This is a genomic window from Candidatus Chryseopegocella kryptomonas (genome assembly GCF_001536065.1).
GTDB lineage: Bacteria > Bacteroidota > Ignavibacteria > Kryptoniales > Kryptoniaceae > Kryptonium > Kryptonium kryptomonas.
The window spans coordinates 1-102,670 of sequence record NZ_CZVW01000008.1; the positions used below are offsets into that span (position 1 = coordinate 1).

The following is a 102,670-nucleotide window of genomic DNA, read 5'->3' on the forward strand; positions in this document are numbered from 1 at the left end:
TTGTTTCCAATTGAGATTGAGAAGAGATTTCCTGATTTATGGGAAGGGAGCAACGATGACGAAAGAAGCAGAAACAAATACGAGAAAGATTTTCTTGAAGATTTATTGAAACGACACAAAGTTAAGTTAAAATCAAAATTGAGATATTTCAAAATTATTGATCCTGATTTTGGGGTTGGAGTTGAGCAAAATATAACTACATATGCACAGGGACAATTAACAGCGATAGTTGTTAATTTCGTAGATATGCTCGCTCATGGTAGAAGTGATTCAACGGTTATAAGAGAATTGTCTTTTGATGAATCTGCATATCGTGAGGTTACAAGGGCGTGGTTTGTTCATTCATCATTTTATAGGATGTTAAAAACTTTATCAAGAATGAAAAATGTTGTAGTTTTTATAACAACGGATCATGGAAGCATAAGAGCCTTGCGAGGGTCAAAGGTTCTTGCAGATAGAGAGGCTGCGACTAATTTAAGATACAAATATGGAAGAAATTTAAAATGTGATGAAAAAGAAGCGATATTTATTGAAAAGCCAGAAACATACAAGTTGCCCAAGCGTGGCGTTGCAATAAATTACATAATTGCAAAAGAAGATTATTATTTTGTTTATCCAACCGAATATCACCATTACTTAAACTTGTATAAAGATACCTTTCAGCACGGTGGTGTCTCACTTGAAGAGATGATAGTTCCATTGATAAAACTCACTCCAAAATTGTAATGCTTGGCAAGTTTATCTCAAACAGTGAAGATGAAACAATACAAATTGCGATTAAATTTTCGGAATTATTAAAACCTGGTGATGTCGTTGCTTTGTATGGCGAACTTGGTTCTGGGAAAACGAGATTCGTTCAAGGAGTGTGCAAAGGGCTTGGAGTAAGTGAAACAGTTAACAGTCCAACTTTCATCATTATGAACAAATATGAAGGACGATTAACGGTTTATCATTTTGATTTTTACAGGGTTAATAGCATTGATGAGATAATTGATCTTGGATTTAGGGAATTTGTTTATAATGATGCTGTGTCATTGATAGAGTGGGCTGAAGTGGCGTATGAAATTTTGCCAGAAAAAAGGTATGAAGTTTATTTGAGGTTTACAGATGAAGAAAACAAAAGAGAAATAGAGATAGTTAAGTTATGATACTTGCGTTGGATACAAGTACTGATTTATGTTCTGTAATCGTTATTGCAAATGAAAAAACAAAATCAAAAATAAAAACACACTCAAAACAAATACACGCAGAAAAAATTGTTTTTATGATTGAGCAAGTGCTGGGAAATATAAACAAACAAATATCCGATATTTCAAGTGTTGCAGTTTCAATAGGACCTGGTTCATTTACAGGATTAAGAATTGGTTTAAGTGTTGCAAAGGGATTATGCTACGCTATCAACAAACCTTTAATTACAGTACCAACGCTTGATGCGCTTGCTTTAAAAGCATTTGATATCTGCAAACTGCTTTCAAAATATGAGCGTCAAAATCTTTACATTTGCCCAATTTTAGATGCAAAGCAAAACGACTTTTATTACAGCATCTATAAATTTGAGAATGACAAAATTAACCGAATAACTGGATATCAGGTTGGTACAATAGACGAGATAAAAAACAAACTTGCAAATAAAACAATTTTGATCGGAGAACTTGTTGATAATTTGCTTGAAAATTTTTATAATCAGGATGATGTAATTCTGCTTGAAGGCGAAATTAATTATCCGGATGCTTACTATGTTGCAAAAATTGCTAAAGAAAAATATGCAAAGGGTGAATTTGCAGATTTAGATTCAACAGAACCTCTTTACATTAAGGAATTTGTAATAAAAACAAAATAGAGATGAAAAATGTCATGGTTTAAAAGATTAACACAGAATATATCGGGTGAGAAACGAGAACTTCCAGAAGGGCTCTGGACGAAGTGTGAAAATTGCGGAGAGATAATACATAAATCACAACTGGAGCTGAATCTGTGGACATGTCATAAATGCAATTATCATTTCAGGATAACAAGTTATGACTACATCAATATATTGATTGACAAGGGCACATTTAAGGAAATGGATAAAAAAATTCGTTCTGTTGATGTTTTAAATTTTGTTGATACAAAGCCTTACAAGGAGAGGTTGAAAGAGGCGATGAAAAAAACTGGGTTAAATGAGGCGATAGTTACTGGAACAGGGAAAATGAATGGTATTCCTGTGGTTATCGGAGCGATGGATTTTAGATTTATAGGTGGGAGTATGGGTTCTGTTGTTGGTGAAAAGGTTGCAAGAGCAATTGAGAAAGCATATAAAACGAAATATCCATTGATAATTGTTTCATCAAGCGGTGGGGCAAGAATGATGGAAAGCGCTCTTTCACTGATGCAAATGGCCAAGACATCTGCTATGTTGACCAAATTAGCAGACGCTGGGATACCTTACATTTCAATTTTAACTGATCCAACAACAGGTGGAGTAACAGCAAGTTACGCTATGCTTGGGGATATAAACATTGCCGAACCTGGGGCTTTGATAGGTTTCGCTGGACCAAGAGTGATAAAACAGCAACAGGCAAGGAATTACCAGAAGGATTTCAAAGGGCAGAATTTTTACTTGAACATGGATTTATAGATTTGATTGTTCATAGAAAAGAATTGAAAAACAAGGTTGTTCAAATTTTAAAGCTATTGCTTGATAAGTAATTTTTAGTGGAGGTGCCGGGAGTCGAACCCGGGTCCGGAAGCCAGACACTTAAAACATCTACACGCTTAGCCTACCTTTTTTAAATTCGCCTCGCTACTTGGGGGTAGGCGCCCTGTAGCGAAGCTATCTCAGGTTTATACCTTACGATGTCCCCTGAGAACAGACATCGTAAGAGCCTGTCTTGATCCACACCCTTTACAGCCCGGACAGGCACGAGCCGTAAAGGATGGGCTGCTTTTTTAATTAAGCAGCCAAAGCATAGTTGTAGTTGGCACTTATTTTTCCGCCGTTTTTTTACCCCGAACGGCGAAACGGGGACGTGCAGTTTTAAGTGCCCGTGGCTTCCGTCGAAACCACATCACCCCCAAATTTCAAAGAACTTTTCCGTTGTATTTTAACAGTAGAAACAAACTTTTAAGTTTCCAAAAAAATTTAATCAAAATTTCTCTAAAATTCAACAAAAAAGTTTAACCTAAAAATTAACAAGCTGGATGAAAAAGTTATGACTTGTTTAAAATTTAAATTTTTCTTATTTTTGGAGTGTCGTGAAAACAAAATATGGAGATGAGAAAACGAAGCTCATTCCAGTTCCGCAGGAAAAAGAATTTTTTACTTTATTTGAAAAACAAGCACAAAAGTTATTTGAAGTATCAAAAATACTTGATGAAATTTTAAACAACTTCTCCGACAGGCAAAAGATAGCTGATGAATTCTCAAATCTTGAGCATTCCGCGGACGAGATAACCCACAAACTTATTGAAAAGTTAAACAAAACATTTATCACCCCATTTGATAGGGAAGATATCCATTTTTTAGCGCATGAAATTGATGATATTATTGACTTAACAGAAGCAGCTGTAGGAAAAATGCTTCTCTACAAGATTGAAAGTTTAACGCCTGAGCTTAAAGAACAAATTCGCACGCTAAAAAACGCTATTATACTAATTAGTGAGCTGACTAAATCACTTAACAATCTAAATGAACTCCGAAAACAATCGTGGAAATTTGTTGAAGTTAATCATCTTGAAAATCAAGGTGATAAACTATTGCGTGAAGCGCTTAATAATTTAATTAACGGCTCAAGTTTAAATGCTGTTTTTGATCTTATCCGATGGAAAGAAGTTTACGAATCACTTGAAGAGGCAATTGATAAATGTGAAGATGTTGCCAATATAATTGAAAGTATTTTAATCAAAAACTCATAAAGCAATGGAGGTGAGCTTAACTTCTGTTATTTATCTTATTATAGTTCTTTTACTAGCATGGTTTTACGATTTTATAAATGGAATGAATGATTGCGCAAATTCAATAGCTACAACAGTTTCAACAAGAGCCTTAAAACCACACCAAGCAGTAATCCTTGCAGCTACACTTAACATAATTGGGGCATTTATAACAACTGAAGTTGCTAAAACAATTGGGAAAGGAATTGTAGAACCACAATTTGTATCTGGCTTGGTACTTGTCTGCGCTTTAATTGGGACAAACTTGTGGGCTTTTTCAGCTACGCACGCGGGGATACCGATAAGTATAACTCATTCTTTAGTTGGTGGGATAATTGGCTCGGCAGTTGCTGCAAAAGGTTTTAAGGTTATTAACTTCAGAAATATTACAAAAATTATCATAGCGATGGGAGTTTCACCTTTGCTGGGATTTTTAAGCGGGTTGATGTTAATGGTGTTAATTTCATGGCTTTTCCGCTCTTATGCACCAAATAAAATAAATAAACATTTCAAAAATCTTCAAATTTTGTCCGCCTCGTTCATGGCTTTATCACACGGGATGAATGATACTCAAAATGCCATGGGAATAATTACCGCCACACTTGTTTCGCTTGGTTTTATATCTGAATTTAAAGTCCCAACCTGGGTTATCCTTGGTTCTGCTTTATTTATGGGACTTGGCACATTGTTTGGCGGGTGGCGTGTTATCAAAACCATGGGAATGAAAATTGTCAAATTACATCCACCGCATGGATTCAGCGCCGAAACCTCAGCAGCATTGGTGATTATTATCGCATCATTGCTTGGAATACCAATAAGCACGACTCATGTAATTTCAACATCTATTATGGGAGTTGGCTCAATGCAGAAAATTTCAGCTGTTAAATGGGGCATAGTTTTTCACATTGTGTTAACCTGGATTTTTACCATACCCGGTGCTGCATTTCTTTCAGCGATTACATATAAAATTTTATCCTTGATTTTTCAGAGCATGTAATTTGGGACATTTACTTGGTTTAACAAGGTAGGAAATTAAATAAAAGGGAAGGAAAAAGGATTTGAAGTTTACATAAGAGTCATTAGAAAGGCAATTTTAAAGGCTGGGCTCTATTGAAACAACCGTAATTAATTGCTTGCTTTTATTGACGCTGTAAAAAACTAATAAATCATTGAGCAAAACATTGAAAACATCTGAATCAATTTGCTTTGATTCAACTGGAAACGGCTCGCTTTTCAATTTACAAACTTCACTTATAAACCAACCTAATTTCTCAAGATCACCCTTATAAAAATCAAGAATCCACTTCAAAACTTCTTCTTTAAATCTCAAATCATATTCCTCTTTTTTCTCCATCTGCTTGTTTAACTTTGAACTCAACCTATCAATGCTTTTTTTCAATTTTTGAAATTCAGCATATGGCATTATCGTTATATACTTGCTTTTTCCTTTCATCAAGTGAATAATCTTTTTTTCATCAAAATTTTTCAATTCAATCTATCCCAAGTTTTTGTTTAAAATATTCAAGTGTTTTTTTCAAGCCTTCTTTTCTGGAAACTTTCGGCTCCCATCCTAAAATCTCTCTGGCTTTTGTTATATCAGGTCTTCTAACCTTTGGATCATCAGGTGGAAGCGGTTTAAAGACAATTTTACTGTTACTTCCAGCAAGCTCTTTAATTTCCATAGCAAGTTCAAGTATTGTGACTTCATCTGGATTTCCAAGATTTATCGGATATACATAATCAGACATAAGGAGTTTGAAAATACCTTCAACGAGATCGTCAATGTAACAAATACTTCTCGTTTGACTTCCATCTCCAAAGACAGTTATATCTTCACCTTTTAAAGCTTGCGTCATAAATGCAGGAATTGCTCTCCCGTCGTCAATTCTCATTCTTGGACCGTATGTATTGAAAATTCTTGCGATCCTTGTATCAAGTCCGTGATATCTATGATAAGCCATTGTCATGGCTTCTGCAAACCTTTTTGCTTCATCATAAACTCCACGAATGCCAATTGGATTAACATTTCCCCAATATTCTTCACTTTGCGGATGAACAAGTGGATCACCGTATACCTCGCTGGTTGAAGCAAGCAAAAATCTTGCACCCTTTGCTTTCGCAAGTCCAAGCGCTTTATGCGTTCCAAGTGCGCCTACCTTCAAAGTTTGAATCGGATACTTTACATAGTCCATCGGGCTTGCTGGTGATGCAAAATGAAGAACGAAATCAACATCTCCCGGAACATAAAGAAATTCCGTAACATCATACTTTATGAACTTAAATTTTGGATGACCAAAAAGATGTGCGATGTTATCGGGTGTCCCAGTTATGAGATTATCAAGGCAGATTACTTCATCGCCTTCGGCAATGAACCTATCGCAAAGATGTGAGCCAATAAATCCTGCGCCACCTGTGATTACAACTTTTGCCAATTTTAGCACCTCTTTTTTATTTTTTCCAAATTTGCTAATTTATAGTTGACAAAATTGTTCTAAATTTGTCGGTTACTAACTTACAAAATTGGAAAATGGAGAAAATTTATCAAGAAAGTTAAGAAAAAAACTAATTGAAGAATTAAATTCCCGCAAAATTGTGCTTTTGACTGGAAGGTTATAATCGCAACTGATCTTTGAGAAATTCTGCAAGTGTAGGTAGTTTTGAATCTTTTTCAGAAAGAATTGGATTTTCAATTGGCCACTTTATCCCAATTTCAGGGTCATTCCAGATAATTCCACGATCATGCTCCCGTGAATAAAAATTATCAACTTTATATTCAACTTCTGCTATATCCGAAAGAACGACAAATCCGTGAGCGAATCCTTTTGGTATGTATAGCATCTTTTTATTTTCCTCAGAAAGAACGATCCCGTGCCACTTTTTAAATGTCTTTGAATCGGGTCTTATATCAACTGCAACATCAAATATCTCACCTCTAATGCATCTTACAAGCTTTGACTGTGCAAATGGTTCAATTTGAAAATGCAATCCTCTTAACACTCCCTTTTTTGATTTAGAATGATTGTCCTGAACAAATTTATCTGTTATCCCAGCTTTTTCAAAATCTTTGAAACTATATGTCTCCATAAAAAATCCCCTTTCATCTTCAAATACAACCGGCTCAATTATTATTAAATCAGGGATTTCTTCAATTTTCGTGAACTTAAATGGCAATCCAACAATTAGAAGTTTTGTTTTCAAAATAATTAACGACCGATGCCGTAATATGTAAAGCCAAGTTTTTTGAGCTTTTCAGGGTTGTAGATATTTCTCCCGTCAAAAATAACATGATTTCGCATCAAACTTTTCATATAATTAAAGTCCGGCTCTCTGAACTCCTGCCACTCTGTCACGAGAACGAGAGCATCAGCTCCCTTCAATGCTTCATATTGATCCTTTGCAAATTTAATTTGATTTCCGAATATCTTTTTTGCGTTTGCAATTGCAACAGGATCAAATGCGGTTATCTTAACACCAAGTTTTAAAAGTTCGTTTATAATCGTGATTGATGGTGCTTCTCGCATATCATCTGTTTTTGGTTTGAAAGAAAGTCCCCAAATTGCGATTTTTTTATCTTTCAAATCCTTTCCGAAATGTCTTTTCATCTTTTCAACTATTATTTTTCTCTGTCTTTCATTTACTTCATAAACTGATTTAACAATTCTCATCTCAATTCCATTTTCTTCTCCCATCTTGATAAGTGCTTTAACATCTTTTGGAAAGCAGCTTCCACCCCAACCAACACCCGGAAACAAAAACTTTGGTCCAATTCTCACATCATATCCAATTGCAATTCTAACTTTTTCAACATCTGCTCCAACTTTTTCACAAAGATTTGCAATTTCATTCATAAATGAAATTCTCATAGCAAGAAACGCATTCGCAGCATATTTAACCATTTCAGCACTTCTGGTATCCATAACGAGGATCGGAGCTCCCGTCCGAACAAATGGCTCATATAATTCACGCATCACAGTTTCACTATCGGAATTGTTAACACCGATCACAACTCTATCTGGGAACATAAAATCCTGAACAGCGTTCCCTTCTTTTAAAAATTCCGGATTTGATACAACATCAAACTTTAAATTTTCACAGTATTTCCCTATTTCTTTTGCAATTATTTCTTTTATCTTATCTGCTGTTCCAACTGGAACAGTTGATTTGCTGACTATAATTTTATTGACTACAGATTTTGATTCTCTTGCGATGTTTTTTAAAATCTTTGCCATATCTTTAACAACACTAAAAACTATCCCAAGATCAGCGTTTCCATCTTTTCCAGGTGGTGTTGGAAGACATAGGAAAATTATCTCTGAATTTTTAATTGCATATTCAAGATCAGTCGTAAATTTTAATCTTCCAGCATCAAGATTTTTCTTTACAAGTTCTTCAAGCCCTGGCTCGTAAATTGGAACGATGCCTTTTTGGAGTTTCTTTATTTTTGCAGTGTCAATGTCCATGCAAATTACATTATTTCCCGTTTCGGCAAAGCAAGCTCCTGTTACAAGCCCAACATAACCTGTGCCAATGATTGAGAGGTTCATTTTTCTTTAGTTTCTTTTTGTTATTAAAACGCTACTTGAAATTATATCTTTAAAATTATTGATTTCACTCAAATCTACAACGATAACATCAACTGCTATATCAACATTTTCCGAAAAAAAATAAAAATACTTTTTCAATCTTTCCACTGGATTTTTTTCATCCGAACTTGAAATTAAAATCAAAATGTCAATATCACTCAAACCTGTTTCCTCCCCTTTTGCAAACGAGCCAAAAACCCTTATTTCAAGTATTTCAGGGAAAATGTTAAGCGCCATTTCGGAAACATCTTTAAGTTTTTCCATAACCATCTCCCTATCAATCAAGAAACCTTTCACAGAACCTGATGATATAATCCGCCGCATTTAACGCTTCCTGTGCTTGTTTTTCTGTGAAGTAATCGGCTGGTTTCCCAGCAGTAAAACTATTCGGGTATCTGGGTGGAAAATCAAGTAATTTAGCATTTTCTTTAATGTTGTCCGGAATATCAATTTTTTCGGAAAGGATTTTTAACATTTCTGTGATTGAATGTCCCCAAAGATTCAATCCATATTTCAAGCCAAGTGCCTTTATAGCCTTTTCAGCTGATTGTTGAGAAGTGAAACACGCCCATTCAAAAAATTTAAGTTCAAAGTCAAGTTTAGCTCTTTCAAAATCTCGTTTCGCCTGCTCATACCAATCTTTCCATCTATTCACGAGTTAATAACAGAATTTATTTTTTACTCACTCAACTGTTACACTTTTTGCGAGATTTCTTGGCTGATCAACATCACATCCACGAAGAACTGCGATATGATAAGCGAGAAGTTGTAAAGGTATCACGGTTAAAATCGGCATCAAAAGGTCAAATGTTTGTGGAATCTGGATTATATGGTCTGAAAGCTTCTTAACTTTTTCGTCCACTTCTGTCACGACCGAGATTATCTTCCCTCGCCTTGCTTTCACTTCTTCCATATTGCTGAGAACTTTTTCATAAACATTATCTTTAACTGCGATGAAAACAACCGGCATATTTTCATCAATCAAAGCAATGGGACCGTGCTTCATTTCAGCAGCTGGATAACCCTCTGCGTGAATGTAGGATATTTCTTTCAATTTCAACGCACCCTCAAGCGCAACAGGATAGTTAAAGCCCCTTCCAAGATACAAAAAGTTTCTGTGGTCTTTGTATTTTTCTGCAATTGTTTTTATGAAATCGTTTAATTCAAGGATTTTCTTCACTTTTTCAGGCAAAGATTTAAGCTCTGTTGCGATCTCCTTTGAAATTTTTTCATCTAATACACCTTTCTCTCTTCCAAGTAGCAAAGTTATAAGAGATAAAACAACAAGTTGGCTTGTAAATGCTTTCGTTGAAGCAACCCCAATTTCAGGACCAGCGTGTATATAAACCCCGGCGTGGCTTTCTCTTGCTATCGTTGAACCAACGACATTGACAATTCCTAAAACTGTTGCACCTTTTTCTTTTGCAAGACGAAGTGCAGCAAGTGTATCCGCTGTTTCCCCGCTTTGACTTATAAGCCAAACGACATCGTCTTTAAATACGACTGGGTTTCTATATCTAAACTCAGAAGCATATTCAACTTCAACCGGAATCCCTGCATATTGCTCAATCATATATTTTCCAACAAGTCCAGCATGCCAACTTGTGCCACAGGCAGTGATTATAAATCTTCTTGCATTTAAAATCTTATCCATAACGGATGTTAATCCACCAAGTTTCACATTTCCATCTTCACTTATTCTTCCACGCATTGAGTTTTGTATACTCTCAGGCTGTTCAAAAATTTCTTTCAACATAAAATGTGGAAATCCACCCTTTTCAATTTCTTCTAAACTAAATGTCAATTCGTGAATCCTTTCCTCAATTACTTCATCTTTATATAAAAAGCCCGTATTTTCAGAAATTTTCTTTATTTTAACCCCATTTTTTGACAAAATTGCCATTTCTCCGTCTTCAAGATAAATCACATTTCTTGTTATCCCAACTATTGCCGAAGCATCTGATGCGACAACATATTCATTATCCCCAATTCCAATAATTATCGGGCTTCCTTTTCTTGCGGTAATTATTTTATCCGGTTCAATTGATGATATAATCGCAAGCCCATATGTTCCCTCAATATGTGAAAGTGCAAGTTGAACTGAAATCTCAAAATTTCCTGTATCATTATAAAATTCTTCAATTAAGTGAGCTATAACTTCGGTATCTGTTTGACTTTTAAATATGTGTCCTAACGATTCAAGTTTTTTCTTTATCGTTGCGTAATTTTCCACTATTCCATTGTGGACGACTGCGATTTTGCCACTGCAATCAGTGTGAGGGTGGGCATTGATGTCACTTGGTTCTCCGTGCGTTGCCCATCTTGTATGAGCAATGCCAATTTTTGAATTTAATTCAAAAGATGAAAAATTTTTTATTTCTTCTTCAAGCGTTGAAACTTTCCCCACTTTTTTATAAACATAAATTTTATCATCCGTAAATATCGCAATTCCCGCAGAATCATATCCACGGTATTCAAGTCGTTTTAACCCGTTTATAAGAACATCGCTTATATTTCTATGTCCGATATAACCAATTATCCCACACATCTTAAAACCCCATTTCTTTTATTGCTTTTTCAAGTGTTTCAGAAACAACATCAACAAATTTTTTCGCCTTCTCAAGCGAATCCTTTGCTTCTTCAAAAGTTATCTCAATAAAATCACCATAATCTGAATCAGTTCTTCTCGCTGATAAACTTCGGAATATCTCTGAAAATTCGGTTGGCAGAATACTTGTTTTTATATATTCCTTTGATAACATAGTTTTAACACCATATTTACAGCGGAATCATAAAGAGTTAAGTTCAAAATAGTTTTTGGGCATCGTCAAGAATTCTTTTCGCTTTTTCAATTCTGTATTTTGCAAGCTCAATTTTATCTTCAATCTTCAAAGTCATAATAAACTAATACCTTCATTTTCAATGCGTTCAAAAAATGGGCTTTTTAATTTTAAATTCGTCTCATATTCTTTCAATGTGTAAATAACTGGTGAAAGCACAATATCGTATTCAAGTTCTATTTCACTTACACATTTTATGACAGCGTCTTTGGAAGATAAATCTTCGATGATTATAAGGATATCAATATCTGATTCCCCACTTTTTATACTGCTTTTTCTTGGGAAATCCCCTCTTACTTTTGAGCCAAATAAAATTACCTTGACAACGCCATCAATTTTCAAAAGTTCATTTTTTAGTTTTTCAATTGCTAATTTTTCAATCGAATTTAAATACAATTCCCATTTCCATTTTCTTACCATTCAAAGCTTTGTATCACAAGGATTCCCTTTTCCTTTGCCATATTTAAAAATTCCTTATCAGCAAAATGCGTCACAAAAACTTTGATCACCTCACGCTCTCCATATTCCCTCAAGACGGATAAAACTTTAAGTTCAAGCTCATCAAACACATCCATTTCACCTCTTTCCTTCTTTAATCTTTCCAGCTTCCCTTCAAGTTTCATTTTTGCTTCACCAACGATGAGGACACTTCTGCCGTCAACCTCACCTTCCCCAAGTATATTTATCTCCCTACCGCCAACATCTGCTCTGATAAATCTTTCTTTGATTCGGATTCCATACTTTCTTTCAAGAACGCCTGGGAGCATTCTGAATGCTTCATTTTCAAAGGCGTAACTCAAAGTATTTGTAAAGCCACCAAATTCAACCCTTAAATTTTTCATTTGCAATGCCAGTTCCTCTATCGCCCTCCACACACGATTAAAGTTTTCTTCAGTTGTTCTCTTAAACATCTCAAGCGACTCAGCGAGTTGATCCACCCTTTGCGTAAGTTGGTTTAATCTTTCAGTAAGTTCATCAACTCTTTGCGTAAGTTGATTAAGCCGTTCCTCTGTCTTTCTCTGCGCTTCTGCAAGTTGACCTATTGCTTCCCAAACTTTATTAAAGTTTTCTTCGGTTCTTTTTTCAAATTCTTCAAGCCGTTGTTCCGTCCTCTTTTGTGCCTCCGCAAGTTCCTTTACAATCTCCTTCAACTCATTAAAATCCTGCCTTGTGACATAATGCAACCGAACTCGCTCATCAATTAGCTTTATTATCTCTTCCCTAACCTTATCCGTTAGCTTGAAACCATCTCCTGCCTTCGGCATAATCTGCTTCGTTTAGTTTATCTTGTTTAAATAAAATTAAAAAATTAATAAGTTAAATTCAAACTATTTGAAAAATCTATCAAAGTTAAAGAAAACCCACGCTTTAAATGTTAAAAAATCCCTCTTTGCACCGGGAATGTTTTTAAAATTCTTAACATTTGAATACGCTACATCAAGATTTAAGTTAAAATTTTTGCTCAAGAAGTAAAAAATACTAAACCCAATTTTATGGGTTCTTTCAACTACGCCGTAAGGAAATTTTTCTTTATATCCTGTCTCAACCGTTATCTCAGGAACCATCCACGGCTCATCAAACCGCTTTTCTATTGAACCCTCACCGTGCTCAATAAATTTGTAATTAACTGTAAATTGCAACTTATTTAAAAACCAGTGCGAAAGCCATAATTCAAAACTTTGGAAATCGTTCCCCAAAGGGTGTGCTATAGGTCGCTTAAAACGAATGTATTTTTGATAATCCTGCTTCGTGTTATATGTTCTATTTCTAACCTGTGTATATTCAATTTGAATTGAGCTCCCGGTGATAAAAAAATCTGCAAATTTAAATCCAATTATGAACCCATATTCGTTTGGTTCAAGGTCTCCCTTCGTTTGCCTGCTAACTTGCCAATCGTCAATCAAAAATTCACCGTAAAAATTTAAATTTTTGACAGGATAATAACTCAAATCAGCGTAAACCATTCCGTTCATTTCTTTACCCTCATTCGCTTGAAACTCATAATAAAATGCAAGCGGATTTGAAAGTGTGATATCAATCCCTCTATTCACTCCGCCGTATAAAATCGTTTGAGCAAAACCGATGTAAAGTTTATTTTGGAAATTTATCTCAAATCTACCGCCAGTTAAATATCTATTTGCATTTAAAATCGTCCTTCCACTGTCGGGCGAATAATTCATATTGTCAAGTTGCGAGAGCAAAAAACTATATTTAAAATTTTTTGAAAATAAATCAATCTGCAAAATATCATATGGAATTGCATAATCCGAGATCAAAAGATTCCCACCTCTTCCATATCCCCATTTCACATAATCACGACCAAATTTTATTGAAATTGGTTTTAAATCCAACTTCAAAAACGCTTGTTCAGTATATCCAGCGAAAAATCCACGAAATCTATTTCCTGTGTATGTCGTGTCGTCAAGAAGATTTTGATCCATAATTGAGTTATTATAAAGTGTAAATTTATCGCCATAATAAAAAGAAAACTTTGCCCTCCCCCTGAACCTTAAAACCCTGCGGGAATCTATCTCTTTAACTGCATATCCCGACATCATAACGCCAGATTTAAAAGAAAATTCATCTTCGCTTTGTTTTTTCTTTGATGTTAAGAAATTAATTTCATCTTTGAATTCATCTTCAAGCATCTTAAAAAGTGAAATTTCAAATTCGCTCTTTACACTTTCTTTTTCTTTAACTATTTGCTTTGTGACATCAATTCTTGAATAAGGTTTATATCCATTTGGCAATTCTCTAAAATAACCTCTGACTTTCAATTCTTCAATGATTTTATAAACCCAATAATCGGTTGGAATGGTTTCAGAAAATTGCGCAAGGGATATTTGAGAGATTAGGAGAATAAAAAGAATCTTTTTCATTTAGATATGGAATTATTTTTTGAATTACTCGCCCCCTAATCCCCTCTGGTCTATCAAGATGTGCTTTTTCATTTTAAACTCTATATTGAGTGGTGAGTTCACTTTACCCCCGCTTCTTTTACTGGCACTGAAAAATAATTTGAATAATCCACTATGCCATAACTGTAATAGTATTGATCAGATGGAGATACATCATTTCTATCAAAAATCAAATTTCGTATTTCTGCTTCGCTTTCCGTTCCCCAGTAGTTGAATTTAGCATCTGTTAATTTTGTACCGCTTCCAAGTGCAAGGAGAAATTTTTTCCCAGCGATGTTGTTGAAGTTAATTATGTTTATCGGGGTTCCGTATGCAGGTGATAAAACTATTCCTCCGTTACTTGACAGAATTTCGTTATATATTGTTTTTACAATTCCACCTTTATGAACTATATGATAACCTTTTGAACTACGGAATTCATTGTTTTTGATTAACAATGTATCTCTATTTATGTTTGACAAAATTTGAATTGAATACCTATTCCCACTAAAATAATTATTCTCAATCCTTGCGGATGATGTCGTCGCATATATACCAGATTCGTAATTTGAGACAAAAATTGAATTCTTTACATAAACCGTTGTATCTGTAAACTCAAGATTTAACCCGATGGGCTGACCTGTAAATATACATTTTTCAATTTTAATATTTTTAGCATTGCTAATTTGAACAGTGGAAACGCCATAGTTTTTGTTATCTATGAAAATTGAATTTGATACATTAGCATTTGAGGCGTCAATAAAAATACCAACGCTTGCAGATCTAAAAACTGAATACTTTAAATCTAACTGACCTTGTTCTGAGACATAAATCCCGCCCCATGTCTTTGTTGTGTCATCAGTTGTAAAAATAATCGGCATTTGTCCAGGTATATCTTCATTTTCAAGTCTACCATTGACTCTAATTTTAAAGTTCCCATTGAATCTAACTACGCAACCATTTTCAATGTATAATGAAGAACCATTAGGAATTTCAACATCACCTTCAATGATGTAATTTCTGTCTCTCGTCCACTTATTTTGACCTTGGATAATTCCTGAAATGTTAACTTCTTTATTAAGTTGAATTTGTATTTCTCCACCAGAAGTTGAAATTTTAAAATACCTCCATCCATATCCTTCTTTTTGAGCAAAGATTATATATTCTCCATCGGGTATATTTGAAAACGAAAAAATTCCCTCTTTATCTGTTAATGTTTGAGCAAATGGTTTTTGTTTCCTTTGGTCAAATAAATAAATGTTTAAATCAACCCCGGGCAAGAGCGAAGGATATTTGCTTAAAACATTTAAGATGGATGTGTCAATTTGAGGAAGGTTAAAAAGGGAGACCTTTACATTTGAAAAATCAGAGGTATTTTCAAGTATAACCTTACCAGAGATTGTTTTCCCAATGGGTTTTGTAGGAGAGCAAGATAGAAAAAGTAGTGTTTGCAGTAACAGCCCCAAATATAAATAGTGGAGTAAAAAAATTCCATTTAGTTTATTGTGTCTACCCAATGTTTCAGTAAGATGTTCGTTATCTACAAGTATGATATAAATTTAATTCATTTTATTTGAGATTTTAAACTTCTGATAACTTTAGCTGGAACACCTGCAACAATTGTAAATGGAGGTACATCTTTAGTTACAACTGCTCCTGCACCAACTATAGCATATTCGCCTATTGTTATTCCAGCCAGAATAGTTGCCGACGAACCAATAGAGGCACCACGCTTTACAATAGTTGGTATTACCTTCCAATCCTGCTCAGTTTGAAGTTCTCCTTTTTCATTGGTAGCTCTTGGATATAAATCGTTAATAAAAGTTACATTATGCCCAACAAAAACTTCATCTTCAATAGTTACACCTTCACATATAAAAGTATGCGATGAAATTTTACAACGACTACCTATTTTAACTCCTTTCTGAATTTCAACAAATGGACCAATTTTTGTGTAATCACCTATTTCACAACCATATAAATTTACAAATCCAAATATCTTGACATCCTTGCCAAGTTTAACATCTTGAGAAATCCTGATAAAATTTTCCTTTAAATAATCCTCGTCAAATTCAGTTTCTCCAAATTTAATCTTTTTGCTCATATTTTTATCAGTTTACCCTCATTTTTTATTGATTTTTCTGCTGCTTCAAGTATTCTTACAACCTCAAGCCCCGAAATCCCGTCGGTTATAGGTTTTGTACCGTTTTCAATACTTTCAACGAAATTTTTACAAACTAAGCTCAACGCCTCAGTATCATCAAGTTTTGGCGCATACATATCACCTGTTCTATAAGAAATAAGCACCCTATGAATACCTTCCTGAGTTGTAGCAATTACCCCTTTGTCATAAACCTTTACCTTCTCACTTGGTTCAGTGTCATCATATACAATCATTTTCTTTGTTCCACCTATCAAAATTCTCCTCACTTTAACTGGTGCCAACCAATTCACATGAAAATGTCCTATCGTTCCATTATCAAAATTAACAGTTATATAAGCAATATCTTCAATACCATTATAATGAGCAGCTCCAAACGCAGCAACTGAAATTGGTTTTGATGATATAACATAATTCATTATTGAAACATCATGCGTTGCAAGATCCCAGATGACATTCACATCATGTTGAAATAATCCCAAGTTAACTCTAACAGAATCAAAATAATAAATATCACCTATCTCATCAGCTTCTATTAATTCTTTTATCTTCCTTACAGCACCTGTAAATATAAAAGTATGATCAACCATCAAGACAAGATTTCTTTTTCCTGAAGTTTCAATAAGTTCTTCAGCTTCTCTGACTGAAGAGGTCATTGGTTTTTCAACAAGAACGTGCTTTCCATTTTCCAATGCTTTCTTCGCAAGCGGGTAATGGGTTGCAACAGGTGTAACAATTGCAACAGCATCAATTTCAGGTGATTTTAGAATAAATTCCGTATCAGTGGTTACTTCAACTGAAGGAAATCTTGATTTGGCAAATTTTAATCTCTTTTCATCAATATCACAGCAGTAGACCTTTTCAACTCCAGGTGTTGAAAGAAAGTTTCGTACAACATTGGGCCCCCAATATCCTAAACCAATTACCCCTACTTTCATATATCCCTCCAGTTTTTAATTTTTATCCCCCGCCTTTACCAAATAACATTACTGGAATTGTTTTTAAGATAATCTGTAAGTCAAGCCATGGTGACATATTTTGGATATAATAAATATCCATCAATACCATATCATCAAAATTTGTCTTTGCTCGCCCATACACTTGCCAAAACCCCGTGCATCCTGGCAGAACTTTGTTCCTTTCATAATACCAAGGTTTGAACATTTCATATTCATATGGTAATACAGGTCTAGGTCCAACTAAACTCATTTCACCTTTCAAAACATTTATCAATTGCGGAAGCTCATCTATACTAAATTTTCTTAGGATCCTTCCGATAGGTGTGATTTTCCTTTTATCCACAACCTTTTTACTGCTTGTTTCGCCATCCGGATGTTCACCATTTTCAATGAATTTCTTCATCCATTCAACTCTTGTTTTGTCCTTATCAGCATCTAGGTACATTGTTCTAAATTTATACATTTTAAATCTTTTTCCATCTTTCCCAACCCTTTCGTGGACATAGAATACAGGTCCTCTTGATGTCATCTTTATTAAAACTGCAATAAGTAAGAAAAATGGGCTTAAAAAAATTAACGCGATCAGCGAGATAGCAAAATCAACTATTCTTTTTTGAATAAGGTAAATTTCACTATATAATCCTCTGGTTAATGTAACAGTGGGAAAATCAATGTAATACTCGGTTGTTAATCTATTCGGTATGACTTTAAATATGGAAGATGTTAATCTGACTGTACATTTAGTCTTTTTTGCCTCCTCAATAATTTTAATTAATCTTTCATGAGTTATATTATCTATCCCAATTATAATTTCATCAACATTTTGCTCTTCACATATCTTTATTATATCACCAACATTTCCAAGTATCTTATAACCATTTAAAATACGAGCACCTGGTGTTATATTATCATCAACAATCCCAGCAATTTCCAACCCGAGTTCTGGTTTAGCTGTTATATCATTTAAAATTCTCTTACCAAGCTCTCCACCCCCAACGATGATGCATTTTCTCTTAAAGATTTTTAGATTCATAAAATGTTTCAAGAATTGTGGAAGTAAAATTACTCTATAAAGTGTAAACAAAGAAATAAGCAGCGTCGCAAAGGAAATAAAGACAAGGCGACTGTTATAGATAAGCGTAAATTTTGACAAAAAACCAACTATTACATATATAGCTAAACCAATTGAGATTGACTTTAATAAACGTATTAACTGTGGTACTCTTGTAGAAAATACATTTATTCTATATAATGCATTCCATTGAAAAATAAATGCAAGTAGGAGTGAAAAAATGAGCGAGAATATAAATTGCGAAGAGGCAGAGAAATCTTTTATGTTTGCTACTTCTTTAATTAAAACAGCTGAAATAAAAAAGGATAAATTAACGATAATTATGTCCAAGAAAAGCAAAAGATATTTGTATTTCGGAAATCTTAGCATTTTGTCTTAAAAAATTCCCTTATTTTTTCTGCAACATATTCAATTTGTTCATCTGTTAACTCTGGATATATTGGAAGTGAAAGCCCAGATTCAGAAAGCTGCTCAGCCACTGGAAAATCCCCCTTTCTGTACCCAAGTTCTTTAAAACATGGTTGTAAATGCAAGGGTATAGGATAATGTAAACCTGTTCCAATTCCATTTTTATTTAAAAATGCTTGCAATTTATCCCTTATTTCCTGCCGTTTATCAGCCCTAGAGTTAACCTGAATTACAAATAAATGATAAACATGTTTAGCATAAGGCATTTCCTGAGGCAATTTTATCGCTTCTAAATCTGAAAGCAACTCCTTATATTTGCTTGCAACTCTTCTTCTCTCTTGCGTCCATTTTTCTAAGTATTTTAACTTCACCATTAAAACTGCACCTTGTATTGCTTCCATTCTATAATTATGACCCAGCAAAACATGGGTATATTTTTTAACCGAACCATGATCCCTTATCATTCTGAACTTTTCAGCGAGTTCATCATCATTGGTTGTTACTGCACCTGCTTCCCCATAAGCCCCAAGATTTTTTCCCGGGTAAAAGCTAAATGATGCACACACACCTAATCCACCAACTTTTTGTCCTTTATATTCCGCAAGATGCGCTTGAGCTGCGTCTTCAACTAAATATAAACCATATTTATTTGCGATTTCTTTTAACATATCCATATCAGCTGGTTGTCCGTATAGATGAACAGCAACAATTGCTTTAGTTTTAGATGTGATTGCTTTTTCCACTTTTTCGGGATCAATGTTATAACTCTCGGGATGACAATCAACGAAAACAGGTTTTGCTCCGCAAAGCGTAGCACCCCACGCGGTTGCAATGAATGTATTTGCAGGAATTATAACCTCATCGCCAGGACCAATTCCAAGAGCCCAAAGAGCCATGTGATTACCATCTGTTCCAGAGCTTAAACCAACACAATGCTTAACATTATGTGCCTGTGCAAACCGCTCTTCAAACTCTTGAACATATTTACCCAGGATAAATGAAGTGCTTTCAAGAACATCATTAACGATGGTCTGAATTTCTGTTTTTATTTGACTATATTGAGCTTTAAGATCAAGAAATGGAACTTTCATCAGGAAAAAACCTTAATTTATTTTTTCTAAAATTATTTTAATAAACAAATCACGGACATTTGTATTTGGTATTACCAACTCTCGTGATCTCTTTTTTTGAATTTTAATTTTTGTTACATCAGCAAGAGTTCTGATAAATGTTAATTTGCCTTGCTTAACCAGTTCAATATCAATAGATGCGGGTTTACCAGTGAAAATACTATAAGCCGGGGTTCCCAATACAGCAGCTTCTCTAACCATGGTGCCACCACCAGAAATGACCAAATCGGAATAGAATACTAAGTTTGGACCATCTAATGGTTTACTCGGTATATAAATATTATCCGATAAATTTTGCACGGCAGATATATCTACATTGGTTCTTGGGACTAATACCACATTGCAGTTGTTTTGTAAGACATATTTAAGAACATAGTTATATATTATTTCACTTGATTTATTATGATAGTTGGCGTGCGAAGCGGGGGGGCGAATTGTTACAAGCGGTTTATCTGAATTGGTATCAAAAGGAAAATTTAATAAAAAACTATTGTCTGGCTTAAAATCACAAAGATATATCTCCTCTTTCAAGCCATTATAATAATAAAATTTAGAACCCGAAAACAATCCTCTTAAAACCGATGGTATTATAATCCGATCGCTGAATAACTTAATTAAAAGTAGCTCCGTATGCTCATAGTCAAAAGCAGAAATAATTGGAATGTCAAGCATCCTCGCTGCAATTATGCCAGCCCTTGCGCCGTGGTTAACCATTAAATCTATTTTATATGTCTTTAAAACCTTATATAATCCATATGCTCTTTTTATAGTTGTAAATACTTTTTTAATTTTATTTTTTCCTCCATGCCCGTCCACCCTAATGTATGGAATATTATACTTTTCAAGTAAAGGCAGTGTTTGAGCAAAATTTCGTGATGTTACAATAATATTATATCCTTCACTCTTTAATATCTCTATAATCGGTCTAAATAGTAAAACATGCGGTGAATTATCTATGTCAAACCAAATTGTTTTCATAAGTTATATCACCAATTTTGTATTGCTCTGACTATTATTTCAACTATTCTTTCACTTGCTTTCCCATCCCAAAGTTCTGGAATCTTACCTACTTTCGCATTCCCATTAATTATTTCCCAAATATATCCATATGCTGTGTTGATATCCTCACCAGCAAGATAATTAGTCCCGATTTCCACTGTTATAGGTCTTTCGGTTGAATTTCGGAGCGTGATACACGGTATCCCTAAGTATGTGGTTTCTTCTTGAATACCTCCACTATCCGTTAAAACAAACGAAGAATTTTTTACAAGAGCGATAAAATCTATATATCCCATTGGCTGAGTTAGAACTATATTGTGATTTAAAAGGGTCAACAAACCAAATTTCTCCAGATTGTTATATGTTCTTGGATGAACTGGGAAAACTAATCTTTTGAAAACTGAGATTTCTCTCAGAAAATCTACTATATTTGATAATTTATCTTTATAATCAACATTTGATGGTCTATGCAGTGTGACAACACCGTATTCAAAAGGTTTAAGATAAAAATTTTTAAGGACATTTGATTTATCAATTTTGGGTAAATAATATACAAGACTATCAATCATAACATTTCCAACAAAAAATATTCTCTCATCAGGTATCCCTTCCCTTTTCAAATTCGCAATACCACTCTTTTCGCTTACGAAAAGATAATCCGAGATCGCATCCGTTAAAATCCGATTTATTTCTTCGGGCATGCTTCTATCAAAACTTCTTAGTCCTGCCTCTACATGAGCAACCTTAATACCACATTTCACCGCGGTCAAACTACAAGCAATCGTTGAGTTAACATCTCCAACTACTATTACAAGATCTGGTTTCTCGTTTAATAGAACCTTTTCAAACTCAATCATAATTTTTGCCGTTTGAACAGCATGGCTTCCACTTCCTACGCCTAAATAAAAATCCGGTTTAGGCAACTCAAGCTCTTTTATAAAAATATCAGACATGTTATTATCATAATGTTGTCCAGTATGACAGATTTTATGAATAATTTCAGAATCAGGATGTTCTTCTCTAAATTTTTTAAAAGCTCTGTGTATAGGGGCGATTTTCATAAAATTGGGTCTTGCTCCGACCACAGAAATTATCTTCTTCATTCTATATCATTTATGTTTTTAAATAAGAAATAGGAAAATGCTAGTAGAAAATATGCATTGCTCCAACGCATGAAGGAAATTTTATGCGTAAAAAATCTTGTTTTTTGATAATAAAAATAACCATGTCCAGAATATAAATTCTTCAATGCAAAATTTAAAATAAACTTTGCTTTGTTAATAAAGCCAAATCGTGTAAGAGTAATCGCTGACTGTGCAACTTCCGTTGAATCAACAGGATAAAATTTTCCGGAATAATATTTAGGTTTTCCATTAGGTGTAAAAAGATTTTGAATATAATAATTCAAACCCCTCGTTAAATATACCTTATATTGAGCCATTCCAGAAAGATTAATAAAATCATCTAGTGCATCAAGGACATATGCTGTATGAAAATTATCAACCCACCTCCGAGCATCACCTTTAGAATAAAACCACGAGCCATCTTTATTTTGGTTATTTACTACAAATCTCACTGTTTTTTCAGCTTCATCAAGATAATATTTATTTTGCGTAATACTGTAAACTTGCGTAAGGAGACGCGCTCCCTTCATCGTTGCATTATAAACTTTTTGCCAGTCATTTGGTGAATAAGAAAAGCAAAAGGTATCACCTTCGTAAGAACGGTTTAAATCATTTAAAACAAAATTTGCTGAGCTTATCAAAATCTCTTTCACTTGCTGATTTTGAGTTAACCTATAATACTCAAATAATCCATTAGTTATTAATCCGGTTGCAACAACTGTAGGTGTATATGCAGGTATCTTAGCATATCTTGCCTCCCAATCAAAATTATAACCCCAACAGTATCCACTATAACCCTTTGAACTTAAATCTATAAGCTTATTTAACAAATCTTTAATTTCATTTTGGTAAAAATCTTTATTCACTTCGTCAAAAAACGAAAGATAAGTATAGGATTGAATACATAAGCCAAGCGTTACAGGATTTATTTCTTTTTTTATTCCCAAAATTGGACGCAAGTTTATTGGGACTCTTCTAAATAACTGCTGAGAGAAAAAACGAATAATTTTATTTGACCTTAGAATAGGCAATTTAAATATAGGGGAATTTAAAACATCATATGGATCATAACCTTTATAATTTTCCTCTCTGATATACTTAATCAAAGATAAAATCACTGACATGAACTTGTGAGATTCATTCATAAATATATTACCCTTTGGGACCTATAAGATTCTATAATTTTAAAAGTTATCAGTGTAGTTTTATATATGCTTTCAAAACTTAACTTTGGTTTTTCCTCACCCTTTAGAACTTTGATAAAATGTTCTATCTCTTCTCTATGTCCTTTTTCGCCACTAAATTTAAATTTCCTTTTTCTATTATCAAACAAAATAACTTTTTTAAAATCATCCATTATAGCGATCATCCCACCAGTAAATACTTCACAATACTCTTTTGCAAGAAGCTTATTTCCATTAGTTAAATACAATAAATTTGCAACCGAACCATTTGAGTAAGTTATTGTAACAACCACCGATTCATCTTGAGTACCAGTGGCTGAAGCGTAAACTGAGATAGGCTCGGATTCTATTAGAAAATTAAAAATATCTATAAAATGACAAGCTTCTCCAATTATTCTTCCACCTTGATCAGGGTCATTTAACCAAGAATCAGGTAAAATACTTCCTGCATTAACTCTATAATTGATTATCACTGGTTCCTTGCTTCGGGAGATGAATTCTTTAATTATAGAAAATTGTTTTGAAAATCTACGGTTAAAGCCGACTAGAAGATTAGCGTTGGTTTTTCCATATAGTTCCCTTATTTCATTTAGGTCATTTTCCGTTACTGCCAATGGCTTTTCAACAAAGACATTTTTACCACTTTGCAAAGCTTTTTTCACATAAATAGCGTGAGAGTTGTGATGTGTTACTATAAAAACTGTGTTAATTTCGTTATCATTAAAAATAATCTCTGGATCAGTTGAATACTCAATAAAGCCAAACTTCCGGGCAACTGCCATTGCATTTATAGGTTTTCTAGTTACAACATTTTTTCAATGTAACTTGATTCTTTTTTAGGTAAGGTAATAGATAAGATTGAGCGAAGTTACCAGCACCAATGAAACCGATAACAACTTCACCTACTGAAACACTTCTATCAACATTTCTTTTTACGCGAATAAATTCCTTTTTGGGCTCACTATTGTATTCAATCAAAATCCCAATATACGGCTCCTTTACTTTGCTTGTTATTAGATCATATGCTTTTAGACCATCCTCTATTGGGATCTTGTGGGTTATTAATTTTCTAAAATTGATTTTCCCTTCGGAGAGAAGGCGAATTATCGCTTCCATATTTCTTTTTTCAGTCCATCTCACATAACCAAATGGATAATCTATACCCTTTTGCTCGTATTCAGGATCATATCGCCCGGGTCCATATGAGCACGATATCGTTATCTCAAGTTCTTTTTCATAAAATCCAGCTCTTGGTATATTCATTCCAGTAACACCAACAATCACAATTCTACCTTTCTTTCTGGCAAACTTAATCGCTTTTTCCATTGGTTCATTGGAGTTGGTAGCTGTTGTAATTATAACCGCATCAGCTCCATAACCTTGTGTAAATACTTGAACCACTCTTTCAATATAATCATCAAACAAAGATACTTCATCACATCCAAACTCTTTGGCAAGATCAAAATTTCTTTCATTTATATCAGTTCCAATAACACGACATCCGTTTGCCTTTAACAATTGAACTGTGACAAGTCCAATTAGTCCAAGACCTATAACAACAACATTTTCGCCAAGTGATATTTTTGCTTGCCTAATACCTTGTAAAGCAATAGCTCCTATTGCTATAAAAGCTGCCTCATCAAGCGCAACATTCTCCGGAACTTTCACCGCAAGATTCTTTGGGACAAATATAAGTTCAGAATGATAAGCAAATCCTGCACAAGCAACTCTGTCCCCGGGTTTGAATTCATCAACATTTGACTCAAGTACAATTCCTGCTGAGCTATACCCTAATTCTTTATAATTATCAAGCCGATTCATAACTTTTTTATATGTAGCGATTAAACCTTCACGTTTTATATTTTCTAAAACTTGTTTAACAAGATCAGGTCTCATCTTCGCCTTTCCAATTAAAGATGCCTGAGCTGTCTTAACCGATGTTCGTTCAGTTCCTGCACTTATCAATGAATAATAATTTTGAACAATAATCCCACCGGGTAAAAGCTTGATATCAGGTAAATCTTCAATTGAAATCTTACCTGTTTTTTGATATTGAACAATTTGAAGCATTAGGTTACAAGTTTAATAAGTTTATTATTTCGTTACAAAGATAAGTAACCCATTTTATATCTTCAGATGGATAAATAGGTGCACCGCGGTTTGCATAATTTCTTTTTAAAATGCTATACATTCTATAATGTCCTTTATCGCGAAAAGTTGTTTTATAATAAATGTATTTATTTCCTCTTATTATTTCTAATTTTTTATAGTCATACAATCTAGCAGTTACATTCTCGAACCTAAGTTCACAGTACTCCTCTACCCCGAACATATCGTTACCTATATCTGTAATTATAAAATCACATACGCTTTTATCTTCTAATTCAATTGTTACAGTCATATTGCTTTCCCCCCCAATCACATTTAAAGATTTAACATCTTTACATGTTAAAAATCTTAACAAATCAATCCAGTGCGAAAGATTACCACAAATTCTAGTACCTTGATTTGGCCAAAAATACCAATGTGATTTTGGAAGTTTTAATTCTTTAATCAAAAAAGTAAGGTGAATACGTGAAGAGGGATTTTTATCTTTTAATAAATTAAATAAAATTTGTGAAAAGTAACTGTATCTTCTATTATACCCTATATCAATCCACATCCCTTTTTTTCTTAAGTTAAATAAACCTTCAGCCTCATCATTTGTGACACAAGCTGGTTTTTCTATAAAGACATAAGATGATGGGTTAAATTTTAAAATTGTATTCGCCATCCAAGCATGATCGGAATGGTAGGTAGCTATAATAACCAATGGATTTTTAAATATAGCAATCTTTTCTAATATATCTTCAAAGTCATTATAGATAGGAAAAGGAACATTATAAAACTTTTCTATAATTTTACTTTTATAATCTAAAGCAGCTATAACATTGTTTTTAAAAAAGGGTAGAACGTATTCCCTAATATAGCTCCCAAATCCTAATATAAAAACCCCACTGTTTCTCTCTTTGTTTTCAAAGCCGATAATTGTGTGGCTTGTATTCTTTTTCCCGATATTGTTATCACTTTGATATAATAAATGGTATAAATCGGAAGCTGATGTTAAAAACGGATTATCCCTAAGAATCAATTTAAATAACTTATTCTTTATTTCCTTTGGACAAGAAGGAACAGGAATATAAGATTCAAATACACTTAACAATTCGTCCGATAAATACAATGAATTAATTTCTACCTTCTTATTATTTAAATTTACTTTGAATATAAGCTCTTCTTCTATAATTAAATATCCTAAATTTCGTGTAAATGCAAAGACATAACCAGAATCCAATTTAAATTGAAGTATAACCAAATACATCTCCGATGATATTTTTCTGTCAATTAATTTACTTAACGATTTTCTAATAGTTAGTTTTATACCTTCATTTTTTAAGAAGATCAAAACCTTCTTTATATTTCTATAATTTCTAAGATGCTCAATAAGAATAAAATCTTTGGGACTGATAAACTTAACTGCAATTGGGATAACATTGAACTTAACAAATTTATCACCGTATATCAAAAACATTATTATTTTTCTAAATTGTTCAATGTGCTTTTCCGGGGTGTATAAATCATTAAACCTTCTTAGACTTTCTTTTCCCATCCTAACCCTTAAATCTTTATCCAGGACTAATTTTAAAATAGCATTCGCAAGCTGCTCCACATTTCTTTTCTCAACCAAAATCCCATTTGTCCCATCAATTACTGTTTCATCTATCACTCCGACATCCTTTGTTGAAATAATTGGTAGACCACAAGCCATTGCTTCTAAAATTACTAGAGGTTGCCCTTCATGCCAACTGGGGAACACAAATATATCGCTTTGCATTAAAAGATTATACTTTTCCCTTTCATTAGTAATCTGCCCCAAATAGTTAATCAAGCCATTAAGAGATTTAACATAATCATTAAATTTTTCTCTATGCTTCTCACCACTTAAACCAGTAAAGGGATCAGTTCGAAACAACCCAGCAATATTAACGATAAATTCAATGTTTATATGCCTATTCTTAATAATTTTAACAGCCTCTAAAAGATCAAATAAACCTTTTGATTCACTCAAATTTCCAAGATAGGTAATTCTTACAGTATTTTCCCTTTTGTTTATATCTAAATCCGAAGCATTTTCCAAATTACGAGGTGGCTCTACAAAATTTGGTAAAACAAAAACTTTTTCCTTAGGTAACCAGTGTTCAAAAATATATTTAAGTTTCTCACCCAGAACTATAGCCCCATCAACATTTTTCATTGTTAGATCAATAAATTTTTTATACAACTTATTGGACTTCTTGTAGAATTCTAAAAAATATGATCCATGAAGATGAATGAGAACTTTTGCTCCAAGTAAACTTGAAGCAAGTATAAATAACCCATCACGAAAATAAGCCCATTTATTTTGCGAAATTGGGATATAAACAATGTTTGGCTTTTTAAATAATAAATAATAGAGCAATTGAAACAAAGACCTCAATCCTGCAATTACATTGTGCAAATCAAATTTACCTAATTTAGTTAAATCGTTTCTTTTATCTGAAGTATCAATTGAGAAAATTTTTAAATCTTTTTCATTGGCAAGAAGATCTCTCAATTTTTTTAGATAGATAGATGTTCCATGGTATGGCGGGGGAAGAGAACCAATTATTAATATTTTTAACATAAATTTAATTTTTTATTTTTTGAGATAAAATCAAGCTAATCCCTAACCATATCCAGAAAAACACGCCGTGATAAGGCCCCTCAAGGGTGACATTGAAAAAAGCAAATACAAAAACCGCTACAAAGTTAGAAAACAAAGCAACTAATAAATAATTTTTATTTTTGATGATTTTTAAATTTTTTAAAATAATAGCAAATGAAGTCAATAAAAAAATTAAGAAAAAAGTAAATCCCAACACCCCAGTTCTGGCTAATATTGCAATATATGAGTTATGTGGGTCCAATCTTAACGAACTACGATAAATTAATTCCCTAGGGTTTTCGTACCAGACTTCCCAAGGGGCCAAGTTAGTTAGCGAATAAGCGAAACCAAGACCAATCGGATTCTCAGTTATAGCCTTTATAGTATTTGACCAATATAAATACCGCCAATGTGCGTTTGGATCAGTAGTTCTATAGTAGTAAAAGGAAATAAAATTAGTGTATATTCTTTCAAGAGATAAATATAATAAAGGTGAAAAATAAACAACTGAAAAAACAAACAATAAAGAAATTAAAAGAGTCAATCCAACTCTTAAAACAGAAAATTTCTTATTAATGAAAAAGAAAATAAATAAACTAACAACTAAAGAGAGCATAGCACTTCTATGCCCTGATAAAATAACGAAGAAAATAGACAGACCCGATAAAATAAAATAACTAAAACTCTTATATTTAAACCAAAAATATATTGAAATTATTGATGAGAAAACCGAAATTAATGACGGAGGGCCACCTATTATTCCACCATCCTCTGGGATATAATTCTCTAATCCCATCAAATATAAGAAAAGCACCACTATATTCCTAAGTAAACTAAAGAACAAAATTGTCTTAAAAACCCACTCAACTTTTTTCTCAATTTCATCATAAAAAAGATAAGCACTAAGATAAATTAAAATTGAATAATACACCAAGCTAAAATTACGCAAAACAGATAAAATATCATTTTCAGATGTTACAGAAGGTCTAAAAAAAAGTAAATCATAAATTAATCTTAGTACACCCCAAGTCTGATATCCTAATAAAAAGATTAATGCTACCGTAATTTGAGAATTAAAACGATATAATAATTTATTTCTTATCAAACTTATCAAAACTTTAACGAGCAAAATAATTAAAATAAATTCGGTTATATAAATATGCCAAATTCTAATATAGGTAAAATCTCTTACCATAAAGGAAATTCCAGCAATTAAAAAAAAACAAAAATATTACTCCTTTTTCTTTCCTAAATATCTGAGAGGAAATGATTAAATAGGGTAATATTGCCAACGAAAAAATTAAAACCATGAAATCTTCATCTTTACTTTTTTAATAACTTACCGCTCTATAAGGCATAAAGGTAGAGGTAACCATAGATGTAAATTAGTAATATACAGATGTTTTTTCTGTAGCATTTAGTAAGGGATTAATTTTTTGAAGAAAAAAGCATAGAATATTCCCCTGATGACTTTTAAAAGAAAAGAAAATTTTTTAGAGGGAGTTAACTTCAAATATTTAAAGAATATATAAAACGGGTAACTTAACCTCATTAAATAATTAGGATATAAAATATCAGAATAAAGACGGTAAATATAGTAAGTATTTCTAAACATATAATAATATTTCAATTCGTTAGATTTCTCAACTAATACCTTAGGATGCTTAAAAATACTTTTTACGCAAACTCCCATAGTTAATCCTTTTCTTTTGATCCTTAAAGCATACTCAACTTCATCACCCCATATAAATAAATTCTTTTCTGGATATCCTATTACTTTTATCAAATCTGCTTTGATCAAAATAGAATTAAAAAAATTTGGATACCCATAATAAACTCCATTTTTAGCAAAAGCTTTAATTTCATTAACAAATGAAAAATATTTACGGGGTATTATTTTACCATTTTGATCAACTTTAACTATCAAAAATTTGTTTTACTTCATCATAATTTCTCCATTTATTCCTAAGACAATCCATTAATCCTATATATAAAACTCTTAATTTCAAATGCCCTATAAATACAAAATAAATAAACTTAAAAAGATTTTTCAAAAATTTTAAACCGAATCCATAATACTTAAGAATTGTATAAAGTCTATTTCGCACTATAAAATATGTCCTTGTTTCCCCTAAATACTTATATGGCTTACGCGGTGGATGATAAAAAATCGCATCTTTCTTAATTTGAATTTTAAATCCATTTCTAATAATTCTATAACTATACTCTACATCATCAGACATATAAAAAAGATTTCTTTCAGGTAGACCTACTTTTTTGACAACCTCGGATGATAATAAAAAGCCATTGAATGGAATTGTTATAGGATAATAATTTCTAATTATGTTAAGTTTGCTTTTGTAGGGAAATTTCTCATACTTTTCAAAGTCGTATACAACTTCTCCCGATTTAGGATCTAAAATATATGGACCTGTTACAACATCACTCTTATCTGGCATTTGTTTTTCAAGACAATCTTTTTCCGGTCTTCCATCATCATCCATCAGCCACAACCAGTCATAACCTTTTTCGTATGCTCGCTTCACTCCTTCATGAAATCCACCTGCACTACCTGTGTTTTCATGCATACGAACATAATGTAGCTTTATTGTATTCCCATCAGTTAAATTATTTATTTCAAATTCCTTTTCCCATGGCTCGGATAATAATTCTTGTGGAGGTAATTCCTTGAGGTACCCTTTTTCTAGTAAAAATTCAGGTGTTCCATCTGTGGATGCATTATCTATCAAGTATATGCCTTGGATGGGTCTCGTCTGTTTTCTCAGTGCCTCTAAACATTCAATCAAAAGATTTTTGCGATTATAAGTTACAACTATTGCGGATACATTTTCTCTTTTCATTGGTTCTTAGAGATTATCTGGTTTTAATTTCCAAATGGCAAGATTTTATATTCACCCCTGTTTTTACGCTGCAAAAAACTTACTATATCATATATAGAAATGTGCATAAGTTTTTTTAATATTTTGTTTAATAAGTAATCTTTCAGTGGTTGTATGTCTATAATTTTCTATTCCAGCTAATCTTGCATATTGTTCTAATATATCTGTTTTAAGCAAATAGCTTTCTTGAGTCCAAAAAGAAAAATGTGCTACGACCATATTACCAATAAGTCTACCTGGCAGGTTTAATTTAACTGGCAAAGTAGCACTCATCCATTCTTCCTCATCCCCAACTGGTTGAAGTAAATCTCCTAAGAGATTGCATTTTATATCCAAAAAAACCTATACAATTAATTGAAAATCGAGATATAGTTATATCAATATCCTCGCTTATTTTTATACTTTCTAAATATCCCTTGTTAACTATATCAATAAACCACCTATGCAACTCTTCTGCAAAATATGGCGAACCCCAACTAAATTTGTCCATACATTGAGCTGTCAATGGATATGTTGTTTTTAATTTACCTTTTGCAAAAAGAAAATATGTACATATAGCATTGTTTATGACTATAGGTGACCACCAAAGATATTTGTCCTTTTCTTTTATCGCTCTTTCGTACAACTTTGCTCCAAAATTTTTTTCCATAAAAACAACATCATCATCTATTCTTATAAAAAAAGCATCCTCATCAGCAAGAAATTTGTAGAATAAATTAATAGATTTGTTTGTTCCATCTCCTCCTTCAACTCTTATTACTTTCACTTTTGATGACTCTCGTGCAAGCTCATTCAAGAATATTCGATCATCTTCACTTCTACAGTTATCCCAAAGATGCCATTCCTGAATAGAATTATCAGCTAATATATACCTCGATAAAATCTCTAAATATCTTTTCCTATCTGCTGGAGTAACTGCTATTATCTTATGCTTTGTTTCCATTTCCTAATTTAGTTAACTTTAATTTCAGATATTATAAATCACTTCTTTTTCAAAAACATTTAACGCTCTTGCGACTATTTGATCCATATTATAATATCTATATTCAGCTAAACGCCCAACAAAATATACTATCCCATTCAATTTCGATATTTCCTTCAAATACTTTTTATAAATTTCAAGATTTTCCTCTTTTGGAATTGGATAATATGGTTCATTTTTGCCAATTATGTATGACTCTGGAAATTCGTAAGCAATTGTTGTCAAATCACCTTTTTGCCCTGTCATATGCTTGAATTCAGTAATCCTCGTAAAATCATAATCGTTAGGATAATTTATCTGTGCAACCTCTTGAAAATACTCCAATTTCATCGTTTTAAACTCAAATCGTAAACTTCTATATGGAAGCTCACCATAAATGTAATCAAAAAAATAATCAACAGGTCCAGTATAAATAAGTTTATTAAATTTCACATCTTCTATTATTTCACGATAATCAGTATTTAATAAAATATGTATATTAGGATGATTTATCATTTTCTCAAACATTTTTGTATACCCAAGCTTTGGTATTCCTTGGTATATATCTTGGAAATATCTATCATCTCTACTTATGTAAACTGGAACCCTGGCTGTAACTGAACCATCTAACTCTTCAGGTTTATATCCCCATTGTTTAGTTGTATAATTTAAAAATACTTTCTCGTAAATAAAATCAGCTAAGAATTTAAGTTCTCCTGAAGTTGCTTCTTTTAATTTTAAAATTGGAATCTTAACCCCATATCCGAAGGTTTCAATAAGTTGTTTTTCAAGTTTTTCAGCGTATTTTTGCGGGAAAATCAAATAAAGCGAATTTAAGTTAAACGGAACCGGAATTTTTTTACCATCAACAACAGCGAGAACTTTGTGATAATATATATTCCATTCTGTAAATCTACTTAAGTAATCCCAAACTTTTTTACTGTTTGTATGAAATATGTGTGGACCATATTTATGAACTAATATTCCATTTTCATCATAATAATCATAGGCGTTTCCAGCGATATGATTCCTCCGTTCAACAATTAACACTTTCTTTCCGAGATTCGTGGCAATTCTTTCTGCCAAAATGCACCCACTAAATCCGGCTCCAACTATAAGATAATCAAATTTCACGACTTTTAATTAACCCAGATATGAAGTTTGAATAAAATTTAAAATCAAAAATTTTTATTCCCTTTAATTCAAGAAGAATTATAAATGCAGTTGTTATATAAATTTCTGTAATAAGCCAAGAAATTGAAGCTCCAATCTCAGCGAATTTGTTATCAAGTATTGTATTTAAAATTAAGTTAATGATTGAACCTCCAACTATGACTCTAAAAAACTCTCTATCCATTTTCATATTAAGAGTTGTCTGAATGCCATAAAGGTTTGACAATCCTATGATAAAAGGAAAAAAAGATAAAATTTTGACTACATTAATTGAAGGTAAATATTGCTCACCAAGGAAAACTTTAACTAAAAATGGAGCTGTTAAAAATATAAAAATGCTTATTGGCAATGTTATTAAACTGACGATAACTCCAAATTTTCGTATATAATCAATTCCTCTATTAATATCATTTCTCAAAATTTTACCAATATGTGGATACAGAGATTGAGCAAGTGGTCCAAGAACCAATGCCTGAAACGCTAAAACAAGTTTGCTTCCAGACGCAAAATACCCAACATTTTCATGTGGTGCAAAAAAAAACCAAGAATAAAAGTATTCGAAACTGTGTAAAAGTTTATAAAAACAAGTGAAATAAACACCGTAAAGCTATTTTTTAATTCATAGAAGATTTCATTCAATTTAGGCAAATTAACTTTTTTGTTAAGTAATTTCAAACTATACAATAAACCAAAAAAACCAGCTATAATTTGACCAAGTGACATTAGAAATGGGACAAAAAAGAAATCCTCCTTTTTCCTAACAAAAATGAATATACCGAGCGTAAATACCAGCTTTATAAAAAAATTAAAAATTGACGATATGTAAATTTTTTCAATTCCTTGGAAAAACCAAGTTGGGAATAGAACATACCCTAAAATAATTAAATATGACAAAACAAAAATTAGAAAATTCTCTTTAAAGATAGGAATTAAAGAAATAAGTAGAAGAAATGTAATTGTGCAAATAGCAAATAAGAATACTTTTGTAAATAAAACATTGCTGTAGATTCTTGCCAATGCATCTTTGTTATTACGATTTGCAGAAATTTCCCGCGTAGCGCTTAAATCAAAGCCATAATTTACTACTAATGTAAAGTAAGTTGTAAAAGCTTGGGCAAAACTAATTAAACCAAATTTATCAGGTCCTATAACCCGAACAATATAAGGTATCGTAATTAGGGGCAAAATATAATTTCCAAATTGAAGGATTGATAATGAAAGAACATTTGTAAACAAAATTTTATGTTCTGAATTTGAAATTATATTTTTTAATTTTGCTAAATTCATTTAAAGTGATTATGCCTTTACAACTTTATTTGAATATATCCCATTTCCATTTATCAAATTTCTCGTATCAACAATCAACTTTGAATGTTCAACTATAAACTTCGGATCATAAACCGAATGATCAGTTGCAATCAAAACACAATCATATTTTGAAAGGTTTTCTTCCGTAAGTGGAACTGACTTTTTAGAGAGATTATACATTCTCGTCTTTGGCGACTCAGGAATATAAGGATCATTATAATCAACAATCGCCCCTTTTTCCTCAAGAAGCTCAATGATTTTAAATGCTGGGGATTCACGAACATCATCAACATCTTTTTTGTATGCAAGACCAAGCACAAGAATTTTTGCACCCTTTATGCTTACACCACGCTCATTCAAAGCATCAATAGTTTTCTGAACAACATAATAAGGCATATATGTATTTATCTCTCCAGCAAGTTCAATAAACCTCGTGTGAAAATCATATTCTCTTGCCTTCCAGGTTAAATAAAATGGATCAATTGGGATACAATGTCCACCAAGTCCAGGTCCTGGATAAAACGCCTGAAATCCAAACGGTTTAGTTTTAGCTGCTTCTATCACCTCCCATATATCAATCCCCATTTTGTCAAAAAGCATCTTCAACTCATTCACAAGTGCTATATTCACAGCCCTATAAATGTTCTCAAGAAGTTTCGTTGCCTCTGCAACCTTAGTTGATGAAACAGGGACGGTTTTAATGACAATTTGATCGTAAAGCGTCTTTGCAACTTCAAGACATTGCGGTGTGTATCCACCTACAACTTTGGGAATCTTTGATGTGTTAAAATTTTTATTCCCCGGGTCTTCTCGTTCTGGAGAAAATGCAAGAAAGAAATCAACCCCAGCTTTTAATCCAGATTCTTCAAGAATCTTTCTCAAATCTTCATCCGTTGTCCCCGGATATGTGGTTGATTCAAGGACAACGAGCTGTCCCTTTCGTAGATATTTGGCTATTGTTTTTCCAGTGTTAAATACATAACTCAAATCGGGTTCCCTGTATTTATTCAATGGGGTTGGAACACATATAATTATGCAATCAACTTCTGAAAGTTTGGAAAAATCATTTGTAGGCGTAAATTTTGGCTTTATCTGCGATATCTTCTCGCTATCAATGTGCTTAATATAACTTTTCCCTTCCGACAACAACTTAACTTTCTCTTCATCAATATCAAAACCAATCACATCAAATCCAGCTTTACCAAATTCAATTACAAGCGGAAGCCCGACATATCCAAGACCAATTACCCCGATCCTTGCTTTGCGAGATTTTATTTTCTCAATCAAAGATAAATGCGATTCGCTTGTGCCTGTATTGACTTTTGTTGCCCCCATATAAGATTCAAACTTTGTCAAATTTTAAAAATCTTTTTAACCCTCTGCACATGCTACCGCCATTGGGAGTCCCCAACCCTCCCCAAACTTGGTATGCCGATATTTTTTGAATTGACCACATAAAAATTTGTTATAAATATAATAAATCAAAATTCAAAAGTCAAGTACTCACCCTCTACCCATCTCTATTTCATAGAGAGGGGTGCCTGAAGGGGCGGGGTGAGTTCACTTATGCTTATCTTCATACACAATCGTCAAAACTGCATTATAATTTTTCATCCAAAGATTTTCTTCAACCAAAATCATATCTTCGCCGTTTAAAAATTTTTTATCAGCCATAAACCAAACTTCAGCGTTAATTAAAATTTTCTCCTCACCATTTCCACCATTAAAAAATCCATATGCCCCTGATCCGGGTTTTACAGTGTAATTTCTCGGAATATATTTATAAGGGAAAAATTCGTTCACAACTGACCATAGAACCTTACCATTTTTGCTTAAAATTACAGCTACTGGATGATTTCCAAGATGTGCATATCTAATTGCACTCGCACTCAAAGACACGCCAAAATTACGGGCTATGCCTTTGATTAATTCCATGTTAATTTCTTTTCTAAATATAAAATCTTTGAACCACTCCTCTCGCATCAAAAATTCAACTGCAAACTCATTTGCGTCAAATTCAATTTGCGATGATTTTAAACATATGATATCACCTTCATCACATTCCCTTAAAAACTTCCTGTCATTGTAAAAGTGACCCATCTCATGAGCTATCACAAACCTTTTCTGTCCTGGTTCCTTTATCTTGTTGCTTATCCTTATCAAACCATAATCCCCTGAATTCACAAGAACCCCAAGACAATCTTTTAACTCCGCTTCTTCAACGATTAAAAATTCCGCATTTGCTATTTTTTCAATATCTACTAAATCATCAGGGGTTGAGATGCAATATTTCTCGTGTAAATTTCTTGCCTTTGCTTTTGCTAAAGCGTTCAATTTAAATCAATCTTTATTTCCGTTTTCAATTTTTCCCTTTGCTTTTTCAATCGCTTTAATTTTTTTCTTTATATCTTCATCGTCAAGATTTTCCACCTCACCACCTGAATTATCTTTCTTGTAAAATGAAAAAGCAAGTAGATCCGAAACATTATCCTCTTCATATATTCCGTTTGAATTGACGATATTCTCATAAATTTCTTTAAACTCTTCACCTCTTTTAATGTAAAACTCCGCTCTTTTTCTTTGAACTAAATTCCTGATTCTTTGTTTCGTTTTCTCAAAATCAATCCCTCTTTCATTGAGATATTCGTTGATCTCGTCCTCATCCATAAGTTCAATATCAAAAAGAAGTGACCATAAAAATTTTTGTTTCATGGGTAATTACCAAATTTTATTTTTTGTAATTTTTAAAAGCTTCCTTCTTATTCTCTTCTTTGCGTTCACAACTTCGCTAACTTTAATTCCGAGCTCTTTGGCTATTTCTGAATTTTCGCACCCCAAGAGCAAATACTCAAAAACAAGAAATGCAACATCATCGTCCTGCAATTCAGCCTTTAATTCATTAAGCATCTCATTAAATTCAAAATCACTTACAATGTCAAAGTCATCAGGATAATTATCATAATTGAAATTTTGCGCATAACTTTCCTCCTCATATTCGTCAATTTCATCAAACTTAACACTTTTAAATTCTCTATTAGCATAATTATAGACCTCGCTTGACATATTTTTATCAACCCATTGCCAAAACTCCTTCGGGTTTCTACGATCCCAGTTTCTTTCCCCAGATAAATATTTTTCAATAACTGTATGAAGTATGTCCTCTCCTGTGATCGTTGGTTCACGCCTAAGCCTAGCTCTCAACATTAGGTCGTATTTAACGATCAATTTTTTACAAATGATTTCGTTATTTATCAATCCTTCAACATCTTCACATCTTATTCCAATTTCATCTTCCGAAAGATTGTTTTTCTTTTTTGCCCTTGAAAATGTCTTTCCTTCTTTTTGATCCATAGATTTCCCTCTTAAATTTTTATACCATTAAAAAAACGCATCTATGATAATATACTAACAAACACCCTTCATTTTGCCATTTGATAAATTTTGACATTTCTTAGATGGCAAAATCTCTCCTTTTAATAGTATATAGATACAGAGCCGATTTAATTTCGGCTTAATTTCGTAAAAATTGCGATTTAAAAACAAATAGAGGTAAATCATCATGGCAGAATTAAAAAAATCAGTTCTTGGCAAGATAAGCGGAACAATTGGTGAAATTACATTTAGACAGCGAAAGGGCAAAAATATAATAGCAGTTCGCCCACGGTCGTTTATTCCAGGCAACGACTCCGCATCAATTGAAAGAAGAAACAAATTTGCCCTTTCAGCAAGATTTGCACAGGCGATATATTCTCTTCCGATACTTAAAATGATATGGAGCGATGATACTCCACCGCAGATGAGTCCATTTAATAACATCATACGAAAAAATGTAAAGTCAATAACATCTGATGGTATATCTGAACTAACAAAATTAACTCCGGATATTGGATTTACACTTAGCTCAATTGATATCACTTATGATAACCACGCTATTAATGTCTCTGTAAATTTACCTGATGGATTTACATTTAATGAGGATTCTGAATTTTACGCACAAATAAACGCAATTGCATTTTTGTCCGAACCAAGTAACCAAGCATTTGATCCCGTAAAATTTTTGGCTTTAGCATCGGATAATATTGAAATCACCAATACAACGCAGTTTAATTTCGTTATAAAATTAACAAATCAGGATGAGGTAATTTTAAACACTTACCAAAAGATCACTTTGCTTACTGTGTTTATAACTCTTGATGATACAGGTGCTCCAGTTAGATATTCTGATACATACTTGAAACAGCTAAAGTGATAAATTTCTATCCTAAATCAGGGTAAATTTTTGACTCACCCCTTACCCCTCTCTATTTCATAGAGAGGGATGCCTGAAAGGCGGGGTGAGTTAAACTATAGAGAGAGGATGCCCGAAGGGCAGGGGTGAGTTAACCCAACTCACCCCCTACCCCTCTCTATTTCATAGAGAGGGGTGCCTGAAAGGCGGGGTGAGTTAAACTATAGAGAGGGGATGCCCGAAAGGCAAGGGTGAGTTAACCTGACTCACCCCTACCCCTCTCTATTTCATAGAGAGGGCTGCCTGAAAGGCGGGGTGAGTTAAACCATAGAGAGGGGATGTCCGAAAGGACAGGGGTGAGTTGAAAATTTTAAATTCATTTCTTAACTTAATTCAAGAGCGCCTGTAGCTCAACTGGATAGAGCGTGGGCCTCCGGAGCCCAAGGTTGCGGGTTCAAGTCCCGCCAGGCGCGCTTTGAAAATCTCCTAACTACCATTCAAAACTTTGGATGACTATAACCCCTCTTTCCTTAGCAAGATTGAGAATTTTCTTAACTGCAAAGTGCGTGACAAGAACACGAATTATCTCTTTATCTGGATATTCCTGCTTTACTATCCTAACTTTTTCTTCAAGCTCATCAAAAACTTCTATATCGTCAATCTTTGTTTTCACCTCACCAACAACAATAACTTCAACTCCGTCTTTCCTGCCAAATCCTAAAATGTTTATCTCCTTCCCTCCTATCTCCGTCCTTATAAACCTTTCCGTGAGCTCTATTCCGTATCTCTCCCTCAATAACCCAGGCAACATTCTGTAAGTTTCGTTCTCAAATGCGTAACCGAAGCTATTTGACAATCCTCCAACATGAATTTGAAGCTCCCTTACAGCAACAGTCAATTTTCTTATCTCCTCTTCTGTCTTCTTTTGTGCTTCCGCAAGTTCATCCACTCTTTGAGCAAGCTGGTTTAATCTTTCCTCCGTCTTCCTCTGCGCTTCCGCAAGCTGGTTTAATCTCTCCTCTGTCCTCTTCTGCGCTTCCGCAAGCTCGTTTAATCTCTCCTCTGTCCTCTTCTGCGCCTCTGCAAGCTCCTTTACTATCTCCTTTAACTCATTGAAATCCTCCCTCGTAACATAATACAACCTCACCCTCTCATCAATCAACTTTATTATCTCCTCTCTCATCTTATCTGTGAGCTTGAAACCGTTTCCTGCCTTTGGCATAAAAACCACCTTTGTTTATTCTTTTAGATGGAATTAAATTAAAAAATCAACAGCAAAATTCAAATTTACTTGAAAAAATTTATCAAAATTAAAGAAAATCGGGCTTTGTTGAAGAAAAAACATTTTTGAAAATTTTTAAGAATGTAACTTTGAATTTGATAACCTTTTTTATTAAAATTTATTCAGTCAATTTTAAAATTTCAACAAAAATAAAATGTTGATTTATTTATGAAACTCTCCGTTAATGTTGACCATGTTGCAACACTTCGCGAAGCAAGGGGTGGACTTGAACCTGACCCTGTAACAGCAGCTCACATAGCAGAACTTGCAGGAGCCGACGGCATCGTCTGTCACCTGCGCGAAGATAGAAGACATATAAACGATCGCGACCTGCGACTTTTGAGGGAAACCATTAAGACAAAACTTGACCTTGAAATGGCAGCAACTGAGGAAATGATTAAAATTGCAATTGAAACCTTACCCGATCTTGTGACGCTTGTTCCTGAAAGACGGCTTGAAAGAACAACCGAACGCGGTCTAAATGTCGTTGACCAAATCCCATATCTTTCAGATGTCGTTCTTGAAATGCATAAACACGATATAAAGGTAAGTTTATTTGTTGACCCTGACCCAAAACAAGTTGAAGCAGCAGCAAAGACAGGTGCGGATTTTATTGAAATTCACACCGGAGAATATGCAAACGCAAGAAATGAAAAGGCACAGTATGAAGAACTTCAAAAGATAAAAGAAATTGCAAAACTTGCACGCCGACTTGGTCTTGGTGTAAATGCAGGACACGGATTAAACTATCTAAATGTTATACCGATTACAAAAATTGAAGAGATTGAAGAGTTAAGTATTGGACACGCTATCGTAGCAAGAGCAATTTTCGTCGGCTTTGAAAGAGCGGTGAGAGAAATGGTAAGAATTGTCAAAGGAATTTAAATCATCCATTTCTCAATCTCCCAATCGTTGCGTAAGACAAGTGAAGAAGTTTAAAATCAAAAATATCCATCACAATGCTTGAAAGAAAAAAATTTGGCATCTCTACAATTTCTATTCACGGTGAAATTAAAGACAAATCATATCGCTCGGTCGTTTATCCAATTTATCAAACCTCAACTTTTGCAGTTGAAAAATCCGACGACTATCAAAGGTTTATTGATGAAACTGAGGACTTTTACATTTATTCAAGGTATGGGAATCCAACGGTTCGTGAAGTTGAAAGAAAACTTGCGCTTCTTGAGAACACAGATGATGCAATTTTATTTTCATCGGGAATGTCTGCGATCACAACCACAATTTTAAGTTTTGTCAAAGCAGGTGATGAAATTTTATCTCTGAGGTCAATTTACGGCGTAACATACAGATTTTTCCGAGACCACTTGGCAAATTTTGGGATAAAGGTTAATTTCGTTGAAATAGATGAAGTTGATGATTTAGAAAATTTCTTAACAGAAAAAACAAAACTCATTTATTTTGAAACGCCTGTCAATCCGACGACAAGAATTGTTGATATTCAAAAAATTATAAACATAGCAAGAAAAAATAATCTTTTAACCATCATTGACAATACATTTGCAACCCCGGTAAATCAAAATCCATTTGATTTAGGCGTTGATATAATTTTACACAGTGCGACAAAATATCTCTCCGGACATAGCGACTTAATCCTCGGATGTGTTATGTCAAGCGAAGAGAAAATTAAAAAAATTAGAAGTGTTAAGAATGTAATGGGTGGAAATCCAGACCCACATCAGGCATTTCTACTCAGCAGAAGTTTGAAGACGCTTGAAATTAGAGTTAAAAAACAAAATGAAAACGCCCAAAAACTTGCGGAGTTTCTTGCGGAGCATAAAAAGGTTAAAAAAGTTTTTTATCCCGGGCTTAATTCACATCCAGAACACGAGATCGCAAAACTTCAAATGAAAGGATTTGGTGGTATGCTTGCGTTTGAAATTGATGGAGGCCTTGAAAGAGCGAAAAAATTTTGCGATTCTCTCAAAATTGCTTTAAATGCGACAAGTTTAGGAAGTGTTGAGACGCTTGTAAGTATTCCTGTTTTGACTTCGCATATAAGAATGAGTCAAGATGAACTTGAAAAAGCAGGGATAAGCGAATCAATGGTGAGGGTTTCGGTTGGGATTGAAAACATAGAAGATTTGATCTGGGATTTTGAGCAAGCGTTGGACAAAATTTAAAGTAACCTCCCCCAGTTAAGGGGGAGGATTTTTTTATTTCAATTCTTCAAGAACTTTTGCAATTTTGTTAACATCTGGGACATTTGGAATGCCGTGCTCTTCAACATAACGAACAATTCCATCCTTATCAATCACGACCGTCACACGGTTATGAATTCCCTTATCTTCAAGATACACGCCATATTTTTTCCCAACTTCTCCCTTTGGATGGAAGTCCGCAAGGAGTGGGTATTTTATCCCCATCTTTTCAGCAAATGCTTTGTGTGTCCAGGTGCTATCAACGCTAATTCCAAAAATTTGTGCGTTTAATCCTTCAAAAATTTTCAACGCATCAACAAAGCATGCGTGTTCATTTGTGCACACTGGACTAAAGTCAAGCGGATAAAAAACAAGCACGACATTTTTGCCTTTATAATCGCTCAATTTATATTCTTTATCGTCATGTCCCTTAAGGACAAAATCCGGCGCTTGTTCGCCAACTTTTATCATAACTTTTCTCCTTTTTGTTTTTAAAATTTTTCGGTTAAATATAAAAAGCAAAAGCAAAATTTCAAAACTTAACAATTGAGACCTTATTCCCTGATTTGACAAATCCACCTTTTAAAATTCTTCTTACTTCAAGCTCAAATTGAGAAATTTTTTCAACCTCAACAATCAAATCCCCGATTTGTATGATAAATTTTTGCGGTAGCTCAATGTCTTCTTTGCTTGATACAACGATCGCAAACTTTTCATTTGTGTTAAGTTCTTCGCTATCGTTTAGAAGAATTTTTACTTTTTCTGCTTGATGTGAATTAACAAAAGTTTTATCCATTTCTTTTCTTAACACTGCTTTGTTTCGGACAACGCTCTGACCACTTCCAAGCGTGATGAGGATATATTTAACAGTTCCAATTAGCATTTCAATCATCTATAATTTTTTCAAAGGAAAATTTAAGCAGTGGTTGAGAGTTTTAAAAATTAACCCACCTCACTTAATCTCTGCATTCGTTCCATAGAGAGAAAAACGAGAAAGAAGGCAAGTAAAACTTGACTTTTAAATTAGAAAGTTTTAAATTAGGATAGATTTTATCTTAATTATTGTGACCTTGGCAAAAAATAAAAGGTAAAGTCCTTCCAACTGCACCTTTCAAAAATTCGCCCTCTTGTAAGGTTTAATTTGAAAAAACGCATTTACTAAAAATTAAAACGGAGGTCAATTATGGCTCCGATAAATGCTGTTGCGGTTGCAATTTTTATATTTTTTGCCCTTCTTATCTTTGGGGTTTACGCCTTTTTTATCAGCTCAACAAGAAAGCCGGCGGTTGGAGAGGATTATTATAAATCTGTTGCGAAGTTGCGTGCCCCGTTTTTTGTAATTTTATTGCTTCTTTTAATTGCAGGCTTAGTATTAACTCTTCCCAAAATTCCCTACCCTTCAAAAGGTAAATTTCCAGATGCGGTTGTTTATGTGGCAGGTAAACAATTTAACTTTGCTCTTGACACACAACCGATAGAAAGCGAAGAAAGATGGAAAGAAAGAGCCGAAGCTGAACCGGTGCAGGTTCCCGCTGGAAAATGGATTGAGTTTAGAGTCACAAGTTTGGATGTAAATCACGGTTTCAGCTTGTATGATGAAAATGGGAAATTGCTCGGGCAAACTCAAGCTATGCCCGGTTATGTAAATCGTCTTTTCATAAAATTTGATAAGCCAGGATTTTATACCGCATATTGTATGGAATTGTGCGGAAATTCACACCACGCAATGAAAGGTGTGATTGAAGTCGTTGAAGAAGGGACATTTGGAGCAAAAATTTTAAACCAACAATAAAAATGGAGGTTTAAAATGGCGGAAATAGCAATAAAAGCGGAAGCGGTTGAGATAGAAGCAAAAGTCAAAAAATTAACTCTGGTGTGGACTGGTTTAACTTTTATTCTGTTCCCAATTCTTGGGCTTCTTGGTTTTCTTATGCGACTTGTTCAAGGAAATGTCTTTCCAATGTTTCCACCCGAATGGTTTTATTCAATTTTAACACTTCACGGGGTTGGAATGGTTGGTTTATGGTTTGTTGAAGGTATGATTGCAGTTATATATCTTCTTTCAAAATATGTTAAGCCAAGCGCTGGCGTTTCGTGGTTTTCCTTTACTTTCACACTTATTGGGGTTGCGTTGATTATAATTTCAACAATTGCTGGCAAGTTCGGTGCTGGTTGGTATTTTCTTTATCCATTGCCTTATAAATCAGCGGAAATATGGCCAAATTGGGCGACAGATTTATATTTAATCGGTTTAGGAGTTCTCGGAATAGCGTGGACTGTTTGGGTCATTGATGTGTTAAGAGCAATTGCAAAAAAATATACCTTAAATCAAGCCCTTGCATGGCATTATCTTGCTGGAAAAACTGAGCCGGAACTTCCTCCGATTATTTTGATTGTAACCGTTACATGCATTGGTGCTATAACAGGTTTTCTTGCAGCTGTTGCTTTATTGCTATTGTTTCTCTTTGATCGTGTTTCTGGGACGCCTGCGGACCCGCTTCTTATGAAAAATCTCGTCTTCTATTTCGGTCATGTACTCGTTAATATAACAATGTATCTTGGCGTTGCGATTTTGTATGAGACACTTCCTCAATACACTCAAAAACCTTGGAAAACGAATAAACTTGTCGCATTCGCTTGGAATACTGTTTTATTCCTTGTGCTTTTTGCTTACTTCCACCATCTTTATATGGATTTTGTTCAGCCAAAAGCTTTTCAGATAATCGGTCAATTTGCTTCATACTTTATTTCTGTCCCAGCTGCCGTTGTCACAATCTTCAGCGCTCTTGCAATGATTTACAAAACAAAAGTTAATTGGACGCTCGGTTCATCGCTTATATTCCTTGGGACAATGGGATGGGCTGTTGGAGGCGTCGCAGCTGTGATTGATTCATCAATCGCAGTTAATTTCAGATTTCACAATACTTTGTGGGTTCCAGCTCATTTTCATACTTATTTCTTGATGGGAGTTGTTTTGATGATACTTGGTTTCATTTACCATTTTTCACAACTGCATTCAAACATTCCCGATAATTCAAAACTTGCAAAATTTACAGTCTGGTTAATTTTAATCGGTGGATATGGATTTTTAAGCATGTTTTACACGGGCGGTGCTTTATTCGTTCCAAGAAGATACGCTCTTTATCCACCTGCGCTTTCTTCGGGAACAACACTTGCGCAAATTAGCATCGTCTTTGTCAGCATCTTAACAATTGGATTTTTACTCTACCTAATTCAAACAATAAGAAGATGGGCAAGGTCATTTTAACAATCATAGCGCTGGGGCATATCGCCCTGGCGCAAAATTTTATCTCACAAAAAAGCGATACATTATTCCCAGTTGAATCAAAATACATCTACAAAAGCATAGACGATGTTAAAATCATAACTTCGGATAATAATCTCACATCGCTTTCAAATCTTTGGAATAAAAAGCCATTTCTTCTTACACTTATCTTTTCAAGATGTGCGGGGATTTGCTCGCCTCTTATCTCATCTTTGAAGTTTTCAATTGAAAAAATTACGGGAAATGAGAGAGAAAAAAATTTTTATATCGTCGTTTTAAGTTTTGATACAGCAGATACGCCAGAGGATATGGACGCCTTTAAAAAGGACCTTAATTTGTCTGAAAGGAACGACTGGATTTTCGGAATTTTTGCAGATAAAGAGAAGATAAAAAAATTTACAGATGAACTCGGGTTCTGGTTTAACTGGGTTGACTCAATCGGACAATATGATCATCCAGGGATTGTCGTTGGGATAAGAGATGGTAAAATCGTGCGAATTCTTGTAGGCGGGGAGATAACCGTTGTCAAACTTCGTGAAGTAATTGACGAGATAAAAGGTAACTTTGTCCCGTTTTATGAAATTCAAAAAAATGTCGCATTTAGATGTTTGAATTACGACCCGGAAACAGGCAAAATAAAAATTGGCATCGGAACATTGATAATGTTTATCCCAGCGTTTTTCACATTTTTCATCACATTCACAATTTTTATTTTTTCAGGCAAAATCCATAAACAAAACCAAAAATCAAAAACAAAACAGGTGATACAAAAATGAGGGAAAAATTCTTTAAGGCATTTACACTGCTTTTTGCCGTTATTTCATTAACTAGCTATGTTTATTCAATTCCGCTTTTTGCGAGGAAGTATAATCGTTCTTGTTTTACCTGCCACACAACGCCACCGATGCTGAATGAATTCGGTCGTAGATTTCAGTCAAATGGTTATCAGCTCCCTGGGACAGTTGAATCAACTCCGATATGGATGTCAAATCAACTCCCATTTGCAGCTATGCTTCACAGCACGTTTACATGGACAAAAGAAGAGATGGGAACGGAGAAGAAATCAACTTTTACTTTTGCAAGGACAGGGGCTGATATTTTCACAGCAGGAACATTAGGCAAGCATCTATCTTACTTCGCTGCTGTTGTAGTTGACCCAGCAGAAGGCGGTGGGTATGAAGCTGCTGTTGAAGTCGCACATGTAATTTACAACAATATCTTGCCGATGAGCAATCTTAATTTAAAATTTGGTTCATTTCGCCTTGACCTTCCTTATCCTGTTAATCTTGCGTTAAGTGAAGCTGGTTATCTTGTTTATGAATATGCTTCTGAAGTTAAAGCAAATGGACAGGTTGAAGCTGAGTTTTCACTTGCAGAGCCACAGTTAGGCGTCTCGGCTTATGGATTTTTACCGCAGGTTCTTGATGGATTAAGATATGAAATTGCCCTTGTAAATGGGACGAATGTGAATGAAGACATTGATAACACGCCTGATTTATATTTCAGAGTCAATCAAAGCATATGGATAAACAATGCTCCGTTTAGAGCGGGAATACTTTATTATCTTGGCACGATGAAAGGTTCTCAACAGGAAAATAAATTCAATCGTTTTGGCTTTGATGCTGAGGTTTATGACCCGTGGACGAAAAAAGTAAATGTATTTTTCCAGTATCTCACAGCAACAGATAAAATTGGAGATGAAGAGAGAAAAATGAACGGCGGTTTCATTGGTGCAAATGTCTTTATACTTCCTGAAAAAGTCGCTGGCTTTACAAGATATGACTTTATGAAGGTTGGAGATGAAAAAACGAATCAAATTACAATTGGATTAAGATATCATTTCGCACCAAATGTATTTCTCACAGGTGAATACAGCTGGATGAAACAAGATACAAAATCCGAAATGGGAATGCCTATGACTATGAAAATGCAAATGTTTATGTTGATGACGCATTTTCTTTTCTAAAATCAAAAATTTAAAAACAAAAAACTTGGAGGTTTAAAAATGAAGGCGAAGATATTAGCAACAATTGCTTGCATTGGGCTTTTTATATATGGTTTTACAGGAATTGATCAACCAAGCAATCCGCCGAAAGAAGTTCTTGAACACGGTAAAAAGGTTTTTAATTATGTCTGTGCACCGTGCCATGGCAAAGATGGCAAAGGAGACGGCGTCGTAAGCTCAACTATATTCGTAAAGCCAAGGGATTTTACATCTGGTATATTCAAGTTCAGATCCACCGAAAGCGGAAATCTTCCAACGGATGCTGATCTTTATGAATCAATTTCGCTTGGTTTCCACAATACTGCTATGCCAAGTTTTTCTCAATTAACACCGGAGGATAGATATGCGCTTGTTGAATACATAAAGACATTTTCAGAGAGATTTTCAAATCCGAAAGAATATCCGTTAAATGTTGTGATGCCAACTGGAGCAATTCCACTTTCACCCGAAAGTATAGCGAAAGGAAGAGAAATTTATCTGAGGATGAAATGCTGGGAATGTCACGGCGTTAGCGGAAAAGGGGATGGACCAGCAGCGCAACGGGGCTTTAAAGATGACTGGGGAAACAAAATTTTGATCCCAGACCTGACAAATCCAAATGAAGTCAAGCGTGCATCAACAGTTGAAGATATTTATCTTGTCTTCACAACGGGATTAAATGGTTCTCCAATGCCATCTTATAAAGATGTTTTAACGGATGAAGAAAGGTGGCATCTTGCAAATTATATTTACGCATTGATTCACGGGATTGCGCTTTACGATGGAAAGACGATTGAAGAATTGAAAAGCGAGCAATGAAATTTATAAGGCAGGGAGGGTTAAACGCCTCCCTGCTCCGTTTCTTTGTATCTCCCATGCTTTATAACCTTTCCTTCAACAATATATACAACATCTTCCCCAATGTTCGTCGCAAGGTCTGCAATCCTTTCAAGATTTCGTGAAATTCTCTCAATATGGATTGCACGCTCAATCGTGGTTGGGTCAGAGATCATATAAGTTATCAACTCACGCAAAATTTGATCACGATATGCATCAACTATATCATCTCTTTCACATACATTTTTAGCAAGATTTGAATCACCTTTGATAAATGAATCTATGCTATCCTTCAACATTTGAATTGTTTCCTCAGCCATTTTCGGAAGATCAATCAATGGCTTTACCTGTGGCCTTTCTATCAAAAACAAAGCGCTTTCAGATATATTTACAGCCATATCCCCAATCCTTTCAAGATCGTTGTTCATCTTCAAAATCATTATTATCGTCCTCAAATCTTTCGCCTCTGGATGAAACCTCGCTATCAAATTAACACACATTTCATCTATTTCAATTTCCATCTCATTTGCTCTTGGTTCGTCAACCTGTAAAACATCAATTAAAAGCGCCTTATCCCGTGTCAATAAACCACGAATGCTTTTTTCAATCATGCTTTCAACCAGATTTCCCTGCTCAACAATTTTCTCTTTTAACTTGTTTAATTTTTCAGCCAGCATATATCAAAAAAATTTTTTATCCAATTTTTCCTGACAAAAACTCTTCCGTTTTCTCATGCCTTGGTCTTGTGAAAACTACATCAGTTGGACCATACTCAATGAGTTCTCCAAGATACATAAATGCAACATAATCTGAAATTCTTCCTGCCTGTCCAACATTATGAGTGACGATCACAATCGTAACAGTATCTTTTAATTGCTCTAACAATTCTTCAATTTTTAAAGTTGCAACTGGATCAAGCGCTGATGTTGGCTCATCAAGTAAAATTATATCTGGTTTCATCGCCAAAGCTCTTGCTATGCATAACCTTTGTTGCTGTCCGCCTGAAAGAAATGTCCCTTTTTTATGAAGACGATCTTTAACCTCGTCCCAAAGGGAAACTTTTTTCAAGGTTTCTTCAACGATTTCATCAGCTTCACTTTTTTTAAGCTTAATACCGTTCAAAATGTATCCAGCAATTACATTCTCGTAAATACTCATCGTCGGAAATGGATTTGGCTTTTGAAAAACCATCCCAATTTTTCTTCTGACAAGCATTGGGTCAATTGAATAGACATCAATTTCTTCAATTTGATGATTTTTCTCAATTAAAATAACTTTTCCTTCAACTTTTGCTTTTGGGGAAAGCTCATGCATTCTGTTAAAACAACGGATAAGTGTTGTTTTTCCACAGCCAGATGGACCCATAATTGCGGTTATGCTATTTCTCGGAATTGAAAGATTCACATTTTTAACAACGATATGTTCGTCATATGAAGCGGTCAAATTTTCTGTCCTCAGGACTATGTCCGTCATCTTTTGCTTATCAATCTTGTTATTATGTTTAAAGTTAAAACAAAAACGACCAAAATGCAAGACGCACCCCAAGCTTTCGCCCACCATTCTTCATATGGGCTTACTGCGTAGTTAAAAATTAAAAGTGGCATTGCGCTTATCGGTTTCAAGATGTTGAAGTTCAAAAATGGATTTCCAAATGCTGTGAAAAGAAGTGGCGCTGTTTCACCCGCTATCCTCGCCGTGCCTGCAAGAATTCCAGTTAAAATTCCACTAAACCCAGCTGGGATAACAACTTTTAAAATTGTCTTATAATACGGAACACCCAAAGCAAGCGATGCTTCTTTAATTTCTCTTGGGATTAATTTCAAAATTTCTTCTGTTGATTTTATCACAACTGGTAGCATCATAATTCCCAGAGCTACGCCACCTGAAAGCGCCGAAAAATGCCCCATTGGTTTTACGATCCACAGATAAACAATTATCCCCACCACAATAGATGGAACACCTTGTAAGATCTCAACAACGAGACGGGATAAAAACGCAATTTTACTATCACCTTTTTCAGCAAGAAAAACACCCGTAAAAATGCCAAACGGAACCGCTAAAATCAATGCGATGATGATCAAAATTGTCGTCCCAACAATGGCGTTTAAAATTCCACCACCTGGCTCGCCAACAGGTTTTGGAAGCGATGTCAAAAATTCCCAATTTATAACCGAAATTCCGTTTTTAATGATAAAATAAAGGACAAGAAGAAATGGCACTGTTGAAAGAATTGCAAATAGCGTCAAAAAAACAGAGATAATTTTGCTTTTTAAAATTCTGAAATGATAACTTTTCATCTCTCAATGCTGTAATTTTTTTAAAATAAACCTTCCAATCAAATTCACAACAGTTGTGATTATGAACAATGCAAGACCTAAATACATTAAGCTTGAAAGATAAACTTCTCCCGTTGCTTCTGTAAATTCATTTGCTATGACGCTTGCGATTGTGTTTCCGGGGCTGAATATACTTTCTGGAATTCCGTGGTAATTTCCAATAACCATTGTCACCGCCATAGTTTCGCCCAAAGCTCTCCCGAGTGATAAAATTATGCCTGCGATAATTCCAGACCTTGCGTAAGGAATCATAACTTTTTTTATTACCTCCCAGCGAGTTGCACCAAGAGCGTAAGCTGCTTCTTTAAGCTCATTTGGAACAAGTCGCATAGCGTCTTTCCCAATTGAAGCTGAATACGGAAGTATCATAAAAGCAAGAATAATTGATGCTGTCAATATACCCACACCGTATGGCGGAACATTTAAAGCAATTTCAATCTCACGAACTAATGGGACAAGAAAGAACAAACCCCAAAATCCTAAAACAACGGACGGAACACCAGCAATTAATTCTGTTAAGTATCTTAAAATTTCGGCAAAAAATCCCTTTTGAAAATATTCGCCTAAAACTATGCTTATGGCAATTGAAAATGGGAATGAAATTCCAAGAGCAATAAAAGATGTTAAAATCGTCCCGTAAATAAAAGGCAATGCTCCGAATTCCTCTTGAACAGGATCCCAGTTTTTACCAGCAAAAAATCCTATTCCAAATTTTTTGAAAGCGAGATAAGAAGCATTAAACAAACTCAGAAAGAACCCTACGCCAAGAAATATCAAAAGCACAGCAAAGAAACTCAGGACAAGGTTGAAAATTTTATCTTTATTTAATGCCAACTTCCGTGTAAACCGGCTTGCCATTGTATGTGATTGATTTAATTATTGCTTCCGCTTTTTTAACAGCCACCGATGGCAATTTTGCATAATCCAAAGGCTCGGTATAATTTTGCCCATCGTGAATCATCCACCACAAAAGCTTAACAAGTTGCTTTGCTCTTTCAAATGATCTGTTTTTATAATTTTGCTCTTTATAAACAAGTATCCAAGTAAAACTGCTTATTGGATAACCATCTTCGGAATCTGTATCGGTGATAGAAATTCTTGTGTCATCTGGAATTTTTACATTTCCAGCTGATGTAATTGATGAAAGTTCTGGTTTAATAAATTTTCCCTTTTTATTTTTTACAAGTGCAATTGGGAGTTTATTTTGTTTTGCATAAATAAGTTCAACATAGCCAATGCTTCCGGGAATTTGCTTTACGAGCCCTGTTACACCCTCATTTCCCTTAGCCCCAAGACCAACAGGCCACGCAACTGATGTCCCACGCCCGACTTTTGTCTCCCATTCTTTGCTGACCTTTGAAAGATAATCAACGAAAACAAATGTCGTCCCGCTTCCATCAGACCTGTGTATAACGGTTATGTTCATATTCGGAAGTTTCACATCGGGATTTAGCTGAGTTATTCTTGCATCGTTCCACTTTTTTATCTTTCCAAGGAAAATATCCGCAATGACATCGGGAGTTAATTTCAACTCTGGATTTCCGGGAAGATTATATGTTATCACAACCGCACCAAGGCAAATTGGAATGTGAAGAACGGGGGAACTAAATTCTTTTAGTTGCTCATCTGACAAGAAAGCATCTGAAGCACCGAAATCAACTGTTTTTTCCTTTAACTGTCTTATTCCACCACCTGAGCCAATTGAGTTATAATTTACTTTTATGCCTGTTTGTTTGTAATAGACATCAAACATTTTTGAATATAAAACATATGGGAAAGTTGCCCCAGCCCCAAGAAGTTCTTTATCCTGTGAAAATGAATTTAAATTGAGAAGGTTTAAAATTAGAAATGCCAGAAGAAAGAATCTAAAAATTCGCATAAAGATCGCAGAAATTTTCTTTTTAATCCGTTCAAAGTTAAACTGAAATTTTTAAGACAGGGTTAAAAAATTGTTAAAATTTGGTTAAGAATCCGAATCTTTAACAGGCAATATAATTTCAAACTTTGTTCCTACCCCAACTTTACTTTCAAGGTTTATGCTCCCGTTATACATTAAAACTATGTGTTTAACGATTGAAAGCCCCAATCCTGTGCCACCACTTTGCCTTGACCTTGATTTATCAACAACATAAAATCTTTCAAATATCCTTTGATGATGCTCCTTTGGTATCCCGATACCTGTATCCTCAACCGTTATTTTTATTTTCTTGATTTTATTCGCTGTCTCTTCTAATGGTTCAACCTTTATCTTTATCCCTCCTTTGTCTGTGTATCTTATAGCGTTGTCAATTAAATTTGAAAGCATCTGCTCAATTCTAAAAGGATCCGCTTTAAATCTTGGCAAATTTTCCGAAATTTGAACATCACAAAACAAATTCTTCTTTTTGATTTCTCTTTCATAAATTTTTAAAATTCCACCAACAACACTTTTAAAATCAATTATTTCCTCCTCAAACTTAACAGCTGCTTCAACCTCAGACAAAATCAAAAGGTCTTTAATAATTTTGACCAACCTGTCGGTATTTCTTTTTATCGGATCAATATAATTCAAAAGTTCTCTAACTTTCCCACGTTTGGCAAGTTTTTCAAGTTCCTCCTCAAGCGTTTCAACATAACCTTTTATATTTGAAAGGGGCGTCTTCAATTCGTGAGAAATGTTTTCAACAAGTTCCCTCTTTATCCGAGCGAGCTCAATTTGAAAACTTACATCGCTTAAACTCAAAATTATATCACCGTTCAAAGTTTTCACAGCATTTATTAAATAAATTTTCTCTTTGACTTCAATTTCCTTTGAAATTTCCTGCCCCGGTTTTAAATTTTCATCCATCATCAAACTTTTTATAAATTCATTCAAATCAAAATCCCGTATCACCTCCCAATACAACTTCCCTTCACCTAAAAGAGATTCTTCAATTATAACCCCGGACTTTGAAAATGTTGTTTTAAAGTTTTCGTTAAACTGCTTTATCCGCCCATTTTTATCAATTATCAGAACAGCATCAGAAACTATTTTGTTTAAAGTTTTGAATTTCTCTTCGTAATCTTTGAATTTTATCTCAAATTCCACAAAACGTTTGTGTAGATACCGAAGATTTGTGATTAAATTTGGCAAAGAAATTTCTTCATTAATAGCATCCTTTTCATTGTAAAAATTTTTTATTTGTTTGTTAAGTTGAAGCAATGGTTCAAACAAATTTTTAAAACACCATAATGCAAAAATGAACGACAAAATCAAACCCAGAGCCGGTTTTAAAATCAGTGTAAGCACAACGATAAGAAAAAATCCGAAAAATATGAAAATGTTTAAATTTCTCATTTGCTTATTCAACATCTATTTTATATCCAACACCACGAACGCTTTTTATCAATTTGCCAAATTTCCCAAGTTTATCACGCAAATTTTTTATATGGACATCAACCGTTCTATCATAAACATTCTTTTCATCGCCCCATATACTTCTTAAAATTTGCTCCCTTGAAAAAACCCAGCCAGGTTTTTGTGCAAGGAGCTTGAGAATTTTAAACTCCGTAAGTGTTAAGTCAATTTTTTCATCTTCAACGAACACTTCCATCCGATTTAAATCTATTTTGAGATTATCTGCTATTGTGATTATTTCATGCTTTGCCTCTTCTGTTGATGTTCTCCTCAAAATTGCCTTAACACGTGCAACAAGTTCCCGTGGCGAAAATGGTTTTGTTATGTAATCATCCGCTCCAAGTTCAAGCCCTATGATTTTATCCGTCTCCTCAATTTTTGCGGTTAAAATTATAATTGGAATTTCTTTCGTCTCTGGATCAATTCTCAAACTTTTGCAAATCTCAAGCCCATCTATATCTGGCAACATCAAGTCAAGAACTAAAAGATTCGGTTTATCAGTTCTCAAATAACGAAAGAAAGATTCACCATCTGTAAATTTTTTCACCTTGAAACCTGCCTTTTGAAGATGAAGGGATACAAGTTCAAGAATATCTTTATCATCTTCAATGATTGCAATTGTCTTTTCCATAATTTTCACCTCAACTTAAATTTTTTATCGTAGTTTAAGACATTGTATTTGTTCAAAATTTCAACTACCTTGTCAATTGGTATTGCTTCAACTTTTCGTCCGAGATAACCCGTCATCGTTGTTGCCTTCAAAAGTGAATTATAAATTGCTTCTTCGGTTGCTTCAACAACTGCTTGAAAAAGTGGAGAAAGGGCTGAGTTCGGTAGAACCTTTATCGTTTGTGGTTGATAAATTTCGTCAGTTTGTTTAATTCTGCAATCTGGATTTGTTGAAAAAGCAATTACATAATCACCGCTTCCATTTGTTGAGGGTGAGCCAGTTCTCGCAAGCCCAAGCATTGCTCTTCTTGCGAGTCGTTTTAATTGATTTGGCATAAGTGGAGCATCCGTTGCGACAACAATTATGATTGAGCCGTCTGCTTTTTGAAGTTCATCTTTAAGATAAAATTTCCCAAGTTCAAGCCCAACAGGAGCTCCGTTTATCGTTAGAATTCCACCGAAATTTGTTTGAACCAGAACCCCAACCGTCCATCCACCGAGATTTTTCGGCAAAACTCTTGATGCAGTTCCAATTCCACCTTTCCAACCAAAGGCAATTGTTCCAGTGCCAGCTCCAACCGAGCCCTCTTCAACCTCACCAGAACTTGATGAGTTTATAGCATCAAGAACATCTTGATAAGTTATAACTCTTTCCTGAATTTTGTTGAGATAACCATCATTTGTTTCACCTACGACTGGATTAATTGAGCGAATTTCCATTCCCGATTTTTCAAGCGTGTATTGAATCAATGCATCTGCAACCTTTGGAACAGCGAGCGTATTTGTAAGAGCAATCGGTGTTTCAAGTTCCCCAAGCTCTTCAATCTGCGTTGATCCTGCAAATTTTCCAAACGCATTCCCCGCATAAAATGCACAAGGAACTTTATCCCTGAACAAATCTCCGTCGTGCGGAATTATGACCGTTACGCCTGTTCTTATGCTGTCCCCTTTTATAATTGTTTTATGCCCAACTTTAACTCCCTTGACATCCGTAATAGCATTATATTTTCCAGCTGGCAAAACCCCAACCACAATCCCAAGCTCCCTCGCTCTGAATCTTTTTTCCACGCTTTGTGCTTTCATACCGAAATTTAAAATTTGTTGTAATAAAATTAACAAAATTAAAATCCGCATCTTACTCACCCCACTTTTTGTATAAGTTATGCTCAACTTTAAAAAGCGATAAAATTTTCCCAGCGATGAAATCCGCAAGGTCTTCAAAAGTTTTGGGTTTTTGATAGAACGCTGGAGAAGCTGGTAAAATTTTCGCACCCGCTTGGGCAAGCGTGAGCATATTTTGTATGTGAATTAAATTCAATGGCGTTTCTCTAAATACGAGAACAAGTTGACGATTTTCTTTTAAACAAACATCTGCTGAACGCTCAATTAAATTTGACGAAATTCCATTTGCTATTCCAGACAAAGTTTTCACAGAGCACGGAACGACAACCATACCATCCGTATCAAACGAACCGCTTGAAATTCTTGCGGTCAAATCTCTGAAATTGTATTTAATTATCTTTCCCTTTTCAACTTCATCTCCAAATAAATTTCTTAACACATCCATCGGCTCATTGTTTCTAAAATCAACTCCACATTCATCTTTTAAAACATAATTTCCATAATCCGAAACCACAAGGTGAATTTCAAACCCATAAATTAGAAATGCTCTAATCGTCCTCAACGCATAAATTCCTCCACTTGCTCCTGTCACTCCGACTATAACTCTTCTTCTGTTCTCCATTTTGCGACCTTTAAAATTTTTTGCCTAAAAATATGAAAAGTGTATCTCTCTACAATGATGAGTAAAAGCAAAATCGCTCCTGTGAAAATTAAATTTTTAAACTTTAAAATCATAAAATAAAATCCACGCTCAAACAATACTGCAACTAACACCGCAAAAAACGAAGAAAATTGAATTAAAATTTTTTCAATAGAACTTAACTTTTCAATTGGTTGACTGAACGGAAGATGTGAAGAAATTAAAGCAACAATGTTAAAAAATATCTTTGTCAAAAACGCTGTTGTTAAGATGTGAAGTAAAACAATTTGAAACGATTTAAGTAAAATAAAATACAGAATTGAGAACAGCGCAAGCAATGGAATCAAAATGTGATGCCATAAAACTTTAAAAGCGCCATTCATTGCGTAAAACATTTCATCAGCAGTGATGAAATGATAAATCCATCTCGCTTCATAACTACGATGATTTGTGATTGCGATAATTCCTGCGGTCACATTGAAAAAAATTGAAATAAGCATCAAAACATTGGCTTTTGAAGATGGTTCAATCAGTGGATTTTTTACTTCATCAAAAAGCAGAAAATAAATTGCTATCGCAATCCCAATGGCAAAGGCTGACAAAATTTTAACCATCACAGACCTATCACGTCTCAAATGAATATAGACAAGCTCATACATCGCAAATTCAATTTCCTTCTTAAAAAGAAACTTTTTTAAGAACTTTACAATTTCAAAAGCGATATATTTTTTGCCTCTGTCAGATGTTCTGGATGAGTCAATTATATTTTTCAACATTTCAATTCTCAATGTAAAAATTGGGATAAGCAAAATACACAAAGCAATTGCAATTGAAAAGATGTCAAATAAATTTAAAGCAAACATTTTAAGCCCAGCTAAAAAAATGAATAACTTTGAAGCGACAATTTGAGGGACAAAAATGGGAACGCTTTTAAAAATTTTATCAATCAAAGCAAATAAACTTTCCGAAGGATCAGCACTTGAAAATAACCTGTTAATGATTTGATAAACGAAAAATGTAATAAAAACAGCGATAATTTGCGCAGGAAGCAAAATTTTTCTCAACTTTGAAAATTTTAACCCGCGCCCAATGAAAAGCATAAACAACAGAACAAAATTTGATGTGACGATCACAACCAAAGTTGCAACAACAAAATATGAAAAAGATACAATAAAACCTTTCAATTGTAAAATTCCAAGCAAATTAAAAATCAAAAGCACAAGGGTCGGCGGAAGATTTATAGAAAAACTCAAAAGAAAAACAAAGAAAAGAAAATTCATATATTTCGCAAGCCCGTATGAAACAGGATCAACTGGTAATGAAGATAAAAATTCTATCTCTGCTTGATTTAAAACAAAAGTTTCAAACTCAACAAGAACAGTGAAAATTAAAAGCAAAATTTCAACAGAAAAAAGAACGAAGGAAAAATTTAAGAGAAACAAGGCGTTTTCATACTCGGAAAAGATATTTTCTCTATTTTCAGGAATGAGTGAAAGCGCAATCGTAAGAGAAAGCAGAGAAAACCACAAAAAATTTGTTATAAAAATTAAGATAATTCTTCCGTAGTTTGTCTTGTTGGGTTTCTTTGAGCGAAGGTCAATTTTCAGAAGAAATTTAAATATCTCTACGACAGAAGCCACGATTTTAGTTGTTTTGATTTTTCTTTGAGAGCAAAATTTTTCTGTATCTTCGCACCGCCTTCAAATGTTCTTCATAAGTTCGCGAGAATATATGCCTTCCGCTTCCATCCGAAACAAAGTATAAAAATTTATGTTTTTCGGGATATAAAACCGCAAGAATTGAACTTCGCCCGGGGTTATTTACAGGTCCAGGTGGCAAACCTTTGTTTAGGTAAGTGTTGTATGGCGATTCAATTTTTAAATCTTTGTAAAGTAATCTTCTTGGACCATCTGGGATAATGTATTGAATTGTTGGGTCTGCTTCAAGCGGTATGTTAAGTTTTAAACGATTGAAATAAACGCCAGCAATTCTTGGCTTCTCGTCATCAAACTTCGCTTCACCTTCAACTATTGAGGCAAGAGTCACAACCTGATGCGTCGTTAAACCGATGACTTCTTCTCTTTCCTTCAATGAATCTGAATAAAACTTTTTGAACTCCGAAACCATCTTTTTAATTATGCTCTCTTCATCATCTCCCCAGATGAAAATGTAAGTATCAGGCATAAGATAACCTTCAAGACCTTCTGCATCAATGCCTAAATTTTTTGCAAATCTGGGTTCGTTGACAAGAGACATGAACTTTACAGAATCAATCCCGATCTTTTCCCTCAAAATTCCAGCAATTCTTTTTGCTGTCAATCCCTCTGGGATCGTGACCGAAATATGCATAACATATTTTGGATTTAATAACTCATCCATTAAAACAGCGATCGGCAAATTATCAGTCAAAACATATTTTCCCGCCTTAACTTTTTTATCAAAATTAAAAATTCGTCCAGCGTAGTAAAATAAAATTTTGTCTCTTAAAATTCCCTCCGAACTCAAAATATCAACAACTTGTTTAAAAGATGCGTTTTTAGGTATCTCAACGATTGAAAATTTGGTTGGTGGAAGATCAAATATGAAAAATTGCTTTGTTATGATGTAAAAAATGCTCAACAGAATAAGGATAACAAAATTTTTTGCAAATTCTGGAATGTTAAGAAATTTTTTATTCAAATTTTCTTCAACAAGTTTATTTTTTTCTCTAAACTCTGCTGACTCCCTTTCAAGGCGTCGTGATTCATCAATAATTCTCTCATACAATCTTTTAACAGCCATATCTGAAAGAGGTCCGAAATTATGCTTGATGACATTTTCAATGACTTGTTTTTCTCTTTCGGGTGAATAAATTGGGAGATTCAATTCCTGTTTGAGTTTTCCTATTTCGTCGGCGTATCTTGCTCTTTTGTTAAGAAGGCGGATAATTTTTACATCAACTTTGTCAATTTTTTTTCGCCATTTTTCAATTTCACCATATTTGCTTTTTCTCTTGAACCAGCCCATTTTTTAATTCTTTTATGAATTCGTAAGCAATTTCCGAGCATTTTGATATTTCATCAATGTTGAAAAGTTTTTTAATTAAAGCAGAACCAACGACAGCACCATCAGCCCACTCCCACGCTTTGAGGACATGCTCTCTTTTTGATATACCAAACCCAACAACAAATGGCTTAGTGGAGTTCTCTTTTACCCTTCTCATAAAATTTTCAAATTCATCTCCACCGAAATTTTCCCTTTCACCTGTTACACCCGTGACAGAAACGCAATAAGCGAAATGAGTTGATTTTGAGGAAATTAACTTTATTCTTTCCGTCGTTGAAGTTGGGGCAACAAGAAATATATTGCTTAAACCATACTTTTGAGAAAAATTTATCAATTCATCTGCTTCATCCACAGGCAAATCAGGAACTATCAAACCATCAATGCCATTTTCAACCGATTCCGACACAAATTTTGAGATGCCAAAATTTAAAATTGAATTGAAATAACCCATTAAAATTATCGGTGTTGAAAATTTCTTTCTGAATTCAGAAACAATGTTAAAAATTTTTCTCAAATTTACTCCATTTTTCAAGGCGATGTAAGATGAATGTTGTATTGTCGGTCCATCCGCAATTGGATCGCTAAATGGAATACCAATCTCAATCATGTCGCTTCCAGCATAATGAAGTGCCTCAAGCAATGGAAGTGTTGAGTTCTTAATTGGGAATTCAGGAGTTATGTAAGGTATCAAAAGTTTTTCGCCTTTGTTTAAAACTTTTTCAATTCTATTCATCGCAAGTTTTTGTTTAAATTTTCAAATTTGGAACTGGGCTTAACCCGTAATCATGCTTTATCCCATTTTTCAATTTTATGTAACCAACAAAAGCGATCATCGCTGCATTGTCAGTGCAATAAGATAAATCTGGAATGTAAAGTTTTATTCCTTCACTTTCTGCTTTTTCTTTCATCCTCTTTCTCAATTCAGAGTTTGCAGCTACACCACCTGCAATTGATATATTTTTAACATTAAAATTTTTTGCTGCTTTTATCGTCTGTTCAACGAGTGCATCAACAACTGCTTTTTGAAAGCTTGCGCACACATTTCTAATTATTTGCGTCTTTTCCTTCTCATCAAGATTTTGGAAATTAATTTTCTTCAAATAATAAAGAACTGCCGTTTTCAAACCGCTGAAACTAAATTCATACTCATCATCTTTACTTGATGATGGGATTGGCTTAGGGAACTTAACAAAATTTGGATCTCCCTCACGAGCAAGTTTATCAATCAAAGGTCCGCCCGGATAACCAAGTCCGAGAAGTTTTGCAACTTTATCAAATGCTTCACCAGCTGCATCGTCGCGCGTTTGTCCAAGAAGTTTAAATTTCAAAAAATCTTCAACCAAAACAAGCATCGTATGCCCACCCGAGACAACCAAAGAGACAAACGGGAAATCGGGATGCTCTTCAGCCAAAAAAGTTGAAAAAATATGCCCTTCAAGATGATTGATACCGACAATTGGAATTTTTAAAGCAAACGCCATCGCCTTCGCAAAGCTAACACCGACAAGCAAAGAACCAATTAACCCTGGACCATAAGTTACCGCAATTCCTTCAAGTTCTTCTTTTTTTACTCCAGCGCTTGCCAAAGCTTCATCAACAACCTTAACAATAACTCTTTGATGTGCTCTTGATGCAAGTTCAGGGACAACTCCGCCATATTTTGAATGAAAGTATTGAGATGAAACAATGCTTGAAAGCAATTGCCCATCGTCAAGAACTGCTGCTGATGTCTCATCACAAGATGTCTCTATTCCAAGGATTTTCATTCTATCGTCTGCGGTTTTTAAAAAAATTAATGAAAAATCTTTTTCATTGCAATTTGACGACAGAGATCATCTTGAAATAAACGCTGAATTTTTATATAATCAAACAAAAAGCGCAAATGAAAGTGCTTGATTTAATTTTTAATTCGCTTCTTGACTTCGTCTTTATTTACGAATGCGAGATTTGTCATCAACATCTTGAAGATAGAAAAATGATAATTTGTTTTGATTGCCTTCAAAAAATTGAAAAAGTTGAATCAATTGATATTGAGAAAAGTTTTAAAGTAAAATTTGGTGAAAATGGATTTGTGAAAAAGGCGTTTTCATGCTTTCATTTTAAAGATGAAGGAATAATCCAAACACTAATTCACGAGCTTAAATATCAAAATAAACGTTCAATAGGAATTCTTCTTGGTGAGATCGTTGGGAATTCAATCAAAGATGATGAAGATTTTTTGAGAGCTGATGCTTTGATACCTGTCCCGCTTCACAAAATTAGACTTAGAGAGCGAGGTTACAATCAAAGTGAGTTAATTGCAGAAGGGATAAGTAAAGTCATCGGCGTAAAAGTAAACAACCATATATTATTTCGCTCAAGGAACACGCAGACACAGACAAAGTTAAATTTTGAGGAACGAAAGGAGAATGTGAAAGATGCTTTCTTTGTTAGAGAAAAAGATAAAAAGTTTGTGCAAGGTAGAAAATTTATAATCGTTGATGATGTTATAACGACTGGATCAACTGTTAATGAATGTGCAAAAGCTTTAATTCAATCAGGTGCGTCGGAGGTTCTTGCTTTATCCGTTGCAATCGCAGGTTAATCAAGATGTGAAAGTTCTTTAAGGATTTTATTTGCAATTATTATCTTTTGAATTTCGCTTGTTCCCTCACCAATGGTTAAAAGTTTCGCATCTCTATAAAGTTTTTCAACGGGATATTCTTTTACATAACCATAACCTCCATAAATTTGAACTGCTTCATTTGCACATTTCACCGCAACTTCACTTGCGTAATACTTTGCCATTGAAGCATAAAGCGAATAATCTTTGCCCTGATCTTTAAGATAAGCTGCTTTGTAAGTTAACAATCTTGCTGCTTCAATTTGCGTCGCCATATCCGCAAGTTTCCACTGGATTGCCTGAAACTCCGCAATATATCTTCCGAATGCTTTTCTTTCCTTTGCATATTTTAAGCTCAATTCAAGCGCTCCCTGAGCAAGCCCGACGGAAAGAGCTGCTATTCCAATCCTTCCACCAGCAAGAATTTCCATCGCCTGCCTATAACCTTGACCTTCTTCACCGATTAAATTTTCTGCAGGAACTTTGCAATTGTCAAATGCAAGGGAACAAGTTTCACTTGCACGCATTCCGAGTTTATCTTCCTTTTTCCCAACAATCAAACCTTCATAACCTTTTTCAAGGATGAATGCTGAAATTCCATTTTTCCCCTTGCTTTTGTCCGTAACCGCCATCACGACGATGATTTCAGCGCTTCCACCGTGAGTTGTAAAAATTTTATTGCCATTGATGACATAAAAATTATTTTCCTTTACAGCGGTTGTCAAAAGATTCGCAGCGTCGCTTCCTGCTTGTGGTTCTGTCAAAGCCCACGCACCTATCTTTCTACCAGTGCAAAGATCAGGAAGGTATTTCTCTTTTTGTGTTTCATTCCCGAACATAAAAATATGATTTGTGCAAAGCCCATTGTGTGCGGATACACTTAAACCAATTGACGGATCAACTCTGCTTATCTCCTCAATTATCACAACATAATCAAGATAGCTCAACCCCGCACCTCCATATTTTTCTGGAAATGTTATTCCGAGAAACCCTATCTCACCAAGTTTTTTCATCAGCTCAATTGGAAATTCCCCCGACTGGTCAAATTTTTTGACATTTGGCGCTATCTCATTTTCTGCAAAATCACGAGCAAGTTGCTTTACTTGCTTCTGAGTTTCAGTTAAATAGAAATCCATAGCTTTGAACCTTTTGAGTTTGTTTTTATTTTCGGAGCTTTTGGCTCCTTTATTGTAAAGAATTTTGCTTGTAAAAATGTTTAATGAGTTCCTCAGCTATTTCAATCGGATTTAAATGCGAATTCTCAATGGAACCAACTTTTTCATCAAGCATTTTTTCTCTGTCAAGCGTCCAAAAATTTTCTCTTAACTTCTCCTCAACGATTTCTTTTATTTTAAGTTTCAACTTTTCTTTTCTCCTTCTTTCAAATTCGCCAGTTTTAATCAGAAAGTCACGATGTTTTTTTATAACTTCAAGAAGCGAATCAACCCCTGCACCCGTGCTTGCAACTGTTTTTATAACTTCAATTTCCCATTCATCCCTTCTTTGCCTAAAACTTAACACACTTTTAATTGCATTCACAGCCACATCAGCTCCTTCTCTATCGCTTTTGTTAAGGACAAATATATCGGCTATCTCCATCAATCCTGCTTTCATCGCTTGAATTGAGTCGCCAGATTCAGGGACTAAAACAACCACAACTGTATCAGCAGCTTTTACTATATCAAGTTCGGATTGCCCAACTCCAACCGTCTCAAAAATTATATACTCAAATCCACCAGCATCAAGTATATCTCCCGCCTCAATTGCTTTCTTACTTAATCCTCCCAAACTTCCACGCGTTGCCATACTTCTTATAAATACACCCTCATCAAGTGTTAAGTCGCTCATTCTTACTCTATCGCCAAGCAAAGATCCACCTGTAAATGGACTTGTTGGGTCAACCGCGATTATTCCAACTTTTTTGTTTTCGTTTCGTAGAAGTTTCGTCAGTTGAAAGACAAGTGTGCTTTTGCCTGCGCCCGGTGGTCCCGTGATTCCAATTTTGTAAGCTTTTCCAGTGAATTTGTAAATTTTTTTCAAAAGTTGCTCTGCATCCGGATGTTCGTTTTCAACAAGTGAAATTGCTTTTGATAAAGCTCTAAATTCACCTTTTGTTAATCTATCAACAAGTTCAACCACAGACATTAGGACTTAAATTTATTTTTGAAAAACTCAACCGTCAACTTTAATCCTTCATCAAGCGAAACCTCCGGCTTCCAGCCGAGAACTTTGTTTATCTTCTCATAACTTATAACACTTCTTCTCTGCTCTCCTGGTTTCGCGGGTCCATGAACTTCATCGCAATTTGCTCCAGTCAAATTTTTTAATTTATGAAAAAGCGTATTCACATCTGTTTCAATTCCCGTTCCAATGTTGAAAACATCCGACTTATCATAATTCAAAGCCAGAACATTTGCCCTTACGACATCACCTACATAGGTGTAATCTCTCGTTTGAAGCCCATCTCCATTTATTATTGGTTGCTCCCCTTTCAACATTTTACTTGTAAAAATTGCCACAACTCCTGCTTCGCCGTGTGGATTTTGTCTTGGTCCATATATGTTGGCATATCTTAAAACAACATAATTTAAGCCATGGACTTCCTTGTAAAAATAAAGATATTTTTCAACGGTCAATTTTGCCACGCCATAAGGTGAAAGAGGTCTTGTCGGATGCTCCTCATCTGCTGGGAAATAATCCTGCTCCCCGTAGATTGCTCCGCCTGTTGATGCAAAAATAAATTTCTTGACACCATATTTAACACACAACTGCAAAAGGTTCAAACTCCCAATTATATTCACATCTGCATCATAAATTGGGTCTTCAACTGACTTTCTTACATCCATCTGTGCAGCGTGATGATTGACAATGTCAATTTTTTCGCTCTTAAAAATTTCCTCAATCTTTTTATCTCTTATGTCCATTTGATAAAACTTCGCCTTCGGATTCACATTTTCAATAAATCCAGTTGATAAGTTATCAACAACAATAACATTATGCCCGAGTTCAATGTAAGAATCAACAACATGTGAACCGATAAAGCCAGCCCCGCCAGTTACAAGTATGTTCATTTAACCTCCCTTTTGTTTTTTAAAATTGTTTGCATTTCTTTGATGACATCTTCAATTGCTTCCTCAAGTAATTTAATCTCTCTTTTTACAGCATCAAAATTTCCCGAATAAAGCATCTCACTTATTCCGGGCAATGGTTGAGAGCCATAGCCAAGATAATAACCTGGTGCATAAATTCTATGCTTATACCAATCACGATTTGGAAGTCCAGATTTTCGTGTAAATTTCTGCTCAATTTTTTGTAGCTCAATTTTTACGAGCGAATTTCTGATTCTAAAAAGTGAATCGGCATAAATTTTAAATAATTTCAATTTTTCCTTTACACTCGCAAAATCAATTCCATTAGATTTCAACTTTGCACCATAATTTTTCTCAATTTGATTCACATATTTTTCCACCTCATCTGCATAATCAACATAGTTAAACGGCAAATAATCTGCCGAAGATAACCTCATCAGAGCAATTCCAACAATTTTACACATCGTTTCATGATATTTGAAAGTTGGGTCGCAAAAGTTTTTCATCCAATAAAAATTGTCAAGTTGGGAGTGATAAACTCCGTATGGACCTGTAAATCTCATATCAATTGACGGAATTCCGGCGTAATCAAGAAATGCGGTATAATCAGAACCACTTCCCAATCTTCCAATTTTAATGCGAGCTGTATCAGGTGGATTTGAAGATGAATTTTTATTCTGATTTTTCCACGCTTCAACGAAGATACTGTTCCCAGTTTCTGGATCATCAACAGATTTTATAACTTCTTCAATGAAACGGTCAAGCGATGGAACAGCGCTTGCTCCGAAATTTTTACCTGAAACAGCAACATCAACATTTATATAAGCGATCGCATTTTTAACCAAGTCATTGTAGTTATCTTCAACCCACTCTGTTGAGCCGATTAAACCGTATTCTTCCGCATCCCACGCACAAAATACGATGCTTCTTTTTGGTCTCCATCCGCTTTTCACAAGTTCAGAAAGAGCTCTTGCAGTTTCAAGCATCACCGCAGTTCCACTGTTTGGATCAACAGCACCATAAACCCACGCATCGTGATGATTCCCGAAGATAATTTTTTTCTCCGGCTCTTCAAATCCACGCAATTCAGCAACAACATTCTTTATCTGTCTTATTTTCCAGTTTGATTTAATTTTCATTTTGACCTTTGCTGGACCAGGTCCAGTGTGATACGCAAAAGGTAATCCACCTTGCCATTCCTCCGGAACTACGGGACCGGATAAATTTTCAAGAATTACCTTTGCAATTCCGTAAGATACAGGCATCGTTGGAACTTTGGGCAAACTTTTCGCCTGTTCAGGCGAAATTCTCTTCGCATCTTTTGTCGCTGGATATCCGGGCGTGAGTGGATCACCAGGATACTCAAACATATAATAAATGCTTCCTCTTTGAACCGCTCCCTCAGGTCTCCAAGGTCCACGAGGATAAACATCACCTTTCATATAGCCATCATCCATAGGGTCAGAATAAATAATCAACCCGATTGCCCCATTTTCTTCCGCGACTTTCGCTTTTACACCTCTAAACGACTTACCATACCTTGCCATCACAATTTTCCCCCGAACATCAATTCCAAGTTCTTTTAACTTCTCATAATCCTCAGGCAAACCATAATTAACATACACAACCTGTGCTTCAACTTCTCCATCAGGAGAGTATGCGTTGAAAAATGTAAAGATATTATCATCGTAAGTATCTTTATCCCAAAGCCATGATGTTTCTTTTAAGTCAAATTTTATCCTGCTGGGTTGCGTCATTTCAAGCACAACCTCCTCTGGATAAGGAAGATAAGCCCAATAATCAACGATTTTTGAATTCAATCCGTATGATTTGAAAACGCTATCTATATAAAAAGCAACCTTATAACCCGCTTCACTCCCCGCAGGATGTGGTTCTTCCGTCAGAATAAATAGATGTCTTTCACAATTCTGAGATTTTGGAATGCTCAAAAACTTCTTCTCCCATTCAATCTGTCTTTGGGTATTTTCCCCGAGGAAACCTGTTAAGTTCTGTGCTTGAATTACAAATGAGATAAAAACTAAAAGAAACGATACCCTTTTCATTTCAAGTCTTTTTGTAGGAATTTAAAAAATTGAAAAGATAAAATCAACCCCTAAAACCATGGACTTAGTTCAATTCTTCTTAATCCAAATTGATGAGCAAGTTTTATCGCTTCTCTATATTCTTGAACCGTTATTCTTCGTGCCAGTTCTGGTTTTAGAAAAGCATTGAAATAAGGTCTATATTGTGCCATAATGTTAACATAAGTATCCTTTGAAATCTCGTTTGCAATAAACTCAAAAACCTTTGCCGAACCTGCTATATTATTTGGAAGGACAAGGTGACGAACAAGCAAACCTTTCACTGCTATACCATCAGATATTTCAAGGTCTCCAACCTGTCGCCACATTTCTTTCACTGCTGGGCGAACAACATCCCAGTAATCTGGAACACCTGAATATCTCAAACCATTTGCGTTATCAGAATACTTTATATCAGGCATGTAAATATCAACGATCCCTTCAAGCAACTTCAAAGTTTCAACTGACTCATACCCACCACAATTATAAACGATTGGAACTTTTAATCCCTTTTTAACTGCAATCCAAATGGCTTCAACGATTTGCGGAACATAATGCGTGGGCGTTACAAGGTTAATGTTATGGCAACCCAATCTCTGAAGATAAAGCATTGAATCAGCAAGTGTTGAGACATTGATAATCTCACCAACTTTAAATCTGCTTATTTCATAGTTTTGACAATAAATGCAATTCATATTACAACTTGCGAAAAAAATCGTCCCCGACCCATGACTTCCTACAAGACACGGCTCTTCGCCAAAGTGCGGGTGAACCCCGGAAATTATGATTTCGCTTCCAACTCTACATTTACCCTTTTTTCCCGAATATCTATTCACATGACAATTCCTCGGACAAAGCGTGCAATCGCTTAGAATTTGTTTTAAAATCTCAACCCTTTCTTTTAAAATCCCTTTTCGTTCTAATTCAATATATCCTGGCTCATATGTTTGCGCTTTAACTTGCATAGCCAGTTAGGCAAATTAATTAACATCCCCCGGGAAACCCGGGGGATCGTAGTTATGATGTTGGTTTAGTTAAAGCACCCCAGAATCCAAGAACAATGAGAATAATACCAACTATGATTGGGTTAGCAATTCCTTGTAAGCCAGAAATATAAGCGCAGATACCAAGCCAAATCCCTGCTATACCAATAATTGCTGAGAAAATTTTCAGCAAACCTTTAATAGGGCTTACAAATACCCAAAGACCAAGTGTGAATGAAAAAATACCCGTTAAGAGATACAAAATTTCAAAGTTTTCTTTGTTGACACTAATCCCCATTAAACCTGAACCAAGAAGAAGCCATAATCCCACAATGAAGGTTGCCCAAAATTGCCACATGGCGGATCCTCCCCTTTAATTTTTTTATTTTCTGAAATGCCCGTTTTTAACGGGCAAAATTTTCTTTGCAACATTGTGGACATGTTTCGCTTTACAAATTTTTTATCTATTTTAATTTAAAAAATTTTAATCTTTTTATCAATGATGTTCAAATTTGATTTTTTCCCGTTTTTTCCTCAAATTCAATAAAAAAATCTGGCGATAGATGAGCAACCCTGAATACTATCAGCTCTTCGGAATCCGTGAGTATAAACCAAACTACGCACTTCACATTTTTCTCTTTGTGATCACATTTTTCACCGTCACACTGGCGGGTGTTCAATGGGTACTTAAAGATCCATTTGAGTTAAGTAATTTGCACTATGGTTTGCCTTATTCACTTTCAATTCTCTTTATAATTGCATCGCATGAATTTGGGCACTATTTCGCTGCAAAGAAACACGGCGTGACAACAACTCTTCCATTCTTTATCCCATTCCCCCCAATTCCATTTGTTTTAAACTTTGGAACCCTTGGTGCGGTTATACGAATAAAATCTTTAATCCCAAACAGAAAAGCTTTATTTGACATCGGCGTCGCAGGACCAATTGCCGGTTTTATAGCAACACTTCTTGTGTTAATTTACGGCTTTGAAAATTTACCTGACATTGAGTATCTCTATCAAATTCACCCTGAATATCGTTTTCTTCCTTCTCTACCAAAAGGAGATTTAACTTTTGGAGATACACTCCTCTTCTTCTTTTTCAGAAAATTATTTTCAATTTTGAACCCGGATGCCTTTATTCCACCGATGAATGAGATTTACCACTATCCTTATCTTTGTGCAGGATGGTTTGGTCTTCTGGTAACTGCGATGAATTTAATTCCAGTAGGTCAGCTTGATGGAGGACACATTATCTTCGCAATGTTTGGTGATAGGCATAAATACATTGCACGTGGATTTTTTTACAGTTTGATCTTTTTCGGTCTTTTTGGAATTTTTGAGCAAAACCTTGGCTGGCCAGGTTGGCTTGTGTGGGCTTTCGTTCTGTATTTTATAGTAAAAATTGAGCATCCACCAATTGGAACATTCGGAATGCTTGATAAAAAACGAAAAATAATCGGATGGATTACGATTTTAATTTTCTTTCTCTCAATATCACCCGTCCCAATCACAATAAAATGAGTCGCTAAATGAAAAAGGCATTTTTCTTTCTATGCGCTGTTTTAATTTACGCCTGTAAAGATTCTGATTTGGGCTTTATTGATGTCAATTTTTCAAATCCACCGATTGTTAAAAACTTAAAAGTTGAACCTCAAAAAGTAAATCTTGACACAATCATAATTGGAGGTGAAAAAAATCCCGAAGACACACTCAATATAACATTTAAACTCACCGCAACTGTCATAGACAAAGACGGACAGATGGACATCGCAGAAACTTTATATCAAATTTTAAATCCGTTAAGAGGTGCGATTTTAAAAAGTGGCAAATTGAATAGAGTTAACGATTCAACTTTTTATGGAGAACCGAATTTTAAAATTAAAAGGAAAGAAAGTGGAATTTATTTTGTCAAGGTTTATTCTGTTGATAAATCTGGAATTTCGGGGAATGAAGTTTATTTTAGTTTTGAAGTTTATCGTGGCAATCGTCCGCCAGTTATTTCAGAACTTAACGCACCTGATACAGTTTTCCTGCAATCTCAAACAGTTCTAATAAAAATGACAATTAAAGCAACCGACCCAGACGGAGATAACGATATAAAAACTGTTCAATTTAACTCATTTAAACCAGATGGTTCTCCATCGTCCGGAAATCCATTCAGAATGTATGATGACGGCAATGCAAGCGGAATTAGCGGTGATGATAAAGCTGGTGATGGAATTTACTCAATTATAATCCAACTACCACCGAGCACGCAAAAAGGCAGATATAGATTTGAATTTCAAGCGATAGACAGAGCAAATGAAACAAGTAACATCATAACACACTTTTTGACTGTCCTATGAGGATAAAACTGGTTGTGTTAATTTTTTGCCTTTTAAATTTTTCGTTCTCGCAATTAAAACTTAGCTATGAATTTAACGCACAAAGTTTATCAAATTTGCCAGCTGGAAATATCATCACAAATTTGTGTGCTTGTGGCGATACAATCTGGGTTGGTTCAAGTAAAGGTTTAAGCAGAACAACCGACGGCGGACGAACATGGAAAAATTATTATCAAACTCCTGAATTTGGAACAAGCAAAATATCTGCAATCGCTTGTAAGAATGGTGTTATCTGGGTTGCAACCGCAAGGACTGTTAAAATAGATAACAATCAATTTCCCGAAGGGCTTGGCTTATTGTATTCAACCGACGGAGGAGAAACTTGGACCAAAATAGAACAACCAATTGACACAAGAACCGACACGATTGAAATATACGGAATTAATCAACTAAAAACTTTGCCCATAACGACAACGATAAATAACATAACTTATGATATTGCGATTACAAAGGACGCCGTCTTCATTGCTTCATTTGCAGGTGGATTGAGAAAATCAACTGATATGGGAAAAACTTGGCAAAGGGTTGTTTTACCACCTGACTTTTTAAATCAAATTAGCCCTGACGAAAATCTAAATTTTGAGCTTGATCCTGTCAAAAATTACAATCACCGTGTTTTTTCAGTTATCGCCGTTGATGACTCAATTATATGGGTTGGAACTGCGGATGGAATAAACAAATCAATAGACGGAGGCAAAACTTGGATAAAATATAACCACCAGAATCAAACATCGCCAATTTCTGGAAATTTTGTCGTTGCCCTTGGAAATCAAAAAATTAAAAATGGAAATGAATACAAAAACATAATCTGGGGTGCGACAATTAACGCAAATGATCCAGATGAGTATAAAGCATTGAGTTTTTCAGAAGATGGTGGAAACACTTGGCGTGTCACACTCATTGGTGAATTTGTTCACAATCTTGATTTCAGGGATTCTATTGTTTACGCTGTCAGTGACAATGGACTTTGGCGGACAACGAATTTCGGACAAACTTGGGAAAAAGCGGGAAAAATTGTTGATTTATCCTCACATCAATCAATTAACACAAATATCTTTTATTCAATTGCTGTTCAAGGCGATACAATCTGGGCTGGAAGTGCAGATGGGCTTGTAAAGTTCTCCGATTCAGAAACTTTTGGCAGCAACTGGAAAATTTTTAGGGCTTATGAAAAAGTTTCGGGAACTGAAAAAACATATGCTTATCCGAACCCATTTTCCCCATGGAATGAAGTAGCAAGAATTCACTATAGCGTTGAAAATCCCCAAAGCAAGGTTACAATTGAAATTTTTGATTTTGGAATGAGAAAAATTAAAACTTTAATTATGAATGCTCCACGAACAGGAAAAAGAGAATATGATGAGGTCTGGGATGGTAAAGATGATGAAGGAAATGTTGTCCCGAATGGAGTTTATTTTTATAGAGTTAAAATAGACGAAAAAGAACTATATGGCAAAATACTCGTTGTCCAGTAAAATAATTTTTTTGCTTTTATTTCTTTTTTCAACAGTTAAAGCACAGAATCTTTCAATTGCTTCATTTTCACGACTTGGATTTGGCTCACGAGGGATTGCGCTTGGAAATGCTATGGGCTCTGTTACTTATGGTGAAGTTACGGGATATTATAATCCCGCTGTTTTACCATTTGCAAATTTGAAAAAAGCATCACTTACAATTGGAATTCTTTCACTTGACCGAAATCTTGATTTTCTTCATTATACTCAATCTCTTTACCCAACCGCTGGATTTTCAATTTTTTTAATTCGTGCTGGGGTAAAAAATATAGAAGCAAGAGATGCGGATGGATATATCATTGAAAATCTTAACACAAGCGAATATCTTCTCGGTTTCTCGTTTTCAAATAGAATTGTTAACAAATTGTCAATCGGCATATCTTTAAAATTTTACTACAATAAACTATACCACGAGGTTAAATCGCAAACCCTTGGGATTGATTTCGGAACTTTGTTTCAACTTAACGATAATATATCTTTTGCATTTTCCATACATGATTTAAACTCTGGCTATAAATGGGATTCATCAATAATTTACCAAGAGAAAGGACGCACATTTACAGAAAAATTTCCTGTGACGAAAAGATTTTCCGCATCATATGTTCTAAAAGATATTTTACTTTTCTCCGCTGATTTAAATGTCATCGGCGTTGAAAAGAAATTTAATTTTGGAACTGAAATTTTCCCTTTGTATTTTTTATCAAAACAGTTTAAAAATATAGCAAGTAATTTTTGCATCAGAGGAGGCGTTGAATTTTTTGACTATGTTCGTTTTTCAACTGGCTTCGGGATAAGTCGTAAAGTTGGAAATTTCACTTTTACATTTGACTATACTTATAAATTTGAAAGATATGCACCATCTGGAATTCAATTCTTAACAATTGGAATAGAAATTTAAAGTTCAAGATTTTATGTTGAGAGTCATAACGATACTTCTACTGCTTGTTAATCTGTTATACGCAGGTGGGAAAACCGGATTTGGATTTTTAAATATCGGTGTTGATGCAAGAGTAATTGCCCTTGGTGACGCTGGCGTTGCACTTCAAAATGGAGTTCAAAGTATATACTACAACCCCTCTGCAATTTCTTCATTGACAAAACCAGAGATAGTATTCACATATAAAAACTGGCTTGTTGATGGAAAGATTATTCACAGCTCCTTTGGAATTCCCTGGAAATTTATTAACATTGGATTCAGTTTAACCTCATTCACGATTTCAAACATAGAGATACGCAATAGACCTGGAAAACCTGAGGGGACATTTGCATTCCGAAATTTTGCCTTTGCTTTTACAATATCACCGAGTGTTAAATCACCTTTAAAATTTGGCTTAACCACAAAATATATCTTTGAAAAAATTTTCATTGATGAAGTTTGGAACCTTGCTTTTGATTTAGGTTTAGCTTATAAGATTGAACATTCAAAAATTGAAATAAACACAGGGGCATCAATAAAAAACCTTGGCAGAGGGAAAACCTTTAGACAAAGTAAAACTTACTTGCCAACAACTGGAGCATTAGGAGCAGCTATTTCTTATGCTCCCTTTAATTCAAGTGAGATAAAGCTCTTACTTTGTACTGAATTTAGGCATAGATTCGTGGAGAATTTAAATTCCTCCGGTTTTGGTCTTGGGGTTGATTTGGGCATGTTTTCTATTTACAGTGGATACGAATTTGGAGGACAATTCAAATCTGTTGGCTTTGGATTTGGAATTAATCTAAACAGGTTTTCTTTAAATTATGCCTTTTCACCACTTGAACTTGACTTGCCAAATTCCCATACTTTTACGATAGAATTTAAGTTATGAGTAAAAAAATTCTCATTATATTTTTGGGAAATATTGCTCATGATTCAAGAAGTTTAAAATTAGTAAAATCAGTGAAAAATTGGGGATTTCAAGTTGAAGTAATTTGTTCGGTTGAGCCTGGCGAAATAGCGATAAAAAATCCAGAAATTAAATATGTTAAACTAAAAAAATGGAGCAAAGCAATTTTTAAGATAATTGAATTTTATTTAAAATCTTTTCGCCTTGCCATTAATTCCCACCCAGACTGGGTTATAGCTTCGGATTTATTTGCTTTACCTATTGCATGGCTTGTTTCATTTAAAAAGGGAACAAAGTTGATTTATGACTCAAGAGAGTTTTACTCTTCTCTTGCTTCAACGAGCAAACATAAATTCAAACAAAATTTTATTTACATTTTTGAAAAATTTTTTGCATCAAAAAGTTTTATTATCTTGACTGTAAATCAATCAATTAAAAATTTTTTATCAAGAAAATTCAAATCAAAACCGATAATTGTCGTTAGAAACTTACCCACAATTGCAGATATTGGAAATCGTGAGTTCAGAGTTAATATCAATTTACCAGATATCACACTAATTTATTTAGGACATTTCCATCCCGGACGCGGTTTTCAAATTTACTTTGATTTGTTAAAAAAATTACAAGATGAAGGGGTTAAAAGCAAGCTTTTGTTCATAGGCAAGGGAGAATTAAAAGAAAAATTAGAGAAAGAAATAATAAATCGTGGATTAAGCGAAAGTGTCATCGTTACAGGTCCATATTCCCCGAATCAAAGCATAAAACTCCCTGCCACAACTAAGCCCATTGGTTTATGTCTTATAGAACCGTTGTCACTTAGCTACATTTACTCGCTTCCCAATAAAATTTTTGAATATATGAAAAACTCTATTCCCTTTGTAGCAAGTGATTTTCCAGAGATAAGAGAAATCGTTGAGAAATACCAAGTTGGAGTTTTAGCAAACCCACAGAATTTTGAAGAGATTTATAGCTCAGTTAAAAAATTGATTGATGATACATTTCTTTACCTCAAATTGCGAGAGAATTGTAGAAAAGCGTTATTAGAGTTAAATTGGGAAAACGAGGTAAAAAAGTTATATGAAATTTTAAGAGCTTGATTTATCTTGTAATTTTCTTCGCCAGCCAATTTTTTCAACAAATCTGCCAATGATAAACATAACAATGCCAATTCCTGCAAAAAGCATCTCATTTCTCATGCTACCCTGTAAACCCGCAATAAGCCCTATCATTGTTTCTGCTATTCCCAATGCCTGCAAAATTTTACCCAAAATAATCATATCTCACTTTTACCTTTGGGTTTTAACTTGAAATACATTAAGAGACCGACAATAAAAAGCAAAATAGAAATTACCTGAGCTTCAGTTAAGCCAAGTAAAAGAGGTGGATTAAGGCGAATAAATTCAATGAAAAATCTTTCAATTGATGAAAGAACTAAATATAAACCAAAAAGTTCACCAAAAAATTTAACTCTTTTTCTATAATACCATAAAAACAAGAAAATCACCAACATAATTAGAAATTCATAAATAGGTGTTGGATGAAGTTTGATAAATTTATCAAATTCAGTGATATACCCAAATTTATCTTCTCCAATAATTTTTGAGGCTTTTTCATAATAGTTGTATTTTTCCGCAAGTTCAGGGAATCGTTCAAAATAATTTTTTAAAGCGTAGCTCGGTTTGAGTGTTCCGTTGGCATAAATGGTGCCCCATGGCAAGTTAGTTGGAATGCCATAATCACCATCGCCAGCAAGGTGGCATCCAATTCTTCCTATTCCATATCCAAGTGCTAATGCTGGTGCTACTGCATCCATGACTTTAAAAATCGGGAGTTTTTTCCTTTTTGTGTATAGAAAGAGAACTAAAAAAGCAAGAATAAAACCACCATACCAAGTTAGTCCACCTGCTGAGAAAGCCATTTCAAGTGGATTTTGTAGGAAATCGGAAAAATTTTCAATCAAAAATAAAATTTTCGCACCGACTATCCCAGAGACAACAGATAACACAACCATCTCATTCGCATAATTGACATTCATTTTGAGACGCTTGAACTCCTTGCCAAGCAAATAATCCGCAACAAGAAAAGCAATAGCCATCATGAAACCATAACTATAAATAGGAATTGGTCCTATTTCAATTAAAATTGGGCGCACTTTAATTGAGTATGTTTATTTTTACGAACTTATTTTTTCTTGGGCTACTTTTTAGGCTTATCTTATCTCCGATAATGGAAATAGAATAAGTGTTTTTTATATTTTCTTTTTTTTGACTATTGTTAAGGTATAAGTCCCGTTTGAATACTCATATAACCTGTACTCAAACCTTGCTGGTCCAAACTGTGAAATTGGAGAACTTGGGGGTTTAAATCCAAGTATTTTAAATGTTAATTTCTTGTCTTCAATTTTAACATCAACATCAATATCATAGTTAAAAGCCAGAAAATGTTGCGTTGTTTCAAGAAGAAATTTTAAAAATTTCTGCCGTTTCACATCATCAAATTCCTTTGATATGTAGAGGATGTAATCGTATTTAAACTCCGGTTCAATCCTTGGGGATTTCCTCGGCATACTTTAACGATATAAATTCTAAAATTTCACTTAATTTGATTTTCTCTTGATGTCCATCAATAAGGTTACGCACAATGCAAATTGACTCTTTAAGTTCATCTTCACCTAAAATTATCGCATACTTAGATCCTTGTCTATCTGCCTCTTTCATCTGCGATTTCAAACTTCTGTTAAGTAGATCAATTTCACATGGTATCATCTTTTTTCTTATTTCTCTTGCTAAGCTCATCCCTATTCTCTTTGCTTCAAAACCTATACAAGCAATAAAAACAAATGGATATGAACTTTTACCAAAGTCATAATTGTTTTTTTCAAGGATCATCATCATTCTTTCCATGCCTAATGCAAAGCCAACGCCAGGGATTTCAGGTCCCCCTATCTCTTTTGAAAGCAAATCATATCTACCACCACCAGCTATAGCATCTTGCGAGCCAAGTTCTGGACTTATGATTTCAAACGCTGTTTTTGTGTAATAATCAAGCCCACGAACTAAATGTGGCTCAATTTCATATTTTATACCAATCTCATCAAGATACGATTTTAATTTTTCAAAATGTTCAGCGCAATCTTTACAAAGATAGTCATAAATTACAGGTGCATTTTCGGAAATTTTTCTGTCAATTTCATCCTTTGAGTCAAGTATGCGAAGCGGATTATGTTCAAGGCGTTTTTTGCTATCTTCGGAAAGTTGATCATAAAATTTTTTAAAATAATCCTTTAAAATCTCTTTATACTTTGGACGGCATATCTGACAACCTACCGAGTTAACTTTTAAACTATAATTTTTAATTCCAAAACTTTCAATGATATTTAAAACAAGGTCTATTATTTCTGCGTCCACCTCTGGATTTGAACTTCCTATCGCTTCAGCACCAATTTGATGAAATTGCCTAAGGCGCCCAGCTTGCGGTCGCTCCTGCCTAAACATCGGTGAAATATAATAAACTTTAAAAAGTGGAATTTGCTTGTTGATCTCATACTGAACATATGCCCTCATAACGGAAGCGGTCATTTCAGGCTTCAAAGTTAAACTTGTTCCACCTTTGTCAAGAAACGTGTACATTTCTTTGCTGACAATATCTGTTAACTCGCCTATACCACGGGCAAACAAATCAGTCTCCTCAAAAATCGGAGTTCTTATCTCTTTGTAATTGTAAACCTCAAAAATTTTTCTAACCTTAGATTCAACATGTTGCCATTTAAATGATTCATCTGGCAATATATCTTTCGTTCCGCGAACATTTTTTAAAATTTTTTTATCAGCCAAGATATTTTTCTTCCTCTGTTTTAAATAACTCAACCACTTCTTTTGGCGATTTTGCATTCAACAATCTCTCGCGAAACTCATTATCGTTCATCAATTTTGATATACGGCTTAAAAGTTTTATATGTGGTCCAACCATATTGTCTCTGCCGACAAGTAAAAATATAAGGCGAACAGGTTCCCCATCAAGCGAATCATAATCAATTGGTTTTTTTGTAATTGCAAAAGCTGCAACTATATCCGTGACAGCATCAGTTTTGCCATGCGGGACAGCAAATCCTTTCCCAACCCCAGTCGTCATAATTTTTTCTCTTTCAAAAACTGCCTCTCTAACCTTGTTAACATTTTTAACTTTGTCCGATTTTGCAATTAAATCAACAAGTGCGTTTATGGCATCTTCTTTTGACGATACATCAAGTCCTACTATTACAAAGTCTTCACTTAGAATATCGCTTATTTTCACACCCTCACCATAAATTTGTTTTCATTTACGATTTCATCCAGTTTTCTATTTTTTCAGAGAATATCTCAATTAATTCTTCAACTTTGCCCTCTTGATCTGATTCGGCAAAAATGTGAATCTCGCTTTTTTGTCTATCGGGCAAGATTAAAACCCAAGTTAAATCATCCATAAAAATCTTAACACCGTCAATTAATTGTCTTCTGTATTGCTCTGTTTCAAGCGTTGCAAGACGCATGACCTTTCCTTTAAGATCACGCGGACATGAAAGAGTTTTTTTCTTCAAAATTAATTTAGGCAAACTTTTTTCAATTTCTCCAATTTTCAAGCCAGTTATTGACATTAACTCAAGAATTTTTGAAATTGCAAACATTCCGTCAGATGCGAAAAGAAATTCTGGGAAAATAAAACCTCCTTTTGTCCCACCGACAAACTTAACATCTGGATTTTTTAGCACAATTTCCATCATCCCGTAATGTGAATTTTTCGTTCTCAGAACTTCAACTCCATACTCTTTGGCGATTAAATCAACCTCATATGAAGCCGTGATCGGCACCGCAATTTTCTTAACATTTTCAGAATATGCTTCAAGGAAAAGTTTTACAACAACGGAAAGAAGACGATCATTTGAAATAAATCTGCCATTTTCATCAATTACCCAGATCCTTTCAGCCCCGGGGTTAAGCATAAAACCAACATCATAGCGAATTGATGTAACAATTTGAGCTAACTCGTCAATTGCCTTTTTAAACTCAATTTCATCTCTTGTCAATTTTGATGGCTCTAAATATGCGTTCAAAGAAACAACCTTACAACCAAGTTGACCGAGTATGTTGGGCAAAATTGAAACTGCGACACCATTTGAGTAGTCAATCACTATTTTAAAATTCTGCTTGCGTATTAAATCAACATTTAAAGACGATAAGAATTTTTCAACATAACCTTCCGTAACTCTTACTGGGAAATTGATATTGCCAACCTTATCGTATGGAACTCTTGGAAAATCCTCACCGAAGAATAATCTCTCTATTGATTTCGCCTTGCTTACAGGCAAATCCATTCCATTTGAATCAAAGAAAATTATATCTGTTTGATGTTTATCAACAGGTGACTTACGCACATGCAGTCCACCTGCGTATCGTCCACTTCTTAGTTCATGTCTTACCATTGGAATTGAAGCAATTCTTAAATCATCTACATCAAGACCTGCGGAGATAAGTCCGCATATCAATGCACGATTCATCATCCTTGAGACATTATCAGCGTCGCGACTTACGAGAACAGTTTTACCTTGACCAAGAAAAGCACCAAAAGCTGCGCCAAGTTTAGCACCAAATTCTGGTGTCATCTCTATATTTGAAATTCCACTCACTCTTGAATCAGTAAAAAGTTCCTTAAGCCATTTATCTTCCCAAACCAAACTCTTTGATAAAACTGAACCATCTTCAACAACTTTCCATGGCCAAAGTTTTATATTTGACATTAACTTTGCCTCATTACCTATGATGCAGTGATCACTTATGAACACATTTTCATTTATTTCTACCCTTTCACCAATGACACAATCATAACCTATAACATCAAGAGTTAAGCGAGCGTAATTTTTTATCTTCGTTCTATCCCAGATGACTGTATCAATAATTTCACACTCATTCCCAATTTCACAATTTGAACCAATCACCGAATTTACAATTTTAACATCTTTACCAATTTTAGTATTGTCGCCGATAACAACGACACCAGAGAATTTTTCAAAACCGTCAACTTCGGAATTTTCACCTATGTAGATAACCGCTTTATCAGTTTTAATTTTTTCTCCTTTTATTTCAACCGAAACAGCACCAGAAAGGCAATCAAGATGCGCTTCAAGATAATCGGTCAGTGTTCCAATATCACGCCAATAATTTTCAGTGATAAAGCCGTAGAAGGGAATTTTCTTTTCAAGAAGTATTGGAAAAAGATTTTTGCTGAAATCAAATTCTTGTTTATAAGGGACAAATTCAAGGACAAATGGATTGAGGATGTAAATTCCCGTGTTAATTGTATCGCTGAAAACCTCACCCCAACTTGGTTTCTCAAGAAAACGAGAGATCTCACCAGTATCTTTGACAATTACAATTCCGTATTGCAAAGGATTTTTTACTCTGGTTATAACAATAGTCGCCTTTGATTTTTTATCAAAGTGATAATCAATTGCTTTTGAAATATCAACATCTGTTAAAACATCGCCACTTATTACAACAAACTCTTCATCTCCTATAAACTCAGCTGCGTTTCTCACGCTTCCAGCAGTTCCAAAATCCGCTTCAGCTTTAACATATGAAATTTTCACTCCAAAATCTTTCCCATCTTTAAAATAATTCATAATCACATCAGGATAATAATAAACGAGCGCAATTATGTCAGTAATTTCATACTTTTTCAAAAGGTTAATTATTCTGTGCATAATTGGAATGTTAATAATCGGAACCATCGGTTTGGGTATATTCATCGTAAGCGGTCTGAGGCGAGTTCCAAATCCACCAGCCATTATAACTGCCTTCATATGACAAGACCTGACGATAATTTTTGAATTAAATATAACACAAAGAAATTAACAATCAAAGTTTTAGTTCAACTGGCGAAGTTTGCTATGTCTATAACCATAAGAAAAATAAATTACAAAACCAATCAAAAGCCACACAATAAAACGAATCCATGTTATAAGAGGCAAACTTAACATAAGATAAAAACATGTTAAAATGGCAAGAATTGGAACAATAGGGACGAGCGGAGTTTTGAATTGTCTTGGTGCGTTTGGGTCTGTATATCTTAACACAAGAACTCCGCCAGAGGTCAAAACAAAAGCGAAAAGAGTTCCTATGTTTGTCAACTCCGCAGCTTCCCCTATGTCCGCAAAAGCAGCTGGAATTGCAACAAAAATTCCTGTTAATATAGTTGTCACATGGGGTGTTTTAAACTTAGGATGAACTTTTGCAAACCATTGTGGTAAAAGCCCATCACGCGCCATTGAGAAAAATATTCTCGGTTGTCCAAGCTGAAAAACAAGTAAAACAGCGGTTGTTGAAACCACAGCTCCAAAGGCAACTATCCCAGCTGCCCAGTTCAATCCAATTGAACTGAAGGCTTTTGCAAGTGGCTCAGGGACATTTAATTCAGTGTATTTTATCATTCCTGTTAAAACAATTGCAACAGCGATGTAAAGAATTGTCGTTATAACAAGCGATGCTATAATTCCGACTGGCAAATTTTTTTGTGGGTTTTTAGTTTCCTCAGCTGCTGTTGAGATTGCGTCAAATCCAATGTAAGCAAAAAATACAAGCGCAGCTCCAGTCATAATTCCTTTCCATCCATTCGGCGCAAAAGGTTGCCAGTTTTCTGGTTTAACATAAAAGGCACCAACGATGATAAAAAACAACAAGATCACAAGTTTAATTGCAACCATAATTGCATTAAAAGTTGAACTTTCTCTTATCCCGATCACAAGAACTATCGTTATAAGAGCGACAATCCCAAAAGCAGGTAAATTGAAGAAAATAGGGATATTTTTATTTAGAAATGGAATTGTAATTTGTGGAGCTGAATTTAAAATTTCAGGAGTGTTAATTGCTCTCACATAATCTGTAGTCAACCAAGCTGGAATTGTTATCCCGAATCCACGAAGCAATTCCACAAAATAAGCAGACCAGCTTATTGCAACCGCTATGTTTCCAACAGCATATTCAAGTATCAAATCCCATCCGATGATCCACGCAATAAATTCACCAAATGCTGCATACGAATATGTATACGCACTTCCAGATATTGGTAGCATTGATGCAAGTTCAGCATAGCACAATGCAGCAAAGCCACAAGCAATTGCAGTGATTATAAAAGATATAACAATTGCAGGACCAGCTCCAATGTGATGTGCCCCGCCGGCGGAAGCAGTTCCTGTTAATGCAAAAATCCCTGCTCCGATAATTGCTCCAATGCCAAGCGCTGTTAAATCAAGAGCATTTAATGCTCTTTTTAACCGATTCTCTCCGCTTTCTGCTTCGCTTAAAATTTGATTAACTGACTTCTTCCGAAATAAGCTCACTTTTACCCTCTCCTTTGCTTTTGTTTTTAATCTATCGGTTCAAATCTTGCTGTAAAATGCCTCAAAATTGGTGCCTCCCACACAATTTTATATCCTTTCAATTTATCCCTGTTTCTGTGAACCTCTGTAATGACTTCAATAACATAATCAATATGGCTTTGCGTGTAAACTCTTCTCGGGATAGCAAGACGAACAAGCTCCATAGTATGCGGTATAAATTTCCCTGTCTCTTTATCTTTTCTCCCAAACATTACGCTTCCAATTTCAACACTTCTAATTCCTCCAACTCTGTAAAGTTCAACCACAATTGACTGTCCCGGGAATTGCTCTGGCGGTATATGAGAAGCAAATTTCTTGGCATCAAGATAAACCGCATGACCGCCCGGCGGAATTAAAACGGGTACACCACGTTCAATAAGTTTCTCTGCAAGATATTCAACAGAGCGAATTCGGTAAACCAAATAGTTTTCATCTAAAACTTCTTCAAGCCCCTGAGCTATCGCTTCAAGGTCTCTTCCCGCAAGACCGCCATAAGTTGGGAAACCTTCCGTCACGATCAAAACATTTCTTGCTTTAAGAGCAAGTTCATCATCATTCATCGCAAGAAAACCACCGATATTTGCAAAGGCATCTTTTTTAGCACTCATTGTGCAACCGTCAGCATAAGAAAACATTTCTTTTGTAATTTCAAAAATTGATTTGTTCTCATAACCTTTCTCACGCTTCTTTATAAAGTATGCATTTTCAGCAAAACGACAAGCGTCCAGAAAAAGCGGGATGCCATACTTATCACAAACTTCTCTCACTTCGCGAATGTTTTGCATTGAAACAGGTTGACCACCATTTGAGTTGTTTGTTACCGTCAACATAACGAGCGGGATATTTTCGGCTCCTTTTTCTTTTATGAATTTTTCAAGACGCTCAACATCCATATTGCCTTTGAAAGGATGCCATACATCGGGCTGGGTTCCTTCTGGGATAGGAAGATCAACAGCATTACCTCCAACAAATTCAATGTTTGCTCTCGTTGTGTCAAAATGAGTATTGTTGGGAATGTATTTGCCCGGACCAGCAACAATTGAAAATAAAATTTTTTCAGCTGCTCTCCCTTGATGAACTGGAATGACATGTTTAAATCCAGTAATTTTCTTAACAACCGACTCAAATCTGTAAAAACTTTTTGAGCCAGCATACGATTCATCTCCATCCATAATTCCCGCCCATTGTTTTGAACTCATGGCATTTGTCCCGCTGTCCGTCAAAAGGTCAATTATTACATCTTCCGCTGGGATGTTGAAAACATTATAACCCGCTTTTTTTAAAATCTCTTCCCTCTCTTTTTCGGTTGTAAATTTAATTGGTTCAACAACTTTAATTTTAAACGGCTCAATTATAGTTTTAAATCTCATTTTTCACTCCCTAAATTTATTTTACCAAAACCATCTTTCTTATGTCCCGATAAAATTTCTTTGCATCACCTGAAATCACTAACTCGTAAAAATAAACTCCAGAAGGCAATCCATCTGCCACGAAATTAACTCTATATCTCCCCGCTTCAACTTTTCCACTAAAAATTTCTCTAATCTTTCTCCCAAGAACATCATAAACATTTACTTCACAATCCCAAACCCCGCTTCCCCAAATCTCAAATGTTATCTCTGTTGATGTGTTAAAAGGATTCGGATAATTTTGATAAAGTTTAAAAGAGTAAGGCATGCTCAAATAAATTTCGCCAGCGTTTGAAACAGCGGATTCAACCTTTTTCAAAATTTTATTCTTGGGATCAAATTGCACTTTCACTCCGCCAATTGCATTTAAAATTTTAAACTTTACAGAATAAACCGTGTCAATTGTGTAATTCCAAAATGTTAACAGTGTATCTAAATCACCTGCTTGAATTTTTATCTCAATTGGGACTTTGAAAACTCTTGAATTCTTCTGAATTTGCCTGACTTGAAAAATTAAACTCAAACTATCATCATTTGAAACCCAAACATTATAATCAAAAACTGGATAACCTGAATTATAAACCCATTGCTCAAAAAACCAGTTAAAATCTTCTCCCGTTATATCATTCACAACTTGAATAAACTTTTGCGTCGTTCCCGTGCTGTATGCGTATCTTTTCCCCCATTCTTTTAAAACAGAAAAGAATAATGAATCTCCGATTAAATTTCTTAACATATGCAATACCCACGCACCTTTAAAATAAACCGCTGTTCCAAAAAGTTTCTGCGGTGGTGGATTGTAGATTGAATATCTGATGATAGAATCTTCAAAAAAGTAATAAATTGCCCAACTTTGCAACTTCGCTTTAAAATTTTCCACGCCATATTTATACTCCGTATATAGAGCATCCCCGTAAGATGCAAAACCTTCATTCAGCCATATCTCGCTCCAATTTTCGCAAGTTACAAGATCACCCCACCATTGATGAGCAAGTTCATGTGCTATTCCACCTTCATAATTTCCATCAAGCCAGCGTCTATGAATTGTCGTCATAGTTTGATGTTCCATCCCACCATATCCAAATGGATAAACCGCAACCATTCCATACTTTTCAAAAGGATACTCACCAAATTTTTCAGAGAAAAATTTCATCATATCAACGACATTTTTAAACGCATTCCCCGCCTTTGCTGAATCCTCACGCCAAACATAATACTTAACCTCAATTGAATCATCTGGATTTGAAATTCTTCTATACCAATGCGAAAAGGTTATATATTCAGAAGTTGCAAATGTGATAAGATATGTTGACATCGGAAATAATGAACGCCAGTGAAAAGTTCTTTCATCTCCCAGAACTTCATCACGAATTAACAGACCATTTGACGCAACAAGAAAGTTTTTTCTGACTTTCACGATAACATCAACGGTTGCTTTATCCCACGGCTCATCATAACACGGAAACCAGTATCTTGAATCCGATGGCTCTGTCATAGTGTAAGCAATATCCGAAGGCAAATTTGGCACAACTTCATCTTTTCTATAAAAATAAAATCCACGATCAAAATTTGATTCTCGCCTGAAATAAATTAAAACATTCAAAGTTTCAGATGCTGAAAAAATTCTCGGAAGAAAAATTTTTAAATTATCTTGATTTTGCTGAAAAATTAACTTTTGATTTTGCACTAAAATAGAATCAACTTGAATTACACCGCTTACTGCGTGAATGTTAATCTCGTTTAAACTTTGATTTGTTGCAAGTTTAATTAGAACATAACCCCGATAAAATCCATTTCTTTGAACAAGTCCGTTGTAAAGATCAATGTAAATTTCATAATGTAAAATATAAAACTCATGCTTTACATCCGCAAGCGATAAACTTTGGAAAAGAAAAATTGCCCAAAAAATTTTCAAAAATTTTTCAATGGTTTGCATCCTTTTCACTTATTATCTTTCGCCTGTTAAAATTTTTTAGGATAAGAGACGAATTAACAAAGAGCATTCCAATTAACACAAAAGTTGCACCAAAAATTATGTTTGATGTTATAACTTCACCTCCGATGAAAACGCCAATTAACACCGCAAACACAGGCGTCAAAAACGCAGTAAGCGACATTATCACCGCTGGAACTTTCCTCAAAAGCCAGTAATAAATTGTAAATGTGACAATTGAACCAAAAACTCCAAGATAAATTACGCTTCCAACTCCATTAACTCCAAATTTTATACTGCTCCAATCTTCAATTATGCTTGAAATTATAAACAAAATTATCCCGCTCAAAGACAAAGGTATAAAATTTATCGCAAGCGGATGAATACCCATCCCATATTTTTTCACCATTATCAAAACGGAAGCGTTAAGAAATGCGCTAACAAGAACCGCAACCATGCTCAAAAGAAATCTTGAATTTTGGAATAAAACATCACCACCAAAATGTTTCGTGTCAATTCTGAAAATCAACGCAACTCCGATAAACCCTAAAACAAGTCCCGTTTGCTGTAAAAAATTTAATTCCTCTTTCAAAAAAATTCTTGAAAAAATCGCTGCAAAAAAAGGCATCGTTGAAAAAAGTATACTTGCAAGATTGCTCGGAATTGTAACTTCAGCCCAATAAACAAGCGAAAAAGGAAATAGAAAAGAAAAAAGAGTTAAGTAGAGATAGAGATAAATTTGTTTCTCATTTATCGGAATCTGAATGTTAAAAAGTTTTAAAATCACAAGTAGAACAACGCTTGCCGTTAAAAAGCGAAGAGAAAGAGAAAAAAGAACAGGCAAATCTTTTAATCCCAGTTTTATGACAAACCATGTAGAACCCCAGATCATGCAGATCAAAACAAAAAGTAAAATTTTAACAAATGTTTTTTCAGCGATTTTTGTGAGTTTCATTCAGATAAATTTTTTAGTTTATAAGTGCGTTGAACAAAAATTTAAAAGTCGCCCACGTTTGTGATCTATGTTGAGGTCTAAAAGCGAACATCAAAATTTTCCCTTTCTCATACGGAACTTCACAAAGTGCTGGTTTCCCTTTAATTCTGCTTTCGCCAAGAAGATAACCACTCATAAGGACATCATCTCCATCAAATGTTGCGATTACCGAAACTTTATCTGAATAAGAAGTTGTTGAAAAAGCGATTGGATTTATCATATACGCAGGGACATAGTTTTCAAAGCCATATGCTATTGGATTTGAGTTATCAACTTTTAATTTAACAATTGTCCCAGGAGCAAAAAATTCTTTCGTGCTTACATTTCTTAACACATTTCTAATCGGAAGCCCAAGTTGCTCAATAGCGAAATTACTTGCCTCACCGAGAGCAATTAAAATACCGCCATTTTTTACGAATTCTTTTATATTTTCAACTCCTTGTTTCCCAATTCCACCTGTATATTCCTCTGGCATCTGTGGAGCATCTACCCTTTGACTTCCCATAAACTCCCTTCCATCAACTATTGCATTTGTCCCCATACTTGGCAAAATCAAAACATCAATTTCACTGATAAATTTTTTCTCTTTCAAATCCTGATTATGAAGAACTTTATAATCAAAATAAAAACTGTCAAGCACAAGCCGTGTCCATCCTTCGTCCATACTTGTGATCCACGGCTGATAAATTCCAATTATTTTTTTCTTCAATTCAACCAAATTTGTATCTACAATTCCATCTGTCAATTTCATTTCAATCCCAAGATTCCTTGAAAGATTTCTAATTTTTTCAAGCACATTTTTCTCATTTTTCACGACAAAACTGCCTTTCAAATTATCCTCACCCTTTGCAATGTAATAAACTTTGAGCCCTTCTTTTAAAAGCAGATTAACAAGCCGATACGAGTTTATGAATCTTCTTTCAAATACAAGATAATTCCCCTTGCCTTGAATTATTGATTGACCGAATTCAACATTTTCAATTTTTTCCATTGGAATTTCTTTTTTCTCATTTAGTTCAAAAACTTTCACACCCATTTGAAGTGGCAATGTCCAAGCTGTTACATCATAAGGTTGCTTCGGTGGTCCATCAGGATAGAGTCTAATGTCGGGATAGTTTTGAACCTCCATAACATCTTTGATAAAAGCTCTACAAGGTTGAGAAAGTGGAATGATAAATGTATTTTCAGAGAAGATGGTATTTCCAACGCTAAATGATTTTTTCGCTTTGTAAATTTCAACTCCACCAATTTGCAATCTTTTTAACAGTTCAATTGCTGAATTTGGATCGTGTTGAGAGTTTAAATCAATTAAATAAGCAAATGGAGATTCGTTTAAACCTTTTTCAATTGATTTCTTATTTGCGCTGTAAAATGTCCACAAAATTTTTTCCTTGTTTATCGCTGAAAAATTTAAAATTGCGTAAGTTGCTGCTTTCTCATAATCAATTATATCTCTCAAACGCCACCAACCTTCCTCAAATGGATTAAGATTATTGTTTGACAAATTGTTGTCCGGAATTTCATCTCCAAGCCCTTCAATACTTCCATAGGGTAAATAAATTGGCGTTGCAATTCTTGCGCTCGCTGCTTCTGAAAGAATTCCAACTCTATTATGCCACAAAGGTGTCTTTGACATTGTTCCTTGAAAATAAGCATTAAACCTTCCACCAGTTACAACGCCCTTGAATCCTTTTTGAATCATATCAAAAACAATGTATTTTCCGAACAAATTAGTAAGCGCCATTATTTCAGGCAAAACATTCGGATTCACAGGATCAGAATAAGGTGGAACAAAAAAGCGTGGTCCATTTGAGCCCATTTGATGTTGATCATAAACAACCTGTGGAAACCAATCATGATATAAAACTTTTGCTGTTAATCTCGTTTCAACCAAACTGAAAAAGTGAAAATCTCTGTTGTTATCGTGCCCCGCATAATAATGATAAAGCCAAGGCATCGGCGATGCTTCATATTTTGTCCCGACATATTTTTTATACCAATCAACAACCATTTGCTGTCCATCTGGATTCAAAGACGGAATCATAAGGATGACGCAATTGTCAAGTATCTTTCGCATCTCATCATCATTTCTTGTTGCAAATTCATAAATTAACTCAACCGATTCTTGACTTGCTGCAATCTCCGTTGAATGTATGTTCATAGTGATCAAAATAAAAACTTTACCATCTCTTATCAATTCTTTCGCTTTAGTCTCATTGATTCCGTATGGCTTGGCAAGTTGTTTCTGAATTGATTTTAACTTCTGTATCTCTTTGATATTTTTTTCGGACGATGCGATGGCAAGAATAAATGGTTTCCCGAGCGTGGTTTTACCGAGTTCTTCAACGATAACTCTATCAGAATTTTTATCAACATGGTTGAAATATGAATAAATTTCACCCCAGCCGATCAATTTTTTATCTTCGCCCATTTTAAATCCGAAAAACTTCTCTGGCGACAAAATCTGTGAAAGCGAAAAATTAAATGCAAGAATTAGCAGGAGAAAAATTTTAAAAGTTTTTCTCATATCTCGTTTTGCGAGTTTGTTTTTAAAACAAAATCTGGACTTCAATTCCTTTTGACGAAAATTCACTGTAAATTTCTTCAGCGACCGCTTTAAAATAATCTTCCCCGATTGCAAAGTCAAGCCGATTGATTCTGTAAATTTTCTCCGTTTTCCAAATGTAATTCATTTTGTCAACAAGAACATAATCAACTAAACCGATAATCTCACGGGCGAGATTTTTAGCATCCATTGGCAAAGTTGGACCGATAAACGCAAACGTTTTTACACCGCTTGATTTTAATTTTTCAAGCGCTTTGACTCTGCTGATTATTGAAGGCGCTTTTGGCTCAAAAATTTTTCTTATTCTGTCGTTGTCAGTTGTAATTGAGAATCCTACTTCAATAGAATCAAATTGAGTTAACAGATCAACATCTCTTAAAACAAGCGGAGAGCGTGTGAGAATCCCAACGGGATATTGAAATTCAAGAAGTATCTCAAGACATTTCCTTGTTAACTTAAATTTTTTCTCAACAGGTTGATAAGGGTCTGTGACAATGCTTAACCATATACTCGGTTTGTTTCTGTTTTGGAAAAATGATGTTTTGCTTTCAAGTTTTAAAATTTCGCTTTTTAATTTTTCAGCGATGTTAATTTTAACCCCGACAAATTCACCCCAACTTGCATTTTCCGAAAAAAATTTGTAATTCTTTGAAAATTTTGACATAAAATCAGCATAACAATAAGAACAGCCAAATTCACAACCAAAGTATGGATTTATCGTATAATCAATTCCCGGTATCCTTGATTTTGAGAGAGCGGTTTTTGTTTCTATGATTTTCAAATTCAAACCTCGCATCTTAAAATTTCCTCATTACAATTCCGGACAAAAGTTTCGGGAAAAAGTAGGTTGATTTCTGTGGCATCGTGGCTCCGGATAATGAAACTTCCTTTACATCAAGAATTGATGGCGGATTGAGAAAAATTGCTGTGCCTCTGAATTTTTCCGCAAGTTCAACTGCTGTTATGAAATCGTGTGTATATGTTAATTTAACATCTGTTAGCCCAGCAATTTTAAATACAAATTCGTGCAATATGGTCACATCAAGTTTTTTCACAGGTTCGGGGATTTCAGAAGGCAAGAAAGAACTTATGTTAATATCTTTTCTAATTTTCAAAGCCCAAAATTTATTTCCACCCGCATAAACACCAAAAACGCCCTTGTCGGAAATTTCCATAAATTTTTGCAATTCATCTGATGATGAAAACATTTCTAAATCAAAATACCCAATCAGTGCGTCATATATTTTTTTCTCCATAATTTCTGGACTAACATTTATCAAAACTCTATGAGTTGGCAAAATTATGAGACCTTCTGAATCCATATTCGTGAGATAAGTTAAAACATAATCATGTTCTTCTGTTGCTTTTGAAATTGAAGCCATAAATTCCCTGAACATTAAAGCGGTTTCATACCTATGATGTCCATCTGCGATGAAAACAGGTTTATCTTTGATGATTAAAGAAATGTTGTTAATTTTTTCACCACTTACCTCATAAAGTTTATGTCGTATACCGCTACCTGTTGGAAATTCAAAATCAAATAGCAATTGTTTTTCTTTGTCTTCGTTTAAAATTTTTTCAATTCTAAAATCTGGATCAGGATATATTCCAAAGATATGATCAAATTGTGCATTCGTTGATTTCAAAAGATTGAATCTGTCTTCCTTCGGCTTTGGCAATGTTTTCTCGTGTGGGAAAATTTTACCTTCACCAAATTTTTCAAGTTTCATAAGGCAAATTATCCCTGTGCGTGTGTAAACTCTTTTTTTGACCTCAAAAGTTTGCTCGTAGATATAAATCGCTTCTTTATCTCTTTCAATTATCACGCCATCTTTTAACCACTCTTCAAAATATCGCTTTGCACTTCCACAAAATTAACCTTACGACATTGTATTCGTGTAATTTGTAAAGTTCATCTTGTTCTTTTTCCGATATGACATCGTAAGGTGGTGCTACAAGTTTTTCAATCGGCAACGCTGGATTGTAAATCAAACCTTTAAATGCTTTTATTTCTGGCATTTGAAGAATATCAAAATTTTTTACAAATGCTTTTTTAAATTTTAATCCCAAATTGAACGCTTATATAAAAATTTAATCCACAGTATATCCCAATCTTTTCAACCACGCTTTGCTATCACGCCATTTTTTTCTCGCTTTTACATAAAGTTCAAGATAAACAGGTCTTCCAAGAAACCACTCAATTTCTTCCCTTGCAAGTTGTCCTATTTTCTTCAGCATCTGTCCATCTTTCCCAATGATTATTCCCTTTTGAGATTCTTTCTCAACATAAATTTCAGCAAGTATGTAATCTTTTTCTCCTTCATTTTTTGCTTCTCTGAATTCAACTATTGAAACAGTTGTTGAGTAAGGAATTTCCTGTCTAAATAACTGGAAAATTTTTTCACGAATAATTTCAGCAACAAAAAATCTTTCTGGATGCTCGGTTATCATATCTGGCGGATAAAAAGGTGGATGAACGGGCAAATACTGGATTATGACTTTTTTCAACTCATCTATATTTTGACCCTTCAACGCAGATATCGGAACTATCTCTTTAAATGGAAACGCCTTGCTAAAAAAATCAATCATTGGTAAAACTTCAAGTTTGTTGATGAGATCAACCTTGTTTATGACAAGTATAATCGGTTTTTCCTCAACATAATTTTTCAAAATCTCAAATGGCAAAGTTTTTAAGGTTACTTCATTTGTTTTTACCTTCTTGACATCAACCATAAATAAAATCACATCAGCATCCTTCAAAGCGGATTCAGCATATTCCATCATAACTTCTTGAAGTAAATAACGTGGTTTAATTAATCCTGGGGTATCAAGAAAGACAATTTGATAGTTTTCGCCAGTAAGTATCCCAATTATTTTGTGCCTTGTTGTTTGTGGTTTTGGAGTTACAATTGAAAGTTTGTGTTGAAGCAAAGTATTAAGAAGAGTTGATTTCCCAACATTTGGCTCACCAACTATAGCAACATACCCAGCTTTAAAATCCTTCGGAATCTCCTTTATCTCACTCACAGTTTGCTCCTCTTTATCTGTTAATTTATTTTCGCTTTCATTTTCAATCATACATTTTTAACCCGTTTGTTTTTCAATTTTTCCCATCACGACTTTGACTTTGCAAACCTCTCCTTTTTTGAAAACTGGCAATATATGATTCTGATATCTTTTTCCATTAATCCAGATTTCTTTAACACCTTTATTCACACCATCCGGGTTGTAAAATTCAATTTCATATCTTGCTCCACGATATAATCTACTAACTGAAAAACTTTTCCAGCTTGATGGCACACAAGGGTCAATCATTAATCCACCATAAGTCGGTCTAACGCCAAGCATGTATTCAACGACAGCTTTATAGAACCAATCGGATGAGCCCGTAAGCCAGGAATGGCTTGCCTCCCCGTAAGTTTGATGATCAGGACTCGTTACATATTCGGAATAGACATATGGTTCCATTTTGTAAACATCAGCATCTGAAGCATTATTTAGAGGCAATGTAGCTTGATAGATTTGATAGGCTCTTTCGGCATTCCCCGCTATTAGCTCCGCAAGAAAAACCCAGCTTGCCACATGGTTGAAGATAGCACCATTTTCTTTTTTCCCCGGAACACATCTTGTTGCAAGACCAATTGTTGGATCTACTTTCGTGTATGGCGGATGTAAAATTTTTGGACCTTTTGGTGTGTCAAGATATTTTCTCACAGAATCAAGACATAAAAATTTTCTTTCTTCATCGGCAATTCCACTTATAACAGCCCAAGATTGTGGATTAGCGAAAATTTTCCCCTCCCGATTTTTTGAAGACCCGAATGGAATTCCATCGTCTTTAAAACCACGAATGTACCACTTTCCATCCCAACAAAATTTGTTTATATTTTGCGAAATTTTTAAGTATAACTCAAGATAATTTTTAAGATAATTTTTGAAGCCAAGATAATTAAATAATTCAACCGCCTCTTTCAAAATATACGCTAAAAATTCAGAGCCCCAAACAGTTTCACCTTTCCCTTTTAAGCCCACATAATCAAGTGTATCGTTCCAATCGCCACGACCGAATTTAACTAAACCATGTTTTCCTAAGTTTGAAACAACATAATCTATGGCTTTAATCAAGTGTTGAAGCGCTGTGCCACTTCCACCGTCATAGTATTCTACCTTTTCATTCAAAAATTTAAAATCACCTGTTTCTTTCAAATATGTAAAAATTCCAAATGCTAACCAAAGCGGTGTATCACTGTGTCCTGTTTTTTCGCCTGTTCGTGAAATTCTAAAAAAGTTATGAAGCATGCTCCCATCTTTGAACTGGTAAGAACAAACCTCAATTAATCTTTCCTTGACACGTTTTGGATTTGCTATCAATTCCCCAAATATATCCTGCATCTGATCTCGCACCCCGGTTCCAAAAAGTAATCCACCGTGATAGTAGCCAGCGTTACGAGACATATCAAATGTAACGGCTATTTGATAGCGATTCCAAATGTTGATGAAAAGATTCAACTTTTCATCTGGCGTTTTAACCTGTAAAGTTTGGAGATAATTTTCCCAGTAATTTTTTAAAGTTTCAAACTGTTTTTTAACAAAACCAATATCTCTAAACTTGCTTAGAAAATCCTGTGCCCGTTTAAAAGATTTTGAACCAGTTTTCAATCTTTCATTCGTGTGAAGCGACGGCTTATCAACAAGGAACATAAAGAATGTAAATTCTTTTTCTTCGTCCGCTTCAAGTTCAAGCGATGTTTGCAACACAGCACATGGATCGCCTGCGGTGATCTCGGTATTGAAACATTTTCCATTTTCAACCGCTTCTGGATTTGCATTGCTTCTCCATCGTCCAATAAATGTTTCTTTATCTCCATCATACCCTTTAACATCAAGCGAAGTTGAAAAAATTAGATAATAAGGCCAGGCGTGATTTGGTTGGGCTACGCTAACACCTTTATTTGTAACCCAGTATCTTCGCGTTGCAACTATTGAATTTAAGCTTCTGTCAAAATAGACATCGGGAAAATGTTTATCATTAGGTTGATTTATCAAATCATTTAAAGCATTCCCCATAACTAGCTCAATATAAGCAAATATGTCAAGTTCCCTTCTCTCTTGTGTTAAGTTCTTAATCTTTACCAACCATATTTCAACATCATAATCCCGTGGGATAAAATAAGTAATTTCGCCTCTTAAACCAAGATTTTCAGTTGTTATCTTTGTATACCCAAGTCCGTGTCTGCATTCATAAAAATCGTAGTTTAGATCAAGCGTTGGAGCCCAGCTTAATGAAAAATATCTTCCAAGTTTTTCATCCCTGACATAAACATATCTTCCAGGTTGATCCCAAGGCAAACAATTATATCTGTATCTCGTCAAGCGATTATCTCTTGGAGTTAAGTAAAAAGTGTATCCCCCACCCACATGGCTCACAAGCCCTGCGAGTTTTCCGTTCCATATATAATTCATCCAAGGTGCTGGAGTCCTTGGGTCAGTTATGACAAATTCTTTTCCATCTTCTGTAAAGTAACCATATTTATTGACTTGAAAAATTTTCATCTTTAATGAGTTCATTTGTTTGATATAACTTCAATGGCAGATGGAATCATTGTGATTTTTATCCATCTTAATTCTGTTCCAAGAATTTCACCATCAGCATGCATTGTTAAGTTTGAATTTGAGCGAACTTCAATTTCTTTTGCTTTGAACATTCTAACTTCTGGATAATTTGTGTGCTTACCTTTTAAAACAGTTGGCAAAACTTGAAGTATTCTAAAAATTGAAAGGTCATTTACAAGGCAAACATCAAATAGTCCATCGTTAATTCTGGCATCTGGAGTGAGAAGAAAACCACCGCCGGCAGATGCACCATTCCCAATCGCAACCAAAAAAATTTTATCCTTTATCAATTTTCCATCAATGTAAACTTCCATCTCAGGTGTCTCATATTTTGAAAGGGTTCTGAATATTGAAAGCAAATAAAGTGGAATACCACGCAAATGCTTTATTTTTCTACTTTCATTTGCGACCATTGCATCAAAACCAATTCCAACACCATTTATAAAGAATCTTTCATAAAAATTCCCACTGTAATCAGAATAGCGGATTAATCCAACATCAGAGGTTGTGATTTTTCTTCGCTTTAAGGATTCAATTGCAAGCTTAATTTTAAATGGTTTTAAATTCAACATTTTTGCAAAATCATTTCCAGAGCCAATAGGAATTACGCCAAGCAATTTTTCATTGCTACTTTGAAGAATTCCATTTACAACTTCATTCACAGTCCCATCACCACCAGCTGCAACAACAAGTTCAGCATTTGTTTCTTTTGCAATTTGTATTGCCTCGCCCGGAGCCGTTGTCAATTGAAATTTTTCAATTTGCTTTAAAAACTTAGCATAGTGTGCGATTTTATGATAAAGTTTTGCTCCTTTCCATCTTCCTGCAAACGGGTTTAAAACAATATGTGTCTTCAAATCATTTCCAAGGGCAAACCATTTTGACAAAATAAATTTGTACGCCAATTTTTTAACTCTCTTTATATTTTTAAATAACCATGTGGCAATCCTATATCAGCCATTGTCAAGAGTCCCGGTCTTGCGTTGAAAATCAAATAAGCAGAATTAATCAAGCTTGCAACTGTGGCTGTATCTCCGAACACTCCGTTTAAAATTTTCATTTTTATCGGTGGTTCGCCGTCAATGTAAACTGCATCATAATCTTTATGATCGCCAACGAACATTTTTAAATCAAGCGTGATAACCTCTTTACCATCTTTATATCCAACAGCCGTGTGATGAATCCCGGCTACTCTTCCTTTTTGAATTGTCAGATATTCCGTCTGCAAACTTCTTTTTGTGACAATCGGCTCTAATTCTTCTTCAACTTCATCAAGTTGTATATTCAAAATATAAGCCAAAAACTGCAATGATTCAACAAGTCCAATATGTCCGAACTTTCCAGTTGCTTTTTTCTCCTTAAATTCGCCAACTTTCAAACCAGCCCCAATTTTCAACTGCAACGGCAACCTTCTTTTTGAAGCATTTACAACTCTTTCAACTCTTATTTTCTTAACACTTGTGCAAACCTGTGTTAAAACGGCTGGCAAAACATCCATAACAAATCCAGGATTCACACCTGTCCCAAGAACCCTGACTTTAAATCTTCTTGCGAGATTATCAATTTCTTGTGCGATTTGCGTGTTCCTAAACCACGGGAAAAATAACTCTTCCGTTGAAGAAACTATGTTAAGTTTTAATTTTATAAGTTCAACAAGCTGTTCCTTAACATCGCTCATAAATGATGTTGTCGTGTGAAAAACAAGATCAACTTTGTTTTTTCTCAAAATGCTTCTGATGTCATCAACAACAGTTATTCCAAGATTTTCAACCCCGATCAATTCTCCAAGGTCTTTACCAACCTTTGCAGGATGAATATCCACAGCGCCAACAAGATTAATCCTATCGCTATGCTTTTGAATGATTGTCTTGGCACATAATTGTCCGATTGGACCGAGACCAAATTGAACTGCGTTAATTTTTTTCTTCATTTTTTCATTCCCTTTTTGTTTTTAGATATTTCCACGTGCTTTTAATTTTTCTTTTATGATTTCATAAGGAACTTTTCTCACCTCACCATCATAAGCCAGGGATAAACTTGCAACAACTCCCGCTGCTTCACCTGTTGCAGCTGATGTCGCTTGAATTCTCAAAGCGGAATGACCTTCCCTCGTTGAAGATATACATTTCCCAGCAACTAAAAGATTATGTGCTTTTTTAACTATTAAAGCCCTTAACGGAATTTGGTAGTATTGACCTTCGGATAAATGCTCTAATCTTGAACTTTCACCCTTTTGACCATGTATGTCAATTCCATAACATGCACGAGCGATAGCATCGTCAAATTTTTTACCACTTAAAACATCATCACCGGTCATAATATATTCACCGATTGCCCTTCTTGTCTCTCTTACACCAACTTGAATTCCAGATTCAATTAAATAAGAATTTTCAAACCCGGGCACTTTTTGTCTCAAAAAATTATAAACACGCCACATTTGAACTCTTCCTGTTATCTCGGCACTTGTTAAGTCAAATGAACTTGTCCCATCAAGACCAAGTATATTTGTCGTGTTGAACGATGCTTCTCCTTCATCCGGAAGTGATGTAAAAAAGATGTATTCAATTTCTTCTGGAAGTAATCCGTTAACTTTTGCTTCCTCCACAAGATCAAAAAATCCACCAATTGATATAATTCTACCCGGGATATATTCACGTGATGACCAAGGGAAAAATTGTTCGGGTTTTTGTCTCACCAATTCAATAACTTTTTCAACATTTATTCCGCCAATTCTGAAAAACAAAGTCATCGCCTGCGTTAAACCTGTTTTCTCATCTCCTTTCATCCACCCAGCATTTGCAAGATAAACAATATCTGCATCGCCTGTCGTATCAACAAAAACTTTTCCTCCAATGCGATAGAAACTTGAGCCATAATTCAAAATTAAAGATGTTAATTTCTTTTTTCTTCCAAGATATTCAAACTCAACTCCATACACGACAGCATGTCTTATGATTTCAACTCCAACTTCAACAAGCATCTCATTCACAACTTTTCTAAACGCCCACGCATTAAATCCATTATCAATCATTCCCCCTATCTCATCCATTCTTCTTGTTATCTCTTCAAAAATTCCGCCAACAAGTGGCTTAACTCTTCCATCAAATTCATCCATTATCCAGTATTTCATAAATGGTGAAACCATTCCCGCTGTTGACATTCCTCCCATAAAACCGTATCTATCAATTAAAACAGTTCTTGCACCTTCACGAGCCGAAGCGATCGCTGAACAAACTCCTGCAATTCCTGCGCCAGCGACAACGACATCAAACTCGCCCAAATTTTTCAAATTTTTGAAAATTTTTCTCATTCCAAATTTTTATTTGATATCGCTTCAACAAATCTTTGAACTATCAATCTTGGTCTCGTTATCGCAGAACCGACCACGACTGCATACGCCCCAAGTTCAAACATTCTTCTTGCTTGTTCAACAGTCCAAATACGCCCTTCTGCTATGACAGGTATGTTTAAAACTTTAACAAGTTGCTCAACAAGTTTAAAATCTGGTTCATATCTTTTAAATGAATTTCTTGTGTAAGAAGTATAACCAGAAAGAGTTGTCGCAACGAGATCAGCACCAAGTTCTGCTGATTTTACACCTTCTTCATAAGTTGAAACATCCGCAAGCAAAATCAAATTTTTAAACTCTTCTCTAACTTTTTTGAAAAACTCATACCTGTTTTCTCTATTGGTTACATCAATTGCAACTATATCAGCACCAGATTCAATTATCTTTTCAACAGCATTAAAATCAGGTGTGATTAAAACATCTCCATCTTGATATTTACCCTTTATCAAACCAATGACAGGGAGATTAACTTTTTCTTTAACTGCTTTTATATTTTCATAACCTTCAATTCTTACCCCGACTGCGCCACCAAGTTCAGATGCCTTTGCAAATTCAACTATGAAATTAACACTTGCAAAAAGCCCGCTTTCATCAGGTTGACATGAAACGATCAATCCACCTCTTAACTTTTGCAAAATTTTATCTTTCAACTCCATTCAAACTTAACTTTTGGTTTAAATTCTGTTAAGTCAATCTCGTTTTTAAATGCAAATGAAATTATCTTTCCGATGTTTTCTGAACTTTTCATAACAAATGGGAATGAGTATAGAACAAACTTCAAATCTTCGCTTAAACCAGCACCTCTTCCAACAACGACAAGATTTTTAATCTTTGTGATAAAAGACGAAAATGGAATGCGAATTATCATATTATCAAATTTTTTTACAGGTCTTACAAAACACGGGAAAATTTTTTCGCCTATGACTGATATTTTAACAATACAGATTTCGTCTGTAAAACTTTTATCTTCAAAAACATCTTTTGATGTAAGGGTGTATAAAGAATTTAACCTGCGACTTTCGGTGAAATAAACTTGTGCTGGAAACATTGAAATTCTTGATTTCTCAAATGGCTTGAATTTTTTTAATTTTTCAAGGAGTGAATAAATTTTTAACTGCAAATTTTCTTCTGCTTTGCTGATGGAAACAACATCGTTTGGCTCAATTTGAATTCTTTCTCCCCCGAAAACAAGTGAGTGATTTTTTAATGGCAATTCATAAACAGCAAGTTTTAAATCATCTATATTGATAACATAAGCGTGATAAACTCCACGCTCAAAATTTTCACTTTCAACAACTTCACATATAATTTGGTCATCTTTTGCTTCAAAATTGCAATTGTTCAAAACAAAATTGTAAGTCGCATAAGATTCAACCTGAACTGTAAAACTTTCATCAATTGAATTGAAGAGATTACAATTTCCCGTCGCATCTACAAAATATCTTGCTTTAATCTCAATCAATCCTTCTTTCCCAAAGACATAAATTGATTTGACTTTATCTCCTTGCAAATTTGCCCGAACAAATGAAGCGTGAAATAGACAATCAACATTAAAATCAATCAAAAGTTCAAGAAGTGTAAATTTAAATTTTTCAAAATCAAACGGAATTATAGCACCAGAAATTTTTAGCGGGTCAGGGAGTAAATTCTCTGGAATCGCTTGATTTTTCAAAAGATATTTGATAAAAGTTGAAAAAATTGGAAATTGAATGATTTCTGGATGTTCGCCTTGTTCATCTGAAATTAATAACTCTGAAAAATTTCTCTGAAATGTGAAAACTCTCAATGGATAACCAAACGATGTCGCTATAAGACCTCCGACAAATCCATATTTCTCAACGAGTAAAGTTTTAAGCCCGTTGCTTGCACAAGTTAAAGCAGTTATAATTCCACTCAATCCACCTCCTACAACCGCAACATCTGTTTCAATAGTGTTAACTTTTTTATGCGTTTTTAAAATTGTTTTTTCCTTCACTTTCTTGCCTCTGCAATTATTATCACTTTTTCATCAATTAATTCCGAACTTTTTATTTCTGTTCTTGCAACCGCAATCATTTGCTCTTTGAACATAACACCCGTTAAATCAACAATTTTATGCCCGAAAATTAAAAACACATCTGGAGCGATCGCTCCAGCATCACCATATATTGTCAAGAAATCAATCACATTTACCAAATCTTTTTCAAATTTTTCAATGTCAGTTTCAATTATTTCAGCATCTTGAAGTTGAAGTTTTATATTTCCTTCAAGGTCAAAAACTTTGACTGGTTTAATTTTGTCTTTAAAAATGAAAAATTTTTTTCGCTCAATTTCCGCACCAAAAACTTTGTAAAATCTGTTCTGCGCAATTATCTTAACCTCAACATTTGCTCCATCTTTTGCGAATCTGTCAAGCAATGGCTTAAATGTCTTTTTAGCAATCTCTGTCAATTCAACTTCTGAAATAATTCGTTTCTTCAACTCACCCTCTTTCAGGTCTGGCACTCCCGTTGCTATGGCTGTAACCCTTTTCGTTTGTCTGTCAATTTCAATTGCAACTTGAATTGAATCAGGTTTTGCGCCCATCTTTAAAATTGAAGAGATAACATCATTTCTCAATTTCAAAATATCTTGCTCCGTTGGATTTGGAATAACCCTTTCAACAGTTTCTCTTATAATTCCGAGAGCGACACCAATGGCAGAGATAACTTCTGCATTTTCCGCAATTTTATATTCCATGTTTAACTTTTTCGCAAGATAAGGGACGATTACTTCCGCACCACCACCTCCACCAATCAAAGTGATAATTGATGGATTAAGTTTATATTCTTTGATTAAACCAGTGATAACTTCCTTAACTTTTTCAACAGCGATGTCAAGTATATTTTTTGCAATTTCTTCGGGTGGTTTATTCATTAACTTTGAAAGTTTAGCGAAAACTTTTTCAACGGATTTGAAATTTCCTTTGCTATATGCTTTATCGCTTACAATTTTCAAAAAGTTTGCTGCGTCCGTGGTTGTCAAAGCAAATTCTGGTTTGTTAAGATTTTTTCGCTTTATGGCGAGATAATTTGATGGGTCACCTGTCTTCGGCTGAATCAAAACAAATTCAATATCATCAAAATTTTCGGGCTCTGAAAAAGCAACATACTTTAAACCCGCAATGTGAGCGCTTCTCGGTCCGACATCAATTATGCTTTTGAAATTTTCTGAAAGACGAACCATTGACCCGCCTGCAATCCCAACGGTCCTAACATCAAGAGTTTTCAAATATAGCCTGTTACCACCAATTTCTGCTGTTTTTACAATTGGTCTTCCATTCCTTATCACGGATATATCTGTGCTTGTTCCACCAACTTCAATGAAAATTCCATCAACAACTTTGACATACATAAGAGCTGAAGCAACACCAGCAGATGGACCTGAAAGAATAGTTAAAATTGGTCTTTTCGCCATCTCTTCAATGCTCATTATACCACCGTCGCTTCTCATAATCATAAGTGGTGCAGTAATTCCTGACTCAATTACACTTCGCTTTGTCATTTCCGCAGTTTCAATCATCTTTGGCAACATACTTGCATTTACAACCGCAGTTCTCGTCCTAACTCTCAAACCATACAACTGTGAAATTGAAGATGCCGTCGTTCCAGTAAAACCCATACTTTGTATAAGCTCAAGAGTTTTATCTTCTTTACTTGGATCATCAACTCCAAAAGCTTCACTTACTACAAAAACTTCAACTCCTTTTGCAATCAAACTTTTTATCTTGTCTTTAATCTCATCAATAAAATTTTCTTGCTCAAAAATTTTTGAATCAACGAAAATATGTTCAGTTTCTATAAATTTTCCATTTCCAAGCGGAACTTTGCCGATGTTAGTTTCACCTCTTGCTCTGACCGAATCAAGTCCAGTCCCCATACCGATTATGCCAACTTTTGCGACATCTCCTTCAAGAAGTGCATTCGTTGCCTGTGTAGTGCTGTGGGCTATGAGGACGACCTGTTCTGGTTTAATTCCCCCATTTTTTAAAACTTCTCTCATCGCTTGAATTACACCGAGAGCGACGCCTTCTCGTGCATGGTGTGTTGTTGGAACACAACTTTTTGAAATTATCTCAAGCGTATCCACATCAATTGCAACGGCGTGCGTAAAAGTCCCGCCAACATCAATTCCTATTTTCACCTTTCTCATCATATTGTCAAAGGATGATTTTGAATAACTCTGTTAATAAATTTAATAAAACGACCACACAAATTGAAGTTAAAACTGCGAAAATTAAGCCCTTGATAAAACTTCCTGTAATATATTTTAAAGCGAGAGTTACCAGGGCAAATGAATACAGTTTTAAAAGCAAATTAACTCCCGTGAAAATATAAAATTGAATTGGTTTCAAATTCTGTGGCTTTGGTGATTCCGTGAAATAATAAATCCCGAACACAGCAAATATCGCTGGAAGAAGAAAAAAGATTGAAAACGATATTGGAAAAGTAAGGTAAGAAACAAGCGCAAAAATTGACTTTACATTTATCTTCTCATCCCCAAAAATTAACAAAATTCTTATCACAACAGAAAGCAAAAATAAAAGCAAAACGCCAACAACAAGACCAAAACAAAATCCATAAAAAATTATAAATGCAAAAT

General features: G+C 34.6%; 100 protein-coding genes, 1 tRNA gene, 1 other RNA gene and 1 pseudogene. 23 read left to right on the forward strand and 80 right to left on the reverse strand.

Annotated elements, in window-relative coordinates; translation table 11 throughout:
* From porX to accD, 4 genes and pseudogenes are all read left to right on the forward strand, one after another.
* A partial coding sequence (gene porX, locus AWW83_RS04495) for a T9SS response regulator signal transducer PorX (RefSeq protein WP_143713888.1) occupies nt 1–726 on the forward strand: 726 nt, incomplete at its 5' end.
* Nucleotides 726–1,148, forward strand: coding sequence for a tRNA (adenosine(37)-N6)-threonylcarbamoyltransferase complex ATPase subunit type 1 TsaE (gene tsaE / locus AWW83_RS04500; protein ID WP_092349149.1), 423 nt, complete (start codon nt 726–728; stop codon nt 1,146–1,148). The genes porX and tsaE, both read left to right, overlap by 1 nt.
* Nucleotides 1,145–1,840 carry a tRNA (adenosine(37)-N6)-threonylcarbamoyltransferase complex dimerization subunit type 1 TsaB gene (gene tsaB, locus AWW83_RS04505; protein WP_092349152.1) on the forward strand — a complete coding sequence of 232 codons (696 nt, stop codon included), beginning with the start codon at nt 1,145–1,147 and terminating at the stop codon, nt 1,838–1,840. The genes tsaE and tsaB overlap by 4 nt, the downstream gene beginning before the upstream one ends.
* A gap of 9 nt (nt 1,841–1,849) precedes the next feature.
* Nucleotides 1,850–2,688, forward strand: a pseudogene (gene accD / locus AWW83_RS04510) (acetyl-CoA carboxylase, carboxyltransferase subunit beta).
* Between the two features lie 4 nt (nt 2,689–2,692).
* Here accD and ssrA read toward each other — a convergent pair.
* Nucleotides 2,693–3,055: a transfer-messenger RNA gene (gene ssrA, locus AWW83_RS04515) on the reverse strand.
* A gap of 179 nt (nt 3,056–3,234) precedes the next feature.
* Here ssrA and AWW83_RS04520 point away from each other — a divergent pair.
* Together AWW83_RS04520 and AWW83_RS04525 are read left to right on the forward strand one after the other, a co-directional pair.
* Entirely contained in the window at nt 3,235–3,894 is a 660-nt protein-coding gene (locus AWW83_RS04520) for a DUF47 domain-containing protein (protein ID WP_092349155.1), read from the forward strand.
* A gap of 4 nt (nt 3,895–3,898) precedes the next feature.
* Nucleotides 3,899–4,909 (forward strand): inorganic phosphate transporter, encoded by a 1,011-nt coding sequence (locus AWW83_RS04525; protein WP_092349158.1) that lies wholly within the window; start codon nt 3,899–3,901, stop codon nt 4,907–4,909.
* Nucleotides 4,910–5,005: 96 nt separating this feature from the next.
* On the opposite strand, the gene AWW83_RS04530 is transcribed toward AWW83_RS04525, so the two are convergent.
* From AWW83_RS04530 to AWW83_RS04600, 15 genes are all read right to left on the reverse strand, one after another.
* Nucleotides 5,006–5,365 (reverse strand): hypothetical protein, encoded by a 360-nt coding sequence (locus AWW83_RS04530; protein WP_143713889.1) that lies wholly within the window; start codon nt 5,363–5,365, stop codon nt 5,006–5,008.
* A gap of 37 nt (nt 5,366–5,402) precedes the next feature.
* A complete protein-coding gene (locus AWW83_RS04535; RefSeq protein ID WP_092349164.1) occupies nt 5,403–6,344 on the reverse strand; it encodes a UDP-glucuronic acid decarboxylase family protein in 942 nt (313 codons plus the stop codon).
* Between the two features lie 178 nt (nt 6,345–6,522).
* A complete protein-coding gene (rfbC, locus tag AWW83_RS04540; protein WP_092349167.1) occupies nt 6,523–7,083 on the reverse strand; it encodes a dTDP-4-dehydrorhamnose 3,5-epimerase in 561 nt (186 codons plus the stop codon).
* Between the two features lie 32 nt (nt 7,084–7,115).
* The gene (locus AWW83_RS04545; protein WP_092349170.1) at nt 7,116–8,456 is read right to left on the reverse strand and encodes a UDP-glucose dehydrogenase family protein; all 1,341 of its coding nucleotides are present in this window, start codon (nt 8,454–8,456) and stop codon (nt 7,116–7,118) included.
* Between the two features lie 6 nt (nt 8,457–8,462).
* A complete protein-coding gene (locus AWW83_RS04550; protein ID WP_092349173.1) occupies nt 8,463–8,819 on the reverse strand; it encodes a nucleotidyltransferase domain-containing protein in 357 nt (118 codons plus the stop codon).
* Complete coding sequence (locus tag AWW83_RS04555; RefSeq protein WP_092349176.1) at nt 8,773–9,150, reverse strand: HEPN domain-containing protein; 378 nt, start codon at nt 9,148–9,150, stop codon at nt 8,773–8,775. The genes AWW83_RS04550 and AWW83_RS04555 overlap by 47 nt, the downstream gene beginning before the upstream one ends.
* A gap of 27 nt (nt 9,151–9,177) precedes the next feature.
* Complete coding sequence (gene glmS, locus AWW83_RS04560) at nt 9,178–11,043, reverse strand: glutamine--fructose-6-phosphate transaminase (isomerizing) (protein WP_092349179.1); 1,866 nt, start codon at nt 11,041–11,043, stop codon at nt 9,178–9,180.
* A gap of 1 nt (nt 11,044) precedes the next feature.
* A complete protein-coding gene (locus AWW83_RS04565; protein ID WP_092349182.1) occupies nt 11,045–11,257 on the reverse strand; it encodes a HEPN domain-containing protein in 213 nt (70 codons plus the stop codon).
* 132 nt (nt 11,258–11,389) lie between these two features.
* Nucleotides 11,390–11,731 (reverse strand): nucleotidyltransferase domain-containing protein, encoded by a 342-nt coding sequence (locus AWW83_RS04570; protein WP_159421103.1) that lies wholly within the window; start codon nt 11,729–11,731, stop codon nt 11,390–11,392.
* A gap of 17 nt (nt 11,732–11,748) precedes the next feature.
* Nucleotides 11,749–12,600, reverse strand: coding sequence for a coiled-coil domain-containing protein (locus tag AWW83_RS04575; RefSeq protein WP_092349186.1), 852 nt, complete (start codon nt 12,598–12,600; stop codon nt 11,749–11,751).
* Between the two features lie 63 nt (nt 12,601–12,663).
* The gene (locus AWW83_RS04580; protein WP_092349189.1) at nt 12,664–14,214 is read right to left on the reverse strand and encodes a capsule assembly Wzi family protein; all 1,551 of its coding nucleotides are present in this window, start codon (nt 14,212–14,214) and stop codon (nt 12,664–12,666) included.
* 98 nt (nt 14,215–14,312) lie between these two features.
* On the reverse strand, nt 14,313–15,698 hold the full coding sequence (locus AWW83_RS04585) for a right-handed parallel beta-helix repeat-containing protein (RefSeq protein WP_143713890.1): 1,386 nt from the start codon (nt 15,696–15,698) through the stop codon (nt 14,313–14,315).
* Between the two features lie 98 nt (nt 15,699–15,796).
* Nucleotides 15,797–16,336: an acyltransferase gene (locus tag AWW83_RS04590; RefSeq protein WP_092349195.1), complete on the reverse strand. Its 540-nt coding sequence runs from the start codon at nt 16,334–16,336 to the stop codon at nt 15,797–15,799.
* On the reverse strand, nt 16,333–17,331 hold the full coding sequence (locus AWW83_RS04595) for a Gfo/Idh/MocA family protein (protein WP_234697242.1): 999 nt from the start codon (nt 17,329–17,331) through the stop codon (nt 16,333–16,335). The genes AWW83_RS04590 and AWW83_RS04595 overlap by 4 nt, the downstream gene beginning before the upstream one ends.
* Nucleotides 17,332–17,353: 22 nt before the next feature.
* Nucleotides 17,354–18,721, reverse strand: coding sequence for a sugar transferase (locus tag AWW83_RS04600; protein WP_234697249.1), 1,368 nt, complete (start codon nt 18,719–18,721; stop codon nt 17,354–17,356).
* On the opposite strand from AWW83_RS04600, the gene AWW83_RS09990 reads away from it, so the two are divergent.
* Nucleotides 18,645–18,803 (forward strand): hypothetical protein, encoded by a 159-nt coding sequence (locus AWW83_RS09990; RefSeq protein WP_234697250.1) that lies wholly within the window; start codon nt 18,645–18,647, stop codon nt 18,801–18,803. The genes AWW83_RS04600 and AWW83_RS09990 overlap by 77 nt on opposite strands.
* On the opposite strand, the gene AWW83_RS04605 is transcribed toward AWW83_RS09990, so the two are convergent.
* The 19 genes from AWW83_RS04605 to AWW83_RS04685 form a co-directional block, all read right to left on the reverse strand.
* Nucleotides 18,787–19,923 carry a DegT/DnrJ/EryC1/StrS family aminotransferase gene (locus AWW83_RS04605; RefSeq protein ID WP_092349203.1) on the reverse strand — a complete coding sequence of 379 codons (1,137 nt, stop codon included), beginning with the start codon at nt 19,921–19,923 and terminating at the stop codon, nt 18,787–18,789. The genes AWW83_RS09990 and AWW83_RS04605 overlap by 17 nt on opposite strands.
* Before the next feature lie 12 nt (nt 19,924–19,935).
* Nucleotides 19,936–20,940, reverse strand: a complete 1,005-nt coding sequence (locus AWW83_RS04610; protein WP_092349206.1) for a DUF354 domain-containing protein — start codon at nt 20,938–20,940, stop codon at nt 19,936–19,938.
* 8 nt (nt 20,941–20,948) lie between these two features.
* Nucleotides 20,949–22,064: a non-hydrolyzing UDP-N-acetylglucosamine 2-epimerase gene (wecB, locus tag AWW83_RS04615; protein WP_092349209.1), complete on the reverse strand. Its 1,116-nt coding sequence runs from the start codon at nt 22,062–22,064 to the stop codon at nt 20,949–20,951.
* Nucleotides 22,061–23,209 (reverse strand): prenyltransferase/squalene oxidase repeat-containing protein, encoded by a 1,149-nt coding sequence (locus AWW83_RS04620; protein WP_143713891.1) that lies wholly within the window; start codon nt 23,207–23,209, stop codon nt 22,061–22,063. Before AWW83_RS04620 ends, wecB begins: the two co-directional genes overlap by 4 nt.
* A 17-nt stretch (nt 23,210–23,226) precedes the next feature.
* Nucleotides 23,227–24,051 carry a Gfo/Idh/MocA family protein gene (locus AWW83_RS09995; RefSeq protein ID WP_234697243.1) on the reverse strand — a complete coding sequence of 275 codons (825 nt, stop codon included), beginning with the start codon at nt 24,049–24,051 and terminating at the stop codon, nt 23,227–23,229.
* Between the two features lie 16 nt (nt 24,052–24,067).
* On the reverse strand, nt 24,068–25,339 hold the full coding sequence (locus tag AWW83_RS10000) for a zinc-dependent alcohol dehydrogenase (protein ID WP_234697244.1): 1,272 nt from the start codon (nt 25,337–25,339) through the stop codon (nt 24,068–24,070).
* Nucleotides 25,340–25,343: 4 nt separating this feature from the next.
* Nucleotides 25,344–27,968 (reverse strand): glycosyltransferase, encoded by a 2,625-nt coding sequence (locus AWW83_RS04630; protein ID WP_092349215.1) that lies wholly within the window; start codon nt 27,966–27,968, stop codon nt 25,344–25,346.
* Between the two features lie 4 nt (nt 27,969–27,972).
* Nucleotides 27,973–29,184 carry an O-antigen ligase family protein gene (locus tag AWW83_RS04635; RefSeq protein WP_092349218.1) on the reverse strand — a complete coding sequence of 404 codons (1,212 nt, stop codon included), beginning with the start codon at nt 29,182–29,184 and terminating at the stop codon, nt 27,973–27,975.
* Nucleotides 29,185–29,406: 222 nt separating this feature from the next.
* Complete coding sequence (locus tag AWW83_RS04640; RefSeq protein ID WP_092349221.1) at nt 29,407–29,916, reverse strand: glycosyltransferase family protein; 510 nt, start codon at nt 29,914–29,916, stop codon at nt 29,407–29,409.
* Nucleotides 29,906–30,850, reverse strand: a complete 945-nt coding sequence (locus AWW83_RS04645; RefSeq protein ID WP_092349224.1) for a glycosyltransferase family 2 protein — start codon at nt 30,848–30,850, stop codon at nt 29,906–29,908. Before AWW83_RS04645 ends, AWW83_RS04640 begins: the two co-directional genes overlap by 11 nt.
* An 87-nt stretch (nt 30,851–30,937) precedes the next feature.
* Nucleotides 30,938–31,150, reverse strand: coding sequence for a hypothetical protein (locus AWW83_RS09810; RefSeq protein WP_159421106.1), 213 nt, complete (start codon nt 31,148–31,150; stop codon nt 30,938–30,940).
* A gap of 22 nt (nt 31,151–31,172) precedes the next feature.
* Nucleotides 31,173–31,832, reverse strand: a complete 660-nt coding sequence (locus AWW83_RS04650; RefSeq protein WP_092349226.1) for a glycosyltransferase family 2 protein — start codon at nt 31,830–31,832, stop codon at nt 31,173–31,175.
* A 24-nt stretch (nt 31,833–31,856) separates the two neighbouring features.
* Nucleotides 31,857–32,984: a UDP-galactopyranose mutase gene (gene glf, locus AWW83_RS04655; RefSeq protein ID WP_092349229.1), complete on the reverse strand. Its 1,128-nt coding sequence runs from the start codon at nt 32,982–32,984 to the stop codon at nt 31,857–31,859.
* Nucleotides 32,974–33,492 carry an oligosaccharide flippase family protein gene (locus AWW83_RS04660; protein ID WP_092349233.1) on the reverse strand — a complete coding sequence of 173 codons (519 nt, stop codon included), beginning with the start codon at nt 33,490–33,492 and terminating at the stop codon, nt 32,974–32,976. Before AWW83_RS04660 ends, glf begins: the two co-directional genes overlap by 11 nt.
* Nucleotides 33,493–33,503: 11 nt before the next feature.
* Complete coding sequence (locus AWW83_RS04665; RefSeq protein ID WP_092349236.1) at nt 33,504–34,310, reverse strand: oligosaccharide flippase family protein; 807 nt, start codon at nt 34,308–34,310, stop codon at nt 33,504–33,506.
* Between the two features lie 9 nt (nt 34,311–34,319).
* Entirely contained in the window at nt 34,320–35,666 is a 1,347-nt protein-coding gene (locus AWW83_RS04670; RefSeq protein ID WP_092349239.1) for a nucleotide sugar dehydrogenase, read from the reverse strand.
* Between the two features lie 225 nt (nt 35,667–35,891).
* Nucleotides 35,892–36,665, reverse strand: a complete 774-nt coding sequence (locus tag AWW83_RS04675) for an ImmA/IrrE family metallo-endopeptidase (protein ID WP_092349242.1) — start codon at nt 36,663–36,665, stop codon at nt 35,892–35,894.
* Between the two features lie 6 nt (nt 36,666–36,671).
* Entirely contained in the window at nt 36,672–37,043 is a 372-nt protein-coding gene (locus AWW83_RS04680; protein WP_092349245.1) for a hypothetical protein, read from the reverse strand.
* A 6-nt stretch (nt 37,044–37,049) separates the two neighbouring features.
* Nucleotides 37,050–37,682, reverse strand: a complete 633-nt coding sequence (locus AWW83_RS04685; protein ID WP_092349248.1) for a sigma-70 RNA polymerase sigma factor region 4 domain-containing protein — start codon at nt 37,680–37,682, stop codon at nt 37,050–37,052.
* 208 nt (nt 37,683–37,890) lie between these two features.
* On the opposite strand from AWW83_RS04685, the gene AWW83_RS04690 reads away from it, so the two are divergent.
* Nucleotides 37,891–38,580, forward strand: a complete 690-nt coding sequence (locus AWW83_RS04690; RefSeq protein WP_092349251.1) for a hypothetical protein — start codon at nt 37,891–37,893, stop codon at nt 38,578–38,580.
* 378 nt (nt 38,581–38,958) lie between these two features.
* A tRNA-Arg gene (locus AWW83_RS04695) sits at nt 38,959–39,032 on the forward strand.
* 17 nt (nt 39,033–39,049) lie between these two features.
* Here the strand turns inward: AWW83_RS04695 and AWW83_RS04700 are convergent.
* Complete coding sequence (locus AWW83_RS04700; RefSeq protein ID WP_092349254.1) at nt 39,050–39,781, reverse strand: coiled-coil domain-containing protein; 732 nt, start codon at nt 39,779–39,781, stop codon at nt 39,050–39,052.
* A 228-nt stretch (nt 39,782–40,009) separates the two neighbouring features.
* Here AWW83_RS04700 and AWW83_RS04705 point away from each other — a divergent pair, with 228 nt between their 5' ends.
* On the forward strand, nt 40,010–40,726 hold the full coding sequence (locus tag AWW83_RS04705) for a pyridoxine 5'-phosphate synthase (protein ID WP_092349257.1): 717 nt from the start codon (nt 40,010–40,012) through the stop codon (nt 40,724–40,726).
* 74 nt (nt 40,727–40,800) lie between these two features.
* Complete coding sequence (locus AWW83_RS04710; protein ID WP_092349260.1) at nt 40,801–41,982, forward strand: trans-sulfuration enzyme family protein; 1,182 nt, start codon at nt 40,801–40,803, stop codon at nt 41,980–41,982.
* Nucleotides 41,983–42,015: 33 nt separating this feature from the next.
* Here the strand turns inward: AWW83_RS04710 and AWW83_RS04715 are convergent, their stop codons facing one another.
* A complete protein-coding gene (locus AWW83_RS04715) occupies nt 42,016–42,471 on the reverse strand; it encodes a peroxiredoxin (RefSeq protein ID WP_092349421.1) in 456 nt (151 codons plus the stop codon).
* A 61-nt stretch (nt 42,472–42,532) separates the two neighbouring features.
* Nucleotides 42,533–42,892 carry a hypothetical protein gene (locus tag AWW83_RS04720; protein ID WP_092349263.1) on the reverse strand — a complete coding sequence of 120 codons (360 nt, stop codon included), beginning with the start codon at nt 42,890–42,892 and terminating at the stop codon, nt 42,533–42,535.
* A 291-nt stretch (nt 42,893–43,183) separates the two neighbouring features.
* Between AWW83_RS04720 and AWW83_RS04725 the strand changes: the two genes are divergently transcribed.
* From AWW83_RS04725 to AWW83_RS04745, 5 genes are read left to right on the forward strand one after another with little or no spacing between them, the layout of a single operon-like run.
* Complete coding sequence (locus tag AWW83_RS04725) at nt 43,184–43,792, forward strand: cupredoxin domain-containing protein (RefSeq protein ID WP_092349266.1); 609 nt, start codon at nt 43,184–43,186, stop codon at nt 43,790–43,792.
* Between the two features lie 15 nt (nt 43,793–43,807).
* Nucleotides 43,808–45,268, forward strand: coding sequence for a cbb3-type cytochrome c oxidase subunit I (locus tag AWW83_RS04730; RefSeq protein WP_092349269.1), 1,461 nt, complete (start codon nt 43,808–43,810; stop codon nt 45,266–45,268).
* Entirely contained in the window at nt 45,250–46,062 is an 813-nt protein-coding gene (locus AWW83_RS04735; RefSeq protein ID WP_092349272.1) for an SCO family protein, read from the forward strand. Before AWW83_RS04730 ends, AWW83_RS04735 begins: the two co-directional genes overlap by 19 nt.
* Complete coding sequence (locus tag AWW83_RS04740) at nt 46,059–47,252, forward strand: hypothetical protein (RefSeq protein WP_092349275.1); 1,194 nt, start codon at nt 46,059–46,061, stop codon at nt 47,250–47,252. The genes AWW83_RS04735 and AWW83_RS04740 overlap by 4 nt, the downstream gene beginning before the upstream one ends.
* A gap of 39 nt (nt 47,253–47,291) precedes the next feature.
* Entirely contained in the window at nt 47,292–48,089 is a 798-nt protein-coding gene (locus tag AWW83_RS04745) for a c-type cytochrome (RefSeq protein ID WP_092349278.1), read from the forward strand.
* Between the two features lie 20 nt (nt 48,090–48,109).
* Here the strand turns inward: AWW83_RS04745 and phoU are convergent, their stop codons facing one another.
* From phoU to tsaD, 13 genes are all read right to left on the reverse strand, one after another.
* Nucleotides 48,110–48,784 carry a phosphate signaling complex protein PhoU gene (phoU, locus tag AWW83_RS04750; RefSeq protein WP_092349281.1) on the reverse strand — a complete coding sequence of 225 codons (675 nt, stop codon included), beginning with the start codon at nt 48,782–48,784 and terminating at the stop codon, nt 48,110–48,112.
* A 16-nt stretch (nt 48,785–48,800) separates the two neighbouring features.
* On the reverse strand, nt 48,801–49,580 hold the full coding sequence (gene pstB, locus AWW83_RS04755; protein ID WP_092349284.1) for a phosphate ABC transporter ATP-binding protein PstB: 780 nt from the start codon (nt 49,578–49,580) through the stop codon (nt 48,801–48,803).
* The gene (gene pstA / locus AWW83_RS04760; RefSeq protein ID WP_092349287.1) at nt 49,577–50,404 is read right to left on the reverse strand and encodes a phosphate ABC transporter permease PstA; all 828 of its coding nucleotides are present in this window, start codon (nt 50,402–50,404) and stop codon (nt 49,577–49,579) included. The genes pstB and pstA overlap by 4 nt, the downstream gene beginning before the upstream one ends.
* A gap of 3 nt (nt 50,405–50,407) precedes the next feature.
* Nucleotides 50,408–51,277 carry a phosphate ABC transporter permease subunit PstC gene (pstC, locus tag AWW83_RS04765; RefSeq protein ID WP_234697245.1) on the reverse strand — a complete coding sequence of 290 codons (870 nt, stop codon included), beginning with the start codon at nt 51,275–51,277 and terminating at the stop codon, nt 50,408–50,410.
* Nucleotides 51,264–52,322 (reverse strand): phosphate ABC transporter substrate-binding protein PstS, encoded by a 1,059-nt coding sequence (pstS, locus tag AWW83_RS04770; protein WP_092349292.1) that lies wholly within the window; start codon nt 52,320–52,322, stop codon nt 51,264–51,266. Before pstS ends, pstC begins: the two co-directional genes overlap by 14 nt.
* 84 nt (nt 52,323–52,406) lie before the next feature.
* Nucleotides 52,407–53,774 (reverse strand): sensor histidine kinase, encoded by a 1,368-nt coding sequence (locus AWW83_RS04775; protein ID WP_092349295.1) that lies wholly within the window; start codon nt 53,772–53,774, stop codon nt 52,407–52,409.
* The gene (locus AWW83_RS04780; RefSeq protein ID WP_092349297.1) at nt 53,764–54,450 is read right to left on the reverse strand and encodes a response regulator; all 687 of its coding nucleotides are present in this window, start codon (nt 54,448–54,450) and stop codon (nt 53,764–53,766) included. The genes AWW83_RS04775 and AWW83_RS04780 overlap by 11 nt, the downstream gene beginning before the upstream one ends.
* 5 nt (nt 54,451–54,455) lie before the next feature.
* On the reverse strand, nt 54,456–55,622 hold the full coding sequence (locus tag AWW83_RS04785; RefSeq protein WP_092349300.1) for a P1 family peptidase: 1,167 nt from the start codon (nt 55,620–55,622) through the stop codon (nt 54,456–54,458).
* Nucleotide 55,623: 1 nt separating this feature from the next.
* The gene (locus AWW83_RS04790; RefSeq protein WP_092349303.1) at nt 55,624–56,232 is read right to left on the reverse strand and encodes a UbiX family flavin prenyltransferase; all 609 of its coding nucleotides are present in this window, start codon (nt 56,230–56,232) and stop codon (nt 55,624–55,626) included.
* On the reverse strand, nt 56,208–57,890 hold the full coding sequence (locus AWW83_RS04795) for a hypothetical protein (protein WP_092349306.1): 1,683 nt from the start codon (nt 57,888–57,890) through the stop codon (nt 56,208–56,210). Before AWW83_RS04795 ends, AWW83_RS04790 begins: the two co-directional genes overlap by 25 nt.
* 4 nt (nt 57,891–57,894) lie before the next feature.
* Nucleotides 57,895–59,256: an endolytic transglycosylase MltG gene (mltG, locus tag AWW83_RS04800; protein WP_092349309.1), complete on the reverse strand. Its 1,362-nt coding sequence runs from the start codon at nt 59,254–59,256 to the stop codon at nt 57,895–57,897.
* Complete coding sequence (gene trpA / locus AWW83_RS04805) at nt 59,222–60,028, reverse strand: tryptophan synthase subunit alpha (RefSeq protein WP_092349312.1); 807 nt, start codon at nt 60,026–60,028, stop codon at nt 59,222–59,224. Before trpA ends, mltG begins: the two co-directional genes overlap by 35 nt.
* Nucleotides 60,029–60,041: 13 nt before the next feature.
* On the reverse strand, nt 60,042–61,061 hold the full coding sequence (gene tsaD, locus AWW83_RS04810; RefSeq protein ID WP_092349315.1) for a tRNA (adenosine(37)-N6)-threonylcarbamoyltransferase complex transferase subunit TsaD: 1,020 nt from the start codon (nt 61,059–61,061) through the stop codon (nt 60,042–60,044).
* Nucleotides 61,062–61,183: 122 nt separating this feature from the next.
* Here tsaD and AWW83_RS04815 point away from each other — a divergent pair, with 122 nt between their 5' ends.
* The gene (locus AWW83_RS04815; protein WP_159421108.1) at nt 61,184–61,879 is read left to right on the forward strand and encodes a ComF family protein; all 696 of its coding nucleotides are present in this window, start codon (nt 61,184–61,186) and stop codon (nt 61,877–61,879) included.
* Here the strand turns inward: AWW83_RS04815 and AWW83_RS04820 are convergent.
* Genes AWW83_RS04820 through AWW83_RS04845 form a run of 6 tightly spaced genes read right to left on the reverse strand, consistent with a single transcriptional unit; the run spans nt 61,876 to nt 68,408 of the window.
* Complete coding sequence (locus AWW83_RS04820; RefSeq protein ID WP_092349321.1) at nt 61,876–63,033, reverse strand: acyl-CoA dehydrogenase; 1,158 nt, start codon at nt 63,031–63,033, stop codon at nt 61,876–61,878. The two genes, AWW83_RS04815 and AWW83_RS04820, sit on opposite strands and share 4 nt — an antisense overlap.
* Before the next feature lie 49 nt (nt 63,034–63,082).
* Complete coding sequence (meaB, locus tag AWW83_RS04825) at nt 63,083–64,042, reverse strand: methylmalonyl Co-A mutase-associated GTPase MeaB (RefSeq protein ID WP_092349324.1); 960 nt, start codon at nt 64,040–64,042, stop codon at nt 63,083–63,085.
* On the reverse strand, nt 64,042–64,968 hold the full coding sequence (locus AWW83_RS04830) for an SDR family oxidoreductase (RefSeq protein ID WP_092349327.1): 927 nt from the start codon (nt 64,966–64,968) through the stop codon (nt 64,042–64,044). The genes meaB and AWW83_RS04830 overlap by 1 nt, the downstream gene beginning before the upstream one ends.
* Nucleotides 64,965–67,049, reverse strand: a complete 2,085-nt coding sequence (locus AWW83_RS04835) for a M28 family metallopeptidase (protein WP_092349330.1) — start codon at nt 67,047–67,049, stop codon at nt 64,965–64,967. Before AWW83_RS04835 ends, AWW83_RS04830 begins: the two co-directional genes overlap by 4 nt.
* 50 nt (nt 67,050–67,099) lie before the next feature.
* A complete protein-coding gene (locus tag AWW83_RS04840) occupies nt 67,100–68,032 on the reverse strand; it encodes a radical SAM protein (protein WP_092349333.1) in 933 nt (310 codons plus the stop codon).
* Nucleotides 68,033–68,084: 52 nt separating this feature from the next.
* Complete coding sequence (locus AWW83_RS04845) at nt 68,085–68,408, reverse strand: hypothetical protein (protein WP_092349336.1); 324 nt, start codon at nt 68,406–68,408, stop codon at nt 68,085–68,087.
* Nucleotides 68,409–68,613: 205 nt separating this feature from the next.
* Here AWW83_RS04845 and AWW83_RS04850 point away from each other — a divergent pair, with 205 nt between their 5' ends.
* The 6 genes from AWW83_RS04850 to AWW83_RS04875 are packed head-to-tail and all read left to right on the forward strand — an operon-like array spanning nt 68,614 to nt 74,873.
* Nucleotides 68,614–69,573, forward strand: coding sequence for a site-2 protease family protein (locus AWW83_RS04850; RefSeq protein WP_092349339.1), 960 nt, complete (start codon nt 68,614–68,616; stop codon nt 69,571–69,573).
* A gap of 8 nt (nt 69,574–69,581) precedes the next feature.
* Nucleotides 69,582–70,397: a hypothetical protein gene (locus AWW83_RS04855; protein ID WP_092349342.1), complete on the forward strand. Its 816-nt coding sequence runs from the start codon at nt 69,582–69,584 to the stop codon at nt 70,395–70,397.
* Nucleotides 70,394–71,911, forward strand: coding sequence for a FlgD immunoglobulin-like domain containing protein (locus tag AWW83_RS04860; RefSeq protein ID WP_092349345.1), 1,518 nt, complete (start codon nt 70,394–70,396; stop codon nt 71,909–71,911). Before AWW83_RS04855 ends, AWW83_RS04860 begins: the two co-directional genes overlap by 4 nt.
* 10 nt (nt 71,912–71,921) lie before the next feature.
* Nucleotides 71,922–72,848: a hypothetical protein gene (locus AWW83_RS04865; RefSeq protein ID WP_143713893.1), complete on the forward strand. Its 927-nt coding sequence runs from the start codon at nt 71,922–71,924 to the stop codon at nt 72,846–72,848.
* A 13-nt stretch (nt 72,849–72,861) separates the two neighbouring features.
* Nucleotides 72,862–73,758 carry a PorV/PorQ family protein gene (locus tag AWW83_RS04870; RefSeq protein WP_092349351.1) on the forward strand — a complete coding sequence of 299 codons (897 nt, stop codon included), beginning with the start codon at nt 72,862–72,864 and terminating at the stop codon, nt 73,756–73,758.
* Nucleotides 73,755–74,873 carry a glycosyltransferase gene (locus AWW83_RS04875; RefSeq protein WP_092349354.1) on the forward strand — a complete coding sequence of 373 codons (1,119 nt, stop codon included), beginning with the start codon at nt 73,755–73,757 and terminating at the stop codon, nt 74,871–74,873. The genes AWW83_RS04870 and AWW83_RS04875 overlap by 4 nt, the downstream gene beginning before the upstream one ends.
* Here the strand turns inward: AWW83_RS04875 and AWW83_RS04880 are convergent.
* From AWW83_RS04880 to AWW83_RS09880, 23 genes are all read right to left on the reverse strand, one after another.
* Nucleotides 74,862–75,053 carry a hypothetical protein gene (locus tag AWW83_RS04880; RefSeq protein WP_092349357.1) on the reverse strand — a complete coding sequence of 64 codons (192 nt, stop codon included), beginning with the start codon at nt 75,051–75,053 and terminating at the stop codon, nt 74,862–74,864. The genes AWW83_RS04875 and AWW83_RS04880 overlap by 12 nt on opposite strands.
* Nucleotides 75,050–75,928, reverse strand: coding sequence for a prolipoprotein diacylglyceryl transferase (locus AWW83_RS04885; RefSeq protein WP_159421109.1), 879 nt, complete (start codon nt 75,926–75,928; stop codon nt 75,050–75,052). The genes AWW83_RS04880 and AWW83_RS04885 overlap by 4 nt, the downstream gene beginning before the upstream one ends.
* A 96-nt stretch (nt 75,929–76,024) precedes the next feature.
* Nucleotides 76,025–76,342 carry a hypothetical protein gene (locus tag AWW83_RS04890; protein WP_092349363.1) on the reverse strand — a complete coding sequence of 106 codons (318 nt, stop codon included), beginning with the start codon at nt 76,340–76,342 and terminating at the stop codon, nt 76,025–76,027.
* The gene (hisS, locus tag AWW83_RS04895; protein ID WP_234697246.1) at nt 76,317–77,609 is read right to left on the reverse strand and encodes a histidine--tRNA ligase; all 1,293 of its coding nucleotides are present in this window, start codon (nt 77,607–77,609) and stop codon (nt 76,317–76,319) included. Before hisS ends, AWW83_RS04890 begins: the two co-directional genes overlap by 26 nt.
* Nucleotides 77,602–78,069 carry a PTS sugar transporter subunit IIA gene (locus tag AWW83_RS04900; protein WP_092349369.1) on the reverse strand — a complete coding sequence of 156 codons (468 nt, stop codon included), beginning with the start codon at nt 78,067–78,069 and terminating at the stop codon, nt 77,602–77,604. The genes hisS and AWW83_RS04900 overlap by 8 nt, the downstream gene beginning before the upstream one ends.
* Nucleotides 78,070–78,094: 25 nt before the next feature.
* Nucleotides 78,095–80,611, reverse strand: a complete 2,517-nt coding sequence (locus tag AWW83_RS04905) for a sugar phosphate nucleotidyltransferase (RefSeq protein WP_092349372.1) — start codon at nt 80,609–80,611, stop codon at nt 78,095–78,097.
* 63 nt (nt 80,612–80,674) lie between these two features.
* Nucleotides 80,675–82,147 (reverse strand): amino acid permease, encoded by a 1,473-nt coding sequence (locus AWW83_RS04910; protein ID WP_092349375.1) that lies wholly within the window; start codon nt 82,145–82,147, stop codon nt 80,675–80,677.
* A gap of 26 nt (nt 82,148–82,173) precedes the next feature.
* Nucleotides 82,174–83,556 (reverse strand): tryptophanase, encoded by a 1,383-nt coding sequence (locus AWW83_RS04915; RefSeq protein WP_092349378.1) that lies wholly within the window; start codon nt 83,554–83,556, stop codon nt 82,174–82,176.
* Between the two features lie 16 nt (nt 83,557–83,572).
* A complete protein-coding gene (locus AWW83_RS04920; protein WP_092349381.1) occupies nt 83,573–85,531 on the reverse strand; it encodes a M1 family aminopeptidase in 1,959 nt (652 codons plus the stop codon).
* The gene (locus tag AWW83_RS04925) at nt 85,518–86,483 is read right to left on the reverse strand and encodes a DMT family transporter (RefSeq protein WP_092349384.1); all 966 of its coding nucleotides are present in this window, start codon (nt 86,481–86,483) and stop codon (nt 85,518–85,520) included. The genes AWW83_RS04920 and AWW83_RS04925 overlap by 14 nt, the downstream gene beginning before the upstream one ends.
* Nucleotides 86,484–86,496: 13 nt before the next feature.
* Nucleotides 86,497–89,049 carry a M14 family metallopeptidase gene (locus AWW83_RS04930; protein WP_092349387.1) on the reverse strand — a complete coding sequence of 851 codons (2,553 nt, stop codon included), beginning with the start codon at nt 89,047–89,049 and terminating at the stop codon, nt 86,497–86,499.
* Between the two features lie 22 nt (nt 89,050–89,071).
* On the reverse strand, nt 89,072–89,884 hold the full coding sequence (locus AWW83_RS04935) for an SPL family radical SAM protein (RefSeq protein WP_092349390.1): 813 nt from the start codon (nt 89,882–89,884) through the stop codon (nt 89,072–89,074).
* 1 nt (nt 89,885) lies between these two features.
* Nucleotides 89,886–90,914 carry a DUF1015 family protein gene (locus tag AWW83_RS04940; protein ID WP_092349393.1) on the reverse strand — a complete coding sequence of 343 codons (1,029 nt, stop codon included), beginning with the start codon at nt 90,912–90,914 and terminating at the stop codon, nt 89,886–89,888.
* Nucleotides 90,915–90,933: 19 nt separating this feature from the next.
* Nucleotides 90,934–91,107 carry a DUF1015 family protein gene (locus tag AWW83_RS10125; protein ID WP_143713895.1) on the reverse strand — a complete coding sequence of 58 codons (174 nt, stop codon included), beginning with the start codon at nt 91,105–91,107 and terminating at the stop codon, nt 90,934–90,936.
* 72 nt (nt 91,108–91,179) lie between these two features.
* The gene (era, locus tag AWW83_RS04950) at nt 91,180–92,166 is read right to left on the reverse strand and encodes a GTPase Era (RefSeq protein WP_092349399.1); all 987 of its coding nucleotides are present in this window, start codon (nt 92,164–92,166) and stop codon (nt 91,180–91,182) included.
* Between the two features lie 6 nt (nt 92,167–92,172).
* Nucleotides 92,173–94,641 (reverse strand): glycoside hydrolase family 94 protein, encoded by a 2,469-nt coding sequence (locus tag AWW83_RS04955; RefSeq protein WP_092349424.1) that lies wholly within the window; start codon nt 94,639–94,641, stop codon nt 92,173–92,175.
* 11 nt (nt 94,642–94,652) lie between these two features.
* On the reverse strand, nt 94,653–95,606 hold the full coding sequence (locus AWW83_RS04960; protein ID WP_159421110.1) for a diacylglycerol/lipid kinase family protein: 954 nt from the start codon (nt 95,604–95,606) through the stop codon (nt 94,653–94,655).
* Nucleotides 95,607–95,620: 14 nt separating this feature from the next.
* Entirely contained in the window at nt 95,621–96,631 is a 1,011-nt protein-coding gene (locus AWW83_RS04965) for an NAD(P)H-dependent amine dehydrogenase family protein (protein ID WP_092349405.1), read from the reverse strand.
* A 21-nt stretch (nt 96,632–96,652) separates the two neighbouring features.
* Entirely contained in the window at nt 96,653–98,011 is a 1,359-nt protein-coding gene (locus AWW83_RS04970; protein WP_092349408.1) for an FAD-dependent oxidoreductase, read from the reverse strand.
* Nucleotides 98,008–98,706, reverse strand: a complete 699-nt coding sequence (locus AWW83_RS04975) for an N-acetylmannosamine-6-phosphate 2-epimerase (protein WP_092349411.1) — start codon at nt 98,704–98,706, stop codon at nt 98,008–98,010. Before AWW83_RS04975 ends, AWW83_RS04970 begins: the two co-directional genes overlap by 4 nt.
* Nucleotides 98,697–100,025, reverse strand: coding sequence for an FAD-dependent oxidoreductase (locus tag AWW83_RS04980; RefSeq protein WP_092349414.1), 1,329 nt, complete (start codon nt 100,023–100,025; stop codon nt 98,697–98,699). The genes AWW83_RS04975 and AWW83_RS04980 overlap by 10 nt, the downstream gene beginning before the upstream one ends.
* Entirely contained in the window at nt 100,022–102,220 is a 2,199-nt protein-coding gene (locus tag AWW83_RS04985) for a hydantoinase/oxoprolinase family protein (RefSeq protein ID WP_234697248.1), read from the reverse strand. The genes AWW83_RS04980 and AWW83_RS04985 overlap by 4 nt, the downstream gene beginning before the upstream one ends.
* Before the next feature lie 7 nt (nt 102,221–102,227).
* Nucleotides 102,228–102,670: hypothetical protein (locus AWW83_RS09880; protein ID WP_159421111.1), on the reverse strand; the 443-nt coding region annotated here is incomplete at its 5' end.

Excerpts from the sequence above, each read along its gene's own strand:
- tsaE (WP_092349149.1), top strand. The coding sequence starts at position 726 with ATGCTTGGCAAGTTTATCTCAAACAGTGAAGATGAAACAATACAAATT.
- tsaB (WP_092349152.1), top strand. The coding sequence starts at position 1,145 with ATGATACTTGCGTTGGATACAAGTACTGATTTATGTTCTGTAATCGTT.
- AWW83_RS04525 (WP_092349158.1), top strand. The coding sequence starts at position 3,899 with ATGGAGGTGAGCTTAACTTCTGTTATTTATCTTATTATAGTTCTTTTA.
- AWW83_RS04530 (WP_143713889.1), bottom strand. The coding sequence starts at position 5,365 with ATGAAAGGAAAAAGCAAGTATATAACGATAATGCCATATGCTGAATTT.
- AWW83_RS04545 (WP_092349170.1), bottom strand. The coding sequence starts at position 8,456 with ATGAACCTCTCAATCATTGGCACAGGTTATGTTGGGCTTGTAACAGGA.
- AWW83_RS04550 (WP_092349173.1), bottom strand. The coding sequence starts at position 8,819 with ATGCGGCGGATTATATCATCAGGTTCTGTGAAAGGTTTCTTGATTGAT.
- glmS (WP_092349179.1), bottom strand. The coding sequence starts at position 11,043 with ATGTGTGGGATAATTGGTTATATCGGACATAGAAATATAAGCGATGTT.
- AWW83_RS04565 (WP_092349182.1), bottom strand. The coding sequence starts at position 11,257 with ATGTTATCAAAGGAATATATAAAAACAAGTATTCTGCCAACCGAATTT.
- AWW83_RS04575 (WP_092349186.1), bottom strand. The coding sequence starts at position 12,600 with ATGCCGAAGGCAGGAGATGGTTTCAAGCTAACGGATAAGGTTAGGGAA.
- AWW83_RS04580 (WP_092349189.1), bottom strand. The coding sequence starts at position 14,214 with ATGAAAAAGATTCTTTTTATTCTCCTAATCTCTCAAATATCCCTTGCG.
- AWW83_RS04590 (WP_092349195.1), bottom strand. The coding sequence starts at position 16,336 with ATGAGCAAAAAGATTAAATTTGGAGAAACTGAATTTGACGAGGATTAT.
- AWW83_RS04595 (WP_234697242.1), bottom strand. The coding sequence starts at position 17,331 with ATGAAAGTAGGGGTAATTGGTTTAGGATATTGGGGGCCCAATGTTGTA.
- AWW83_RS09990 (WP_234697250.1), top strand. The coding sequence starts at position 18,645 with ATGAGCGAGAATATAAATTGCGAAGAGGCAGAGAAATCTTTTATGTTT.
- AWW83_RS04605 (WP_092349203.1), bottom strand. The coding sequence starts at position 19,923 with ATGAAAGTTCCATTTCTTGATCTTAAAGCTCAATATAGTCAAATAAAA.
- AWW83_RS04610 (WP_092349206.1), bottom strand. The coding sequence starts at position 20,940 with ATGAAAACAATTTGGTTTGACATAGATAATTCACCGCATGTTTTACTA.
- wecB (WP_092349209.1), bottom strand. The coding sequence starts at position 22,064 with ATGAAGAAGATAATTTCTGTGGTCGGAGCAAGACCCAATTTTATGAAA.
- AWW83_RS04620 (WP_143713891.1), bottom strand. The coding sequence starts at position 23,209 with ATGTCAGTGATTTTATCTTTGATTAAGTATATCAGAGAGGAAAATTAT.
- AWW83_RS09995 (WP_234697243.1), bottom strand. The coding sequence starts at position 24,051 with ATGGCAGTTGCCCGGAAGTTTGGCTTTATTGAGTATTCAACTGATCCA.
- AWW83_RS10000 (WP_234697244.1), bottom strand. The coding sequence starts at position 25,339 with ATGCTTCAAATTGTTCAATATCAAAAAACAGGTAAGATTTCAATTGAA.
- AWW83_RS04630 (WP_092349215.1), bottom strand. The coding sequence starts at position 27,968 with ATGTTAAAAATATTAATAATTGGTTCTCTTCCCCCGCCATACCATGGA.
- AWW83_RS04635 (WP_092349218.1), bottom strand. The coding sequence starts at position 29,184 with ATGGTAAGAGATTTTACCTATATTAGAATTTGGCATATTTATATAACC.
- AWW83_RS04645 (WP_092349224.1), bottom strand. The coding sequence starts at position 30,850 with ATGAAAAGAGAAAATGTATCCGCAATAGTTGTAACTTATAATCGCAAA.
- AWW83_RS04650 (WP_092349226.1), bottom strand. The coding sequence starts at position 31,832 with ATGGAAACAAAGCATAAGATAATAGCAGTTACTCCAGCAGATAGGAAA.
- AWW83_RS04665 (WP_092349236.1), bottom strand. The coding sequence starts at position 34,310 with ATGAATTTAGCAAAATTAAAAAATATAATTTCAAATTCAGAACATAAA.
- AWW83_RS04670 (WP_092349239.1), bottom strand. The coding sequence starts at position 35,666 with ATGGGGGCAACAAAAGTCAATACAGGCACAAGCGAATCGCATTTATCT.
- AWW83_RS04680 (WP_092349245.1), bottom strand. The coding sequence starts at position 37,043 with ATGAAACAAAAATTTTTATGGTCACTTCTTTTTGATATTGAACTTATG.
- AWW83_RS04685 (WP_092349248.1), bottom strand. The coding sequence starts at position 37,682 with ATGGATCAAAAAGAAGGAAAGACATTTTCAAGGGCAAAAAAGAAAAAC.
- AWW83_RS04690 (WP_092349251.1), top strand. The coding sequence starts at position 37,891 with ATGGCAGAATTAAAAAAATCAGTTCTTGGCAAGATAAGCGGAACAATT.
- AWW83_RS04700 (WP_092349254.1), bottom strand. The coding sequence starts at position 39,781 with ATGCCAAAGGCAGGAAACGGTTTCAAGCTCACAGATAAGATGAGAGAG.
- AWW83_RS04705 (WP_092349257.1), top strand. The coding sequence starts at position 40,010 with ATGAAACTCTCCGTTAATGTTGACCATGTTGCAACACTTCGCGAAGCA.
- AWW83_RS04710 (WP_092349260.1), top strand. The coding sequence starts at position 40,801 with ATGCTTGAAAGAAAAAAATTTGGCATCTCTACAATTTCTATTCACGGT.
- AWW83_RS04715 (WP_092349421.1), bottom strand. The coding sequence starts at position 42,471 with ATGATAAAAGTTGGCGAACAAGCGCCGGATTTTGTCCTTAAGGGACAT.
- AWW83_RS04720 (WP_092349263.1), bottom strand. The coding sequence starts at position 42,892 with ATGATTGAAATGCTAATTGGAACTGTTAAATATATCCTCATCACGCTT.
- AWW83_RS04725 (WP_092349266.1), top strand. The coding sequence starts at position 43,184 with ATGGCTCCGATAAATGCTGTTGCGGTTGCAATTTTTATATTTTTTGCC.
- AWW83_RS04730 (WP_092349269.1), top strand. The coding sequence starts at position 43,808 with ATGGCGGAAATAGCAATAAAAGCGGAAGCGGTTGAGATAGAAGCAAAA.
- AWW83_RS04735 (WP_092349272.1), top strand. The coding sequence starts at position 45,250 with ATGGGCAAGGTCATTTTAACAATCATAGCGCTGGGGCATATCGCCCTG.
- AWW83_RS04740 (WP_092349275.1), top strand. The coding sequence starts at position 46,059 with ATGAGGGAAAAATTCTTTAAGGCATTTACACTGCTTTTTGCCGTTATT.
- AWW83_RS04745 (WP_092349278.1), top strand. The coding sequence starts at position 47,292 with ATGAAGGCGAAGATATTAGCAACAATTGCTTGCATTGGGCTTTTTATA.
- phoU (WP_092349281.1), bottom strand. The coding sequence starts at position 48,784 with ATGCTGGCTGAAAAATTAAACAAGTTAAAAGAGAAAATTGTTGAGCAG.
- pstB (WP_092349284.1), bottom strand. The coding sequence starts at position 49,580 with ATGACGGACATAGTCCTGAGGACAGAAAATTTGACCGCTTCATATGAC.
- pstA (WP_092349287.1), bottom strand. The coding sequence starts at position 50,404 with ATGAAAAGTTATCATTTCAGAATTTTAAAAAGCAAAATTATCTCTGTT.
- pstS (WP_092349292.1), bottom strand. The coding sequence starts at position 52,322 with ATGCGAATTTTTAGATTCTTTCTTCTGGCATTTCTAATTTTAAACCTT.
- AWW83_RS04775 (WP_092349295.1), bottom strand. The coding sequence starts at position 53,774 with ATGTTGAATAAGCAAATGAGAAATTTAAACATTTTCATATTTTTCGGA.
- AWW83_RS04780 (WP_092349297.1), bottom strand. The coding sequence starts at position 54,450 with ATGGAAAAGACAATTGCAATCATTGAAGATGATAAAGATATTCTTGAA.
- AWW83_RS04785 (WP_092349300.1), bottom strand. The coding sequence starts at position 55,622 with ATGCGGATTTTAATTTTGTTAATTTTATTACAACAAATTTTAAATTTC.
- AWW83_RS04790 (WP_092349303.1), bottom strand. The coding sequence starts at position 56,232 with ATGGAGAACAGAAGAAGAGTTATAGTCGGAGTGACAGGAGCAAGTGGA.
- mltG (WP_092349309.1), bottom strand. The coding sequence starts at position 59,256 with ATGGGCTGGTTCAAGAGAAAAAGCAAATATGGTGAAATTGAAAAATGG.
- trpA (WP_092349312.1), bottom strand. The coding sequence starts at position 60,028 with ATGAATAGAATTGAAAAAGTTTTAAACAAAGGCGAAAAACTTTTGATA.
- tsaD (WP_092349315.1), bottom strand. The coding sequence starts at position 61,061 with ATGAAAATCCTTGGAATAGAGACATCTTGTGATGAGACATCAGCAGCA.
- AWW83_RS04820 (WP_092349321.1), bottom strand. The coding sequence starts at position 63,033 with ATGGATTTCTATTTAACTGAAACTCAGAAGCAAGTAAAGCAACTTGCT.
- meaB (WP_092349324.1), bottom strand. The coding sequence starts at position 64,042 with ATGTCTGTGGTTGAACTTGTTGATAGATTAACAAAAGGTGAATTTAGA.
- AWW83_RS04830 (WP_092349327.1), bottom strand. The coding sequence starts at position 64,968 with ATGAACATACTTGTAACTGGCGGGGCTGGCTTTATCGGTTCACATGTT.
- AWW83_RS04835 (WP_092349330.1), bottom strand. The coding sequence starts at position 67,049 with ATGAAAAGGGTATCGTTTCTTTTAGTTTTTATCTCATTTGTAATTCAA.
- AWW83_RS04840 (WP_092349333.1), bottom strand. The coding sequence starts at position 68,032 with ATGCAAGTTAAAGCGCAAACATATGAGCCAGGATATATTGAATTAGAA.
- AWW83_RS04845 (WP_092349336.1), bottom strand. The coding sequence starts at position 68,408 with ATGTGGCAATTTTGGGCAACCTTCATTGTGGGATTATGGCTTCTTCTT.
- AWW83_RS04850 (WP_092349339.1), top strand. The coding sequence starts at position 68,614 with ATGAGCAACCCTGAATACTATCAGCTCTTCGGAATCCGTGAGTATAAA.
- AWW83_RS04855 (WP_092349342.1), top strand. The coding sequence starts at position 69,582 with ATGAAAAAGGCATTTTTCTTTCTATGCGCTGTTTTAATTTACGCCTGT.
- AWW83_RS04860 (WP_092349345.1), top strand. The coding sequence starts at position 70,394 with ATGAGGATAAAACTGGTTGTGTTAATTTTTTGCCTTTTAAATTTTTCG.
- AWW83_RS04870 (WP_092349351.1), top strand. The coding sequence starts at position 72,862 with ATGTTGAGAGTCATAACGATACTTCTACTGCTTGTTAATCTGTTATAC.
- AWW83_RS04875 (WP_092349354.1), top strand. The coding sequence starts at position 73,755 with ATGAGTAAAAAAATTCTCATTATATTTTTGGGAAATATTGCTCATGAT.
- AWW83_RS04880 (WP_092349357.1), bottom strand. The coding sequence starts at position 75,053 with ATGATTATTTTGGGTAAAATTTTGCAGGCATTGGGAATAGCAGAAACA.
- AWW83_RS04890 (WP_092349363.1), bottom strand. The coding sequence starts at position 76,342 with ATGCCGAGGAAATCCCCAAGGATTGAACCGGAGTTTAAATACGATTAC.
- AWW83_RS04905 (WP_092349372.1), bottom strand. The coding sequence starts at position 80,611 with ATGAAGGCAGTTATAATGGCTGGTGGATTTGGAACTCGCCTCAGACCG.
- AWW83_RS04915 (WP_092349378.1), bottom strand. The coding sequence starts at position 83,556 with ATGAGATTTAAAACTATAATTGAGCCGTTTAAAATTAAAGTTGTTGAA.
- AWW83_RS04920 (WP_092349381.1), bottom strand. The coding sequence starts at position 85,531 with ATGCAAACCATTGAAAAATTTTTGAAAATTTTTTGGGCAATTTTTCTT.
- AWW83_RS04925 (WP_092349384.1), bottom strand. The coding sequence starts at position 86,483 with ATGAAACTCACAAAAATCGCTGAAAAAACATTTGTTAAAATTTTACTT.
- AWW83_RS04930 (WP_092349387.1), bottom strand. The coding sequence starts at position 89,049 with ATGAGAAAAACTTTTAAAATTTTTCTCCTGCTAATTCTTGCATTTAAT.
- AWW83_RS04935 (WP_092349390.1), bottom strand. The coding sequence starts at position 89,884 with ATGCGAGGTTTGAATTTGAAAATCATAGAAACAAAAACCGCTCTCTCA.
- AWW83_RS10125 (WP_143713895.1), bottom strand. The coding sequence starts at position 91,107 with ATGCCAGAAATAAAAGCATTTAAAGGTTTGATTTACAATCCAGCGTTG.
- era (WP_092349399.1), bottom strand. The coding sequence starts at position 92,166 with ATGATTGAAAATGAAAGCGAAAATAAATTAACAGATAAAGAGGAGCAA.
- AWW83_RS04955 (WP_092349424.1), bottom strand. The coding sequence starts at position 94,641 with ATGAAAATTTTTCAAGTCAATAAATATGGTTACTTTACAGAAGATGGA.
- AWW83_RS04965 (WP_092349405.1), bottom strand. The coding sequence starts at position 96,631 with ATGAAGAAAAAAATTAACGCAGTTCAATTTGGTCTCGGTCCAATCGGA.
- AWW83_RS04970 (WP_092349408.1), bottom strand. The coding sequence starts at position 98,011 with ATGAGAAAAATTTTCAAAAATTTGAAAAATTTGGGCGAGTTTGATGTC.
- AWW83_RS04975 (WP_092349411.1), bottom strand. The coding sequence starts at position 98,706 with ATGGAGTTGAAAGATAAAATTTTGCAAAAGTTAAGAGGTGGATTGATC.
- AWW83_RS04985 (WP_234697248.1), bottom strand. The coding sequence starts at position 102,220 with ATGAGAAAGGTGAAAATAGGAATTGATGTTGGCGGGACTTTTACGCAC.